The 85,785-nt window shown below is 58.1% G+C and carries 82 protein-coding genes, 1 tRNA gene, 2 pseudogenes and 1 riboswitch (1 of these 86 only partly in view); of the genes and pseudogenes, 55 read left to right on the forward strand and 30 right to left on the reverse strand.

Annotated features, from left to right (window positions below):
- On the forward strand, positions 1-800 hold the 3' portion of the coding sequence (locus tag ACR0LN_RS12610; RefSeq protein WP_480430063.1) for a ribokinase. 70 nt of this gene lie to the left of the window's left edge; the window shows 800 of its 870 coding nt (coding positions 71-870); its start codon lies off the left edge, out of view; its stop codon occupies positions 798-800.
- Here the strand turns inward: ACR0LN_RS12610 and msrA are convergent.
- The 5 genes from msrA to ACR0LN_RS12635 all read right to left on the reverse strand — a co-directional run bounded on the left by msrA (position 797) and on the right by ACR0LN_RS12635 (position 5,391).
- On the reverse strand, positions 797-1,468 hold the full coding sequence (gene msrA / locus ACR0LN_RS12615) for a peptide-methionine (S)-S-oxide reductase MsrA (RefSeq protein WP_480430064.1): 672 nt from the start codon (positions 1,466-1,468) through the stop codon (positions 797-799). The two genes, ACR0LN_RS12610 and msrA, sit on opposite strands and share 4 nt — an antisense overlap.
- A gap of 96 nt (positions 1,469-1,564) precedes the next feature.
- A complete protein-coding gene (locus ACR0LN_RS12620; protein ID WP_170487922.1) occupies positions 1,565-1,849 on the reverse strand; it encodes an SCP2 sterol-binding domain-containing protein in 285 nt (94 codons plus the stop codon).
- A gap of 63 nt (positions 1,850-1,912) precedes the next feature.
- Positions 1,913-2,956: a M48 family metallopeptidase gene (locus tag ACR0LN_RS12625; RefSeq protein WP_480430065.1), complete on the reverse strand. Its 1,044-nt coding sequence runs from the start codon at positions 2,954-2,956 to the stop codon at positions 1,913-1,915.
- A 3-nt stretch (positions 2,957-2,959) separates the two neighbouring features.
- Complete coding sequence (locus ACR0LN_RS12630) at positions 2,960-4,027, reverse strand: YjgN family protein (RefSeq protein WP_480430066.1); 1,068 nt, start codon at positions 4,025-4,027, stop codon at positions 2,960-2,962.
- Between the two features lie 140 nt (positions 4,028-4,167).
- Complete coding sequence (locus ACR0LN_RS12635; protein ID WP_480430067.1) at positions 4,168-5,391, reverse strand: argininosuccinate synthase; 1,224 nt, start codon at positions 5,389-5,391, stop codon at positions 4,168-4,170.
- A 177-nt stretch (positions 5,392-5,568) separates the two neighbouring features.
- Here ACR0LN_RS12635 and ACR0LN_RS12640 point away from each other — a divergent pair, with 177 nt between their 5' ends.
- Together ACR0LN_RS12640 and ilvA are read left to right on the forward strand one after the other, a co-directional pair.
- The gene (locus ACR0LN_RS12640) at positions 5,569-6,273 is read left to right on the forward strand and encodes a hypothetical protein (protein ID WP_480430068.1); all 705 of its coding nucleotides are present in this window, start codon (positions 5,569-5,571) and stop codon (positions 6,271-6,273) included.
- Positions 6,274-6,331: 58 nt separating this feature from the next.
- A complete protein-coding gene (gene ilvA, locus ACR0LN_RS12645; RefSeq protein ID WP_480430069.1) occupies positions 6,332-7,558 on the forward strand; it encodes a threonine ammonia-lyase IlvA in 1,227 nt (408 codons plus the stop codon).
- Here the strand turns inward: ilvA and ACR0LN_RS12650 are convergent.
- A complete protein-coding gene (locus tag ACR0LN_RS12650) occupies positions 7,555-7,884 on the reverse strand; it encodes an Hpt domain-containing protein (protein WP_480430070.1) in 330 nt (109 codons plus the stop codon). The two genes, ilvA and ACR0LN_RS12650, sit on opposite strands and share 4 nt — an antisense overlap.
- 156 nt (positions 7,885-8,040) lie before the next feature.
- Between ACR0LN_RS12650 and ACR0LN_RS12655 the strand changes: the two genes are divergently transcribed.
- Positions 8,041-9,312: a PP2C family protein-serine/threonine phosphatase gene (locus ACR0LN_RS12655; RefSeq protein ID WP_480430071.1), complete on the forward strand. Its 1,272-nt coding sequence runs from the start codon at positions 8,041-8,043 to the stop codon at positions 9,310-9,312.
- Here ACR0LN_RS12655 and ACR0LN_RS12660 read toward each other — a convergent pair.
- Positions 9,309-9,755 carry an NUDIX hydrolase gene (locus ACR0LN_RS12660; protein ID WP_480430072.1) on the reverse strand — a complete coding sequence of 149 codons (447 nt, stop codon included), beginning with the start codon at positions 9,753-9,755 and terminating at the stop codon, positions 9,309-9,311. The two genes, ACR0LN_RS12655 and ACR0LN_RS12660, sit on opposite strands and share 4 nt — an antisense overlap.
- Positions 9,756-9,831: 76 nt before the next feature.
- On the opposite strand from ACR0LN_RS12660, the gene hslO reads away from it, so the two are divergent.
- From hslO to ACR0LN_RS12700, 8 genes are all read left to right on the forward strand, one after another.
- On the forward strand, positions 9,832-10,809 hold the full coding sequence (gene hslO / locus ACR0LN_RS12665; protein WP_480430073.1) for an Hsp33 family molecular chaperone HslO: 978 nt from the start codon (positions 9,832-9,834) through the stop codon (positions 10,807-10,809).
- Positions 10,793-11,398, forward strand: a complete 606-nt coding sequence (locus ACR0LN_RS12670) for a CoA pyrophosphatase (protein WP_480430074.1) — start codon at positions 10,793-10,795, stop codon at positions 11,396-11,398. Before hslO ends, ACR0LN_RS12670 begins: the two co-directional genes overlap by 17 nt.
- Positions 11,395-12,549 carry a CCA tRNA nucleotidyltransferase gene (locus ACR0LN_RS12675; protein ID WP_480430075.1) on the forward strand — a complete coding sequence of 385 codons (1,155 nt, stop codon included), beginning with the start codon at positions 11,395-11,397 and terminating at the stop codon, positions 12,547-12,549. Before ACR0LN_RS12670 ends, ACR0LN_RS12675 begins: the two co-directional genes overlap by 4 nt.
- A gap of 191 nt (positions 12,550-12,740) precedes the next feature.
- A complete protein-coding gene (locus ACR0LN_RS12680) occupies positions 12,741-14,579 on the forward strand; it encodes an ABC transporter ATP-binding protein (RefSeq protein WP_480430076.1) in 1,839 nt (612 codons plus the stop codon).
- Complete coding sequence (locus ACR0LN_RS12685; protein ID WP_480430077.1) at positions 14,576-16,408, forward strand: ABC transporter ATP-binding protein; 1,833 nt, start codon at positions 14,576-14,578, stop codon at positions 16,406-16,408. Before ACR0LN_RS12680 ends, ACR0LN_RS12685 begins: the two co-directional genes overlap by 4 nt.
- 57 nt (positions 16,409-16,465) lie before the next feature.
- Positions 16,466-17,695: a class I SAM-dependent RNA methyltransferase gene (locus ACR0LN_RS12690; protein WP_480430078.1), complete on the forward strand. Its 1,230-nt coding sequence runs from the start codon at positions 16,466-16,468 to the stop codon at positions 17,693-17,695.
- A 20-nt stretch (positions 17,696-17,715) separates the two neighbouring features.
- A complete protein-coding gene (locus tag ACR0LN_RS12695) occupies positions 17,716-18,501 on the forward strand; it encodes an ion transporter (protein WP_480430157.1) in 786 nt (261 codons plus the stop codon).
- 64 nt (positions 18,502-18,565) lie between these two features.
- Positions 18,566-19,084 carry a L,D-transpeptidase family protein gene (locus ACR0LN_RS12700; protein ID WP_480430079.1) on the forward strand — a complete coding sequence of 173 codons (519 nt, stop codon included), beginning with the start codon at positions 18,566-18,568 and terminating at the stop codon, positions 19,082-19,084.
- On the opposite strand, the gene ACR0LN_RS12705 is transcribed toward ACR0LN_RS12700, so the two are convergent.
- From ACR0LN_RS12705 to cysQ, 7 genes are all read right to left on the reverse strand, one after another.
- Positions 19,068-20,513: a nodulation protein NodH gene (locus ACR0LN_RS12705; RefSeq protein ID WP_480430080.1), complete on the reverse strand. Its 1,446-nt coding sequence runs from the start codon at positions 20,511-20,513 to the stop codon at positions 19,068-19,070. The genes ACR0LN_RS12700 and ACR0LN_RS12705 overlap by 17 nt on opposite strands.
- Positions 20,514-20,519: 6 nt before the next feature.
- Complete coding sequence (locus tag ACR0LN_RS12710) at positions 20,520-22,220, reverse strand: DUF5927 domain-containing protein (RefSeq protein ID WP_480430081.1); 1,701 nt, start codon at positions 22,218-22,220, stop codon at positions 20,520-20,522.
- Positions 22,217-23,203: a glycosyltransferase family 2 protein gene (locus tag ACR0LN_RS12715; protein WP_480430082.1), complete on the reverse strand. Its 987-nt coding sequence runs from the start codon at positions 23,201-23,203 to the stop codon at positions 22,217-22,219. Before ACR0LN_RS12715 ends, ACR0LN_RS12710 begins: the two co-directional genes overlap by 4 nt.
- A gap of 185 nt (positions 23,204-23,388) precedes the next feature.
- Positions 23,389-24,429: a glycosyltransferase family 2 protein gene (locus ACR0LN_RS12720; protein ID WP_480430083.1), complete on the reverse strand. Its 1,041-nt coding sequence runs from the start codon at positions 24,427-24,429 to the stop codon at positions 23,389-23,391.
- Between the two features lie 7 nt (positions 24,430-24,436).
- Positions 24,437-25,420, reverse strand: coding sequence for a UDP-glucose 4-epimerase GalE (galE, locus tag ACR0LN_RS12725; RefSeq protein ID WP_480430084.1), 984 nt, complete (start codon positions 25,418-25,420; stop codon positions 24,437-24,439).
- A gap of 68 nt (positions 25,421-25,488) precedes the next feature.
- Positions 25,489-26,289 (reverse strand): 3-deoxy-manno-octulosonate cytidylyltransferase family protein, encoded by an 801-nt coding sequence (locus ACR0LN_RS12730; RefSeq protein ID WP_480430085.1) that lies wholly within the window; start codon positions 26,287-26,289, stop codon positions 25,489-25,491.
- Positions 26,289-27,086: a 3'(2'),5'-bisphosphate nucleotidase CysQ gene (gene cysQ, locus ACR0LN_RS12735; RefSeq protein ID WP_480430086.1), complete on the reverse strand. Its 798-nt coding sequence runs from the start codon at positions 27,084-27,086 to the stop codon at positions 26,289-26,291. Before cysQ ends, ACR0LN_RS12730 begins: the two co-directional genes overlap by 1 nt.
- A 122-nt stretch (positions 27,087-27,208) precedes the next feature.
- Here cysQ and ACR0LN_RS12740 point away from each other — a divergent pair, with 122 nt between their 5' ends.
- Positions 27,209-28,030 carry an ABC transporter permease gene (locus tag ACR0LN_RS12740; protein WP_480430087.1) on the forward strand — a complete coding sequence of 274 codons (822 nt, stop codon included), beginning with the start codon at positions 27,209-27,211 and terminating at the stop codon, positions 28,028-28,030.
- Here ACR0LN_RS12740 and ACR0LN_RS12745 read toward each other — a convergent pair.
- The gene (locus tag ACR0LN_RS12745) at positions 28,027-28,629 is read right to left on the reverse strand and encodes an alpha-ketoglutarate-dependent dioxygenase AlkB family protein (RefSeq protein ID WP_480430088.1); all 603 of its coding nucleotides are present in this window, start codon (positions 28,627-28,629) and stop codon (positions 28,027-28,029) included. The two genes, ACR0LN_RS12740 and ACR0LN_RS12745, sit on opposite strands and share 4 nt — an antisense overlap.
- Positions 28,630-28,840: 211 nt before the next feature.
- Between ACR0LN_RS12745 and dnaK the strand changes: the two genes are divergently transcribed.
- The 13 genes and pseudogenes from dnaK (at position 28,841) to radC (ending at position 40,401) form a co-directional block, all read left to right on the forward strand.
- Positions 28,841-30,748: a molecular chaperone DnaK gene (gene dnaK, locus ACR0LN_RS12750; RefSeq protein WP_480430089.1), complete on the forward strand. Its 1,908-nt coding sequence runs from the start codon at positions 28,841-28,843 to the stop codon at positions 30,746-30,748.
- 74 nt (positions 30,749-30,822) lie between these two features.
- Positions 30,823-31,971 carry a molecular chaperone DnaJ gene (gene dnaJ, locus ACR0LN_RS12755; protein WP_480430090.1) on the forward strand — a complete coding sequence of 383 codons (1,149 nt, stop codon included), beginning with the start codon at positions 30,823-30,825 and terminating at the stop codon, positions 31,969-31,971.
- Positions 31,972-32,101: 130 nt separating this feature from the next.
- A riboswitch (TPP riboswitch) is annotated at positions 32,102-32,208 on the forward strand.
- A 44-nt stretch (positions 32,209-32,252) separates the two neighbouring features.
- Positions 32,253-33,056: a bifunctional hydroxymethylpyrimidine kinase/phosphomethylpyrimidine kinase gene (gene thiD, locus ACR0LN_RS12760; protein ID WP_480430091.1), complete on the forward strand. Its 804-nt coding sequence runs from the start codon at positions 32,253-32,255 to the stop codon at positions 33,054-33,056.
- Complete coding sequence (locus tag ACR0LN_RS12765; protein ID WP_480430092.1) at positions 33,053-34,030, forward strand: FAD-dependent oxidoreductase; 978 nt, start codon at positions 33,053-33,055, stop codon at positions 34,028-34,030. The genes thiD and ACR0LN_RS12765 overlap by 4 nt, the downstream gene beginning before the upstream one ends.
- Complete coding sequence (gene thiS / locus ACR0LN_RS12770) at positions 34,014-34,208, forward strand: sulfur carrier protein ThiS (protein WP_480430093.1); 195 nt, start codon at positions 34,014-34,016, stop codon at positions 34,206-34,208. The genes ACR0LN_RS12765 and thiS overlap by 17 nt, the downstream gene beginning before the upstream one ends.
- Before the next feature lie 2 nt (positions 34,209-34,210).
- Positions 34,211-34,975 (forward strand): thiazole synthase, encoded by a 765-nt coding sequence (locus ACR0LN_RS12775; RefSeq protein ID WP_480430094.1) that lies wholly within the window; start codon positions 34,211-34,213, stop codon positions 34,973-34,975.
- Positions 34,972-35,568, forward strand: a complete 597-nt coding sequence (locus ACR0LN_RS12780; RefSeq protein WP_480430095.1) for a thiamine phosphate synthase — start codon at positions 34,972-34,974, stop codon at positions 35,566-35,568. Before ACR0LN_RS12775 ends, ACR0LN_RS12780 begins: the two co-directional genes overlap by 4 nt.
- The gene (locus tag ACR0LN_RS12785) at positions 35,565-36,527 is read left to right on the forward strand and encodes a HesA/MoeB/ThiF family protein (RefSeq protein WP_480430096.1); all 963 of its coding nucleotides are present in this window, start codon (positions 35,565-35,567) and stop codon (positions 36,525-36,527) included. Before ACR0LN_RS12780 ends, ACR0LN_RS12785 begins: the two co-directional genes overlap by 4 nt.
- Positions 36,528-36,547: 20 nt before the next feature.
- The gene (locus ACR0LN_RS12790) at positions 36,548-37,483 is read left to right on the forward strand and encodes an ABC transporter substrate-binding protein (protein WP_480430097.1); all 936 of its coding nucleotides are present in this window, start codon (positions 36,548-36,550) and stop codon (positions 37,481-37,483) included.
- Complete coding sequence (gene tenA / locus ACR0LN_RS12795) at positions 37,480-38,154, forward strand: thiaminase II (protein ID WP_480430098.1); 675 nt, start codon at positions 37,480-37,482, stop codon at positions 38,152-38,154. Before ACR0LN_RS12790 ends, tenA begins: the two co-directional genes overlap by 4 nt.
- The gene (locus ACR0LN_RS12800; protein WP_480430099.1) at positions 38,151-38,879 is read left to right on the forward strand and encodes an ABC transporter ATP-binding protein; all 729 of its coding nucleotides are present in this window, start codon (positions 38,151-38,153) and stop codon (positions 38,877-38,879) included. The genes tenA and ACR0LN_RS12800 overlap by 4 nt, the downstream gene beginning before the upstream one ends.
- A complete protein-coding gene (locus ACR0LN_RS12805; protein WP_480430100.1) occupies positions 38,876-39,610 on the forward strand; it encodes an ABC transporter permease in 735 nt (244 codons plus the stop codon). The genes ACR0LN_RS12800 and ACR0LN_RS12805 overlap by 4 nt, the downstream gene beginning before the upstream one ends.
- Positions 39,611-39,645: 35 nt before the next feature.
- Positions 39,646-40,401, forward strand: a pseudogene (gene radC, locus ACR0LN_RS12810) (RadC family protein).
- 4 nt (positions 40,402-40,405) lie between these two features.
- Here the strand turns inward: radC and ACR0LN_RS12815 are convergent.
- The 3 genes from ACR0LN_RS12815 to secA all read right to left on the reverse strand — a co-directional run bounded on the left by ACR0LN_RS12815 (position 40,406) and on the right by secA (position 45,725).
- Positions 40,406-41,962: a phosphate ABC transporter substrate-binding/OmpA family protein gene (locus ACR0LN_RS12815; RefSeq protein WP_480430101.1), complete on the reverse strand. Its 1,557-nt coding sequence runs from the start codon at positions 41,960-41,962 to the stop codon at positions 40,406-40,408.
- A 24-nt stretch (positions 41,963-41,986) separates the two neighbouring features.
- Entirely contained in the window at positions 41,987-42,907 is a 921-nt protein-coding gene (locus ACR0LN_RS12820) for a hypothetical protein (protein ID WP_480430102.1), read from the reverse strand.
- 100 nt (positions 42,908-43,007) lie between these two features.
- A complete protein-coding gene (secA, locus tag ACR0LN_RS12825; protein ID WP_480430103.1) occupies positions 43,008-45,725 on the reverse strand; it encodes a preprotein translocase subunit SecA in 2,718 nt (905 codons plus the stop codon).
- A 176-nt stretch (positions 45,726-45,901) separates the two neighbouring features.
- On the opposite strand from secA, the gene ACR0LN_RS12830 reads away from it, so the two are divergent.
- The 3 genes from ACR0LN_RS12830 to mutT are packed head-to-tail and all read left to right on the forward strand — an operon-like array spanning position 45,902 to position 48,376.
- On the forward strand, positions 45,902-46,750 hold the full coding sequence (locus ACR0LN_RS12830) for a peptidylprolyl isomerase (protein ID WP_480430104.1): 849 nt from the start codon (positions 45,902-45,904) through the stop codon (positions 46,748-46,750).
- A gap of 4 nt (positions 46,751-46,754) precedes the next feature.
- The gene (gene argJ / locus ACR0LN_RS12835; protein ID WP_480430105.1) at positions 46,755-47,981 is read left to right on the forward strand and encodes a bifunctional glutamate N-acetyltransferase/amino-acid acetyltransferase ArgJ; all 1,227 of its coding nucleotides are present in this window, start codon (positions 46,755-46,757) and stop codon (positions 47,979-47,981) included.
- Positions 47,978-48,376, forward strand: coding sequence for an 8-oxo-dGTP diphosphatase MutT (gene mutT, locus ACR0LN_RS12840; protein WP_480430106.1), 399 nt, complete (start codon positions 47,978-47,980; stop codon positions 48,374-48,376). The genes argJ and mutT overlap by 4 nt, the downstream gene beginning before the upstream one ends.
- 93 nt (positions 48,377-48,469) lie before the next feature.
- Here mutT and ACR0LN_RS12845 read toward each other — a convergent pair whose 3' ends face one another.
- On the reverse strand, positions 48,470-48,865 hold the full coding sequence (locus ACR0LN_RS12845) for a YybH family protein (protein ID WP_480430107.1): 396 nt from the start codon (positions 48,863-48,865) through the stop codon (positions 48,470-48,472).
- A 249-nt stretch (positions 48,866-49,114) separates the two neighbouring features.
- On the opposite strand from ACR0LN_RS12845, the gene ACR0LN_RS12850 reads away from it, so the two are divergent.
- The 10 genes from ACR0LN_RS12850 (at position 49,115) to ACR0LN_RS12895 (ending at position 60,066) form a co-directional block, all read left to right on the forward strand.
- On the forward strand, positions 49,115-51,106 hold the full coding sequence (locus ACR0LN_RS12850) for an AMP-binding protein (protein WP_480430108.1): 1,992 nt from the start codon (positions 49,115-49,117) through the stop codon (positions 51,104-51,106).
- Positions 51,107-51,184: 78 nt separating this feature from the next.
- Positions 51,185-52,003, forward strand: a complete 819-nt coding sequence (locus ACR0LN_RS12855) for an ABC transporter ATP-binding protein (RefSeq protein ID WP_480430109.1) — start codon at positions 51,185-51,187, stop codon at positions 52,001-52,003.
- Positions 52,004-52,032: 29 nt separating this feature from the next.
- The gene (locus tag ACR0LN_RS12860) at positions 52,033-53,019 is read left to right on the forward strand and encodes a branched-chain amino acid ABC transporter permease (RefSeq protein ID WP_480430110.1); all 987 of its coding nucleotides are present in this window, start codon (positions 52,033-52,035) and stop codon (positions 53,017-53,019) included.
- 2 nt (positions 53,020-53,021) lie between these two features.
- Positions 53,022-53,279, forward strand: a complete 258-nt coding sequence (locus ACR0LN_RS12865; RefSeq protein WP_480430111.1) for a hypothetical protein — start codon at positions 53,022-53,024, stop codon at positions 53,277-53,279.
- A gap of 3 nt (positions 53,280-53,282) precedes the next feature.
- On the forward strand, positions 53,283-54,359 hold the full coding sequence (locus tag ACR0LN_RS12870; RefSeq protein ID WP_480430112.1) for a branched-chain amino acid ABC transporter permease: 1,077 nt from the start codon (positions 53,283-53,285) through the stop codon (positions 54,357-54,359).
- A gap of 72 nt (positions 54,360-54,431) precedes the next feature.
- A complete protein-coding gene (locus ACR0LN_RS12875) occupies positions 54,432-55,715 on the forward strand; it encodes an ABC transporter substrate-binding protein (protein ID WP_480430113.1) in 1,284 nt (427 codons plus the stop codon).
- Positions 55,716-55,780: 65 nt separating this feature from the next.
- Positions 55,781-56,614 (forward strand): ABC transporter ATP-binding protein, encoded by an 834-nt coding sequence (locus ACR0LN_RS12880; RefSeq protein ID WP_480430114.1) that lies wholly within the window; start codon positions 55,781-55,783, stop codon positions 56,612-56,614.
- Between the two features lie 19 nt (positions 56,615-56,633).
- Complete coding sequence (locus ACR0LN_RS12885) at positions 56,634-57,854, forward strand: phenylacetate--CoA ligase family protein (RefSeq protein ID WP_480430115.1); 1,221 nt, start codon at positions 56,634-56,636, stop codon at positions 57,852-57,854.
- A gap of 121 nt (positions 57,855-57,975) precedes the next feature.
- Positions 57,976-59,640: an ABC transporter permease gene (locus tag ACR0LN_RS12890; RefSeq protein ID WP_480430116.1), complete on the forward strand. Its 1,665-nt coding sequence runs from the start codon at positions 57,976-57,978 to the stop codon at positions 59,638-59,640.
- A 75-nt stretch (positions 59,641-59,715) separates the two neighbouring features.
- Complete coding sequence (locus ACR0LN_RS12895; protein WP_480430117.1) at positions 59,716-60,066, forward strand: DUF2794 domain-containing protein; 351 nt, start codon at positions 59,716-59,718, stop codon at positions 60,064-60,066.
- Here ACR0LN_RS12895 and ACR0LN_RS12900 read toward each other — a convergent pair.
- The 3 genes from ACR0LN_RS12900 to ACR0LN_RS12910 all read right to left on the reverse strand — a co-directional run bounded on the left by ACR0LN_RS12900 (position 60,063) and on the right by ACR0LN_RS12910 (position 62,632).
- A complete protein-coding gene (locus tag ACR0LN_RS12900; RefSeq protein ID WP_480430118.1) occupies positions 60,063-60,800 on the reverse strand; it encodes a C40 family peptidase in 738 nt (245 codons plus the stop codon). The genes ACR0LN_RS12895 and ACR0LN_RS12900 overlap by 4 nt on opposite strands.
- Complete coding sequence (locus tag ACR0LN_RS12905; RefSeq protein WP_480430119.1) at positions 60,797-62,179, reverse strand: leucyl aminopeptidase family protein; 1,383 nt, start codon at positions 62,177-62,179, stop codon at positions 60,797-60,799. Before ACR0LN_RS12905 ends, ACR0LN_RS12900 begins: the two co-directional genes overlap by 4 nt.
- 63 nt (positions 62,180-62,242) lie before the next feature.
- Positions 62,243-62,632 (reverse strand): hypothetical protein, encoded by a 390-nt coding sequence (locus tag ACR0LN_RS12910; protein ID WP_480430121.1) that lies wholly within the window; start codon positions 62,630-62,632, stop codon positions 62,243-62,245.
- 144 nt (positions 62,633-62,776) lie between these two features.
- Between ACR0LN_RS12910 and ACR0LN_RS12915 the strand changes: the two genes are divergently transcribed.
- The 7 genes from ACR0LN_RS12915 (at position 62,777) to ACR0LN_RS12945 (ending at position 71,048) form a co-directional block, all read left to right on the forward strand.
- The gene (locus ACR0LN_RS12915; protein WP_480430122.1) at positions 62,777-63,427 is read left to right on the forward strand and encodes a carbonic anhydrase; all 651 of its coding nucleotides are present in this window, start codon (positions 62,777-62,779) and stop codon (positions 63,425-63,427) included.
- Between the two features lie 286 nt (positions 63,428-63,713).
- Positions 63,714-64,853 carry a LacI family DNA-binding transcriptional regulator gene (locus ACR0LN_RS12920; RefSeq protein ID WP_480430123.1) on the forward strand — a complete coding sequence of 380 codons (1,140 nt, stop codon included), beginning with the start codon at positions 63,714-63,716 and terminating at the stop codon, positions 64,851-64,853.
- A 24-nt stretch (positions 64,854-64,877) separates the two neighbouring features.
- Positions 64,878-66,233 (forward strand): ABC transporter substrate-binding protein, encoded by a 1,356-nt coding sequence (locus ACR0LN_RS12925; protein ID WP_480430124.1) that lies wholly within the window; start codon positions 64,878-64,880, stop codon positions 66,231-66,233.
- A gap of 66 nt (positions 66,234-66,299) precedes the next feature.
- Entirely contained in the window at positions 66,300-67,535 is a 1,236-nt protein-coding gene (locus tag ACR0LN_RS12930) for a carbohydrate ABC transporter permease (RefSeq protein ID WP_480430126.1), read from the forward strand.
- A complete protein-coding gene (locus ACR0LN_RS12935) occupies positions 67,535-68,743 on the forward strand; it encodes a carbohydrate ABC transporter permease (RefSeq protein ID WP_480430127.1) in 1,209 nt (402 codons plus the stop codon). The genes ACR0LN_RS12930 and ACR0LN_RS12935 overlap by 1 nt, the downstream gene beginning before the upstream one ends.
- 5 nt (positions 68,744-68,748) lie before the next feature.
- A complete protein-coding gene (locus tag ACR0LN_RS12940; protein WP_480430128.1) occupies positions 68,749-69,996 on the forward strand; it encodes an MGH1-like glycoside hydrolase domain-containing protein in 1,248 nt (415 codons plus the stop codon).
- Entirely contained in the window at positions 69,996-71,048 is a 1,053-nt protein-coding gene (locus tag ACR0LN_RS12945; protein ID WP_480430129.1) for an ABC transporter ATP-binding protein, read from the forward strand. The genes ACR0LN_RS12940 and ACR0LN_RS12945 overlap by 1 nt, the downstream gene beginning before the upstream one ends.
- A 213-nt stretch (positions 71,049-71,261) precedes the next feature.
- On the opposite strand, the gene ACR0LN_RS12950 is transcribed toward ACR0LN_RS12945, so the two are convergent.
- The 3 genes from ACR0LN_RS12950 to ACR0LN_RS12960 all read right to left on the reverse strand — a co-directional run bounded on the left by ACR0LN_RS12950 (position 71,262) and on the right by ACR0LN_RS12960 (position 74,628).
- Entirely contained in the window at positions 71,262-72,284 is a 1,023-nt protein-coding gene (locus ACR0LN_RS12950; RefSeq protein ID WP_480430130.1) for an aspartate-semialdehyde dehydrogenase, read from the reverse strand.
- Between the two features lie 113 nt (positions 72,285-72,397).
- Positions 72,398-73,435 carry a glycosyltransferase family 4 protein gene (locus ACR0LN_RS12955; RefSeq protein WP_480430132.1) on the reverse strand — a complete coding sequence of 346 codons (1,038 nt, stop codon included), beginning with the start codon at positions 73,433-73,435 and terminating at the stop codon, positions 72,398-72,400.
- Between the two features lie 20 nt (positions 73,436-73,455).
- On the reverse strand, positions 73,456-74,628 hold the full coding sequence (locus ACR0LN_RS12960; protein WP_480430158.1) for an MFS transporter: 1,173 nt from the start codon (positions 74,626-74,628) through the stop codon (positions 73,456-73,458).
- A gap of 140 nt (positions 74,629-74,768) precedes the next feature.
- On the opposite strand from ACR0LN_RS12960, the gene ACR0LN_RS12965 reads away from it, so the two are divergent.
- Complete coding sequence (locus tag ACR0LN_RS12965) at positions 74,769-75,911, forward strand: DUF3095 domain-containing protein (RefSeq protein WP_480430133.1); 1,143 nt, start codon at positions 74,769-74,771, stop codon at positions 75,909-75,911.
- A 1-nt stretch (position 75,912) separates the two neighbouring features.
- Here ACR0LN_RS12965 and ACR0LN_RS12970 read toward each other — a convergent pair whose 3' ends face one another.
- Both ACR0LN_RS12970 and ACR0LN_RS12975 read right to left on the reverse strand, forming a co-directional pair.
- The gene (locus ACR0LN_RS12970) at positions 75,913-76,683 is read right to left on the reverse strand and encodes an HpcH/HpaI aldolase family protein (RefSeq protein ID WP_480430135.1); all 771 of its coding nucleotides are present in this window, start codon (positions 76,681-76,683) and stop codon (positions 75,913-75,915) included.
- 10 nt (positions 76,684-76,693) lie between these two features.
- Positions 76,694-78,106 carry a pyridoxal phosphate-dependent decarboxylase family protein gene (locus ACR0LN_RS12975; RefSeq protein ID WP_480430137.1) on the reverse strand — a complete coding sequence of 471 codons (1,413 nt, stop codon included), beginning with the start codon at positions 78,104-78,106 and terminating at the stop codon, positions 76,694-76,696.
- A gap of 211 nt (positions 78,107-78,317) precedes the next feature.
- Here ACR0LN_RS12975 and hpaR point away from each other — a divergent pair, with 211 nt between their 5' ends.
- Together hpaR and ACR0LN_RS12985 are read left to right on the forward strand one after the other, a co-directional pair.
- Positions 78,318-78,752: a homoprotocatechuate degradation operon regulator HpaR gene (gene hpaR, locus ACR0LN_RS12980; protein WP_480430138.1), complete on the forward strand. Its 435-nt coding sequence runs from the start codon at positions 78,318-78,320 to the stop codon at positions 78,750-78,752.
- 621 nt (positions 78,753-79,373) lie between these two features.
- Positions 79,374-79,661 (forward strand): annotated as a pseudogene (locus ACR0LN_RS12985) (fumarylacetoacetate hydrolase family protein); the annotation flags it as partial.
- Positions 79,662-79,664: 3 nt separating this feature from the next.
- On the opposite strand, the gene ACR0LN_RS12990 reads toward ACR0LN_RS12985, so the two are convergent.
- Together ACR0LN_RS12990 and ACR0LN_RS12995 are read right to left on the reverse strand one after the other, a co-directional pair.
- Positions 79,665-80,873, reverse strand: coding sequence for a winged helix-turn-helix domain-containing protein (locus ACR0LN_RS12990; RefSeq protein ID WP_480430140.1), 1,209 nt, complete (start codon positions 80,871-80,873; stop codon positions 79,665-79,667).
- 4 nt (positions 80,874-80,877) lie between these two features.
- Positions 80,878-81,903, reverse strand: a complete 1,026-nt coding sequence (locus tag ACR0LN_RS12995) for a LacI family DNA-binding transcriptional regulator (RefSeq protein ID WP_480430142.1) — start codon at positions 81,901-81,903, stop codon at positions 80,878-80,880.
- Between the two features lie 116 nt (positions 81,904-82,019).
- Here ACR0LN_RS12995 and ACR0LN_RS13000 point away from each other — a divergent pair.
- From ACR0LN_RS13000 to ACR0LN_RS13025, 6 genes are all read left to right on the forward strand, one after another.
- Positions 82,020-82,096, forward strand: a tRNA-Arg gene (locus tag ACR0LN_RS13000).
- 572 nt (positions 82,097-82,668) lie between these two features.
- The gene (locus ACR0LN_RS13005; protein ID WP_480430144.1) at positions 82,669-83,064 is read left to right on the forward strand and encodes a thermonuclease family protein; all 396 of its coding nucleotides are present in this window, start codon (positions 82,669-82,671) and stop codon (positions 83,062-83,064) included.
- 19 nt (positions 83,065-83,083) lie between these two features.
- Positions 83,084-83,470 carry a Rap1a/Tai family immunity protein gene (locus ACR0LN_RS13010; RefSeq protein ID WP_480430146.1) on the forward strand — a complete coding sequence of 129 codons (387 nt, stop codon included), beginning with the start codon at positions 83,084-83,086 and terminating at the stop codon, positions 83,468-83,470.
- 43 nt (positions 83,471-83,513) lie between these two features.
- Entirely contained in the window at positions 83,514-83,660 is a 147-nt protein-coding gene (locus ACR0LN_RS13015) for a hypothetical protein (RefSeq protein ID WP_480430147.1), read from the forward strand.
- Between the two features lie 292 nt (positions 83,661-83,952).
- The gene (locus ACR0LN_RS13020; protein WP_480430148.1) at positions 83,953-84,231 is read left to right on the forward strand and encodes a hypothetical protein; all 279 of its coding nucleotides are present in this window, start codon (positions 83,953-83,955) and stop codon (positions 84,229-84,231) included.
- Between the two features lie 702 nt (positions 84,232-84,933).
- Positions 84,934-85,266 carry a DnaJ family domain-containing protein gene (locus ACR0LN_RS13025; RefSeq protein WP_480430149.1) on the forward strand — a complete coding sequence of 111 codons (333 nt, stop codon included), beginning with the start codon at positions 84,934-84,936 and terminating at the stop codon, positions 85,264-85,266.
- A 34-nt stretch (positions 85,267-85,300) separates the two neighbouring features.
- Here the strand turns inward: ACR0LN_RS13025 and ACR0LN_RS13030 are convergent, their stop codons facing one another.
- A complete protein-coding gene (locus tag ACR0LN_RS13030; RefSeq protein ID WP_480430151.1) occupies positions 85,301-85,510 on the reverse strand; it encodes a hypothetical protein in 210 nt (69 codons plus the stop codon).
- Positions 85,511-85,785: the final 275 nt, after the last annotated feature.

An 85,785-nucleotide genomic window follows, 5' to 3' on the forward strand; every position in this document is an offset into this window, starting at 1 on the left:
GAGAGACGCTTTCGGCCAATCGGCTGGACCGGTATTTGGGCGGCAAAGGGGCAAATATGTCCGTTGCCGCCGCGCGGGCCGGGGCACGCGTCGCGCATATCGGCGCTGTTGGGCCAGATGGGCGCTGGGCGCGGGATCGTCTGACGGAATATGGCGTGGATACGCGCCATATAGCCGGGGTGGATGTCCCCACCGGCCACGCCATCATTGCGGTGGATGCACAGGGTGAAAACAACATAATCCTGTTTCAAGGCTCAAACCATGCGATTTCGCAGGATCAGTTAGGGCAAGCGCTGTCCTCTGCCGAGCGGGGCGATCTGCTGGTGATGCAGAACGAAACCAACCTTCAGGTCGAGGCTGCCCAAATGGGACGCGATCTGGGTTTGACTGTCTGCTATGCCGCAGCGCCGTTTCAGGCACAGGCCGTTCAGACCGTATTGCCCAATCTGGATTTCCTGATCCTGAATGAGATCGAAGCAGAGCAACTGCGTGCAGCCACCGGGCAATCGGTGGCTGATCTGGAAGTAGAACATGTGATCGTAACCTTGGGCTCGAAAGGCGCACGCTATTACCGCCGGGGTGTGGCGTCGGACTTTCCGGCACACAAGGTGCAGGCCGTCGATACCACCGGCGCGGGCGATACGTTCACAGGTTATGTTCTGGCGGGGATGGATCGTGACATGCCGATGGCGCAGGCAATCGCGCAAGCAAATCGTGCCGCGGCCCTGATGGTCACGCGGCACGGCACGGCAGATGTGATCCCGGACCTCAAAGAGGTGCGCGAGGCTCGGTTCGATTAAGATCCGGCGAAAGGTGCCTCGCTGCCCCAAAGCTGCTTGACCCGCGCGTCACGCCCGCAGGCTTTGCGATAGGCTTTGTAGGCGCTGGCCTGACGCTTGGGGCCAAAACGGGTGAGAACCAGCTTGTTCCCCTTGTAGTAATCCTGATGGTAGGCCTCGGCCGGGTAGAACGCGCCTTGCTTTAAGATCGGCGTAACGATGCGCTGCCCTAACGCATTCTGCGCATTGGTCTTGGCTTTCTCGGCAACCGCTTTTTCGCCTGTATTAGAGACGAAAATGGCAGTTCTATAGCTGTCGCCCCGATCACAAAACTGACCGCCCGCATCGGTGGGGTCGACCGAGCGGAAGAACATGTTCAACAGGGTTTCACGGGAAACGCGGGCTGGGTCAAAGGTGATCTGTACCGCCTCATAATGGCCGGTGCCGCCTTTGGTGACCTGATCATAGGATGGGTTCGCCGTGCTGCCACCTGTGTAACCCGAGACAGCGCCGATCACGCCCGGTACGGATTCGAAATCGGATTCAACGCACCAGAAACATCCGCCTGCAACCGTCAGGGTCTCGGTTCCCGCAGCGGGCGCGGGTGCCGCCCGCAACAGAGCGGCCACTGCAATCAGCACAAAAAGAAACGTCGGTTTGATGAAATCAAGATAGGCAGTCCGGGTCATGGCAGGTCTCCTTTCAGGATCAGGCTGCCCTGACTTAAGTACCGGCGCAATCCGCTGACATGGTTTGTCACGCGGTGGTGAGACGAGTTTATCGCCCTAGCCCAGCAGCTGCCCCAGCTTCATCGCCACGCCCATATTGCCCGAAACCTTGAGTTTACCCAACGCCACGCCGGTCATCGGGTTCAGCTTACCGGTCAGCAATTTGGTCAGGTTGTCCTGCGAAATGCGGATGGTGCAATCGGTATCGCGATCTTGCGTGGTGGCCTGATTGTCAGCCAGAACGATAACGCCATCCTCACCACAATCGAATTTGAGCGAGCCTTCAAAGCTGCGCCCGACAAGGTTCTTCTGGATGCCATCTGCAATTGCGGCCAGTGTCATAGGGTCCCTCCTGTTTCAGCCAAAGGGTTAGGGGGCAGCCGTGGCGTAGGCAATAGCCCACGCCTAGTGACCTTGGGTCATGGATTTCAGGTTCTCCTGACGATCCTCGAAACGCGGGTGGGTGCTGAGCCAGTCTGTATCTTGATCGCCGAACTCCTGTTCCAGCAGGTCGAAGAAATCTGACAGGCCGTTGGGGTCGAACCCGGCCTTTGTTGCCAGATCAACACCGAAACGGTCGGCGGCCAACTCGTGCTGTCGGGAGTAAGACAGGGACAAGATCAGATTGCCCTCCAGCAGCACCTGGTCCAGCACCGGGCCGGTATCGCCGGCCATCATGCCGATCAGGACAAAGGCCCCGAGCGAACGGTATATCTGCGTCAGCCCATGTTGTTCGGCCACGTGCCCGATCTCGTGCCCGATCACCCCGGCCAGCGCATCGGTCGAGACCTGCCGCACCAGATCATCGGTCACCACAATTGTTCCATTGGGCAGCGCAAAAGCATTGGGACCCAACCCCGGCATGTCCCGGAATTGCAGCACATAGTCGTGATCTGCGGCGGCAGGCCCCAGCGCGACCGAAACCCGATCAAAACTGTCCTGAACTTCAGCTTTCTGCGTATCACTTAGCGCGCTGGGTTCGGTCAGCACCTGATCCAGCGCCTGCATTACGCCCGCATCAATGGCGGCCACCAGCGGTGGGGGCGTCATCCAAACCGCCAGCGCCACCAGCAGCGACAACCCGTATTTCCAGATACCCCAGGCGCAGACCAAACAGGCCAGAGTGACAACGATCAGGCGCGGGTGGAATTTCTCGGCATGATGCAGACGTGATCCGCTGGTGTCTGCCAAAATATGCTCGAGGGCTGCATGTTGGTTGGTCAGAAACAGAGTGCCGTCCGGGAAGTTCACGCGACGTTCGGTGGCACCGATGCGGGGCTCGACAGTCAGGTCATCTGGCGCGCAGCGGGATTTGATCTGTCCCTGATCGTCGATCAGCCAGACTGTATTGTTCCCCACAGCCAACCGCGCAGGAACCTCGCGCGTGCTAAGAGGCGGATAGGCGCGCCCTGGAACCGGCACGCCTATATCTTCCTCGAACCGGTCCACCGATCAGACCGCGATACCGATATCAAACCCTTCGATATCCCCATAGGCATCACCGATGGCACTGACATTTGCGCTGACGGTGCCAACGAAATCATCCAGTGGACCGTCGGGAATAAAGATGGTGTGGCTTGCCAGATAGCGTGCCCGCCGCACATGTGCCCAAGGCAACATCAAGCCCAAAGTCAGTACAATAACCACTGCGTTAGAGACTGAAATCCACAGCAGACGCAGAGCAGATACATCAGAGTGGAATCGGTGCCCGTCACCTAGAATTGTGTAGTTGTAGACCGTGTTGCGGACCATCGCGTGGTAAATGATCACGGCTGGAACCAGTACAAGGATCAAAAAACCGTACAGCGACAATACGGTCACAAGTGCCGCGATATTTTCGGGATCACTTTCCAGCGTTTTGAACGCATCGAAAGTCGCAGCGTTGATGCCAATAATCGAGAGCAGCCCAACAATCCCGGCGATTACCCACAGGGCCGCGCATAAGAATGCCTTGTAAAACGGAGCAATCGGGCTGTCGAAACTCATCGGCGTGGTCCCGAAACTATGCCCGTTCACGTGGAACCTTTGGATCGAGCGTGTGACGAACGGCCAGGTGGTATAAAGCGTCAGTGCCGCGATAAAGGGATACAGAAAGTAATTGGCCGCTGCCGATCCCCAAGTTCCGTTGAAATCGAACCGAACGTTGGACCAGCTGGAGACGCGCGCCTGAAAACGCAGCGATCGCACCAGCAGGTAAGGGATCAGAAAAATCAAACCGAATAGGATGACCAGGTTCACCAGTGGTATTGCAGCCAGGATTGTATAGGCCACGATCCCTGCGATTACGATCAGCCGCCCAAACAGAATCTGCATGCCACTCGCGTGATAGTCAAAGCTGCGCCCGGCGACATATGTATTTTGGTAGAAGTATTTCTTGGTTCTAACCTTGGCCCAGGCGCTATAGATGCCAAAGGTCAACAGCGACAACATAAGGTTGACGATCCAGATACCGAAGTATTCGCTTGCCGATCCCCGGAACTCGAATTCGGCTGGGGTAGGGTGTGAGGGGTCTGCCTGCATGAGTGCCTCAAAAGGATTGAATCAAAAACGGGCCGACCTCTTGCAGGGCCGACCCGTTTTCTCTGTTCAATCATGACGGCAATACTACGGCAAAGTTGCGGCCAGAGCGACCATTTCAACTTTTTCGTGCTTTGCCGCAACTATTTGAGGCGCTTGTCCCGCGCGGCCAGCAATTTCAGGCGCAGCGCGTTCAGTTGGATGAAACCAGCCGCGTCTTTTTGATCATAGGCACCGGCGTCTTCCTCAAACGTCACGTGTGCCTCGGAATACAGCGAGTGATCCGACCAGCGGCCCACGGTTGAGGCCAGACCTTTGTACAGTTTCACGCGCACGGTGCCGGTGACATGTTCTTGCGACTTGTCGATGGCGGCTTGCAGCATCTCACGCTCGGGGCTGTACCAGAAGCCGTTATAGATCAGCTCGGCATATTGCGGCATCAGCTGGTCTTTCAGGTGCATCGCGCCGCGGTCCATGGTGATGGACTCGATACCGCGGTGTGCTTCCAACATGATGGTGCCGCCGGGTGTCTCATAGATACCGCGCGATTTCATACCAACGAACCGGCCTTCGACCAGATCCAGACGGCCAATGCCGTGTTTGCCGCCATATTCGTTCAACTTGGTCAGGATGGTCGCCGGGCTCATCGCCTCGCCGTTGATGCTGACCGGATCGCCTTTTTCAAAACCGATCTCTATAAACTCGGGCTCGTTCGGCGCATCCTCAGGGTGGACGGTGCGCTGATATACATAGTCAGGCGCCATATCGGCAGGGTCTTCCAGAACTTTACCTTCGGAAGAGGTGTGCAGCAGGTTGGCGTCGACCGAGAACGGCGCCTCGCCGCGTTTGTCCTTGGCAATCGGGATCTGGTTCGCCTCGGCAAACTCCAGCAGCTTGGTGCGGCTGGTCAGGTCCCATTCACGCCACGGCGCAATCACCTTGATGTCAGGGTTCAGCGCATAAGCCGCCAGTTCGAACCGCACCTGGTCATTTCCCTTGCCGGTCGCGCCATGCGCCACGGTATCTGCTCCGGTTTCCTGCGCAATCTCAACCAGACGTTTCGAGATCAGAGGCCGCGCGATCGAGGTGCCCAGCAGATACAGGCCTTCATACTGTGCGTTGGCGCGGAACATGGGGAAGACGAAGTCGCGGACGAACTCTTCGCGGATGTCTTCGATATAGATGTTTTCGGGCTTGATCCCCAGCAGCTCGGCCTTTTTGCGGGCGGGCTCCAGCTCTTCACCCTGACCCAGATCGGCGGTGAAGGTTACGACCTCACAACCATACTCGGTCTGCAGCCATTTCAGGATGATCGAGGTATCAAGGCCACCGGAATAGGCCAGAACAACTTTCTTGGGCGCGGACATCTGACTTCCCCTTATGCGTAGAACGCTTGGCCCCTAACGGGTTTTGAAAGCGGGGGCAAGTTATCTGCGTTGACGCAGGGTGGGAATTGGGGTGAAACGGGTGCAAAGAGAACAAGGATTGGTTGAGAGAGCGGTTTTAGGATGTTGAGTTGGCGAATTTTCAAACATGCGCTTGGAATGATTTTCAATGATTTCGGCACAGCTTTGCGCGTTTCATCTCCTGTAATTGCGGTGTCCTTGCTGGGAGTGGTTTTGTTCGTCGTGAAAGGACCAGCATTTGTAACTGGAGAGCAGGGAATTAACGGTGGAGTTATTCCGCTCGCAGTTATGAACTACGTCGCTGCGCTGTGGGTCGCTGTTGGATGGCATCGCTATTGTTTGTTGTCAGAATACCCAGACAAAGTTTTTCCCGCGTTTAATGGATCGCGCGTGTTGGCTTACTTCGGTTGGGCACTGCTGCTGGGATTGATTCTTCTTGGAATGGCCATTGTTTTGGGCGGGGTCGTTTACGTCGTTGGAGGGCTTGGATCAGGTTCTATTTCACTGCTTGGTGGCGCGATTTTCACCGTTGGTCTAATCTTCGTTCTCTGGGTCACGCAACGGCTGAGCCTGATACTTCCTGCAAGCGCAGTTGGGAACACGATCTCAATCTCTGAGTCTTGGCACGCGACCCAATCGATCGCGTCGGCAATTCTTGTGGTACTTTTGTTTTTCTTTGCGTTTAGCTTGGCTCTGGGCTTCCTGGTAGGTTTCTTTGGTGCTTTTTCAATGTTTCTGGGTTTTGTTTTCCAGGCCGTCGTAAACTGGATGATTGCTATGGTTGGACTGAGCATTTTGACCACGTTCTATGGAGTATGTGTCGAAAAACGCGAACTCGCCTAACCCGCGTACACATATGTATTCCTTGCTCTTATCGCACTGATGCGGCACTGAAACGGTCATGACTGATTTCATGACCCGTGCCCGCGCTGCCGAACAGGCGATGCGCACTGTGTTTCCGGCAACGCCTTTGCAGCGGAATGCCCATTTGTCTGACCGTTATGGCGCGGATATCTGGCTCAAGCGCGAAGACCTCAGCCCGGTACGGTCGTACAAGATCCGTGGTGCGTTCAACGCCATGCGCAAGCAGCAGGGGCAGGAGCTGTTCGTCTGTGCCAGCGCGGGCAATCATGCGCAGGGCGTGGCCTATATGTGCAAGCATCTGGACGTGAAGGGTGTGATCTTCATGCCGGTGACCACGCCGCAACAGAAAATCCAGAAGACCCGCATCTTTGGCGGTGACAATATCGAGGTTCACCTGACCGGTGATTATTTCGACGACACTCTGGCCGCCGCGCAGAAATGGTGCGCGCAGCAGGGCGGGCATTTCCTGTCGCCCTTCGATGATGAGGATGTGATTGAAGGTCAGGCCTCATTGGCGGTTGAGATCGAGGCCCAGTTGGGCGGTTTGCCAGATCACGTCATCCTACCAGTGGGTGGGGGTGGCATGTCCTCGGGCGTGGCGACGTGGTTCGGGGACCGCACCCATTGCCTGTTTGTCGAACCCAAAGGTGGGGCCTGCTTGCACGCGGCGATGGCGGCGGGGCACCCGGTGGCGCTGGATCATGTGGACAATTTCGTCGACGGCGCGGCGGTGGGCAAGATCGGCGCGAAACCGTTTGAGCTGCTCAAGGATCGCCATCTATCAGATGTGTATGTCCTGTCCGAGGATCGCATCTGCACCACCATGATCGAGATGCTGAATGTCGAAGGCATAGTGCTGGAACCGGCGGGCGCGCTGGCGATTGAGGCGCTGGGCGATATTCAAAGTTTCATTCGTGGCAAAACCGTCGTCTGCGTGACGTCAGGTGGAAACTTCGATTTCGAACGGCTGCCCGAAGTCAAGGAACGGGCGCAGCGCTATTCCGGCGTCAAGAAATACTTCATCCTGCGCTTGCCGCAGCGCCCCGGCGCGTTGAAAGAGTTTCTGGGCATTCTCGGCCCCGAGGACGACATTGCCCGCTTCGAATACATGAAGAAGTCGGCGCGTAATTTCGGCTCGGTCCTGATCGGGATAGAAACCCGCAAGCCCGAAAACTTCGCCCGCCTGTTTGCGCATCTGGATGAGGCCGGGTTTACATATACCGACATCACCGAAGACGAAACGTTGGTGCAATTCGTGATCTAAATCAGGTTCGTAGCCCGTTCGCTCAGGAACACGGCTTTTGACTGGTCATAGACTTTCAGGATCGCCGGCAGATCAACTTCGGCCGCGTTGCCGGTCGCGGCTACACGCTCGCCGTCCTGACAGAGTTTGGAAAACCGGTCGAAACCAAGGCTCAACGCGCTGCCCTTGAGGAAATGCATGTTCTGTTCGAACTCAAGCCGGTTTGTGTCCTTGTGCAGCCGGTCGATGGTTTCCTGCACCTCGTCCAGAAAGATCTGCACCACCTCGTCAAATTCGCTGGCGCCGACCTCATCCCGTAGCTGTCTGACCCTGACCCAGTCGATCATGTTCGGCCTCTCCACACATATCGCGACCTGACTTGGGTAACGCCAGACCGGTAAAGGGCAGGTTAAGCAGTATGAAAAATCCGCCTTCACGGGATGTTAAACCCGGGCGCGCTAGGGTCGCCGGGTTCCGTTGGGGTTACAGTGCAGAGGGTTCAGGTGGCAGAAGGCAGTCAGGCAGAGACCAAGGCAGAGCTGGATTTTGGCGCGATCCAAAAGGTGCTGGTCGTCGATGACAGCCGCCTGCAACGTCGAATTCTCGTGGCGTCGTTGAAAAAATGGGGCTTCGAAGTGCTTGAGGCCGACAGCGGTGATATGGCCCTTAAGATGTGCGCGGGTAACCCGCCAGATCTTGTGCTCAGCGATTGGGTGATGCCGGGGATGAGCGGGCTGGAATTTTGTCATGCCTTCCGCGCATTGGAGAGCGATCAGTACAGCTATTTCATCCTTCTGACCTCAAAAAGCGAAAAGCAGGAGGTGGCGCGGGGACTGGACGCGGGCGCCGATGATTTCCTGATCAAGCCGCTTGAAGCTGATGAGTTGCGCGCGCGCATTTCGGCCGGGGCGCGCATTCTGGATATGCAACGCGAGTTATCCCAGAAAAACCGGATGATCGAATCCGCGCTTGAGGAATTGCGCGTGGCGCATGATGCGATCGACAAGGATCTGATGCAGGCGCGGAAAATACAAAACTCGCTGGTACCGGAGTTGACGCGCGCGTTCGGAACGTCTCGGGTCAGCCTGTTGCTTAAACCCTGCGGTCATATTGGCGGTGATCTGGTGGGGATGTTCTCGCCCGGGGTCAACCGGCTGGGGTTCTACAGCATTGATGTGTCGGGTCACGGCATAACCTCGGCGATGATGACGGCACGGCTGGGCGGGTATTTGTCCAGCAACCATTTTGAACAGAACGTGGCCATGGAAAAGCGGTTCGACAAATTCTATGCGCTGCTGTCGCCCGAGCAAGTGGCCGAAATGCTCAACTCTCGTCTGATGGCGGATGCGGGGGTCGAGGAATACTTCACCATGGTTTACGCCATCGTCGACCTGCGCAACGGGCATCTGAAAATGGTGCAGGCGGGACATCCTCACCCGCTTGTGCTGCGCCAGGATGGCAGTACCGAATTTCTGGGCGAGGGTGGTCTGCCCATCGGTCTGCTGCCGGATGTCAGCTTTCAGCGGATCGAAACCTATTTGAAACCGGGCGATAAACTGCTGCTCTATTCGGATGGGTTCACCGAATGCAGTCTGAACGAAGGTGGGTTGCTGGAAGAAGAAGGCCTGCGGAACATGGCCCTGGAATGTGCGCCGGGCCGCAGCGGGCCAGAGTTCCTTGACGATATGTTCTGGCGTCTGACTCAAGCCATGACGCCGGGCAGCGGCATGGATGACGACGTCTCGGCCGTGTTCTTTGAATATAACAGGCCTTAAAGCCCGTTCAGGTGCATTGCGGCAAAATGCCGATCGCCTTCATTGCCCAGCATCTGCACAGCAGCCACGCTGTCCATCCAAATCGCCTCGTGAAACTCTTCACGGGGTGGCCCCATCCGGCGCACGGGACGGGCGCTGTAGATCATGCAGATCTTCTCGGCCCACAGATCGTATTCAGGCATATAGGTGAACCGCCGGAACGCTCCGATCCGACGGGGTGCGGCGATCAGCCAGCCGGTTTCCTCTAACACTTCGCGGTGCAGGGCGGTGATCGGGGATTCACCGGGGTCGATGCCTCCTCCTGGCAACTGTAATTCAGGGTTCAGGCCATCGTCGTACCACGTGACCAGCAGATCCTTTCCCTGTGGCAGCAGAGCGTAGACACCCGGCCTGCGTGTATACGTTCGCCCCGTTTCCGGGGTTTCACCAAACCGTCTGATCATGTATGGCCCCTTACAACCCAATCTCTGCGACCTATATGGTGCCGGTATGCCAACCCGTGGCGTGTAAGGAAACCCCATGTCTCTTGGAACGAAAATCGCGTGGGACGACACCGTCCTGCCCTTTCAACTCGATGTATCGGATATGCGCGGCCGTGTGGCCCGTCTGGATGGCGTGCTGGATGGCATCCTGAAGCAGCACGACTATCCAGAAAAGGTTGAGGCCCTGGTGGCCGAAATGGCCCTGCTGACCGCTTTGATCGGCCAGACCGTTTCGCTGCGCTGGAAGCTGTCGTTGCAGGTTCAGTCCAAAGGTCCGGTGCGCATGATTGCCACGGATTACTACGCGCCGACGGAAGAGGGTGAGCCGGCCCGCATCCGCGCCTATGCGAGTTTCGACCGCGATCGCCTGACTGACGGTGCGCCGTTCGATCAGGTGGGTGAGGGCTATTTCGCCATCATGATCGACCAGGGTGAGGGCACGCAGCCCTATCAGGGCATTACGCCGCTGGCCGGTGGTTCGATCTCGGCCTGTGCCGAGGCGTATTTCGCCCAATCCGAACAGCTGCCGACGCGGTTCTCGCTGAGCTTTGGCAAGTCGACCGAACCCGGCGTCGGTGAACACTGGCGCGCGGGTGGGATCATGTTGCAACACATGCCCAAAGCCTCGCCCTTTGCGGCGACTGGCGAGGGCACGGGTGATATCCTGACTGCCAATGACCTTGTCGACGGCGAAGAGGGTGAAAATTGGGGCCGCGTCAACATCCTGCTGGATACGGTCGAGGATCTCGAGCTGATTGGCCCGTCCGTGGCACCGACCGACCTGTTGATCCGGCTGTTTCACGAGGAACAGCCGCGGGTTTACGACGCCCAGTCGGTTCAGTTCGGGTGCACCTGTTCGGAAGAGCGTGTGCGGCAGAGCCTGTCGATCTATTCGGCCAAGGACATCGAAAAGATGACGACGGCCGATGGCAAGGTCACTGCAGACTGCCAGTTCTGCGGCGCACACTACGTGTTGGACCCAGCCACGGTCGGTTTTGATGCGGACGACGCCTGATCCAACAGACCTGCTGCGGGCGGCCCTGCGCCGCCCCGGCCACGGGTCGAGCGATTTCGACTTGAACCCAGACACCGTTCTGCCGGAAAATCGCAAGCTGCGCCCGGCTGGGGTGTTGGTTCCGATTATGTTGGCGGGCGGTGAACCGCGACTAATCCTAACGAAACGCTCCTCGGCCCTGAAACACCACCCGGGTCAGATCGCGTTTCCCGGCGGCAAGCAGGACGAAGGTGATGCGGATGTGACCGCCACCGCGTTGCGGGAGGCGCGGGAAGAAATCGGTCTTCCGCCCGAGTTGCCCGAGATCATTGGGCATTTGCCCACCCATGAAACGGTGACCTCGTTCAACGTGACGCCGGTGGTGGCGATCCTGCACAAACCATTCAAGGTGGTCGCTGAGCCGGGCGAAGTGGACGAGGTGTTCTCGGTTCCGCTTGAACATGTGCTCAACCCAGCGAATTATATTGTTGAATCGCGCCGGTGGCGCAGTCAGAAACGGAATTACTTCACGGTGCCGTTCGGCCCCTATTACATTTGGGGTGCGACGGCCCGTATGTTGCGGGGATTGGCCGCTCGGGTGAGTGAATGACGCAGATATCTGAGGCTTGGGTTTCTGACCCGGCCACACAAAAAGTCTGCTTGGCGCTGACAGATGCCGGGGCGCAGGCCCTGTTTGTGGGGGGATGTGTCCGCAATGCGCTGTTGGGCGCGCCGGTCTCAGACATTGATATCGCCACCGATGCGCATCCCAAGCGTGTGATGGAGCTGGCACAGGCGGCAGGATTGAAGGCGATCCCAACGGGAATCGATCACGGTACGATCACCGTGGTCAGCGGTGGCGCCCCACATGAAATCACCACCTTTCGCCGCGATGTGGAAACCGATGGCCGCCGGGCCGTCGTGGCCTTTTCTGACAAGGTGGAAGAAGACGCCGCGCGCCGCGATTTTACCATGAATGCGATCTATGCGCGGCCCGACGGCTCCATTCTGGACCCGTTGCATGGGCTGCCGGACCTTCAGGCGCGGCGGGTACGGTTCATTGGAACTGCGGCAAACCGTATTCGCGAGGATTACTTGCGTTCGCTGCGCTATTTCCGGTTTCACGCCTGGTATGGGGATGCCGAGGCAGGGTTTGACCCGGATGCATTGGCCGCGATTGCAGCCAATCTGGACGGCCTGGCCGGGTTGTCCCGTGAACGGGTCGGCGCGGAATTACTGAAACTATTGGGCGCACCGGATCCCGCGCCTTCGGTTGCCACAATGCGGCAGACAGGTGTGCTGGCTCAGCTTTTGCCGGGGGCCGAGGACCGCGCACTGGCGCCCTTGATCGCTTTGGAGGAACAGGCCAGCGCCGCGCCCGAGCCGATCCGCCGTTTGGCCGCCATTGCAACACCCGAAATCGCCAAGACCCTGCGCCTGAGCAAGGCGCAGCTGCAACGACTGACCCGGATGCGGGATGAGGCATCGGGCACAGCAAGTGTGGCCGAACTGGGCTTTCGTTACGGTGAAGAGGGCGGTTTGCACGAAACCCTGCTGCGCTGCGCCTTTCTGGAACAGCCCTGGAGCGAAAATCTGCGCCAAGCTCTGCAAAAAGGGGCCGCCGCTGAATTCCCTATTAAATCGACCGACCTGATCCCCGATTTCACCGGCCCCGCGCTGGGCAGGAAACTGGCCGAGCTTGAGGCCCGCTGGATCGATTCTGGCTTTACCCTGACCCGCGAGGACTTGCTGGGTGAATGACCCAAAGTCTCAAAAGGGGATGACAAATCAAAATCTTTGTGGTTACGTGCGGCTGTCACATGAATGGAGGGATGCGAATGTATTACGGGATCTGGGACAGCTAAAGCTGGAACACATTGACCCGTAGCGGTGGCGTTCTGGCGCCATCTTTCTTCGCATGACCTATCTTCTGCTCAATCGGAGCACTCTCCATGTTTCGCTATTTCGAAAACCTCGTTGACCCTTTTGCTGACTATACCGAGACCGACACGCCGCCCACGCGGTTGTGGCCGTTCATGCTGGATTATTCCCGCCCGTTCAAACGCGTTTTCTTCTGGGCTGCTCTGATCTCGATCGTCGTCGCGGCGGTTGAGGTTGGATTGATCTACTATATGGGGCGGGTAGTTGATCTGTTGTCTGGCCCGCCTGCTGAAGTCTGGCAGGCGCATGGCACCGAGCTGATCCTGATGGCCGTCTTTGTTCTGCTGCTGCGGCCTATGTTGCATGTGGTCGATGTGCTGCTGCTGAACAACACGATCCTGCCGAACTTTGGCACCATCATCCGCTGGCGCGCGCATAAGCACGTATTGCGGCAGTCGGTGGGGTGGTTCGAGAACGACTTTGCGGGCCGCATCGCCAACCGGATCATGCAGACGCCCCCCGCCGCGGGTGAGGCAGTGTTTCAGGTGTTCGACGCCATTTCATTTTCGTTGGCCTATCTGATCGGGGCGGCGATCCTGTTGATGGCAGCTGATCCACGCCTTCTATTGCCGCTGCTGATCTGGTTCGCGCTCTATGCCTTATTGGTGCGCTGGACAGTGGCGCGGGTTGGTCCGGCGTCCAAAGCTGCGTCGGACGCACGTTCGGCTGTGACGGGTCGGGTGGTGGACAGTTATACCAATATCCACTCGGTCAAGATGTTCGCCCATGATCAACAAGAGCTGGACTACGCCCGCGAAGCCATCGCGGAAACGCGCCGTACTTTTCAGATTGAGATGCGCATTTTCACCATCATGGATTCCGTTCTGGTCACGCTGAACGGTCTTCTGATCGTAGGTGTGGTCGGCTGGGCGATTGCCCTGTGGATGCAGGGCAGTGCCTCGGTTGGTGTGGTTGCTGCGGCGACGGCCCTGACCCTGCGGCTGAACGCAATGACCGGATGGATCATGTGGGCATTGACCAGCTTCTTTCGCCAGCTCGGTGTTGTGGCCGAAGGGATGGAGACGATCGCGCAGCCGATCGATTTGCTGGATGCACCGGATGCGAGGCCGTTGCAACTGACCAACGGGCAGATCGACATCCGTGACCTGTCGCACCATTACGGGCGCAAAACGGGCGGTCTGGATCACATCAACCTGACCATTCAACCGGGTGAAAAGATCGGTCTGATCGGGCGGTCCGGGGCAGGGAAATCGACTCTGGTCAAGCTGCTTTTGCGGTTTTATGACGTAGAACAGGGTGCGATCCTGGTCGACGACCAGAACATCGCTGGCGTCACACAGGACAGTCTGCGCAGCCATATTGGCATGGTGCAGCAGGACAGCGCATTGCTGCATCGTTCTGTGCGCGACAACATTCTTTATGGTCGCCCCGAGGCGACCGAGGAACAGATGATCGCCGCTGCCAAACAGGCCGAGGCGCATGAGTTCATCCTTGACCTGCAGGACCCGCAGGGGCGCACCGGCTATGACGCGCATGTGGGCGAAAGGGGCGTGAAGCTGTCCGGGGGTCAAAGGCAGCGGGTAACGCTGGCGCGGGTGATCCTGAAAGACGCACCGATCTTGTTGTTGGATGAGGCGACATCTGCCCTAGATTCCGAGGTCGAAGCGTCGATTCAGGAAACCCTCTACGGCATGATGCAAGGTAAAACCGTGATCGCCATTGCCCACCGGCTGAGCACTATTGCCCAGATGGATCGCATTCTGGTCATGGATGGCGGCCGGATCGTGGAACAGGGTGGGCATTCCGAATTGCTGGCGCATGGCGGTCTTTACGCTCAGTTCTGGGCGCGGCAATCTGGGGGCTTCCTGAACCCGGAGGCCGCGGAATGAAGGTTGCCGACCTGATCAACCCTTTCAAAAACACCGAAACGCCCCCGCCGCAAACACTGGGGGCGTTTATCCGCTGGTGCCTGTCCGGCGCATGGCCGATGATTTTTGTTGCTGCCTTTTTCTCGGCTTCGGCAGGTGCGTTGGAGGCGGGAACTGCGTGGATGTTGGGTCTGGTGATCGATGTGACGACTCAGAGCGGGCCCGAAGGCTTTCTGTCTGGAGATAACCTGTGGATGATCCTTGGTGTTGCGGTGTTTTTCATGCTGCTGCGCCCGATGTTGTTTGGCTTGTCGGCGTTTTCCAACAACTACGTTGTAATGCCCAATATCCCACCTCTGGTTCTGGCCAAGTTGAACCGCTGGACGCTTGGTCAGTCGGTCACTTATTTCGATGACGACTTCGCGGGGCGGATCGCGCAGAAACAGATGCAGACGTCGAATGCGCTGGCCTCGGTCGTGTCGGAAACGATCAGTGCGATTGTATTCGCCCTGGCCTCGCTTGCGGGTTCTTTGCTTTTGTTAGGGTCTATTCATCCGCTGGTGATGCTGCCTTTTGCGGCGTGGCTGACGGTGTATTTCCTGCTGATCCGCTGGTATCTGCCGCGCATCCGTGTGCGGTCCGCCGCGCGGGCCGGGGCGCGGGCGATGGTGTCGGGGCAGGTGGTCGACACCATTACCAACATCAAAACCGTCAAACTGTTCGCCCATTCCGCGTTCGAGGATCAGGCCGCGCGCAATTCGATGGTCGACCTACGGGAAAAGATGCTGGCCTTCGGCAAGCTGTCTGCGAGTTTCCGCTTTATCCTGATGGTGCTGGCCGGTGTGCTGCCGGTGATGCTGTTGGGCGCAACGCTGCTGCTGTGGCGAAACGGAGCTGCAACGGCGGGCGATATCGTGGCGGCGGGTGCGGTTTCGATCCGCATCGCGCAGATGACGGGATGGGTCAGTTTCACGCTGATGGGGCTTTACGCCAATGTTGGTGAGATCGAGAACGGCATGAAGACGTTGGCCAAGCGCGACCGGGTTGAGGACGTGGCGAATGCAACGGCGTTGACCGTCAACAAGGGCCAGATTGAATTCGACCATGTCAGCTTTGCTTATGGCAGGGACGTCGGCGGCGTTTCGGACGTCAACATGGTCGTACATCCCGGTGAAAAGCTGGGCATTGTCGGGGCTTCGGGCGCAGGGAAATCGACCTTGGTTTCGCTGTTGCTTAGGCTCTATGATGGGGAAAAAGGCGCAATTCGGATCGACGGGCAAGATGTGGCACAGGTGACGCAGGACAGTTTGCGCAGTCAGATCGGCATGGTCACGCAGGAAACCGCGATGTTCAACCGCTCGGCCCGTGAAAACATCCTGTACGGTCGTCCCGACGCCTCTGAGGATGAGATGATCGCGGCGGCGAAAAAGGCTGAGGCGCACGACTTTATACTCAGCTTGCAGGACGCCCATGGCCGCAAGGGCTATGACGCGCATCTGGGGGAACGGGGCGTTAAACTGTCTGGTGGACAGCGGCAGCGGATCGCATTGGCTCGCGCTATTCTCAAGGATGCGCCGATATTGGTGCTGGATGAGGCGACCTCGGCGCTGGATTCCGAGGTCGAAGCCTCGATCCAAACCGCGCTGCACAGGGTGATGCAGGGTAAGTCAGTTCTGGCGATCGCGCATCGCCTGTCTACACTCAGCGAAATGGACCGGATCATCGTTCTGGATCAGGGGCGAGTTGTTGAAACCGGAACGCATGAGGTGCTGTTGGAACAAGGCGGACTCTATGCCCGGTTCTGGCACCGCCAGTCGGGCGGGTTCATTCAGGCCGAAGCGGCAGAATAAAGCGCAAAGCGCGCTAAGGGGTTTTGTTGGACGTAAAGCCCCGGTATCAGGCCCCCTATGACGCAGCAGTTCACCATTACCCGCTTGGGCCATCAGGGCGACGGCATCGCCGATGGCCCCGTTTACGCGCCGCGCACCCTGCCGGGTGAGGTGGTCAGCGGCAGTCTCGACGGGCAGGTTCTGACCGATATCCGTGTCGAAACGCCTTCGGACCAGCGGGTCAAGGCGCCCTGTCGCCATTACAAAGCCTGCGGTGGATGCCAGCTGCAGCACGCCGCAGATGACTTTGTGGCCGACTGGAAGGTTGAGGTGGTGCGCAACGCGCTGGCCGCGCAGGGGCTCGATGCCCCGATGCGGCCAATTCACACGTCGACGGAACGGTCGCGCCGTCGTGCGACCATTGCTGTGCGTCGGACCAAGAAAGGCACGTTGGCCGGGTTTCATGGCCGCGCGTCGGACACGATAACCGAAATCCCTGATTGCCGACTTCTGGACCCCGCGTTGATTGCAGCCATTCCGGTGGCTGAGGCGCTGGCCGTCTTGGGCGGCAGCCGCAAGGGTGTGCTTGCGGTAACGCTGACCCTGTCAGAAGGCGGGTTGGATGTGGCCGTCAAGGGCGGCAAGCCTCTGGATGGACCGCTGGAACTGGCCTTGGCGCAAGCGACCGAGAAACACGGCCTTGCTCGGCTCAGTTGGGATGGTGAGGTCATTGCCATGCGTGAACCGCCGGTTCAACGTTTTGGCGTGGCAGGAGTGGTGCCGCCCCCCGGTGCATTCTTGCAGGCCACCAAAGACGGGGAACAGGCTCTATTACAGGCCGTCTTGCAGGCCACGCAAGGTGCCAAGCGGGTCGTTGATCTTTTTGCTGGCAGCGGCACCTTCTCACTTCCTATCGCACAAACCGCCGAGGTGCATGCCGTTGAAGGTGAAGCGGCGATGACGGAAGCTCTGGATCTGGGCTGGCGTCGCGCGCAGGGGATGAAGCGAGTTACGGTTGAAGCGCGAGATCTGTTCCGACGCCCACTGATGCCGGATGAACTGAAGTCCTTTAACGCGATCGTCATCGACCCGCCTCGGGCCGGGGCCGAAGCACAGGTTGCGGAACTGGCGCCGGCACAGCGCCCCGTGATCGCCTATATCTCATGCAACCCAGTGACCTTCGCGCGGGATGCAAAAACACTGGTAAATGCAGGCTATACCCTTGAATGGGTGCAGGTTGTGGACCAATTTCGATGGTCATCACATACCGAACTTGCCGCGCGGTTTGTAAAAAGGCCCGGATCATGAGCACACAGGAGAATGTCACGATGGGATTCAATCAGCGCCTGCTGAGCATCATTGAAAATCCCAGCTTTGGCCGGTTCATCACTGCTGTCATTATCTTCAACGCTATTTTGCTGGGGATGGAGACCTCTCCGACCCTGATGGAGGCCGCCAGTCCCCTGATCGTCACATTGGATAGCATCTGTCTGGCGATTTTCGTGGCCGAGATCGCCATGAAACTGGTGGCGACGAGACAGCGATTCTTCACCAGCGGTTGGAACGTGTTCGACTTTATCGTGGTGGGCATCGCTCTGGTCCCCAGCGCGGGCGGGCTGTCGGTGCTGCGGGCGCTGCGAATTCTGCGGGTTCTGCGCGTTATCTCGGTCGCGCCGCGGTTGCGCCGGGTGGTCGAGGGCTTCATCTCGGCCCTGCCGGGTATGGCCAGCGTGTTCCTGCTGATGGCGATCCTGTTCTATATTGGCGCGGTGATCTCGACCAAGCTTTTCTCGGCATCATTCCCCAATTGGTTCGGTGATCTGGGCCTGTCGGCTTACACCTTGTTCCAGATCATGACACTGGAAAGCTGGTCTATGGGCATCGTCCGCCCAGTGATGGAGGTCTATCCCTATGCCTGGCTGTTCTTTGTCCCCTTCATCATGGTCACCACCTTTGCGGTGGTGAACCTGCTGGTCGGTCTGATCGTGAACTCGATGCAAGATGCTCACCACGCAGAGGATGAGGTGAAAACCGATGCCTACCGCGATGAGGTGCTGGAGCGGCTGGAAAACATCGAACGTCGCCTGACCGAGCAACAACACAGCAAAAAGTGATTTAAGTTTTTCGGCTTTTTGGCATAATGCTGAAAAAAAAATGAGCAGTAGCAGGCAGTGAAACATGGATCGTCGAGCATTTGGATTGGGCGCTATGGCAACGCTGGGCCTTTCGGCCTGTGCCTCAGCGGGCCCTCGATTTCTGACATATGATGGCCCCGAGGTGACCTCTTTGGTCATCAACAAGGGCGCGCGGAAGATGTATCTTCTGCACCACCAGAGCATTCTCAAGGAATACAAAGTTGATCTGGGATTTGCCCCGACCGGCACCAAGACGCAGCGCGGAGATGGCCGCACGCCCGAGGGCAGCTATCTGATCGATCGTCGCAACCCCAACAGCCGGTATCACCTGTCTCTGGGGATTTCTTACCCGAACTCGCAGGACATTGCGCTGGCCGAGGCAGCGGGGGTTGATCCTGGAGGCGACATTTTCATTCACGGGCAACCAAAGAAACGCTCGGAGCGGAAACGCGCCAAGAAGACTCCGGATTGGACCGCAGGCTGCATCGCCGTCAAGAATGACGAGATGGAAGAAATCTACGCGATGGTGAACAAGGGCACATTGATCACGCTGCGCCCCTAGGCGGTTTCCAGTCTCCGAACCCGAATTGCATATAGTCGCGCTGGTAGGCGTCGGTCGCCAGCGCTTCTAGCTCCGCGTCATAGATATCACTCAGTTCGAATGGGACGTCCGGTTGACATTGCCCGGGAACTGGCGGGTTTTGATGGCCCATGCGACGCGCCAAATCCGGCAGAGCTGTTGCAATTTCTTCTTCTCGCAGGATCAGATCAGGTATGGAAAACGTGGCCATACCGTCCAGAATTTGAGATTGGCTCGCCCACACTCCGTCGACCCGCACCGGTGTTTGTCCGGCAAGGTTCTGACGCAGAAAGGTCAGGAAGCCCGAAAAAGCCTCATAATGCTGTTCGACGGGATAATTGTTCTGGCGCAATTGGCCCGGGATAGGAACCTTGAAACTGTTGCGCAGCATATTGCGGATTTTCAGATACGCGCCGGTTTCGGTGCTTAGGATATAAGAACAGAAGGCCGAATGTGCCCGTGCCAAAGGGTGCCGAAGCACCGAGAACTTTCGGTGCCCTTGATGGCTCTGAAGCCAGCGCCTCATCTGTTTTCGGTTTTGGTTGATGATCAGTTTGTCGGTGTCGACCTTGTCCAGATCCGCCAGCCATTGGACGATCGAACACTCTATCCCCCCGCGTATCGGCAGATAAATCAGGGGGGTTTCCGGGGTGGCAACGTAACTGCCGATCGCCGGGCCGCGACGCGGTTCGAAATTTGGCGTCCGGTGCAAGTTGAAACTGTCGATACCGGCCAGGGCACGTTCGGTTTCCTCGGGATTTGTCACCTTGGACAAGGCCGGCTCGGGGTTTTGCGGCTTGATCGTGTCGTCAATCGCTGACAACCGCGCCTTAACACCCAGCCATTTGGCCAGACCGTTCAGCACTTTCAGATCGGTGAGATCGTCATAGGCGATATAAAACCCGGTCTGCCCAGTTTTTTGCAACGTATTGAGCAGCAGGAATTGAAACTCCTGCTGTTGATCCAGGTATTTTTCGAATTCCTGAGCATCAAACTCAACCTGAGCTTCGCGGCGGCGTTTGACGTTCTTGAGCTGCCACTGTTTGGTTTCACGTGCGATTTTTAGAGAAACATAGCTGTCCAACGGGTTCCGCGTCAGAATGATCTTGGCGCAGCGGGGATCGGTCAAAGCATGCTCTAACACGCGGGGATCGTGCCCCTGAAACAAGCGAAACCCATTCAGTTGACCCTCGGCCGACTTTATAGCGTGCACCAGTTTCATGGGGTCGCTGTCGCGTTCTTCCAACGTCACGCCAAGAAGACTTTCGGATTTGAGGCGGCCGATGAAATAAGGGTTGAACGCTTCGCCATGACACGCAACGCCTTCCAACGCGTTCAGGTTGAATTCCAACAGGTTTGACCCGGTGCGCATGGCGGCGAGAATTATGAAATAGTCAAATCTGGATGTCATGGTGGGCTACTGCACCAGGTAAGGTTTCTTGAACGGTCGAACCCGCGATCCGAACACATCATCGGTGGGAAAGTCCCCCATCAGGTACGGGTGCATGCCTTGATTCTTGAGGTTCTGCAGGAATTGCCCAAAACCCGAAAGGTCGACCATAACCGGGGCCTGGGTCAGGTGGCCGGCATGTTGGGTGCCGATTTCTTCGATTACGGTCTGCAATGGCTCCATCGGAGATTCCACAAACTCCGCCAGCGACCATGTACGCACGCGAGCCTTGGTCCAGACCGAGTTCAAAACGTCGAGCTGCTTGGTTTCGATCTGCTGCAACCGCGCGGCCTCATTACGGATATCAGCGAAATTCATGTTCGACCGAAACAACGGGATCGCCCATGCCCCGGTAATGACCGATATCTGAGCGTTCTTGTCGCGCGCCAGAAACCAGTTGATCTGTTGGGTGTCCGCTGGGCCGAATTGAAAACACTGCCGCTCGCCGCGCGTGTTCCAGATCAGGTTCGAGACAAAGGCCGTCGGATTATAGTCCCGCAACACGGCGCAATCGCTGAGCGCACCATAGGTAATGGTCTCACCCTCGGAAAACTCCGCCCGCTCGGGGGCGAAAAGATGCCCGTGCACACGTGCGCCGGTCGCTTCCTTCAGCCAGGGTGAGAAATCTTCGAACAGTTCGGCAAAGCCCTGAAATACAGAATAAGGGAATGAGGTGAGCCCGTTTTCACTACCGTGGCGCGGAAAGCGGCTTTGCATATACAACCCGTCGCGCCCGCGCGTCCGACGTTCAACCGCCTTGGAAAACACCCTGTCGATCTTACCGGGGTTGGGTTCGGCAGGCCGCATTGCGAAGTTTTGGTCGGTCAAAAAGGCCTGATACAGACGATCCGCCCGCGACCAGATTTTGCGCGCCACAAAACAATCGGATCGGCGCAGAAGCTGCAGATGGTCATCATAAAAGATGTGAGGCCGCCCCTGATAGTCGAACTTCGATAGTGTCAGAGAGCGGCTTTCGATGTGGGTGGAATACAGCCGCGCCAGCGTTTGGAAATAGCTTTCATCCGGAATCCAGACATGGCGAAAATACCGGTCATAAATCTGACGCTTTGGATCCTGCAGAATGGCCGACAGGGTTTGGCGGGTCAGGCACCACCACTGGCTGCCCATATGCGGCACCAAGCCCTCGGGGATTTTGCGGCGCATGCCGACCGTACGTTGGAATTTTACGTAGGCATCAAACAGTTTGCGGTTTCTCCGCCAAGAAAATGGAAATCGCAGCGTAAAGCGTTCTTGATCCAACCCGCCAATTGTCCAGCTGACATCAGCGGTTGTGGCGCTTTCAATGAAATCGACGCGGGGTCGATCGGCGATGTAGGCTATCAGCTCATCCACTGGTCGCAACGGAAGGCAAGCACCGGACGAGAGATAGACGTGGCGCACATCCGCAAAGCTTTCCAGCATCAGTTCCGACGCGGATTGTGAGGCGGCCACAATCCCCCAGCCGCCCCATTCGCAGGTATGACGCTCAGAATACCGGATCAGGGGGTCGTCAGCCAACGAGGCAGTGAAATCGGAATAAATGCTTTCGGGTACTTTGCGGTCTACGTGAATCACCACCGGACAGCCCGATGCCGTCCAGTGCCGCGCCACCTGCTCTGCCCGGTGCAAGGCAGTGTGCACAAGCATTACGACGCCCAGACTGCTCATGCCCAATCCCCTTTTGACATGAGGCCCAAAATCTCAAGCTGGCGCCAGTTTATGTATTTTTCGGACCACTCACAGCGAAAAATCGGTTTGTCATCGAGATGGTCAGCGTAGGCTCGGTACTCGGACGAAGCGCCGAAATGTTGGCCGCGCTGCAATTCTTCGCGCGCCTTTTCACCCAACGTGTCGATCAGTTTGGCGTGCAATAAAGCACCGCTGAGTTTCTCTCCGCCCCATTCCTCGTAGACCTGGTTCAGCCCGCGCGGCAGCAGTGCGTGGGTCGAGCTGACATAAACATAGCGGCGGTGCCATTTCACCAGCGGTATCTTGTTCAGGGCGGGCGCTTTGGACGGCCTGTCCCTGAAGAACACACGCGCGCGGGGGCCGCCTTGTATCCACAGGTTGTGATAATCCGGGTTTTTGCTGATCACATAGTTCCCGGCATCGAACCAATTCGCGATTTTAAACGGATCCTGCCCTTCGTGATAGGGTTCTTCGTCAACCGCACCATTGGGATACATATCGATCAACATCGTGCCGAAACTGCGCACGCCGGTGATATCCAGCCAATCTGTCAAGGCGCGCAGGGGGCGCGTGTCGCAAAACGGGTAGACAAAGAATTCATCCGGATCGAGGGTCAGAACCCAATGCTTGTGGGCATATTTCCGCAGCAGGTAGTTCGACCAGTCCAGCCCGTAGCCCGCCTTTTTATAGCTCGCTTTGGCGCGCCAGAAGGAAACGTCACTCTGGGCAGCGAGAAAATCTCGGGTGCCGTCGTCACTGTCATTGTCCACAAACAGGAAATGGTTGACGCCCAGCTTGCGGTAGTAGTCCAGAAAATAGGGCAGGCGGATTTTCTCGTTGCGTACAACGCTTACCAAAAGGATATCGTCGCTGCGAATGGCGTCAGTTTTGTTTTGGACCGGCTCCAGCTGCCGGCGTTTTCGCAGACATCTCAGAAGACGGCGCTTGCGCCGCAACCTCATTCGATATGAATCCAACAGGCTCACGCGACTGCCCATCCCCTATTATAACGCGAGCGTGTCCGGGGCTGGTTCAAGCCAGAGTGGTGCCGGACAATTTCCGTTTTATGCCATTTTTTTCTGTTTCGGGGCAATCAATTTAAATCTCGTTAGTTTGGGCCGGATATGCCGCAGTTTCGCGCAGCGCATCACCATCCTCCGGAATTCATCAGGCCCAGTTCCTGCAAATCTTCCCAGCCGATGTACCGTGCCGACTGATCGGTCCACATGTCCGGTTGGCCGACAATATCGTCGTAATAGCCAGTGAACTTATCCGGGTCGTGAAAATGCTGCCCCCGTGCCTTTTCTATCCGTGACTCCTCAACGATGTTGGGCAGGAATTTTGTGTGCAGCAACACTCCTGACGGGGATTCACCTAAAGGCCAGTCATAGGCCGCGTTCAGATGCCGCGGCAGGGCAGAGTGGCAAGAGATGACGTAAGCGTATCGCCGGGACCAACGTATCAGAGGAATTTTGTTCAGGGTTGGTGACTTTCGGGGGTCGTCCGAGAAAAACACCCTCTCTCTGGCACCGCCCTGTAGCCAAAGGTTGCCCATCGGGCTTTGCCTTTGGGCGCGGTACGGTCCGGCGTCGAACCAACTGACGACCTTAGTCGGATCGGTCAGCGGATCATAGGTTTGCGTACCCAATCGGCCTTTGGGATAGAGATCCAGCATCAGCGCGCCAAATGCTGTTTGCCCTTGTTTGTCCAGCCAGTCTGTCAGATCGCACAGAGAGCGTGTGTCATGATGGGCGTAGATCAACAACTCGTCCGCATCCACCATCAGCGTCCAGTGGTTGTGACCATAACGCATCTGCAACCAGGTCAGCCACAGAACGCCGTAACGGGACGCGCGATAGCTGTCGTGGGTCTGCCAGAGGGACACATCGGGTTGATCCAGCAGGTACTCAGCCGAACCATCATCGCTGCCGTTGTCCACGATCAGGAAATGATCGACACCAAGCCCGCGGTAATGGTGGAAGAACCAAGGCAGGCGGGTGATCTCGTTGCGCAGAGTGATAAAGGCCAGAATCGTACCGGGCTTGATCAGGTCGGTCTGGTTCTTGAGGCTGGTCAGTTGGTGACGGCTGCGAAAGGATTGCCACAGCAGCCGCCGCCGTTTCAGGCGCAACCGGTATTTCTGCACCCATCCGATGGCCGGAAGAATTTCGGTGCCTTGTCCCGTCACACACGGCTCATTTTTCGTAGTGACCGTTCTGGTGCCAGCGCCATGCGTCGCCGATCATCGTCTCTAACGTTGATCTTTTTGGCCTCCAGCCAAGCTCTTCTCCGGCACGGACCGAGCCTGAGACCAGTTTGGTACAATCCCCGGCGCGGCGGGGGCCGATGGAATAGGGCACTTCGCGATTGGTAACGGTTTTGGAATGGCCGATCACCTCCATCACTGAAAATCCGGAGCCGGTGCCCAGATTGAACACCCGGCTGCCTTTAGCCTGTTCCAGCCAGTTCAACCCCAGAACATGGGCGTCAACCAAATCGCAAACATGCACGTAATCGCGGATGCAGGTTCCGTCGGGTGTGTCGTAATCGGTGCCGAACACGGTCAACCCGTCGCGCTTGCCGTCAATCGCGTCCAGCATCAGCGGCACAAGATGGGTCTCGGGGCGGTGGAATTCACCCACCTCGCTCTCCGGATCGGCTCCGGCGACGTTGAAATAGCGGAAGATCACGTGGTTGAGCCCGTGCGCGGCCTCGAAATCACGCAGGATATCCTCGATGGCCCGTTTCGAAGCGCCGTAGGCGTTTAGCGGCAATTGCGGTGAATCTTCGTCCAGCACCACGTTGTCATGCTCGCCGTAGGTGGCGCAGGTCGACGAGAACACGAAGTTCAGGCATCCAGCGGCTACGGCGGCTTCAATCAAGTTGAGCGATCCGGTGACATTGTTGGACCAGTACCTGCCGGGCTGGGACATCGCCTCGCCCACCTGGCTGAGGGCTGCGAAATGCATCACAGCGGCGGGTTGGTATTTGGCGAAGACCTCATCCAGCCGGGCGCGATCCAACAGATCGCCGTGCTCGAAAGGGCCGAATTTCACGGCGTCCTGCCATCCGGTGATCAAGTTGTCATAAGTCACGGGTGTATAACCCGCCTGAGCCAGCGCCTTGCAGGCATGGGATCCGATATATCCGGCACCGCCGGTTACAAGTATGTTTGTCATCTATCGTCCAAATCAAATAAACCGCTTGGCGATCAGGCTGGGTTGGCTTGGGCCGTGCGAATTTCCAATCACTCCAGCCCCATCGCGGCCATCATTTCCTCAAGTTTGGGAACGTCTTGCGGGTTGTTCAATTCCCAGAACTGGCGGCCTTTCGCTTCGACTTCGACGCACAGAACCTTGCGGCCGTTTTCCATGAAACGCAGCTGTTCCAGCCCCTCCAGCTGTTCCAAGGGTCCAACCGGCCAGGTGGGATAAGCGGCCAGAGCATCGGGGCGATAGGCGTAGACGCCGACATGGTGGAAAACCGGGGTCGCGTCGTTGCTGGCATAGGTTTGCGCGGTAAACGGAACAACTTCTTTCGAGAAATACATGGCGCTGTGATCGGCGGCGAATACGGCCGTGGTGCCGCCGACGCGCCCATGCTTGCGATCATTCAGCAGGCTGTTCAGCGCGTCGCCATCGCAGCGCAGTACTGGCGTTGCAACTCCGGCCTCGGGTGCGGCCCGCAGACCGGCGACCAGATCTTCGACGAACCAATGCGGGGTCAGCGGCGCATCGCCCTGCAGGTTCACAACGATCTCGTATCCCGCGCCCAGGTTCGCATGGGTTTCAGCGCAGCGTTCGGTGCCGTTCTGACAGCTTTCCGAGGTCATCACCACCTCGGCCCCAAAACCCTCGGCCGCCTCACGTATGCGTTCGTCATCGGTGGCAACAACAACCTTGTCGACGCCAGAAACGGAACAGGCGGCGCGCCAGGAACGTTCGATCAGCGTCATTGCCTTACCACTGGCCCCGGTAAGCGGAACCAGCGGCTTGCCCGGATAACGGGTCGAGGCATAGCGGGCGGGGATGGCGATCAGAACGGACATCAGGCTTCCTTCAGCTCAACACCCGGAGCGTAGGCGATGAAGAACGGGTTTGCATAGCCGTCCTTGCCATAGGTCAGTGGGGAATGGTCGTCAAAGCGCACAACCTCACCGCCCGCACCCGTCAGCACTGCATGGCCCGCGGCGGTGTCCCACTCCATCGTACGGCCAACACGGGGATAGAGGTCAGCCTCGCCCGTCGCCACCAGACAGAATTTCAAAGACGAGCCCGCGCTCTTGCTGTCCTGAACCTTATACTTGTTGATATAATCCTCGGTGGCTTGATCCCGGTGCGATTTGGAAGCGACGATCATAAGCGCAGAATTGTCCGGTTTAGATACTGAAATCGGTGTAGTGTCCCCGATCTGCGCCTTGTTCAGCAGGCCGGTTTCCTCAACCGATTGACCGTCGGCCTGCGTGTAGAACATTCGCCCCTTGGCCGGAGCGTAAACCACGCCACGGGTTGGAATACCGTTTTCTACCAGCGCGATGTTCACTGTGAAATCACCGCGGCGTTTGATGAACTCCTTGGTACCGTCCAGCGGATCGACGATCAGGAACGTGTCACCCTTTTCGGAATGCGAAGCGGCCTGTTCCTCGGTCACGAGCAAGACATTAGGGAAAGCCTTGCGCAGACCGTGAGAGATCAGCGCATCGGCGGCTTCATCCGCTTCGGTGACAGGGCTGGAGTCGGATTTGACCTTAACGTCGAAATCATCGGAGTTGTAGATCTCCATGATCTTGTCGCCCGCTTCCAGGGCCAGACGTCGGATGACGGGAATTAGGGCGTCGTAGGTCACAAAAATGCTCCGTTACTGCGATTTGTTGATCGAATATCCTAACGGCCTTATGCTGTGCCGGTTACGGAACGGCAAGAAATTCGTGGCAGATTGCAGGCGAAAAAACGGGAAAGACGCTTCGGGTGTATTATTTCAAACGAAACCGGACAATGCTGGGCGGCGCCTTCACGACGGCCGAGCTGATATTCCACGCCGTTGTGCGAAGCGTGCGATCACAGCACCATAACGCGGTCTTGGCGATCATCGTAAATATTGTCCAAGTTCTGGTTCTGGTCCTAGTGTTTTATTTGATCATGTCATTCCTGGGTCCGCGTATCGCAAAAATCCGGGGCGAATTCATTCTGTTCCTGCTGTCGGGAATCTTTCTGTTTCTCACACACATAAAATCTATCAGCTCGATTGCAGGTGTAAGTACCGGCAACAACCCGATGATGCTGCATTCGCCGATGAATATGATGGTGGTATTGCTGGCAAATGCATTCGGCACGCTTTACACGCAGATCGTTACGATCATCATCATTTTGTTTCTTTACAGCGTTGCAGTTTCTCCGATTGAGGTGCAGGACCCCGGCGGTGCGTTTGGGATGCTCATTCTTGCCTGGTTTACGGGATGTGCAATTGGGGTGGTGTTCATGGCGCTGAAGCCATGGTTCCCTGGCACCGTTTCCATACTGACGAATATCATTCGACGGCTGAACATGATTTTCTCGGGAAAAATGTTTGTTGCCAATGCTCTGGGGGGTGCCACGCTCGCCATGTTCGCTTGGAACCCGCTGTTTCACATCATCGACCAGTGTCGTGGCTTTGTGTTCCGCAACTACTATCCACGCAACACCAATTGGGAATACGCGCTTTGGGTGGGCTTGGCCCTGTTGATGATCGGGTTGCTGGGGATATTCTTTTCCCGCAAGCATGTCTCCCAAAGTTGGAGTGCGCGTCGCTAGCCAGCAACGCGCAGGGTCAGGTTGATCCGCCCGCCCTTGGGCAGCAATTTCGAAGAGCCAAAGCGGATGCGATCGACCCCGTGATAGGTCAGCCGGGCGGGTCCGCCCATGATCACCACGTCGCCCGAGTTCAGCCAGATCGATTCCGTCTTGCCACCACGGGTCGGGTTGCCAATGCGAAACAGGGCGTCGTCACCCAATGATACTGACAGGACCGGCCACGAAAAATCGGCCTCGTCCTTGTCCTGATGCAGCCCCATCCGGGCACCTTCGCCATAGTAATTGATCAGGCAGCAATCGGGGTCACGGTCCGGGCTGGCGAGTTCTCTCCAGATGTTCAGGATCTGATCTGGGATTGCGGGCCAATCGGCACCTTTGGGGTGCTGGGCTTGATACCTGTAGCCGCCCTTATCGGTAACCCAGCCCAATGCGCCAGCCGACGTCATTCGGACTGACATCTCCTTGCCGGACGGTGTCATTGGCCGAAACAAAGGGGCGGATTTCAGAATCGGGCGCAGAGCTTCGATCAGTTGCGTCTGCGCGGACCCATCCAGCCAAGCTTTTCTGATATCAAATCCGCGCACAAGCAGCCGCGCCATTCAAGATTCTCCGATCCTTGCCAAAACCTTGCCAAAAAGGCCACAGATTCCCGAAAACCTGCGATTTACACCGCTTGCAGGCCATTCGTCCCGCCCTTATATACGCCGGGACGCGCGATGGTGTAGGGCTGTTGCGCACAGTAGATCGGGGCCGGGTGCCATAACGGGTTCGGACCTCGGACATCGCCTTGAAGAGAAAGGGATTGAACATATGGGAAAAGTAATCGGGATTGACCTCGGAACCACCAACTCGTGCGTTGCGATCATGGACGGCTCGCAGCCGAAGGTCATCGAGAACGCCGAAGGGGCGCGGACCACGCCCTCGATCGTCGCCTTCACCGAAGATGAGCGACTGGTCGGTCAGCCTGCAAAACGTCAGGCGGTCACCAACCCCGACAACACGATTTTTGGCGTCAAGCGTCTGATCGGTCGTCGTGTGGATGATGCAGAAGTCGAAAAAGACAAGAAAATGGTGCCGTACGCCATCGTCAATGGCGGCAACGGTGACGCGTGGGTTGAAGCCCGCGGTGAAAAGTACTCCCCAAGCCAGATCTCGGCCTTCACTCTGGGTAAGATGAAGGAAACCGCCGAGAGCTATCTGGGTGAGGAAGTCACGCAGGCGGTTATCACTGTTCCGGCATATTTCAACGACGCACAGCGTCAGGCCACCAAAGACGCCGGTAAAATCGCCGGACTGGAAGTGCTGCGGATCATCAACGAACCGACAGCGGCCGCTCTGGCCTACGGTCTGGACAAGGAAGAAACCCAAACCATAGCGGTTTATGACCTTGGTGGCGGTACCTTCGATGTGACCATTCTGGAAATCGACGACGGCCTGTTCGAAGTTAAGTCGACCAACGGCGACACCTTCCTGGGTGGTGAAGACTTTGACATGCGCATCGTCAACTACCTGGCGGATGAGTTCAAAAAGGAACACGGTGTCGACCTGAGCCAAGACAAGATGGCTCTGCAGCGTCTGAAAGAAGCTGCTGAGAAAGCCAAGATCGAGCTGTCCTCGACCTCGCAGACCGAAATCAACCAGCCGTTCATCTCGATGGGTTCGAACGGTCAGCCTCTGCACATGGTCATGAAACTGACCCGCGCCAAGCTGGAATCGCTGGTATCGGACCTGATCAAGAAGTCGATGAAGCCTTGTGCCGCTGCTCTGAAAGACGCGGGCCTGTCGGCGGGCGACGTGGACGAGGTTGTTCTGGTCGGTGGTATGACCCGGATGCCGAAAGTGATCGAAGAGGTCACCAAATTCTTCGGGAAAGAGCCCCACAAAGGTGTGAACCCGGACGAAGTGGTGGCCATGGGCGCTGCCATTCAGGCCGGTGTTCTGCAAGGCGACGTCAAAGACGTGGTTCTGCTGGACGTGACTCCGCTGTCGCTGGGCATCGAAACTCTGGGTGGCGTGTTCACCCGCCTGATCGACCGCAACACCACGATCCCGACGAAAAAGTCTCAGGTCTTCTCGACCGCTGAAGACAACCAGAACGCCGTAACCATCCGCGTGTTCCAGGGTGAGCGTGAAATGGCCGCGGACAACAAGATCCTGGGTCAGTTCAACCTCGAAGACATCCCGCCTGCACCGCGCGGTATGCCTCAGATCGAGGTGACTTTTGACATCGACGCCAACGGCATTGTCTCGGTTTCGGCCAAGGACAAAGGCACCGGCAAAGAGCAGAAGATCACCATCCAAGCCTCGGGCGGTCTGTCCGACGAGGACATCGAAAAGATGGTCAAGGACGCCGAAGAGAACGCGGAAGCCGACAAGGAACGCCGCGAGCTGGTCGACGCCAAGAACCAGGCGGAAAGCCTCATCCACTCGACCGAAAAATCGATGGAAGAGCATGCCGACAAGGTAGACCCGACCACCATCGAAGCCATCGAGCTGGCAATTGCTGCGCTGAAGGACGAGCTGGAAACCGAGAATGCCGACAAGATCAAGTCGGGCATCCAGAACGTCACCGAAGCGGCCATGAAGCTGGGTGAAGCCATCTACAAGGCGCAAGCCGAAGAGGGCGAAGATGAACCGGCAGCGGCAGACGCAGCGCCGGGTGATGATGACATTGTCGACGCCGAGTTCGAAGATCTGGACGACGACAAGCGTAACTAACGGGTAACCGGGCCAATTTGGGCCGGTCCGGTTGCCGGGCCGGCCCGATTACGTTGAGGCAGAAGGAAACACCGATGTCAAAACGCGACTACTATGATGTGCTCGGCGTATCCAAGGGTGCATCAGCGGACGAGATCAAGAAGGGCTTTCGCAGGAAAGCCAAGGAACTGCATCCCGACCGCAACAAGGACAACCCGGATGCCGAGGCACAGTTCAAAGAAGCGAACGAAGCCTACGACGTTTTGAAGGATGCCGATCGCAAGGCCGCTTACGACCGCTTTGGCCATGCCGCTTTTGAAAACGGCATGGGTGGCGGTGGCCGTCCCGGCGGCGGCTTTGGGCAGGGTGATTTCTCCAGCGCGTTTTCGGACGTGTTCGATGATCTGTTCGGCGATTTCATGGGCGGTCAGCGTGGTGGCGGCGGTGGCCGCCGTGCTGCGCGTGGATCGGACCTGCGTTATAATCTGCGTGTAACGTTGGAAGAAGCGTTCTCGGGCCTGCAGAAAACCATCAACGTGCCTGCTGCCGTAGCCTGCTCAGCCTGTGATGGCTCGGGCGCCGAAGGTGGCGTGGAGCCCACGACCTGCCCGACCTGTTCCGGCATGGGCAAAGTGCGCGCGCAACAGGGTTTCTTCACCGTTGAACGCACCTGTCCGACCTGTTCGGGCCTGGGTCAGATCATCAAGAACCCCTGTAAATCCTGCAATGGCGCAGGTCGTGTCGAAAAAGAACGCGCCCTTTCGGTCAACATACCGGCAGGTGTCGAAACCGGCACTCGTATCCGCCTCGCGGGTGAGGGTGAGGCCGGAATGCGCGGTGGCCCTCCGGGCGATCTCTATATCTTTGTCGAGGTGTCGGATCACAAGCTGTTCGAACGGGACAGCGTGAACCTGTATTGCCGCGTACCGGTCAGCATGGCCAAGGCTGCGCTGGGCGGATCGATCGAAGTGCCAACCATCGACGGTGGTCGTGGTCGTGTGCAAATTCCAGCTGGCAGCCAATCGGGCCGCCAGATGCGGCTGCGCGGCAAGGGTATGCCCGCGCTGCGTGGCGGTGGTGTCGGTGATATGTTCATCGAACTGGCGGTGGAAACCCCGGTCAATCTGACCAGCCGCCAGAAAGAACTGTTGCGCGAATTCGACGATTTGGGTGAAGATAACCACCCGGAATCAAACAGCTTTTTCTCGTCTGTCAAATCTTTTTGGGACGGAATGAAGGGCTGAGCTCCCTTCTAGAGAACAGCAAGACAAGGCCGGTCCAGTAGGACCGGCTTTTTCATTTGATAAGTCCAGTTGGCCTGCCATCTGCGTCAAAATTGGCCATTGAACCCCCACCCAACCCCTGAGATTGTGCGCGCAACCGTTGGGGTGCCCCGATCAAGAGGCTGAGAGGCGTGAATGCGCTAACCCATCGAACCTGATCCGGGCAATACCGGCGTAGGGAACGGTCTAATGCGTACAGACGTTTTCCATGCTGCGTTGCCCATTGATGATGGAGCAACGATATGGCGCATATTGCCCTGACAATTGCCGGCTCGGACAGTGGTGGCGGGGCCGGGATACAGGCGGATCTCAAGGCGATGTCCGCTTTGGGCGTATACGGAGCCAGCGTTGTCACGGCGGTGACAGCACAGAATACCCAAGCGGTCACGGCGGTGCATGGCATTCCGCTGCATGTGGTGGCGGCCCAGATCGAGGCCGTTTTGACCGATCTGGATGTGGGCGCGATCAAGATTGGCATGCTGGCGACCCCGGACATTATCCAAACCGTCGCGGACAGCATCGCGGAATACAAAGGCCCGGTTGTGCTGGACCCGGTGATGATTGCTAAATCCGGGGACGCATTGCTGGCACAGAACGCGGTCCAAACCTTGCGCGATGTCCTGTTGCCCCAAGCCACCGTTCTGACCCCCAATCTGCCCGAGGCGGCGTGTTTGCTCGATTGTTCCGAAGCTCACACCCCGGATCAAATGATTGAGCAGGGGTTGGCCCTTTGTGAGCTGGGCGCGCAGGCCGTGCTGATGAAGGGTGGGCATGGGCGTGGTGACATCTGCCACGACCTGTTGGTCGATGCATCGGGGCAAATCTCTGAATATACAGCGCCAAGACGCAACACGCGCAACACGCATGGCACCGGTTGCACGTTGTCCTCCTCGATTGCGGCGGGGCTTGCCCAAGGGTTGGTCCTGACAGATGCAGTCGCGCAGGCGCATCACTATCTGCAAGGGGCCATAGCGCGGGCGGATAGTCTTGAAATTGGGCGAGGGCATGGGCCTGTACATCATTTCCACCAGGTGTGGCCCGCATGACGATTTGGTCGGTGATAGGTTCCGGCGTTGCCGGATTGGCCGTTGCCAGCGAACTTGTCGCGCGCGGTGCCAAGGTTCAGATGTTCGATCCCGGTGGCCCTCCGGGCCCGCACGGGTGTTCGTGGTGGGCCGGGGGCATGCTGGCCCCGTGGTGCGAGTTCGAAAACGCCGAAGAACCGGTATTGCGATTGGGGCGGCACTCATTGAATTGGTGGGCGGCGCGAACCAAGGTTCAGCGGCAGGGCACATTGGTCGTCGCCAGCCCGCGCGACTTACCGGACCTGCGTCGGTTTGGGCGTCGAACCGATGGGTTTGCTGAGATTGATCAAGCAAAAATTGCAGTATTAGAGCCTGAATTGAACGGCTTCACCAAGGGCTTGTACTTTGCGGATGAGGCTCATTTGGGCCCTCGGCAAGCGTTGCGCGATCTGTACCGCAACCTGAAGGATCAAGGCGTCGTTTTTCATCAAAAACTCGCGCCCACGCGGTTGGAGAACGCGATTGACTGTCGCGGTCTGCACGCGCGCGAAGTGTTACACGACCTACGCGGGGTGAAGGGCGAGATGCTGGTGATCCGTTGCCCGGACGTGCAGTTGACCCGGCCCGTTCGACTGCTGCACCCGCGGATGCCGTTATACATCGTGCCGCGCGGCGACGGCGTCTACATGCTGGGCGCGACGATGATCGAAAGCGAGGACAGCAATCGGATTACCGCGCGTTCCTTGTTGGAATTGCTCAGTGCTGCCTATGCTTTGAACCCGGCTTTTGGTGAGGCAGAGGTGCTGGAAATCGGCGTCGATCTGCGCCCGGCGTTTCCTGACAATCTGCCCCGCATTCGGCGTTTGGGGCGTACAATCTATGCCAACGGACTGTATCGCCACGGCTATCTGTTGGCCCCTGCATTGGCACAGGGCGTGGCCGATCTGGCGCTTGATAACAAACATTCGGAGATGGTCGATGAAGATCGTGCTTAATGGCGCGCCACATGAGGTGCGTGCCGATACCCTGTCGGGCTTGTTGGAGGAATGCGGATTCTCTGGCCGTGTCGCGACCGCCGTGAACGAAGAGTTCGTGCCATCCAGCCTCCGCATCAGGCATGCGCTGAACGATGGCGACCGGGTCGAGGTTTTGTCCCCGATGCAGGGGGGCTGATCGTGAAAAGATTCTATGGCACCGAATTGCCCAACTCGCTGATGTTGGGCACCGCGCAATATCCCAGCCCTGCCATTCTGGAACAGGCGTTTCGTGAAAGCGGCGCGGGTGTCGCCACTGTGTCCCTGCGGCGTGAATCGGGTGCGGGCCAGACATTTTGGCAGATGATCCGTGATCTGGGCGTGCGGGTGCTGCCCAACACTGCGGGATGCCACACGGTGAAAGAGGCGGTGACCACCGCTCATATGGCGCGTGAGGTGTTTGATACCAAATGGATCAAGCTGGAATTGATCGGCCACACCGACAGCCTGCAACCGGATGTGTTTCAACTGGTCGAGGCCGCGCGCATTCTCACCGAAGATGGGTTTCAGGTTTTCCCGTATACCACCGATGACCTGATCGTGGGGGAGCGCCTGCTGGCAGCCGGGTGCGAAGTATTGATGCCTTGGGGGGCGCCCATAGGCTCGGGGCGCGGGCTGAACAATAAATATGCCTTGCGTGCGATGCGCGCGGAATTTCCCGAAGTTCCCTTGGTGATCGATGCGGGTATTGGCCTGCCGAGCCACGCCGCGCGGGCGATGGAATTGGGTTTCGACGCGGTGCTTTTGAACACAGCCGTGGCGCGGGCGGGCGATCCCGTGACTATGGCGCAAGCCATGGCGTTGGCGGTTGAGGCCGGACAGCTGGCTCATCAAGCCGACCCGATTGAGGCCCGCGATATGGCCGAGCCGTCTACCCCGGTAATTGGAAAGGCGTTTTTGTCATGAGGCTGGACCGGTTTTACCCAATCTTCGACCACTCGGACTGGTTGCGCCGCATGCTGCCCTTGGGCGTGAAACTGGTGCAGTTGCGGATCAAGGATCAGCCTTTTGAAACGGTGCGGACCCAGATCGCCCAATCTTTGGACCTATGCCGTGCCCACGATGCCGTGCTTGTAGTGAACGACCATTGGCAGGCCGCCATCGACGCAGGATGTGACTGGGTTCACCTGGGTCAGGAGGATTTGGACGATGCCGACCTGCAGGCCATCCGTAAAGCCGGGCTAAAACTGGGTGTTTCCACCCATGACGATGATGAACTTGAGAGGGTTCTGTCGATGAACCCCGACTACGTGGCGTTGGGGCCGGTCTATCCAACAATTCTGAAAAAGATGAAATGGGAGCAACAGGGTCTGCCGCGCGTTACCGAATGGAAAGCCCGGATTGGCGATACCCCTCTGGTTGGTATTGGCGGGATGAGTGTCGAACGCGCGCCCGGCGTGCTGCAAGCGGGCGCGGACATCGTCTCGGTCGTCACCGATATAACGCTGAATGCTGACCCGGAATCCCGCGTGCGTGAGTGGATCGAGGTTACGCGATGACCCGTTACGTCCGCCAGACGATCCTGCCCGAAGTTGGTTATAAAGGTCAGGCGCGCCTTACTGCTGCGCGGATTTTGGTGGTGGGCGCGGGAGGGCTGGCCGCGCCGTTGTTGCCCTTGTTGGCCGGGGCAGGTGTAGGGCACCTGACAATCATGGATCAGGATGAAGTCGCCCTGTCGAACCTGCATCGTCAGACATTGTTCACCGAAGTCGACTGTGGCCGACCCAAGGCCGAGGTGGCTGCTGTGCGCTGTCGGGCGCTAAATCATAAAGTAACAGTAATTTCCTTGAAACAGGCTCTAACAAATGAGAATGCCGCCGATCTTGTCGCCAATTCCGACCTTGTTCTGGATTGCGCCGATAGTTATGCGGCCAGTTATACGCTTTCCGATACCTGCCACGCGGTGGGAAAACCGCTGATCAGCGCATCCGTGCTGGGCCTTTCGGGCTATGTCGGTGGGTTCTGTGGCGGGGCGCCCTCATTGCGCGCTGTATTCCCCGAGGCTCCTGACAGCGGCGCGAGTTGTGCCACTACCGGGGTGTTGGGGCCCGTTGTGGCGATGGTGGGGGCCATGCAAGCGCAGATCGCGTTGGCGGTGATCCTTGGGTTGGAACCGTCGCCTTTGGGACAAATGGTTCAGTTCGACGCGCGTACGTTTCGCAGCAGCAGTTTCCGATTTGACGGCGCACAGGAGCCTGCTGCCTATTTCCGGTTTCTGTCGGTTGGAGAGCTGGCTGAGACAGACCTGATCGTCGAACTACGCGATGAAGTCGAAGCCCCGACGCCCATCCACCCAGAGGCGCGGCGGTTGGCCGTGGGCACCCTGAAAACAGAGTCTAATAAAAGCAAAAGACTGGCGCTGTGCTGCGCAACTGGCCTGCGTGCCTGGCGTGCTGCTGAACAGATTCAACCGGATTGGCCGGGCGAGATTGTCCTCGTCGCGGCCTCAACCTCGTGAATGAAAAGGAAACGCGAGACATGAAAAAGCTGATCACAGCCATTGCCCTTCTGGCCGCCGCGCCAGCCTGGGCCGAAGACAAGATGACCGTGTTGCTGGACTGGTTCATCAACCCCGACCACGGCCCGATCATCGTGGCGCAGGAAAATGGTTATTTCGCGGATGAGGGGCTTGAGGTCGAAATCATTCCGCCCGCCGACCCCTCGGCCCCGCCCCGCCTTGTGGCGGCCGGTCAGGCTGATTTGGCCGTGTCCTATCAACCGCAACTGCACCTGCAAATTCACGAAGGGCTGCCGCTGAAACGGGTTGGTACGTTGGTTGCGACGCCGTTGAACTGCCTGCTGGTGCTTGAGGATGGCCCGATCGAAACGCTGGCCGACCTCAAGGACAAGAAGGTTGGGTTCTCGGTTGCTGGCGTAGAAGAGGCCGTTCTGTCCGCAATGCTCAACACCCATGATGTCGCGCTGGATGAAATTGAGATGATCAACGTGAACTTCTCGCTGTCTCCGTCGCTGATGAGCGGTCAGGTGGACGCGGTGATCGGTGCCTTCCGCAATTTCGAACTGAACCAGATGGATATCGAAGGCGTCGCAGGCCGCTGTTTCTATATCGAAGAAGAAGGCGTGCCGCCCTATGACGAACTGATTTATGTCGCCAACCCCGACACCATGGATGCCGACAAGGTTGCGCGTTTTCTGGCCGCAACCGAAAAGGCGACCCAGTTCATCGTGAACAACCCCGAGAAAAGCTGGGAGATATTCGCCGCCACCTCGCCCGAGCTGCAGGATGAACTGAACGCCCGCGCCTGGGTCGACACATTGCCCCGTTTCGCGCTGCGTCCTGCGGGTTTTGACGCCGGACGTTATGCCCGGTTCGAAGCGTTCCTGAAAGACAGCGGCATGATCGACAGCATCAACCCGGTCAGCGCCATCACCATCGACGTGACCCAGCAATGAGCGATTATGGCAAAGCCTTCATGCTGATGCGTGATGCGGTGCAGGGGCCGTGGCGGGACTATACCCGCCACGCCTTCGTCGAAGGCATGAAAGATGGCAGCCTGCCACGTGCGGCCTTCCTGCACTATCTGCGGCAGGACTATGTGTTCCTGATCCACTTTTCCCGTGCCTGGGCGCTGGCGGTGGTGAAATCAGAAACCCATTCGGAAATGCTGACCGCCGTGGCGACGGTCAACGCGTTGGTCGCAGAAGAGATGCAGCTGCATATCGGGATCTGCGAAGCCGAGGGCATTTCCGGGGAGGAGCTATTCGCAACCGAGGAACGCGCCGAAAATCTGGCTTATACCCGCTTTGTGCTGGAGGCCGGGTACAGCGGCGATCTGCTGGACCTGCTGGCCGCGCTTGCCCCCTGTGTCATGGGGTATGGTGAGATTGGAAAACGTCTGGCTGCCGAGGCCACCTCGGAGACCTATCGTGACTGGATCAATACTTATTCAAGCCCGGACTATCAGGGCGCGTGCAAAGCCGTGGGAGAATCGCTGGATTCGGCTCTAACACAGCGTGTTGGGGCGGAATTCACGACCTCTCCGCGCTGGGATCGTCTGTGTCATACATTCCGTACCGCAACCGAGCTTGAGGTCAATTTCTGGCAAATGGGTCTGACTCCATGACACCCGCGCCCGATGTGATCATCAGCGGGCATGCAAACATTGGCGAAACGCTTTTGTTCGCACCGCTGACGCTGACACTTGCGGCGGGGCGGTGGACCTGTCTTCTGGGCGGGTCGGGCGTTGGTAAAACCACGGTTCTGCGCCTGATTGCCGGGTTGGAAACGGGCGCGGAGTTCACCGGAAACATCACCGCGAGCGACGGGCAGCCCGTCCCGGACCGTGTGGCGTATATGGCGCAGAACGATTTGCTGCTGCCATGGGCCACGGTTGCGCAGAATGTCTCGCTTGGGGCCAGGCTGCGCGGCGAGAAACCCGATCTGAACCGCCGTGATCAACTGATTGAGCGGATGCGACTGACGGACCACATGGCTAAGAAACCGGCCGAATTGTCAGGTGGTCAACGCCAACGCGTGGCACTGGCCCGGACATTGATGGAAGATCGCCCGATTGTACTGCTGGATGAACCTTTCTCGGCCCTCGATGCGCGCACGCGGGCGGATATGCAGGAGCTGGCGGCAGAAGCCTTGCAATGTCGCACAGTCCTGCTGGTCACTCATGATCCGGGCGAGGCCGCGCGATTGGGCCAGTCCATCGTTGTGATGACGCAGCAGGGGCTGACACCGTGTGACCCTCCGCAAGCCCCCGCCCCGCGCCATGTGGACGACCTTGAGACCTTGGAGGCGCAGGGCGCGCTGCTGCGCCTGCTGCGGGACGAGGCAGCGTGAAATACCTTTCAGCCCTTGCTGCAACCGTGTTTGCCCTGGCGATCTGGCAGGGCATCGTTTGGCTGACCGGATTGCCAAAGTTCATCCTTCCGGGGCCTGCCTTGGTGGCCGAGGCGTGGTGGCAGAACCGCTGGTTGATTGCCGAGCATACGTGGATCACGGCGGTCGAAGTGGTGATCGGTCTGGCCGTCGGAACCGTGCTGGGTGTGATCACGGCGCTGCAACTGGCCAATTCGCGGGCGGCACGGGTGCTGGTGCAGCCGATGCTGGTGTTCACGCAGGCACTGCCGGTTTTTGCGCTGGCGCCGTTGCTGACGCTGTGGCTGGGCTATGGCCTGTGGTCCAAGGTCGCGATGGCGGTGCTGATTATTTATTTTCCGATCACATCGTCCTTCTTTGACGGCCTGATGCGGACGCCATCCGGCTATCTGGATTTGGCCCGTACAATGCAGGCCAGCCGACGCGCAGTGCTGTGGCGTATCCGTATTCCGTCGGCGTTGCCTTCATTGGCCTCGGGGATGCGATTGGCGGCTGTCTATGCGCCCATCGGGGCGGTGATTGGCGAATGGGTGGGGTCTTCGCAGGGGCTTGGCTATTTGATGCTTTTGGCCAATGGCAGGGCAAAGACCGATCTGATGTTTGCCGCAATGCTGACGCTGGGCGTGTTCTCGATCCTGCTGCACCTGATCGTCCGCCGCACCACCGCGCGCATGGCGGGTGAGGCACGTTAACCTTTCGGAAACCGATTCTGCGTCAGTGTGTACCCATGACACAGGACGCCTTTGCCGAAGCCCCGATGCTGTTCGAAACGGACGAAGCGCCGGCGCAGCCGCTGCCGACGGGTCGGTTGCCCTCCTACATCAAAGACCATCGCAAGCGGCTGCGCGAACGGTTCATGTCAGGCGGTTCGGCCGCCATGCCGGATTACGAACTGTTGGAGTTGGTTCTGTTCCGTTCGATCCCCCGGCAGGATGTCAAACCGCTGGCGCGGGCGCTGATGGATACGTTTGGCGATTTCAACCGGGTTCTGACCGCGCCCGAGGAGCGTCTACGCCAGATCAAGGGCGTCGGAGATACGGTGATTACCGATCTGAAGATACTTGAGGCCTGCGCCCATCGCATGGCCCGCGCGCGGGTGATGCAACGGCATGTGATTTCCGGCTGGGACGCGTTGCTGGACTATTGTCACACGACCATGGCCCATCGCGAGACTGAACAGTTCCGGGTGTTCTATCTGGATCGCAAGAATGTGCTGATCGCGGATGAGGAACAGGCCAAAGGCACTGTGGATCATGTCCCGGTATACCCGCGTGAAGTGGCAAAACGGGCGTTGGAGCTGAATGCCTCGGCGTTGATTTTGGTGCATAACCACCCCTAGGGCGATCCGACGCCTTCCCAATCGGATATCGACATGACCAACCGTATTCAGGATGCCTGTCTGGCGCTGGGCCTAACGCTGCATGATCATCTGATCATCGGCAAATCGACCGAACTGAGCTTTAGGTCTGAGGGCTATCTATAAGGGATCACCTGACCCAGATCTCGACCCGACGATTGACCTTGCGCCCCCAATCCGAGTCGTCGCATGCCATGGGCATTGCTTCGCCGAAGGCGTCAACCTCAAGCTCGACACTATCGGGAATTGCAGTTTCCACTGCTGCCAGCACCGCGTTACGCACCGTTTTGGCACGCAGCAATGCGATCCGCTGATTGGATGCGGCAGCACCGTCACCGTCACTGAAGCCGACGAACAGCAGTTTGCGCACGTCCAGCGTTCCGGCCTCAAGCTGCTGGGCCAGTTGTTGGATATTCGACCGGGATTGCGCGTCCGGGCGTGAGGACCCGGCCTTAAATCGTACGGACAGGGACAGCCGGGACAGCGGGCGTAAAGTTGCGATCAGGCGCTGAAGCTCATCCAGCCCAACCTCGGACCCGCCCGAAGCAACCGCATTCGCGAACCGGTTCCCCTGCAGTGCGATAGGGATCGTTTCGGGGGCTTGATCGACAAAACCCGCATCACGGATCGCCATTTGGGCATCTGCACTTTGGGTATAGGCCAGAAACTGACGGGCGACGCGGGGCAGGCGGCGCTCGGGCAAGTAGAGGAACAACGGCGAGGTCAGGGGGTAATCTTCGGTTTTGATCGATTGCCGCGTGGCCATCAGTGTGTGGCCGCATCCACCCGCCAATGGCAAAGCGCGCGCGCCATTCGCCTCGGCTTGGCTGGCGATTCCGATGGCAAACGGGTCGCTGGCCACACCGTCCACCAGATCGTTGCCTCGGTCATGCCATTCGACGTTTTCAGGCAGTTCAGCTTTGGTGGGGGCCAGAAATTGGTTCTGGATCACCTGCGCCAGACCAGAGTCGGCGGACGGCAGGTGCAGCGCGATCGGCGCGTCTGGCCCGCCCAAAGCCGACCAGTTGTCAATTTCGCCTGAAAGCACCATCGCCAAATCAGCCAAAGAGATATGTGGGATCGTATTGCCCGGTGCCACGATGGGCACCAAAGCATCTAGGGCGACAACTCTGGAGCGGCGCGCGTGAGTCAGATCGCCCAAACCCGCGGCCTTGGCGTTCTCATGCTCTTGCGGGTGGATTTCACGTGACGCCATGATGATATCTGCCTGGCCTTCGATCAGATCTACGAACCCGCTGCCAGTATTACCGATGTTGAAAAAGAAGCGACCCAACGGCGCATCGCGACCGGTTTGGCGCAACTCGTAAGCCAGGGTGCTTGCGTCCAATGTCAGGCGTTCAACGGACAACCCTTCTTGTTCGGCAAATCCTACCACAAGGGCGGGCATCACCTTTTCTGCCATCACCGACGATCCCGAGAAAAGCAATTCGGCTACAAAATCGGTCAGGCTTGGGCAGGCGGGCCCATCGCAGGTGACGCCCGAGCCATCCACGGTAAGCTCGCCGAATTGCGTGTCGACGCGATAGAATTCGCCATCAAAGCCTAAAAGTGTGCCGGACACCTCGACGTGGCCATCATGCGACGTCAGCGTGATGTCCTGCGCCTGCACGGTCGAAGAAAGAGTCGCCGAGAGTAGTGCGGCGGTTGCCACACGGAAAAATGTCATAAGAACGTCAAGCCTGCCTGCGGTTTAGTTTGCCGCGATTGTCAGGTTTTGGAACAGATTATTCAACACCAGAAACTCACCGGTTTTGGAACAGTCCGGGAAACTCAGCGCCAAATCGCGCGAACGCAGTTCCCGATCACCGTGCATTTCAAGCGATTGCACGCTCAAATCCTTGCCGCAGTTTTCTGGCGTCACTTCTGCCTCGACCGTCAGTTCAATCGAACCCGATTGTTGCGACTTCCCTTCCGGAAAAGAGTAAACTTCGACATTGCGTGCATCGCTGAACGCAGACTGCGCAAGATGTACGATATTGCCTGTGCCTTGTGCGTCAGACGTGGCTGAAACGTGGCCTGTGTCGCCGTAGCTGGCCCCGAATTCCAAAGCGTGTATCTGAAGGTCCGTTTCACCCTGCCATTGCAGGGCGAAACGAGAATACTGGCCGATATCGGGAATGTGAGTGGTGGCAACGATCCCTTTCTGGTCCTCAAGAGAGATCAGAAATATCGCGTATTCCGACAAGGCCGGTATGGTTAGATCCAGCACGCCATCTTTATCTGTTTTTTGCGTCAAAGTCAGGCCGCTGTGATGCACTTCGATACGTTCATTGCCATGGCAGGGGGCTTTGAAAATCAAACGTGCGGCAGCGCCGGGGACGGCGTAGGCCCGTGCGGCAAAGCTGCAATCGCCCTGGTCAGAGGGGGCTGACCGGCTGGCTTTCACTTGGCGCGGCGCCTCAACTGCGACTTGTTCCGATTCACGGGCGGGGGTCGAGGAGGTCAGAACAATACTCTCCAGCCCGGGAATGATTGCAGCTTCGGCGGTCACACTTACAGAATCCTGCGCGCTTGAGGGCTCCGCCGGCTTTCCATTTTGCATCAGGTAACCAATTGCCAGCGCGCAAGCGACAGTGCCGCCGGTGGTTACGTAGTTCTTTATTACAAACAAGACACCCTCCCCAGTTGAAGGAGCGAGTCGCATACTGATTTTGAATCACGGCCAATATGTGGCCGTGAAGTGGACTCAATGTGCCTAAATTCGGGTGACGTTAGGTCAGGCGTCCGTGGCAGTGCTTGAATTTCTTGCCCGAGCCGCAGGGACAGGGGTCATTGCGGGAAGGGTTGCCCCAGGTACTGGGGTCGTTCTCGTCAAAGCCCGGACGGGCATCGCCCGAGGCTTGGGCCTCGGCCACTGCTTCGGCTTGCCCTGCCGCCTGATCGACGGCTTTTTGCGCCTGTGCCTGCTGTGCCTGCATCTGCGCAAGCATCTCACGCTGTTCTTCCTCGGACAGCGGGCGCACGCGTGACAATTGCTGAGTTACAGTTTCACGCAGGCTATCCAGCATGCCTTCGAACAGTTGGAAGCTTTCGTTCTTGTATTCATTCAGCGGATCGCGCTGCGCGTATCCGCGGAAGCCAACCACGGAACGCAGATGTTCCAAGGTCAGCAGATGCTCGCGCCATTTGCTGTCGATGGTTTGCAGCAGCACCTGCTTTTCGATGTTGCGCATGTTCTCGGGGCCAAATGCGACGGCCTTCTGCGCCATCATCTCATCAGTGGCTTTGATCAAACGGCCGCGAATCTCTTCATCGTCGACGCCTTCTTCGGCGGCCCAATCGATCAGCGGTACATCTACACCCAGTTTTGCAATAACGGCGGCGTAAAAGCCTTCGGTATTCCATTGGTCGGCATAGGATTTCGGCGGCATGTATTCGTCGATCAGATCGTCGATCACCTGTTCACGCATATCCGACACGACCTCGGACAGGTCATCCGAAGACATGATGTCGCGCCGCTGACTGAACACAACTTTCCGCTGATCGTTCATCACGTCATCGAATTTCAGAACGTTCTTGCGCATGTCGAAGTTACGGCCTTCGACTTTGGACTGTGCGCGTTCCAGCGATTTGTTCACCCAGGGGTGGACGATAGCCTCGCCCTCTTTCATGCCCAGCGTGGTCAGAACCTTGTCTAACCGTTCTGAGCCGAAGATGCGCATCAGGTCGTCTTCGAGGCTCAGGTAGAACACGGTGCGCCCCGGATCGCCCTGACGGCCCGAACGACCGCGCAGCTGGTTGTCGATGCGGCGGCTTTCGTGGCGTTCTGACGCCATCACATAAAGACCACCAGCGGCCAGCACCTTTTCCTTTTCCTCCGCGTGACGCGCCTCTTCAGCGGCGCGCAGCTGGGTCGGGTCGGCCTCGGGGTTTTCGGCCAGCGCCTGTAGAACCTTCATCTCAACATTGCCGCCCAACTGAATATCGGTGCCGCGGCCGGCCATGTTGGTGGCGATGGTCACAGCGCCCAGTCGGCCTGCATCGGCGACGATCTGCGCCTCTTGCTCGTGCTGGCGGGCGTTCAGGACGTTGTGTTCGATGCCTTCTTTTTGAAGCAACTGGCTCAGCAGTTCTGATTTCTCAATGGATGTGGTGCCCAGCAGAACCGGTTGGCCCTTTTCCTGTGCTTCCTTGGTTTCCTCGATCATCGCGCCGTATTTCTCAGCTGCGGTGCGATAGACCTGATCGTCCTCGTCCACGCGGGCAATAGGTTTGTTGGTTGGAACCTCAACCACGCCCAGACCGTAGATTTCCTGAAATTCTTCGGCCTCAGTCAGCGCCGTACCTGTCATGCCGCCCAGCTTGTCATAAAGGCGGAAATAGTTTTGGAAGGTCACACTGGCCAGCGTCACGTTTTCCGGCTGGATCGCAACGCCTTCCTTGGCCTCGATAGCCTGATGCAGACCTTCGGACAGGCGGCGACCCGGCATCATCCGGCCGGTGAATTCGTCGATCAGAACCACATTGCCATCGCGAACGATGTAGTCCTTGTCGCGCTGGAACAGTTTATGCGCGCGAAGGCCCTGATTCACATGATGCACGACCGTTGTGCTTTCGGGGTCGTATAGCGAATGACCTTCGGGGATCAGGTCCACAGCGATCAGGCGCTCTTCCAGAAATTCGTTGCCTTCGTCGGTGAAGGTCACGTTGCGCGACTTTTCGTCCAGCGTATAGTGATCTTCCTGCAGCAAGGGGATCAACCCGTCGATGGCAGTATACAAGTCCGACCGGTCCTCAGAGGGGCCCGAGATGATCAGCGGCGTCCGCGCCTCGTCGATGAGGATCGAATCCACTTCGTCCACAATCGCGAAATTGTGGTATTTCTGGTAAATCTGATCCAGTTCGGCCTTCATATTGTCGCGCAGATAGTCGAACCCAAGCTCGTTATTGGTGGCATAGGTGACGTCACAGGCGTAAGCGGCCTTTTTCTCGGCATCGGGCTGACCTGACCAGATTACGCCGGTGGTCATACCGACGGCGGCAAACACTTTGCCCATCCATTCCGAGTCGCGCTTTGCCAGATACTCGTTCACGGTAACGACATGTACGCCCTTACCGGTCAGCGCGTTCAGATAGGCGGGGAAGGTGGCGACCAGCGTCTTGCCCTCACCCGTCTTCATTTCCGAGATGTTGCCCTGATGCAGAAACGCACCACCCATCAGTTGCACGTCAAAGGCGCGCAGACCCAGCGCGCGTTTCGCACCTTCGCGCACATTGGCAAAGGCTTCGGGTAGCAGGGCGTCCAGGCTTTCACCGTCCAGCGCACGTTTGCGCAGTTCGGCGGTCTTTTCGATCAGGCCGTCATCAGAGAGCTTTTCGAACTCGGGCTCCAGCGCGTTGATCTTTTCGATCAGGGGGCGGGTCGCCTTGATCTTTCGGTCGTTCGGTGTTCCGAACACCTTTTTCGCGAGCGTTCCGAGTCCCAGCATGTTCACTCCAGCGGATCTGTTCTTGTCTTGGTTGCGACAGGCTTGCCCACCTTGCGCGCAACCCATAGATACGGGGGGTGAAAGGCGGCCCTGTCCAAGGCTTCAAAGCGATGTAAGCGGCAGGTTCTGAAGTGTCAACGCTGCGCCCTGTCGCGGCAAAGAAATAGGATGAATCCATGCCCAAAGGCCTCACTTTTCTGCCATCTCTGGCGCTTGCTGCCGTGATGGCCCTGCCACTGGCCGCCGAGACGAAACCCGATGCGGACACTGTGATCGCGCGCGTGAATGGCGAAGAGATCACATTGGGTCACGTCATCGCCACCGCAGCCGCGCTGCCTGAGCAATATCAGCAGATCGAGGATGACGTTCTGTATGAACTGATCATCGACCAGATGATCCAGCAGCAATTGCTAGGCCAGCAGCAGGACGAGCTGACCAAACTGAACACGCTGGCGTTGGAGAACGAGACGCGGTCCTTGCGGGCCGTACAGACAGTGAATGCGCTGATCGAAGAGCACCTGACAGATGAAGCGATCCAAGACGCGTATGACGCCAAATACGCCGATTTCAATGGCGTGGACGAGTTCAACGCCAGCCATATTCTGGTCGAATCCGAAGAAGAAGCCAAAGAGATCAAGGCGCAGTTGGACGACGGTGCCGACTTTGCTGAACTGGCCAAGGAACATTCCACAGGCCCTTCGGGTCCAAACGGCGGTGAATTGGGCTGGTTTGGATCGGGCCAGATGGTGCCAGCCTTTGAAGCGGCTGTGATCAGCTTGGACAAAGGTCAGGTGTCAGAGCCGGTGAAAACTCAGTTCGGCTGGCACGTGGTCACGCTGAACGACAAACGCAAATCTGAGGCGCCCGCACTGGAACAGGTCCGTGCGGAACTGACCCAGACATTGCAACAGGACGTGATTCAGGCCCGCATCGACGAATTGACCCAAGGGGCTGAGATTGAACGCCCTGCACAGGAAGGCGTAGGCCCCGAAGTGCTGCGTCAGATCGAGCTGATTCAGGAGTAACCCCGTGGCCACGATCACCAAGGTTTCCCCGCTGGCCCCGGCGGCCTTTCCCGATCTACCCGCGATTGACGGTGTGCGCTTTGCCACCGTCGAGGCAGGTGTGCGTTATCAGGGCCGCACCGATGTCATGCTGGCAGTACTGGACCCCGGTACTTCTGTGGCTGGGGTGTTTACCCGATCCGCCACGCGAGCGGCCCCGGTGCTGGATTGTCAGGGCAAGATTGGCGGGTCCAGCGACGGGCCTGCGGCGATTTTGGTGAACTCGGGTAATGCCAACGCGTTTACCGGGCACTATGGTCAGACCTCGGTGGCTGAGGTGACGCAGGCGGTGTCCACCGCCACCGGTGTTCCGGTCGAGCGCGTATTTACCTCGTCGACAGGTGTGATTGGTGAACCTCTGCCGCATGAGCGGATCGTGGCGCAGCTTGAGACGTTGAAATCCGGTCTCAGCCGTCATGCCATCGAAGACGCGGCCCGCGCGATCATGACCACTGACACGTTTCCGAAAGGGGCCAGTGCACAGGTCGAGATAGACGGCAAAACAGTCTCTATTGCAGGGATTGCCAAGGGATCGGGCATGATCGCGCCGGATATGGCGACGATGCTGGTCTACATCTTCACCGATGCCAAGGTTGAACAATCCGCGCTGCAAGCGATGCTGGGCGCGCAGACCGACCGGACGTTCAACTGTATTACCGTCGACAGCGATACCTCGACCTCGGACAGCCTGTTGCTGTGCGCGACAGGGGCCTCGGGCGTCGATGCCACCGGCAACGCGGCTTTTGCCGACGCGTTGGAATCGGTGATGCTGGACCTTGCGCAACAAGTGGTGCGCGACGGAGAAGGCGCGACGAAATTCGTCGAAATCCGCGTGACCGGAGCTGCCTCGGACGCTGACGCCAAAGTGCATGGTCTGGCGATCGCGAACTCTCCGCTGGTGAAAACGGCCATCGCGGGCGAGGACCCGAACTGGGGCCGCATCGTCATGGCCATCGGTAAATCCGGCGCCTCCGCCGACCGCGACCTGCTGAGCATTTCTTTCGGTGACATTCTGGTGGCCGAAAAAGGCTGGGTCAGCCCGGACTACCGCGAGGAAGACGCCGCGGCCTATATGAAAGGTCAGGATCTTGTGATCGCCGTCAATCTGGGGCTGGGCGACGGCAAATCTACCGTTTGGACCTGCGACCTGACGCACGGCTATATCGAGATCAATGCGGATTATCGCTCGTGAAAACAGTTCTTGTTTCAGCCGTCGCCCTGATTGACGTCGAGGGCCGGGTGCTGCTGGCGCAGCGCCCGGAGGGCAAATCCATGGCCGGTCTGTGGGAGTTTCCCGGCGGCAAAATCGAACCCGGCGAAACCCCCGAGACCGCCCTGATCCGAGAATTGCACGAGGAACTGGGGATCGATACATGGGCCTCGTGCCTTGCGCCGCTGACCTTTGCCAGCCACAGCTATGATGACTTTCACCTGCTTATGCCGCTGTTTGCCTGCCGCAAATGGGAGGGAATTCCGCAGTCCAAGGAAGGACAGGCGCTGAAATGGGTGCGCGCGAATGACCTGCGCAACTACCCGATGCCTGCGGCGGATGTGCCGCTAATCCCGATTTTGCGGGATTGGTTGTAGCGGCGATGTTTCAGATAGTTGGGTTCATAGACGTTTAGCGCATGAATTAGGCAAACTGCGCAAGAATGTCGCTATCTTGCGAGCCAGAAGCCTTTACGTTCTTGAATTAAAAATTGCGGCAGCAATGAGCCATGTGTCGTCAGATTGCTTTCGTAACTTCAACATTTGTCGACCGAGCTGTCTTTCCTCTGTGCCGGTTTCCAATTCGATAACCCGCACGAAGTCGCAAATCACAACTGCCAGTGTATGGCTCCCTTCGACAGAAAAGGCTTCTACCTCAAAACGCTTTATTGGGGCCCAGTCCTCGATCCAGTCTGCCAGTGCATCCCGTCCAACTACACTTTCCATACCCGGTGGCATCAATATCGCGTCGGGCGTCCAATGCTGCAGCCAAGCTTCGGGTTTGTTGCTGGTGATACTGTTGAGTGCTCCTTTGACGACTTTTTCAATTCTTTCGGCTTCGATCCTGGTGAGAGAACTTGTCGTCATTTCAAACTCCTAGTCAGCAGCGAATGCGGCTTCACAATAACAATCGATCATTGAACTTTATCCAATATCTTAAATTTGGGTAGAGCCGATTGGATGGTAAATCCTATCCCTGGCCCCCTGTTACAATTCGTAAGAATTGAGAAAACATCAGGAAAAAGTTGACGCTGATCTTCTGCGGTGCCCTTAATCGGGCATCGGCATTCGGGAATACAACCCTGAGCTGCCGTTTCCGGCCCGGGGAGGGGCCGGATGGGGAGGAGAGAAAGATTGGCTCAGACGCAGTCGGGCGCTGAAGGGTTGGACTCCCTTCCGGCGCTGTTACACCGCAATGTGACCCAGTTCGGGGATGCCCCGGCCTATCGGGAAAAGGAATTCGGCATTTGGCAGTGCTGGACCTGGGCCGAGGCCGCTAAGGAAATTCGCGCTATTGCGCTTGGGTTTCTGGAGCTGGGCGTTGAGCATGGTGACCATATCGCTGTGATCGGTCGCAACCGTCCAGCGCATTACTGGTCGATGGTCGCGGCGCAGATGGTGGGTGCGGTGCCTGTCCCCTTGTATCAGGATTCCGTGGCCGAAGAGATGGCCTATGTGCTGGAACATTGTGGCGCGAAATACGTGGTCTGCGGCGATCAGGAGCAGGTCGACAAGGTCATCGAGATTCAGGAAAACCTGCATCAGGTCAAACACATCCTTTATACCGACAAGCGCGGGATGCGGAAATACGACCATTCGCAGATGAACGCGCTTGAAGACATCATGGCCGAGGGCAGCGCAGGTCACGCCCGGTTCGACGCGGAGCTGGACAAACGCATCGCCGCGATCACTTACGACGATACCTGCGTGATGCTGTATACCTCGGGCACGACGGGCAAGCCCAAGGGCGTGGTGCTGTCGAATCGCAATGTCATTGAAAGCGCGAAGAACTCCGCGGAATTCGATCATTTGACCCGGAACGAAGACATCCTGTCCTACCTGCCGATGGCCTGGGTGGGCGATTTCATCTTCTCGATCGGTCAGGCCTATTGGTGCGGGTTCTGCGTAAACTGCCCCGAAAGCGCCGACACGATGATGACCGACCTGCGCGAGATCGGACCGACCTATTTCTTTGCCCCGCCGCGCGTGTTCGAAACCCAGCTGACCAATGTGATGATCCGGATGGAGGATGCGGGCAAGCTGAAGCAGCGCATGTTCCATCACTTCATGGCACACGCCAAGAAGGTCGGTGGTTCGCTGTTGGACGGTAAAACTGTTGGGTTTGCGGATCGGGTTAGATATGCGCTGGGCAATATGCTGGTTTATGGTCCGCTGAAGGACACTCTGGGATATGGCCGGTTCCGCGTGGGCTATACAGCCGGTGAGGCCATCGGGCCGGAGATTTTCGATTTCTACCGTTCGCTGGGCATCAACCTGAAACAGCTTTACGGCCAGACCGAGGCCACCGTGTTCATCACCGTCCAGCCGGATGGCGAAGTGCGGGCGGATACGGTCGGCGTGCCCGCGCCGGATGTTGAGCTGAAGATCGACGACAATGGTGAGATCCACTATCGCTCGCCCGGCGTGTTCGTTGAATACTTCAAGAACCCGGACTCCACCGCCTCGACCAAGGATGCCGAGGGTTGGGTGGCCACAGGCGATGCGGGGTTCATCGAGGAAAATTCAGGCCATCTGCGCATCATCGACCGCGCAAAAGACGTGGGCAAGATGGCCGATGGGTCGATGTTCGCCCCGAAATATGTCGAGAACAAGCTGAAATTCTATCCTGATATTCTGGAGGTCGTGCTGTTCGGTAATGGCAAGGATCGCTGCGTGGCCTTCATCAATATTGACCTGACAGCAGTAGGAAACTGGGCGGAACGTAACAATGTGGCCTACGCGTCCTATCAGGAACTGGCGGGACATCCCCGCGTGTTAGAGACGATTCGTGGCCACGTGGAAGAGGTGAACAAGTCCGTCGCAGCCGACGATATGTTGTCGGGGTGTCAGGTGCATCGCTTTGTTGTTTTGCACAAGGAGTTGGACGCCGACGATGGTGAGATGACCCGAACCCGCAAAGTGCGCCGCCGGTTCGTCGAGGAGAAATTCCAGGACATCATCGACGCGCTTTATGACGGATCCGAAACCGTCTCGACCACGACAGAAGTGACCTATGAGGACGGTCGCAAGGGCTCGATCTCGGCGACGCTGGAGATTGTGGACGCGCCGGTTGTGCCGGTGGCGCAGCATAAGGTGGCAGCGGAATGAGGGCCGGTCGTGCGCCGCTTGACCTGCGGTCGTCGCCCCGCCCGCCGTCCCGTGTTTGCGTGAGTTTTGGAGTGACTGATGCTGGATAGTTCCGAAGGATATGTCACCGAAGACGGTCGCAAGATCGGCGGTGTGGTGATGGAGATGAAGAACATCACCCTGCGTTTCGGCGGTGTGGTGGCGATCAAGGATATCTCGTTCGACATTCGTGAGGGTGAGATCCGAGCGATCATCGGGCCGAACGGGGCGGGCAAATCCTCGATGCTGAATGTGATCTCGGGGTTTTATGTGCCGCAGGAAGGCGAGGTTTGGTTTCACGGTTCCAAGCGACCGCCGATGCGCCCCTATGAGGTTGCGCGGCAAGGGATTGCGCGGACGTTCCAGAATATCGCCCTGTTCGAAGGCATGAGCGTTTTGGACAACGTCATGACCGGGCGGTTAAACTTCATGAAGACCAGCATCTTTCAGCAGGCCTGGTGGAAGGGCAAGGCCGAGGCGGAAGAGGTCGAAAACCGCGAGGCGGTCGAAAAGATCATCGACTTTCTGGAAATCCAGCACATCCGCAAGACGCCCGTGTCGCGCCTGCCCTACGGGTTAAAGAAACGCGTCGAACTGGCCCGCGCTTTGGCGGCGGAACCCAAGCTGTTGCTGCTGGACGAACCGATGGCGGGCATGAATGTCGAAGAGAAAGAGGACATGAGCCGCTTTATCCTCGATGTGAATGACGAGTTCGGCACCACCATTGCCCTGATCGAACACGACATGGGCGTGGTGATGGACCTGAGCGACCGGGTGGTTGTGATGGATTACGGCAAGAAGATCGGTGACGGCACCCCGGACGAGGTGCGTAGCAATCAGGAAGTCATCGACGCCTATCTGGGGGTCAGCCATGACTGAGCACCGGACAGACATGGGGAGTGGCGCTGATGCCTGAACAGCTCGTATTCGCGATGGAGGTTATCCTCAACGGTCTGATGGCCGGGGTTCTGTATGCGCTGGTCGCGTTGGGCTTTGTGCTGATCTACAAGGCGTCAGGGATTTTCAATTATGCGCAAGGGGTTATGGCCCTGTTCGCCGCGATGACGTTGGTGGGAATCATGAATGGGCAGGTGCCGTTTGCCCATCTGATCAACGCAACCTTCGGCACCCATATCCACTATTTTGGTTGGAATGTTCCCGCGCTTTTCGCGATCATCCTTACCATGGGGGTGATGGTGTTGCTGGCCTGGGCGGTACAGCGGTTTGTCATGCGTCATTTGGTGGGGCAGGAACCCATCATCCTGTTCATGGCCACCATCGGCCTGGCATATTTCCTTGAAGGCGTGGCCGACCTGATGTGGGGGTCCGAGATCAAGACACTGGACGTCGGCCTGCCGCAAGGCATCAACCTGTGGATCGACGAAAGCACCTTTAACATCTTTGGTTACGGCTTCTTTATCGACAATCTGGATATCGTGGCGACGATCATCGCGGCGCTGCTTGTGGCGGCTCTGGTGGCGTTCAGTCAGTACACCAAGCAGGGCCGGGCGATGCGCGCGGTGGCAGATGACCATCAGGCGGCGCTGTCGGTGGGGATTTCGCTTAATTTCATCTGGATCATGGTCTGGTCGGTGGCAGGGTTTGTGGCGCTGGTCGCGGGGATCATGTGGGGCACCAAGTCGGGCGTGCAGTTCTCACTGTCGCTGATCGCGCTCAAGGCGCTGCCGGTGCTGATGCTGGGCGGGTTCACCTCGATCCCCGGAGCCATCGTCGGTGGGCTGATCATCGGCGTGGGTGAAAAGCTGTTCGAGTTCGCCATCGGCCCGCTTGTTGGCGGTGCGACCGAAAATTGGTTCGCCTACGTGCTGGCGTTGATTTTTCTGGTGTTCAGGCCGCAAGGTCTCTTCGGTGAGAAAATTATCGAGAGGGTTTAGCCGTGCAGAAACTGATCGCCATCATCAATGTCATCGCGTGGGCCGGGTTCTGGGCATTTGGTTACATCGCCATCACGTCGGACGATTTGAGTGAAAGCCAGCTGGTGATCGCCGCAATCCTTGCCTTTGCCGGATTGGTCACAGGGGTTCTGGCCTACATGAAACTGGTGCGCAATTCCGAGGCGAGCGGATACGCCAAGGGATCTAATCAACTGGACGCCGAGGCTCGTAACCGGGCGCAGGAAGAATGGGGAAAGTAAGTCATGTTTTATCGTGAGGCCGGGGACTTCAAAACCTCGTACATAGACGACAATCAGACTTTTCCGATCAAGTTCGACCGGTACCGGTACTATGTCGTGCTGGCGGTTGCGTTTGGGATTATCCCGTTCCTCATCAATGACTACTGGGCCAACGCGCTGCTGTTGCCGTTTCTGATCTATGCCATAGCAGCGATCGGTCTGAATATCCTTGTGGGCTATTGTGGACAGGTCTCGTTGGGCACAGGGGGGTTCATGGCCGTGGGTGCCTATGCCTGCTACAAGCTGATGACCGCTTTCCCGGATGTCAGTATGTTTATCCATGTGATTTTGGCAGGCGGGATCACGGCCATTGTCGGGGTGCTGTTCGGTCTGCCGAGCCTGCGGATCAAGGGCTTTTATCTGGCGGTGGCAACTCTGGCGGCGCAGTTCTTCCTGGTCTGGCTGTTCAACCGAGTGCCTTGGTTTTACAACTATTCGGCGTCGGGTCAGATCAACGCGCCCGAACGGGATGTGTTCGGCATCATCATCACCGGCCCGAATGCGCCGGCCTGGGCAACCTATTTGTTCTGTCTGATCTTTCTGACTATTTGCGCCATTATAGCCCGCAACCTGACGCGTGGCACGACGGGCCGCACGTGGATGGCGATCCGCGACATGGATATCGCGGCCGAGATCATCGGGGTGAACCCGCTCAAGGCGAAACTGACCGCTTTTGCCGTCAGCTCGTTCTTCGTGGGGATCGCGGGTGCGCTGTTCTTCGCGGTCTATCTGGGCGCGGTTGAAGTAGGCGAGGTGTTCGGTATCCAGAAATCATTCCTGGTGCTGTTCATGATCATTATTGGCGGGTTAGGCTCTATTTTTGGCTCATTCGCCGGTGCTGCATTCCTTGTTCTGCTACCGGTGGTCCTGAAAGTGGTCGGCGTCGACGTGCTGGGATGGCCGACCGATATCGTGGCGCATCTACAGCTGGTTATCGTCGGGGCGCTGATCATCCTGTTCCTGATCCTTGAACCACACGGCCTGGCGCAGTTGTGGCGCGTGGCGAAAGAGAAACTCAGACTCTGGCCGTTCCCACACTAAGGGCAGGCCCAATCAGATAACGGGTGCAAAGCCCGACGACACCATCGGATAAACCAAGGGAGGAGACACCCGATGAACAAGACACTGGCAACCATGGCGCTGGGCGCCCTGATGGCCGCAGGCCCGGCGCTGGCGGATCTGGTGATCCCTGATCTCAGCTATCGGACCGGCCCCTATGCGGCGGGCGGCATCCCGTTTTCGGACGGCTACAACGACTATTTCACCTTGCTGAACGAACGCGACGGCGGCATCGGCGGTGTTCCTGTTCGCGTGATCGAATGCGAAACTGGGTACAATACCGAAAAAGGTGTCGAGTGTTATGAATCCACTAAGGGCGAAGGTGCTCTGGTGTATCAGCCCTTGTCGACGGGAATTACCTATCAGCTGATCCCCAAAGTAACGGCGGACAATATCCCGCTGCACACAATGGGTTATGGCCGCACCTCGGCGGCGAACGGCACAGTGTTCAGCCATGTCTTCAATTACCCGGCCAACTACTGGAATGGCGCGTCGGGTGCGATCAACTATCTGCTGGATGAAAACGGTGGAGATCTGAGCGGCAAGAAAATCGCGCTGGTCTACCACAATTCGGCCTATGGCAAGGAGCCGATCCGGACATTGGAAACCCTGGCCGAAAAACACGGGTATGAATTGGCGTTGCTGCCCGTCGACCATCCTGGTCAGGAGCAGAAATCGCAATGGCTGCAAATACGCCGTGACCGGCCTGATTATGTGATCATGTGGGGCTGGGGCGTGATGAACCAGGTCGCGGTTCAAGAGGCCGCCAATATCCGCTTTCCGATGGAGAATTTCATCGGTGTCTGGTGGTCGGGCGCTGAGTTTGACGTAGAACCTGCCGGTGAAAAAGCCAACGGATACAAGGCGCTGACCTTTACTGGTCTGGGCATGGACTACCCGGTCTATGGCGATCTGCAGAAATACGTTGTTGATGCAGGCAAAGCTGCCGGTGCGGGCGATCAACTGGGTGCTGTGCAATACAACCGCGGTCTCTATGCTGCGATGCTGGCGTCTGAGGCAATCAAAACCGCGCAGGAAATGCACGGCACGGCGGATATCACGCCTGCCATGATGCGTGACGGCATGGAGGCGCTGGAAATGACCAACGCCAAGATGGAGGCGCTGGGCATGTCTGGGTTCGGGCCTGAGTTCACGGTCACCTGTGAAAACCATGGCGGCCCCGGACTGGTTGGTGTCGTGCAGTGGGACGCGGCTGCCAAGACGTGGAACACCGTTCAGGATTTCAAGCCTACGGATGCCGAAGTCATTGGCGCGCTGATCGACGAGGATTCGGCCGCTTATGCTGCGGAAAACAACATCGAACCGCGTTGTAACTAAAAAAATCGCGGGGCGGCGGTGCGCCGCCGTCCCGTTTCAAACACAAGGCATGAGGACACGCGCTGATGCTGGATGCGGCCCAAACCACCGAAGTTCAGGCGGACACCCTGCTTGAGGTCAACAATATCGAGGTGATCTACAACCATGTGATCCTCGTGCTGAAGGGCGTCAGCCTGACCGTGCCCAAGGGCGGCATAACCGCTTTGCTTGGGGGCAATGGGGCGGGCAAAACCACAACGCTCAAGGCGGTGTCCAACCTTCTGCATTCCGAACGCGGCGAGGTCACAAAAGGCTCGATCAAGTATCGCGGGGTCAGCGTTCACGAAAGCGACCCGGCTGATCTGGTGGAAAAGGGTGTGATTCAGGTGATGGAGGGCCGCCATTGCTTTGAACACCTGACGGTCGAGGAAAACCTGCTGACAGGGGCCTATACCCGCAAGGATGGCAAGGCCGCGATCCAGCAGGATTTGGAGCTTGTATATACATATTTCCCGCGTCTGAAAGAACGGCGCCGCTCGCAAGCGGGCTATACTTCGGGTGGCGAGCAGCAGATGGTGGCGATGGGTCGGGCGCTGATGTCGCGACCCGAGACGATCCTGCTGGACGAACCTTCGATGGGTTTGGCGCCGCAGCTGGTCGAAGAGATTTTCGGCATCGTGAAAGACCTGAACGAGAAAGAGGGCGTGTCTTTCCTGTTGGCCGAACAGAACACCAATGTGGCTCTAAGGTTTGCACATTACGGCTATATTCTGGAATCGGGCCGCGTGGTGATGGACGGCCCGGCGGCTGATCTGCGCGAAAACCCGGATGTGAAAGAGTTCTACTTGGGCATGTCCGACGAAGGGCGCAAAAGCTTCCGCGACGTGCGCTCGTACCGTCGCCGCAAGCGGTGGCTATAAGCGGATGGAGGATCAGGTCATGACGAAATATTACGACGCGCTTGAGACCCGGTCAGCCGATCAACGCGCCTCGGATCAGGCGCAGGCGTTGCGGGTTCAACTGAAACGCGCGCGTTCAGCGCCGGGTTTTGAAGCGCATTTGGCCGGGGCTGATATTGATGCCGTCGCCTCGATTGATGATCTGGCCAAGCTGCCGGTCCTGCGTAAATCCGATCTGGCACAAGCTCAGGCCGCGCGTCCTCCGTTCGGCGGTTTTACTGTGAAACCGGCGCGGCATTTTCATCACGTGTTCCAATCCCCCGGCCCGATTTATGAGCCCGGCAGCACCGATCCCGATTGGTGGCGCATGGGGCGCTTCCTGCACGCGGCAGGCGTGGGTCCGGGCGATATTGTCCACAATTGCTTTGGCTATCACCTCACCCCGGCGGGGATGATCTTTGAAAGTGGCGCGCGGGCTGTCGGCGCGGCGGTCCTGCCTGCCGGTACGGGCCAGACCGAATTGCAAGTGACAGCTGCCCGTGATGTGGGCTGTACATCATACGCGGGGACGCCGGATTACCTGAAGGTCATTCTGGACAAGGCCGATGAGATGAGCGTGTCCTTGAACTTTGCAACAGCCGTCGTGGGCGGCGGCGCGCTGTTCCCGTCCTTGCGTCAGGAATATGCGGACCGGGGTATTTCCTGCCTGCAATGCTATGCCACCGCCGATCTGGGCAACATCGCCTATGAAAGCCCCGCGATGGAGGGGATGATCATCGACGAGCACGTGATTGTCGAGATCGTCACGCCGGGCACAGGTATTCCGGTCGCTTCGGGTGAGGTCGGCGAGGTTGTCGTGACCTCGCTAAACCCCGACTATCCGCTGATCCGCTTTGCCACCGGCGATCTGTCGGCCATCATGCCGGGGCAGTCGCCCTGTGGCCGCACCAATGCGCGGATCAAGGGTTGGATGGGCCGTGCGGACCAAACAACCAAGATCAAGGGCATGTTCGTACGCCCCGAACAGGTGGCCGCACTTGTCGACAAGCATGAAGAGATCGTCAAAGCCCGTGTCATTGCCGCCCGACAGGGCGAGATGGACACCATGACGGTGCAGATCGAAAGCCCGGTCGGGGATGACATGGCCTATGCAAAATCCGTGGTCGAGGTGCTGAAACTGAAGGGCGCGATTGAGGTCGTGGCCCCCGGATCGCTGCCCAAGGACGGGTTGGTGATCGAGGATCAGCGCGTCTACGAATGACCCTGCAAAACAGCTCTGCGGCAGTATGTGCCGCAGATTTGTTTGCCCGCCCACTGGTGTTTCTTAGCATTTTGGTCGATTAAAGGCGAAACCTGCGCCTTAGCCTGTCACAACCGGAAACATGGCCGAAATCGAATATTCAGAACACGGAACGCGCAATCGGGGCGTGTTTGGCACCCGGTTGGTGGCCTCGGTGGCCTATCTGGTGGCGGCTGCCTGTCTGCTGCCAATGGTGGCGGTTGTTCTGGCGGCAGCGACGGGCGGGACGGATACGATCTCGCATCTGTTGGATACGGTGCTGCCCGGTTACGCTCTTACGACGCTCATCCTGGTGGTTCTGGTGGCCGCCGGTACGTTTTCAATCGGAGTCGGCGCGGCGTGGCTGGTGACAATGACCCGGTTTCCCGGCGTGCGCTTCCTTGAGATCGCGCTGGTCCTGCCGCTGGCCTTTCCAGCCTATGTCCTGGCCTATGCCTATACCTTTATTTTGGATCATCCCGGCATCGTTCAGACCACCCTGCGCGATGTGACGGGTTGGGGGCCGCGCGATTATTGGTTCCCCGAAATCCGCTCGACCGAGGGCGCGGCGGTGATGCTGATCTTGGTGTTGTATCCCTACGTGTATTTGCTGGCCCGTGCTGCATTTCTACAGCAAAGCGCCTCGGCGTTTCTCGCCGCCCGTGCGCTGGGCAAGAACCCGTGGCAGGCGTTCTGGCACGTGTCGCTGCCAATGGCGCGCCCGGCGATTGCGGGTGGAGTGTTGTTGGCCATTATGGAGACCATCGCGGATTTTGGCACCGTGGCCTATTTCGGCGTGCAGACCTTTGCTACCGGTATTTACACCAGCTGGTTCTCGATCGGAGACCGCGCCGCCGCGGCGCAACTGGCCCTGTGCCTTTTGGGCTTTGCGCTGTTGTTGGCTGTGGTCGAGCGCACCCGGCGCGGCAAGGCAAAATACTATCAGGCGGGCAAAAGCCACGCCGTCTTGCCGTTAACACCCTTGAAGGGCTGGCTTGCGGTTGGGGGATTTACCCTCTGCGCCATTCCGGTGCTGCTGGGCTTTTTGCTGCCAGTGTTCATTCTGGTCCAAATGGGTATGGAGTCGGAACAGAACCTGCTGTCGCGGCGCTATATCGGGTTCATTCAGAATTCGCTGACGCTGGCGGGTACGGCGGCTGTGGTCACCGTATTTGCTGCAATCTGCGTGGGGTTCTATCAGCGCCTGCGTCCGGGCCGCGGATCGTTGACAACCGGGTATATTGCGCGGCTGGGCTATGCGGTGCCGGGTGGGGTGATCGCGGTGGGCCTGATGGTGCCGTTCGCCAGTTTCGACAATGCCGTGGATGCGTGGATGCGGCAGACCTTAGATATTTCGACCGGGCTGCTGGTGACGGGTTCGATCTGGTTGCTGGTCGCCGCCTATATGGTGCGCTTTCTGGCCGCCGCGCTCAGCGCCTATGAAGGCGGGCAGAGCACAGTGCATGTCAACATGGACGCTGCCGCGCGATCCTTGGGTCAGACGCCGCTGGGCACGCTGCGTCGGATTCACTTGCCAATCCTGACACCGTCACTGCTGACGGCCCTGCTGATTGTGTTTGTCGATGTGATGAAAGAGCTGCCAGCGACCCTGATCATGCGACCTTTCAACTTTGATACGTTGGCCGTGCAGGCATACCGGCTGGCCTCTGACGAGAGGTTGGAGGGCGCTGCCGTGCCGTCTTTGGTCATACTGGCGGTGGGGCTGTTGCCGGTGATTCTGATCTGTCGGCAGATCGGGCGGCGCTAGGGCCTGCGGGCCAAAATATCACACCCTTGTGCGCTCGGGCTTGATTCAAACGCGTTTTCCGGCAAGGCTGAGGGTATGAACATGCAGCCTCCCAGCCGGTTTTCTGTAAACTCGGCCCAGATGCCCGTCGCGTTTAACCGGCACGAGATGTCCCATATCCTGTCCGTCTATGGCCGGATGGTTGCCGCCGGAGAATGGCGCGATTACGGTATTTCCAACCTGCGGGACGTGGCGGTATTTTCAATCTTTCGGCGCACAGCTGAACATCCGATCTACCGGGTCGAAAAACATCCGCGCCTGCGGCAAAGGCAGGGAATGTACTCGGTCGTCGGCATGGATGGCCGCATCCTGAAGCGCGGCCACGATCTGCGCACGGTGTTGCGCGTGCTAGAACGCAAGCTGATCCGTTCGGTCGACTTGGATTAAAGCCGTTTATGGGCCGTGACCGGCCCGTCGCCCTGATCCAGAATGCGTGTGATTGCCTGATCCATCGGTTCGAACGTTACGTCCATGTGATAAGCATTGGCGTGCAGCAGCATGTTATCGCCATAGACCCAAGCGACATGACCTTTCCAGAACAGCAGATCACCGCGTTTCGGTTCGGTCCCTGCAGGTAAAGCTGCGCCCAGTTCACGTTCCTGATCGCCGCTGTCCCCGGGGCAGGGGATGCCACAGGCCAACAACCCGGCCTGCACAAGGCCCGAGCAATCCAGTCCGAGCCGGCTGTTGCCCCCCCACAGATAGGGTGTGCCCAGAAACAGTTCGGCGACAGACACGGGGTCGGTCAGCCGGGTCGTGTTGAGCTTGGCGTGGACGGCGGGGATAAAACCCAGTTCAGTTTCCAAAAACCTGCCCTGTTCCGATAGTACCTGCACCCGGCTGCCGAAACTCAACGACACACGATCGGGGCTTTTCATATCCGGCTGCGCATAGGCATGGGTGGCGGGCGCCGTAATCCAATGCGTGTCCGATACCGGCGCGCCCAGATGATCATTTAAGATCCAGCCGGTGTAGCTGTCCTTGTCGGCTGTCACCCGGCTCCATCCATCTTGGGTTTCATCGACAGCGACCGAGTCCCCAAACAACAGTTGTCGATCGCGCGGGCCATCGGGGCGGCTTAGCAGGTCTACGACGGGGTGTATGATGCGCTGTTGGGTCATAGGTCCAGAATCTCGGGCAGGGCGGTCAGCAAGGCGCGCGGACCTTGACCAAGGCCACCTTTGCTGCGGCCCGGCGCTTTGCTGGGCTGCCAGGAATAGATGTCGAAATGAATATATCGGCTGTCCCCAACAAAGCGGCGCAGGAACAGCGCGGCGGTGATCGAGCCTGCAAACCCGCCCGCGGGGGCGTTGTCCAGATCGGCGATACCGGGTTCGATCATCGCCTCATAGGGCTCGTGGAACGGCATGCGCCAGACCGGATCGGCGGCCTGTTGCCCGGCGTGCGCCAGCGCCTCAGCGGCGTTGTCATCATCGGTGTAGAACGGGGCCAGATCGGGACCAACGGCCACGCGTGCTGCGCCGGTCAGCGTGGCCATCGAGATCACCAGGTCGGGTTCGCCCTCATCCGCCAGGGTCAACGCATCAGCCAGCACCAATCGGCCTTCGGCATCAGTGTTGTTGATCTCGACCGTCAAGCCCTTGCGCGAGGTTAGGATGTCACCGGGCCGAAATGCGTTTCCGGCCACCGAGTTCTCAACGGCCGGGATCAGGACCCGCAGTTGCAGCGGCAGGTTCAATGCCATGATCATACGCGCCAGCCCCAACACATTGGCTGATCCGCCCATGTCTTTCTTCATAAGCGACATTGAATTGCCGGGCTTCAGGTTCAGGCCGCCCGTGTCGAAACAAACGCCCTTTCCAACCAATGTCAGTTTTGGTCCGGCATTGCCCCAATTCACCTCAATCAATCGAGATTCCTGCGCGGCGGCGCGGCCAACGGCGTGGATCATCGGGAAATTCTGGTCCAGTAGCGCATCGCCTTGTGTGACTTCACAGGTGGCCCCGAATTCCCGGGCCAGTGCCTCGGTGGCGGCCTGCAATTGCTCTGGCCCCATATCCGCAGTGGGTGTGTTGACCAGATCGCGGGTCAGAGCCTCGGCCTGTGCCAGAACTTCGATCAGCGCGGCGTCGACGCCCTTGGGCGCAACCAGGCGCGCTTTGGTCGGGGATTGCGTGGCATAACGGTCGAACGCATAGGCGGTTAGCAACCAGCCAAGGCATTCCGTCTCAAGCACTTCAGCCGGAATTCCTGATGCGATGTGGTAGGCGCCTTCGGGCAGCGCTTCGGCGGCGCTGGCCAGCGGAAATCGTTTGCGCGCGCGACCTGCGGCTGTGCCGTAACCCGCGACCGCAAACTCTGGCGTGCCATCCGAGCCGGGGATCAGCGCCACCTGTCCCAGAGAGGCGGTGAATCCGCTGCTATTTAGCCAATTGGCTAACTTTTCGGGTTGGCCGTTCAACCAGTCGTCCAGATCGGTCTGCGCGACGACATGCAGCGGCAAGGACGGGTCGGATGGCGAGGCGAAAGACAGGGTCATGGGCAACTCGGCTGGTTCGATTTGCGCCCAGCCTAGCCACCCACGACTTGTCTGCAAGCCCCGTCAGACCGAAAGGCCCTGTTGATCCCAGATCACCGTCAGGGATCTTTCACCTACCCGGATCAAACGCGACAAGGTGGCACCGGTCGCCACCGCGTCGCCCGCATCTACGGACCGCGCCACGTCTCCGGCGACACGGGCCAGCGCGGTCATGCCGATCTGATCGGCGATGGCCACCAGTGAGCGCGCGCATTTGCGCAGCCCAGCAAATTCGCGTTGTCGCCAGAAGCGTTCGCAGTTCGACAGGCGCACGGCCAGTTCCTCGACCGTGCGGCACAGTACATCCAGCGCGTTCTGGTCGCCCAGTTGCCGGTACAGCCCATTCAGCCTGTCCGAGTCCAGACGAACGGATTCCTTGTGTTCAAGCGTGAGTATCTTATCCACCACATTCACCCCAATTCATTATGCCCCCACGGCATAAACCGACCTTGTGGGTGAATTCCTTTGCAAAACCTTGCGCTGGCGCAGGATAATTGCTCGAATTTTCCGCGAATTCGGGCTAGAGCAACCCACAATGACTAATCGAGGGACAACTGAATGGACCATGCCAAACCCCTGCCGTCCTATCTGGTAAAGCGGTATCATGGCTGGAAGGCCACCACATATTCGGAAAATCAGGTCTGGTATCGCCGACTGGCCACAGAAGGGCAGCGCCCGCGCGCGATGGTGATTTCCTGCTGTGACAGCCGGGTCCATGTGACCTCGATCTTTGGCGCCGATCAGGGTGAGTTCTTTATTCACCGCAATATTGCCAACCTTGTCCCGCCCTATGCCCCTGACGGGGACCACCACGGAACCAGTGCGGCGATCGAGTATGCCGTGACTGCGTTGAAAGTGGCGCACCTGATCGTGTTGGGCCATTCGCAATGTGGTGGTGTGCAGGGCTGTATCGACATGTGCAAAGGGCAGGCCCCGCAACTGGAAGCCAAGGAAAGCTTTGTTGGCCGCTGGATGGATATTCTCAAGCCAAAATATGAACTTGTCGCCGATATCGAGGACTCCACGGATCAGGCGCGCCAGTTTGAACGGCAGGCGGTTGTGGCCTCGCTTGAGAACCTGATGACCTTTCCGTTTGTGTCATCGGCGGTGCAGGACGGCTCGCTCAGCCTGCACGGGTTGTGGACTGATATCGGCGAAGGTGGGTTGCAGTGCTACGACCCGCAGGAAAAGAAGTTCGTGATCGTCTGAGCGGCACCAATCACTCATATGGTAAACAAGGCGCTGGATCAGACTTCTGATCTGGCGCCTTTTCTTTGGCATAGATTGCGCATCCGACTTAGACTTGAGTCCAGAAACCCTGCAGCCAAAACGTGTGATTGGCTTGTTTTTTGGCGTTGGTACGGAGGCGAGCTGACAGGCTAGAGCCAACGTTTCATCCCTGCGAGGCGTCTCAGGGCCTTAAAAACATTAAAAAATGATCACGGTGCTCTTTTTTTAACTTTTTCGTTGCCGAAACCGGTTTCGGAAACAACAAATGAAAAAAATGAATGCGAATCTCTCATATCCTCCGCGTGCGTCGACGAATCGTGCCTCAGTTTCGGGGCGCGTAAAGCTGGACGAACTGGCCGCACATCTTGGCTTGTCTAAAAGTACGGTGTCGCGGGCGCTGAACGGGTATTCCGATATCTCCGAGGTCACGCGGACACGGGTTGAGAACGCGGCACGTAAGCTGGGATACCGCCCGCTGAGTCACGCTCAGGCGATCCGCACCGGTCAGGTGCGCGCGATTGCGATGGTGCTGAATGCTGATGAGCCGGATCAGCACAACCCGTTCCTGCAGGATTTTCTGGCGGGTGCTTGTGACGCAGCCAGTAACCTCGACTGGACGATGACGATTTCCACCGCGACCTCCGAGCGGGACACGCTGAAAGTTCTCAGCCGCCTGTACGAGGAGCGCAAGGCCGACGGTTTTATTTTGCCGCGAACCATGGTGAAGGACGCCCGGGTCGGTCTGCTGCGCAACCTCGAAGTGCCGCATATCCTGTATGGGCGCACTGGCTATGGTCACCCGAAAGACTGGCTGGACACATCATGGTTCGACATCGCTGGTGAAACCGCGATGTGTAAGGCGGTGCAGCGTTTGGCCGGGCTGGGTCACGAGCGTATTGGCTATGTCGGCAGCGATCTGAAATTCAACTACAGCCACTTGCGCCGGGACGGCTACACTCAGGGGCTGCGGGCTGAAAACCTGCCCATTGATCCCGATCTGATCCGGGACGGAGCGCGCACGCGGGATGAAGGTGCGGCCCAGGCGCGTGCCCTGTTGGCGCTGGATCAGCCGCCCACGGCGATTGTCTTTGCCACTGATCTGGCTGCCTTGGGTTTTTATTCAGTGGCCGGGGATCTAGGGCTTGAAATCGGACAAGACGTGTCGGTCATCGCGTATGATGGCATTCCCGAAAGCCGCTATGCGCGCCCGGCGCTGACGACTTTTGCGGTTGATTCCCGTATGGCCGGTCAGCGCCTTGCGACGCTGCTGATCCGGCAGATCCGGGGCGAAGCCCCTGCGACCCTTCGTGAACTGGCCGATGCCATTCTGGTCGAAGGAGGGTCGGACGGCCCGCCAAACCTGACGCCCAGCGAGCTGGCGCAGAAAATTCAACAACTAACGTGAACACAACCGGGGAGGAAACCACCGATGAAACTCACACCCAAAGCCGCGAAGCTGATGCTTGGCTCGTCGCTTGCACTGGCGCTGACTGCGCTGTCCGTGCAGGCCGACACAATCCGCTTCTGGACCACCGAGGAACAGCCCGAGCGTCTGGCCAAGCAGCAAGAGATGGCGGATCAGTTCAAAGCTGAGACCGGCACCACCGTTGAGGTGATCCCGGTCACGGAAAGCGATCTGGGCACCCGCGCCACCGCAGCCTTTGCCGCTGGCGACCTACCAGATGTGGTCTATCACACGTTGCAATACGCGCTGCCTTGGGCCGAGGCAGGCATTCTGGACACCGAAGCCGCGACCGAAGTGATCGAGGAACTGGGTGCTGATACCTTTGCCTCCGGCGCTCTGGCCATGGCCGCATTCAACGACGAAACCGCATCTGTGCCGGTCGACGGCTGGACCCAAATGGTGGTTTACCGCAAGGACCTGTTCGAAGAGGCCGGTCTGGAAGCGCCCGACAGCTTTGCCGACATTCAGGCCGCGCTGGAAGCCTTGCACAACCCGCCGGAAATGTACGGCTTTGTCTCGGCCACCAAGGTTGACGAAAACTTCATGAGCCAGGTTCTGGAGCACGTCTTCCTCGCCAACGGCGTTTCGCCTGTTGGCCCCGATGGGTTCCAGCCGCTGGACGAAGCCAAGACCACCGAGGTTCTGGACTTCTACAAAGCAATCTCGAAAGCCTCGCCTCCGGGTGAGTTGTTCTGGAAGCAATCGCGCGAGCTGTATTTCGACGGAAAAGCCGCGATGATCATCTGGTCGCCCTTCATTCTGGACGAACTGGCCGGTCTGCGTGACAGCGCCCCGCCAACCATCAACGACGACCCGACGTCGCGCGATCTGGCCAGCAAGACCGGCATCGTGACCAAACTATCCGGCCCGTCGAACCCCGATGGCGCGGCCTGGGGTGACGTCCGTTACTTTGGCATCACCAACGACGCTGACACTGACGCGGCGATGGAGTTCGTGAAATACGCCATGGATCAGGGCTATACCCAGACGCTGGCGATCGCGCCCGAAGGTAAATTCCCGGTCCGCCGCGGCAATGCTGACAACCCGACCGCATTCTCGGAAGCGTGGGCGGAACTGCCTGTAGGTGTCGACCGCAAAGCACCGCTGGGTGAGCTGTATGAACAGGCGATGATCGACGAGATCGTTGGTGGTCTGGACGTTGCTCAGCGCTGGGGCGTGGCCGAAGGTCAACTGGCGCTGGCGTCGAAGATGATCAACAGCCAAGCCATCAACCGCGTTGTCCGTCAGTATATCGACGGCGAAATTGATGCCGCAGCAGCTGTCGCGGCCATGAACGAAGAACTCGCCAAAGTCGAGTAACGCCACCTTTAACTGGCAAATGCAGCGGCGTCCGCGCCGCTGCACCCAACCCTTCGAGGTAACCCCATGTCTTCGGCCACCCCACCGACCGGAACCGGGGCGTTAGCCAAACGCGAGGCGCGTCTGGCCTGGACGCTTCTGGCTCCGACCATTATCAGTGTGTCTTTGGTTGTGATCCTGCCCCTGCTGGCGATCTTCTGGATCAGCTTCAAACCCTTCACCTTGTCCGACCTGCGCCCGCCTGCACCGGTCGTGCGCGAAAGCCTGCGTGGATCGGGTGACGATCTGCGGGTCGAATACCGGCTGCGCAACTCCAGCCAGGAAATCGCCGTTGAAGGCGTGACCGTTCGGGATGTTTTCCCTGATGGTGTGACGCCCACCGGCGACGTTGCCGCGCCTTGTGTGCTGGACGGGCAGGAACTGTTCTGCGACTTCGGTACGTTGGAAGGCGGTCAGCGCGAGCGTATCCGTGTTCCAGTCACGGTCGATGGCGACCCGGATGCGTTCGAGGATCTGGTCGAAGAGTCGGAGCCACGTGTGACCGGCAGTGGCCCAAGCGTTTTGACCAATTTCGAGTTCAGCCTGGAAAACTTTGCCCGCGTGTTTGACGGGGACGAGTTCTGGGGTGTGCTTTGGGTCACCCTGTTCTACACCGTCTTCGGCACCATCGGCGCGTTGGTCATGGGCCTGTTCGCGGCCCTTCTGCTGAACAAAAGCTTTAGGGGTCAGGGCTTTATCCGTGGCCTATACCTGTTCCCCTATGTGGCACCCGTTATCGCTGTAGCCTTTACATGGGTGACGTTGTTTGACCCATTCTCTGGCTCTGCTAACGCACTTTTGGTGCAGATGGGTCTCAGCAGTGAGCCAATCAATTTCTTCGGTGAACGCCCGCTGGCGCTGATCATGGTGACTGTGTTCGAGATCTGGCGCTATTTCCCGCTGTCCTTCCTGTTCATCCTTGCGCGGATGCAGTCCATCGACAGCAGCATGTATGAGGCGGCGGATATGGACGGTGCGTCACCGTTCCAGAAATTCTGGTTGCTGAGCATCCCGCAGCTGTTGGGCATCCTGTCGGTGCTGTTCCTGCTGCGCTTTATCTGGACGTTCAACAAGTTCGACGACATCTTCCTGCTGACCGGCGGCAATGCGGGCACCCGGACGCTGACCGTGAACGTCTATGAACAGGCCTTTGCGGTCTCGAACATCGGGGCAGGCGCGGCGGTGGCCGTGGTCATCCTGATGTGCCTGATCGCCTTCAGCTTTGTCTTCTTCAAGTTCATCAGCCGTGAGGAGGGTCTGTGATGCGCAATGGGTATATCACTGGCCCGGTTCTGGGCGCGTTTTGGTTGGTGGTGATCGCCACCACCATCGCGGTTATCATGTCCTTCGCCACGGGCGCTGCGTTCCGTCCGCAAGTTCTGCTGAGCCTTATCTGGGGTGCGGTTGCAGGTCTGGCTTACGTCCGGTTCCCGGTGCGCCATGCCCCGGCGCGTCTGGGTGTATCGGCCCTGTTGGGTCTGGTCTGCCTGACCGGCTTCGGCCCGGTTCTGATCGGATCGGATACCACGCTGCTGGCGCTGGTGGTCACTGTGCTTGCGATTGCAATCGTCATGCACCTGTCGATGGCGGAAATCTTGAAAGAGCTGCCGTTTGGCGAGCTTACCCGTCACGAATTCGAGGACGCGGTGATCCGCTTTTGCACCGGCTTTGGCTATATCTTCTTTACGGCCATCGTCGTCATTCCCTTCTACGTGATGGTGATGACCAGCCTGAAATCACAACAGGCGCTGCTGCAGAACCCGTTGGATTTCTCGCTGGATTTGGATCAGGGATTGGCGTTGTTCCGCAGCTACACGGAACTGTTCCGAGACTTCAACTTCGGCACCTATCTGTGGACGTCCTTCTATGTCTCGTGCCTGACGGTATTCATAACTTTGCTGTTCAGCGTGCCGGGGGCCTATGCGGTGGCTCGGTTCCGGTTCAAAGGGCAAAAGGCGTTCTCACGCTCGATCCTGCTGATTTACATGGTGCCGATGATCGTTCTGGCGCTGCCGATCTATATCGCGTTCTCGCTGACCGGCTTGCGCAACTCGATCCTCGGCATCGTCATGATCTACCCGGTCACCACGATCCCGGTCGCGCTGTATATGCTGCAGGGCTATTTCCGCGGCTTGCCGACCGAGGTGGAAGAGGCCGGTCTGATGGATGGTCTTTCGCGCCTGGCGGTGATCTGGAAGATCACCCTGCCGCTGAGCCTGCCTGCGCTGGCCTCAGTGTCGCTCTATGTCTTCATGATCGCCTGGAACGAGTTCCTGCTGGCCTTCATGCTGCTGGACGACCCGTCGAAATTCACTCTGACCCGAGGCGTTACGATGCTGAACTCCTCGGAAATACCCCGCCAACACCTGATGGCCGGGGCGGTGATCGCCACTGTTCCGATCATGGCCCTGTTCCTTGGGCTTGAACGTTTCATGACCAAAGGCCTGACAGCAGGCTCGGTCAAAGGATGACAGACATGAACTACTATACGACGCCGAGTGAATCGGCCCGCAACATCCTGATTTCCAATGATCGGGGCGGTTACACGATCCCGACCAGCGGCCTGTACCCCTACCAGTGGAACTGGGACAGCGCGGTCGCGGCAGTAGGCTTTGCCGAGTTCGACATCGACCGCGCCTGGGTCGAGCTTGAGACGCTGTTCTCGGGCCAGTGGAAAGACGGGATGGTTCCGCACATCCTGTTCCACAAACCCGATCCGGGCTATTTCCCCGGGCCGGATGTCTGGGGCGGCACCGGACCGATCGCATCCTCGGGCATCACCCAACCGCCGCTGGCCGCCACAATGGCGCGGCGGGTCTGGGAAAAGGATCGGGCGGCGGGTGAACCCCGCCTGCGCGCCCTGTTCCCCGCCATGCTGGCCTGGCACCGTTGGTTCATGAAATGGCGTCTGGACGAGCATGGCGCCGTCTGCACAACGCATCCTTGGGAAGCCGGACGTGACAACGCGCCGGATTGGGATGGTGCGATGGCAGGCATTGATGCCTCGGATGTGGGTGAATATCAGCGACGCGACACCAGCCACGTGAACAGTGCCGACCGGCCCACCAAATACGACTATGACCGCTATATCAAACTGGTGCAGATCGGGCGTTCGGTCGATTGGGATCAGGCGCAGTTGCTGGACCTGAACCCGTTCCGTGTTGCCGACCCGACCATGAGCTTTACCACCTTGCGCGCCGCCCGTGATCTGCTGGCTATCAGCCGTGATCTGGGCATCGAAGCCGAGGGCCTGAGCGCCGACATCGACCGGCTTGAAGCGGGTGCGCTGTCGCTGTGGAACGAGGCATTGGGCGCTTTTGATGCCCGCGATGCGCACACTGGTGAATTTGCAGAAAGCGTCTCTAACGCAAGCTATCTGTGCTGGTATGCGGGGATTGAATCGCCGCACATGCTGGACCGTTTGAAGACCGTTCTGACCACCGTCCCGCACCCGATCCCCAGCTATGATCCGAACATGCCCAAGTTTGACGAGCGTCGTTATTGGCGCGGACCGACATGGGCCTTCATGAACATGCTGGCGGGTATTGGCCTGAAGGATATGGGCCACGGCGTCGAGGCCGAGGCCCTGCGCCTGAAAACCGGTCGTCTGATCGCGGGCTACGGGTTCGCAGAATATTATGATCCAATCACCGGCAGCCCCGCCGGAGGCAATTCGTTCACATGGACAGCCGCCGTCTGGCTGCATTGGGCAGGGAGGAACTGATGGGCAGCATCGAACTTAAAGCCGTCGAGAAATGGTTCGGCGACGTGCAGGTGATCAAAGGCATCGACCTGCAGATCGAAGAGGGCGAGTTTGTCGTCTTCGTCGGCCCCTCGGGCTGTGGGAAATCGACCCTGTTGCGGATGATCGGCGGGCTCGAGGATATCTCGCGCGGGTCGCTTCTGATCAACGAGAATGACGTCACCGATCACCCGCCCTCGAAACGCGGGTTGACCATGGTGTTCCAGTCCTACGCGCTTTATCCGCACCTGACCGTGGCCGAGAATATGGGGTTCTCGCTGAAGGTTGCCGGGGTGCCAAAGGCGGAAATCGCCGAGCGTGTCGGCAAGGCCGCCGAAGTGTTGAAGCTGGAACCGTATCTTGAGCGCCGTCCAAAGGACCTGTCCGGCGGTCAGCGTCAGCGCGTGGCCATCGGTCGATCCATTGTGCGCGACCCCACCGCATTCCTGTTTGACGAACCTCTGTCCAACCTCGACGCTGCGCTGCGGGTCGAAATGCGGTACGAGATCGCCAAGCTGCACCAGAGCCTCAACCGCACCATGATTTACGTGACCCACGATCAGGTCGAGGCGATGACGCTGGCCGACCGTATCGTGGTACTGGAGTTCGGCAAGATCGCGCAGGTCGGCACCCCACGCGAGCTGTATGAACGCCCTGCCAACCTGTTCGTGGCGCAGTTCATCGGCAGTCCGAAGATGAACGTCATCCCCTGCACCGTGTCCGGCGATCAATTCCAGCTGGAAAACGGCGGCAGCGGTCCGTTCGACCGGACCGGTACAGCCACCATGCTGGGCATCCGCCCGGAACATATCAGCGTGGTCGAACCCGGCGCGGGTCATAGCGACGGCATGGTCGAAGTGGTCGAATATCTGGGCGCCGACATGTTCGTCATCGTCGATTGCGGTGCCGAGGAGAAAGTCACGGTTCGCCTTGGTGGTGACACCGACATCAAGGCGGGCACCAAGATCGGCCTGCATTTCGCGCCTGAGAAACTGCAGTTCTTCGATGCCGAAGGGCAGGCGCTGCAAGCATGATTGTGGGTGGCGGATTTAATCCGCCCCCTTCTTTACGTCGCATGAGTCATTGCTCAAGGGGTGGGCGTTACACTTTCACCGACCCATCCGGTCCTTTCAGAGTCGGCTAAAGCCCGAACTTTTCTGGACTTGGTTCAATCTGTTTTGGTTTTTAACAACAAAAAACCCCGCCGAGGATGCGACGGGGTTTCGATGGTCTTCTGAGCGTTAGCCTCAGCCTTTTTTCAGAACCTCACGGCCCAGCAGTTCTGCGATCTGCACTGCGTTCAGGGCGGCACCCTTGCGCAGGTTGTCCGAGACACACCACAGGTTGATGCCGTTTTCAACGGTCGAGTCCTGACGGATGCGGCTGATGAACGTGGCAAAGTCGCCGGCGCATTCCACCGGTGAGACGTATCCACCGGCTTCGCGTTTGTCGATCACCATGATGCCCGGAGCCTCGCGCAGGATGTCGCGGGCTTCGTCTTCGTCCAGGAATTCTTCGAACTCGATGTTCACGGCCTCAGAGTGACCAACGAACACGGGAACGCGGACGCAGGTGGCTGTGACCTTGATCGAAGGGTCGACGATCTTTTTGGTCTCGACAACCATCTTCCACTCTTCCTTGGTCGAGCCGTCTTCCATGAAGACGTCGATCTGCGGAATGACGTTGAAGGCGATCTGCTTCTGGAACTTGTTCGGCGGCACGTCCGTGGTGGGGTTGTAAACCGCTTTGGTCTGATCCCACAGTTCGTCCATGCCTTCCTTACCGGCGCCCGACACCGACTGATAGGTCGACACGACAACGCGTTTGATCTTGGCGCGGTCATGCAGCGGCTTGAGCGCAACAACCATCTGCGCGGTCGAGCAGTTGGGGTTGGCGATGATGTTTTTGTTTTTGTAATCGTGGATCGCCTCGGGGTTACACTCCGGCACGATCAGCGGAATCTCCGGGTCATAACGATACAGCGACGAGTTATCGATCACCACACAACCGGCCTCGGCCGCCTTGGGGGCGTAGGTCTTGGTTGCGTCCGAGCCGATGGCGAACAGCGCCATGTCCCAGCCGGTAAAATCGAAGGTGTCGATGTCCTGGGTCGTCAGTGTCTTGTCGCCAAAGCTTACTTCGGTGCCCAGCGAACGACGGCTTGCCAGAACGGCAAGTTCATCGACGGGGAACTGGCGTTCTGCCAGAATGTTCAGCATTTCGCGGCCCACATTACCTGTGGCGCCGGCGACAACGACGCGATAGCCCATTTCATGTCTCCAAAGTTAAGGACGCGCGTTCATAGCCGCGTTGCAGCAAAGAAAAAAGGGCTTTCGGCGCCGATTTCGACGATTAACGCCGAATTGAACCGGATCAGTGCGTCTTAGGCGGTGTCCAGCAGCGACCGGTACACCTTTACGATCGCTTCGGCCTCGCCTTCGATTCGAAAATTCTGTTCCACATGTGCCCGGGCGGCCTGCCCGGCAGCGGCCAGTTTGGCGGGGTTGGACAGCATCTGGGCGAGCGCATCGGTCAATGCGCCAGCGTTGTCCTTTTCAACCAGACGCCCGGTCTCACCATCCTTGATCTGTGCGCTGAACGCGCCGACATCGTGGCAGGCGATGGCGGGCACGCCCGAGGCCATCGCTTCCAGCGGGGTCAGGCCAAAGCCTTCGTGGCGCGCCGGGGCGACGAACAGGTCCAGCGCACGGTAAGTCTCGACTATTTCGTCCCAGGGGCGTTCCCCAAGGAAGTGCACACGGTCCGCAAGCCCTGCGTCGTCCAGCTTTTGCTCCTGCTCGCGCTGAAAGGTTTCGAATTCCGATGTGGTGCGGCCCGTAAAGATGATGCTGGCGTCAGGATGATTGGGCAGAACCGCGATGGCGGCATCCACCAGCAGGTCCACGCCTTTCTGCGGGCGGATACGGCCAAAACAGCCGATCAGCGTACCTTTGGGCAGGCCCAGCTTGTCGCGCAGCGCCTGTTTGTCATCGGTGGGGTGAAACAGCTCGGTATTCACGCCGTGCATGATGACGGTCGACGGGTGTTGCAGGAACGAAGCCGCTTGCGGTGTCGTGGCGATCAACGCGTCCATCTTCGAGATCAATCGCTTAGTGAAACCGGAATGATCCCGCTGCGCCGCCGATGTAAACAACAGTTTCAGGTTCCGGCGCAGCACATGGCGCAGGAACAGGCCCATCAGCATTTCAGTATTGCGACGGGCATGCCAGACCCGCAATTTGCGGTTCGAAAGGAACGGAACCTTGATCAGCCGGATATGAGGCAAATCATCCGGTAGGCCAGGGCCGGTGGCGACAATGCCGATCATCTGTTTCTGGATCGGCAGCAGACGAATGACCGTTGTGGTCACCCCTGACAGGCTGTGTTTCAGGTTCGGCGCGATCACCTCGATGTCCTGCACAGCGCTCTCCATATTTGATGTCAGTTCACATTGTCCCGGCTGAATAGATAGATCAGGCAGCCAATGGCAAGCGTGACCGCGAAAAAGCCGAATATCGCTGTGTAGGGCGCGGTTGGGCTGATGTCTACCGTGGCCGCGTGGATGCGACCGGTGACGAATTGCGCAAGCCCGACACCGCCAACACCAAAGAGGTTCAACAGGGTCATGCCGCGCCCGACCAGATGTGGCGGGGCAAAAGCCCGGCCATGGGCCATGATGACCGGAAAGCTGGCCCCCAGCAGACCGATCACAGCCATCAATACCACTGACAGCCAAATCGCATTTTCGACCCACAGGCACAGCAACACCAAACCGACCACGGTTAACGCATTGCCGCCAAAGATCACCCATTTGCGGGTGCCAAGCATTCTGTCCAGCGGCCCGTATACAAAGGTCCCGGTGATCATTGCCGCACCCATGATCAGCGTGGCCTGTCCAATCTGGGTTGTGCTCAAACCAAAAATGTCGCTGAGGTAAGGCCCTGCCCATAGTCCACGAATTGCGCCCGATGGCGCATAAGAGACAAGCATCAAGGGCAGGATTGTCCACAGTGCCGGTTCCTTCAGCAGGTCCAGGAAAGACCCCCTTTGTTCCGTCTCAACCTTCTTCGGGTCCTGTACATATATCCAGATGCCCAATGCGATGGCCGTCGAAAAAACGGCCAGTGCGACCATCGTAGCGCGCCAGCCCATCAGCTCGACCGCCAGCGCAGTCGGGTATGAGGCCACCAGATTGCCCACTGACCCAACGCCCAGCATTAATGCGGCCAGCGTCGCAAAACGTGCCGGAGGGTATTCGCGCGCAAAGATGTAATACGACGCCATCAAGACCGGAGAGCATCCGATCCCGATAAGCGCCATGGCAATGGCTATGTGAAACGGCGTGCTGGCGGCAGCAAACAGGGCGGCTCCGCCTGCTCCGCCGACCAGCAGCAGGATTGCTGCTGTCAGGCGCGGCCCAACCCGATCCAGCGCCCATCCAACGGGTAATTGCATGGCTGCAAAGATCAGAAACCAAAGACCCGAGGCAAAGGCCAGATCCTCGGGGGTGGCGCCGATGTCGCGGCCCAGATCGACGCTAAGCACCGCCAGAAAGGCGCGGAAAAACTGGCTGAGCACATAGCCCAGGCACAAAACAGCCAAACCCGCCTTCATGAACCGCCCCTTCTCCCCCAGCTTGGGGAAATGCTTGGCACGTCGCAGTGCCATGCACAAGCGCGTGTGCTATACTGTTTTCACCGGACAGAGAACACAATCGGGCTACCTTAACGCTGACACACCGCCCCGAGGTACCGATGAAAGACGCACAGGCCGCATTTTATGAAAACCTGCCCTTGCAGCGGGACTTTACTCGGCTGGCTCAACCCAGCCGGTTTGCTGCTGTACCCGATGACTGGGCGCTGGGCGTGGCAGATATCGTTGATTCCACCGGAGAAATTGCCAAAGGGCGCTATAAAACCGTCAACATGGTTGGCGCGGCAGTGATCTCGACCATGATCAACGCGCTGAAGGGGCAGGAGTTTCCCTATGTCTTTGGTGGCGACGGCGCAGGATTTGCCATTCCCGCAGGCGCGGTTGATACGGCCAGGAAGGTACTGGCTGATCTGCGGCGCTGGGCAGATGAAGAGTTCGCGATCACGTTGCGCGGGGCCTTGGTACCGGTGTCCGAACTTCGGCAGGCGGGTAAAGATTTGCGTGTCGCGCGATACGCGCCATCGGACGGTGTGGATTACGCCATGTTCTCGGGTGGCGGGCTGGCCTGGGCCGAAGCGCAGATGAAAGAGGGGCAGTTTGAAATCACCCCTTCCGAACCCGGTGCGCAGCCCGATCTGACCGGGTTGTCCTGTCGCTGGTCCAACAGCAGGGCAAAGCACGGTAAGATCGTGTCGGTGGTGGTGCAGCCAACGCCCAAGGCGACCGAGAGCGATTTTTCCGATCTGGCCCAGTCGGTTCTGACTGCGGCAGAGCAACTGGACCGTGCGGGTCACCCAGTGCCCGAAAACGGCCCACCGATTAGTTGGCCGCCGCCGGACACGACACTCGACGCGCACGTGTCGCGGGCTGGGGGTAACCTGTTTGCGCAGAAAATGAAGCTGCTGGGGCAAAACCTGCTGATCGCCTTGTTGTTCAAGACTGGCAAGCGAATGGGCCAATTTGACCCTGAACATTACAAGCACATGGTCAGCCGCAACGCCGATTTCCGCAAATTCGACGACGGTCTGAAAATGACGTTGGATTGTGATCCGGTTACCCTTTCACAGATTCAGCTGATACTGGAACAGGCGCGCGGGCAGGGTAAGGTCCGCTATGGGTTGCATGCGCAGGATGAGGCGATGATGACCTGCTTTGTGCCGTCGGCCACCCGGGACGATCATGTGCATTTCGTCGACGGGGCCTCGGGCGGTTATGCGCAGGCCGCCGCGTCGATGCAGGGCTAAGCTATTTCGCTTTCCATTTGGCCGCCAGCGCCCGAGCGGATTGGGTCAGCAACATCACGTCGATCCCAACAGCCAGAAACTGCGCGCCCATGTCCATATAAGCCTGACGCGCCTCGTCATTGGTGCCCAGGACGCCGGGGGCCTTGCCTGCTGCTTTGATCCGCGCAATGGCATCTGCAATGGTGGCGCGCACCTCGGGTGCCGCGCTATTGCCTTGATAGCCCATATCGGTGGACAGGTCCGCCGGGCCGATGAATACGCCATCCACGCCCTCGACAGTCAGTATGTCGTCCAGTGCAGCCAGTCCGGCGCGGTTTTCCACCTGAACCAACAGGCAGATCTGTTCGTCCACAGTCTGGATGTAGTCGCTGGCCGACCCGTAGCCGGTGGCGCGTGCCGCCCCGGCTCCGACCCCACGCACTCCTTCCGGCGGATAACGGCAGGCGCGCACTAGCTCTCTCGCCTGTTCGGCGCTGTTGACCATTGGCACCAGAATGGTCTGGGCACCAATATCCAGCACCATTTTGATCAGCGCCGTATCGCCGACGGGCACCCGCACCACCGGATGCGTGCGACTTGCCGCCAATGCGACTAGCTGATCCCGGATCGACCGGATGTCGTTCGGCGTGTGTTCACCGTCAATAACCAGCCAGTCAAACCCGGCAGTGCCCATAATCTCGGCTGTAACGGCTTCACCAAAACTGCTCCAGCAGCCGATTAAGCGATCCCCTTTTACTAGAGCCTGTTTGAACGTGTTTTTGGGCGCGGGCATATCGGAACCTCTAGGTTAAGGAACGGGCGATTTCGGTGATTACGTCATAAGCCATGCGAACGTCATCCTCGGTGGTTTCGAACTGACCGGCTTGAAATCGGATGACCAGATCGCCGTCGACACGCGTTTGCGTCAAATAGATACGGCCATCATCGTTGATCGCATTGACCAGTCTGAGATTTAGCTCATCAAGATCGGCGGAACGGTCAGGCGCATAGCGAAAGGTCCAGAGCGACCACATCGGCGGCGTAATGATTTGGAAATCCGGTTCCACCGCCAACTGGTCATGCAGATCGACGGACCAGTTCACATGGTTGCGCAGCCGTTCACGCAGCCCCTCCAGCCCATAGGCCCGCATCACGAACCAGAGCTTCAGCGCCCGGAACCGACGGCCCAGAGGCACCGACCACTCCGAGTAGTTGATGATCCCGTCTTTGCCATGGGTCTTGAGGTATTCCGGGCTGATCGCCAGCGTCTGCACCAGATCGTCGGGGTCTTTCAGGAAATGGGCGCAGCAGTCGAACTGCACACCCAGCCATTTATGCGGGTTGAACACGATGCTGTCGGCTTGCCCCACACCGGGCCAGTAGTGCCGATACTCCGGACAGATCATCGCCGATCCGGCCCAGGCTGCATCTACATGGGTATAGAGCCCGTATTTCTGCGCGATTGCCAGGCATTCATCCACCGGATCAGTCGCGCCAGTGCCGGTTCCGCCGACGCACAGAATAACACCCGCTGGCTGCAAACCAGAGTCTAAATCAGCCTGAATCGCGGTTTCAAGCGCCGCTGGGTCCATCCCGCGCCAGTCGCCTTTGATCGGGATGCGGACCAGATTGTCCTGCCCAATCCCGGCAACCCAAATGGCGCGATCCACCGAGGTATGCACTTCGGCCGAACAATAGACACGCAGCGGTTTCTGCCCGAACAACCCCTGTTGATTGCCCCGCCAGTGCAAGGCTTTTTCCCGCATGGTCAGCACCGCAGCAAGCGTTGCGGAGGATGCGGAATCCTGTATGACCCCTGCGAACCCATCGGGCAGATCCAGCGCCTGCCGCAACCAGTCCATCATCCGCGTTTCCATCTCGGTCGCCGCCGGAGAGGTTTGCCACAGCATACATTGCGGCGCGATGGCGCTGGCCAGAAACTCGGCCAGAACCGACGGCGCAGAGGCGTTCGAGTTGAAATAGGCAAAGAAACGGGGATGCTGCCAATGAGTGATACCCGGCATCACGATCTCTTCGAAATCGTTAAAGATATCTTCCATCGCCTGTGCCTGTACCGGCGGATGGGCGGGCAGGGCGTTCAAAATGTCTCCCGGCTCGGTCCGGGCGCGCACAGGTTTGTCGCCGACGGTTAGGTGATAATCCTGCGCCCATTCGGCGATTTTCTTGCCCCAACCCGAGAATTCATCCCATTTCATTTGGTACCTCAGCAGCGTTCAGCATGGGGCGATCCCCCGCTGACAGTGATGGGCATCTGATAACCCAGGTCAACTACCTTTCGATTTCACGCCGCCTAGGGTGGAGCCAGCGACCAGCTGTCGAGTTTCAATTTCAAGCTAAATCATAATAATCATGCGGAAAAACGGATTGTTGAGTTGCGAAATATGCCGATTTCGGCGAGAATTTCTTATGACCAATGATGTACCATTGACGTCACGTTCACTGCCTATTGCGTTGCTGCGGGCTCGGGAGCGGGTCATGGGGCCCATTCGAAAGATGCTTGCGGATGTTGGTATAACCGAACAGCAATGGCGCGTATTGCGTGTTTTGAATGAGGAAGGGCCGCAAGAGCCAACCCATATTGCGGACCGGGCATGCCTGTTGTTGCCCAGCCTCACCCGTATCCTGCAAAAGCTTGAGGCCAAGGGCCTGATTCTGCGGCACGCGCATCCTTGCGACAAGCGTCGGCAGATCGTCGATATTTCGGACAAAGGGAAGCAGATTATCCGGGACAATATTCAGGTTACAATTCATCTGGCCGAAGATTTGCGCACCAAGCTTGGGCCTGATCGCCATGAGGCCCTGTTGGACCTGTTGAACGAATTGCGTGATCTGGAAACGTGACGTCCCACGTTCGCACCCCGCCAGAGACTGGTGCCGTCTCCGGCGGGGTGGCCAGACGTGTACTGGATATTATGCCTGGCCCTAGGCCGGTTGCGCCGGATAGCTTCCGGCGGTCCGGCCCGCGATTCAGAGAACAGGCCGTAACCAAATAAGGTCGGCCGTCTGGCGCAAAGACATGTGGGGGCGTGTCTTTGGCCTTAGTTCCCTGAAATAGTACCTCCCACCTTGCCAGCACAACTCACCGGCGCAACGGGCCATCATCTTGATTCGGCGGATGCTTGGGGGTCCACCGAACCTGTGAGCGGTGGTCAGAACGCGTGGCACCCCGATTTGCCACTGGTATAACGCTCTGCCCCCGTACAACTTAGGGCTGTTCAATCCCTTTTCAAAGAGAGAACACCTAAATTGTGAACGCAAGATTAACAAATTTTTGACCGGATTAGAACTTTCCGTAGAAGTGCAAAAAATCTTGTGCGGATTATGCGGCTTGTTCTAACGCTCTTCTGCCCTAACATGCGCGCTGTTAGACAGTAGTAGGGACTGTGATGCCTGACAGTTTGTTTCCTCTTCCCGATCCGATTTCAATTCCGGTGCAGGGGCAGGATGCGGTGTATCCGGTGGGCCGTATTTGCGCCGCTGACCCCTGCTACGGATTGGTCACCGCAGGACGATTTCCGCATTCACCTGAGCGTCAACGGTGAGATTCGTCAGGATGCGACCTTCAGCGAGTTGATCTGGAAGATCGACGACATCATCAGCCACTTGTCGGGTTATTATCATTTGCGCCCCGGGGATTTGATCCTGACCGGCACGCCTGCCGGGGTCGGCCCCGTTCATCCCGGAGATGTGATTGAAGGCGGAATTGACGGTTTGCAACCGATCCAACTGACCTTGTCCCAGGCCGATTAGGCTCTATTTAGGGCCTTCTAGCCAGTCTTTGGCAAATTCTACTTCATCCAACCCGGCGAACCGGCGGACACGGTCCAATTCCGATTGTAGTCGCCGGGTGCGGGAATCCGACCAGCGAACAGATCGCTCGGGCCACAGAGCGTTGACGCATAGCACTCCGCGATCACGGTGTGCCTTCATGTCGATGCGCCCGATCATCCGGTCCCCCTCCAGCAGAGGAAAGACATAGTATCCGTATGCCCGCTTTGCGGCCGGAACAAAAACTTCGATCCGATAGTGAAACCCGAACAACCTCTCGGCTCGGTTGCGGTCGCGCAGCATTGGATCAAACGGGCTGAGTACCCGGATTCGACCTGTCGGGGGCGGTATTTCGGTCGCGGTTAGGCCGGGTCGGGAAAGCAGTTTGCGGACCCGCCCATCGGCGCAGGTAATCTCGATTTGCTGTAGTTTTCCGCTTTTTAGAACCTGATCGCACCATGCTTTTGCTTCATTAACACTTACGGTATCCCAGAATGCCGCCAGCTCTCCGGGTGTTGCAAAGCCCAACCGATCCAAGGCCGCATTGCACAGCCAATCCACGGTTTCCTCGGGATTGCATGTCATGTTGCCGGGGCACAGATGCGTATCAATCACCCGTTCGGTCAGGTCATAGCGTTTCTGAAATCCGTTGCGGCCAATCACCGTCAAAGCACCCGAACGCCACAAGAACTCCAACGCCGTTTTTGACGGGTGCCAATCCCACCAGCCGCCCGAGCCTTTCTTTTCGTCCTTTCCCACATCCGAGGATGAGACTGGACCGTGGTCCCGGATATGCTGCAGGACGGTGGCAAATTGCTGTTCGAATCCATCCCGGCGCCAGTTCTTCCAGCGGGATTTCAGCAGTGCCTCATCGCGCAGAAACCGCAGATGCCAATGGGGATAGAACTCCATTGGGATGACTGCGGCATCATGGGTCCAGTGTTCGAACAGTGCCTTGTCGCGCTCGTAAAGATGTTTGAGGTTCTTCGCGCGATAAGACGGTCTGCGCGAAAACAGGATCATGTCATGGGCGCGGGCCACAGTGTTGATGCTGTCCAGCTGCACAAAGCCCAGCCGGTGGATCAGGTTCAGAAGATCAGCGCCTTTGGACCCACCCGAAGGTTGCTCAGCCAGTGCATGACGGTCCATGAACAGGGCACGGGCCGTCTTGTTGTCCAGCCGTAGCAAAGCCACCGACTTAGCGCCGTTTCAGCGTATCGCCGTAACTGATCTTGGGTGTCAGAGTTACACGAGTCTCAACCTCTGCATTCGGGTCTGCCAATTGTGCGGCGATGATCTCTGCCGCCTGGCGCCCAATCTCCAATCGACATGCGTCCATCGTGGCCAATTTACGCGGCAGGCCTTGCAGCAACTCGACATTGTTGAAACCCGCCAAGCCGATTTGACCTGGAATATCGATGCCTTGTTCCAGCAAGTACAACAGCCCGCCAGCACCAATCATATCATTGGAATAATATAGGAAATCCAGATCGGGCGATCGCTCTAGCATGGCTTGCGTCATCTCACGCCCCTTGGCCAGAGCGGAGCCACCGGAATAGAACTCGCGATCTTCAATCTCGATCCCGTTCTTGCCCAACACTTCGGTGAACCCCTCGAAACGCTTCCGTGCGCGGTGGTCCAGCGGCATCTTGGTACCCATGAAGCCAATATGCTCATAGCCGGCCTTCAGGATCGCCTGCGCCATCTCGCGGCCGGCGCGGCGATGAGAGATTCCGACCATCGCATCCACCGGCTTGCCGTCGGTATCCATGATCTCGACCACTGGGATACCCGCAGAATCCAGCATGGCGCGCGCGGCCTCAGTATGCTCAAGCCCCGCGATGATCACGCCTGATGGCCGCCACGAGAGCATCTCATACAGCACCTTTTCTTCTTTCTCGGGCAAGTAATCGGTAACGCCAACCACCGGCTGCAATTCCGTGTCCTCCAGCACCTGGTTGACGCCGGTCAGAACCTCGGGGAACACCATGTTTGACAGCGACGGAATGATCACTGCGATCAGGTTCACCCGGCTTGAGGCAAGCGCGCCTGCGATCTTGTTGGGCACGTATCCCAACTCTTTCGCGGCCGCCAGAACACGGGTGCGGGTGGCGTCGGACACATCGCCCCGGTTCCTTAAAACCCGGCTGACTGTCATCTCTGATACTCCAGACGCTTCCGAGACATCGCGAAGAGTAAGCGGGCGTTTTGTTTCAGTGGTCACGGGAGGGCACCTGCGTTGTTGTTTTGCCTGATGGTAGCGTAAACAGAGCGCAGTTTACAACTGTTGTGCAAAGGTCATGACAACCCCGAAAAACCAAGGTACAGAGAGCCTTGCGCGGCCCCGTGGCTCAACTGGATAGAGCAGCCCCCTCCTAAGGGGCAGGTTGCAGGTTCGAATCCTGCCGGGGTCGCCAAACATAACCGTCAACACGTTGAACTATAAGGGGGAATCTCCATTCTTGACGGATTTTCCCCACACTTTTACCCACGGCAGTCAATTAGCTGGCGCAAAAAGCTCGCAATTTAGATTCGCTGCTCGACGTTTGGGATTTATCCTTGCAAGTGAGTGTTTTCGGGTGTTCGGGCGCAAGAATAGTCGAACTGTTTATTCTTAGCGCGTAGAGGTTTAATGAAGCTGTGTTTACTCGTTGGGGGTATATGGCGGATATAATAAAAAGAAACATGACCCCTAATACTGACCCATTTCTTCGAATCTACTGCGGGTTCGGGTTTGACGGGATTTTTCGTAGCCGTTTCAGGTCTACGTCATCTCCTGCCCTCGAAACGACAGGCCTGACATGCCCCACGTACTTCCTTCTCTGACCTCCAACTCCAAAATAGTCCTCAGGATTTGACACTCGAAAGAAACGGGCCTTTGCCATTCTTGTTCCTCCGTTTCCTAAACATAACGGTGGACCAGTTCAGTTGGGGAGGCTCAAGTATGGGCTACCCCAATAACGAATCCATTCTAAAGACCCCCTGATTGATGAAGTATCTTCTTGTTGCCTTAGCCGTTTTCCACGCCACTTCCGCCTTAGCCGGAACGCTTCATGTCCGAGACGCTGACACAATCGTTGTCGATGGCACTCCGGTACGGTTAAACGGCGTTGATGCTCCTGAACTCGGGACACGCTCAGGCCAGAACGCTAAGCGCTGGATGGTGAACTATCTACGCGGCAAGTCCATCTCATGCGACCTGAACGGGGAACGCACCCATGACCGATGGGTAGGGGTTTGCTACGCCGACGGGCAGGACGTAGGCGCGGCTGTTATTGCCGCAGGACACGCTTTGGATTGCGCCCGGTATTCCGGTGGGCGATACAGGCACCTAGAGACCGCAGCGGCCAAGTCACGGCTCAGGCGGGCAAGTTATTGTAGGTAAACTTAGGCAACATTCTACCATGAAAAAACTTCTTCTCGGCTCTGTAATCGCTTGTTTGCCGCTGCAAGTTTCCGCTGCTGGATTTGACGGAAATGCGCTCCATGAGTTTTGCACCAACACCGACAATGCGGATACACGAGCATCGTGCTTTTTCTACATCTACGGCGTGTTGCAAGGCCTGAACTATGGCGGCATCGAGGCCGTTATGAGTTTGGGAATGGAGTCCTTATCTTCGGCCGAAATAGCCGCAGCCATAACCCCGTATTGCATGCCAAATGAGGCAACCGCCGCCCAACAAGTCGATGTAGTAAAAGTGTACCTCGCAGATCACCCCGAAAAACGACACGAAAATACTGTTTCGTTAATCCTTGAATCCCAGCAGAAAGCCTTCCCTTGCACCGACTAAGAGATCATTCCGGAAAAGGTCGAGACGACATTAAGGGGCGATCATGAAGTCGGCAGTCCGCGCGTCCTATGAGCGCTACATAGCCAAAATCGAAGCCGAGCTAGCCGAGTGTGCGGACGAGGAACGCCGCGCAGTATTAGAGCGTGATTTGGAAATAGAGCGGGCGCTGCTGGTAAGGCTAGATCAATAATAAGGGTCAGTAAGTGATTTTTACAAAGCTAGGGAAAGTTATTGCCTGGGTACTATTCTTGGCCGGAGCATATAAGGCTGCGATGGGATTTTATATCGCGCTCACTTGGGAAGACCACCAAGCCGGGGCATCTCGCTACTTTGGAGCTAGCGGTTCAGGCGAAGTTATCAACGAAGGGCTCTATGTCCTGTTCATTGGCATCATCGTAGGGATTTTGTCCGAGATAAGCAGTTCCAGAACTCAGCAATAGGGAGCGCTTGCCGCTTCCCTCTGACTACCTCATACCAAGGGCATGACGACATGGCCCAACCGAATCCCGTTTGATTTGTACAAAAAACTTGAAGCGCGCCCGGTAGATGGCTGGCAAGGTGCGTTACGTGCCTGGGCGAAGGCACACGGTCTCAAGCTCAAACTACAGTGGTGGCGACAGCTAGAGATTACTATCGCGGACCTGCTTTCCCGTCGTTACACGGCCAAACCGCAGGACCATTGGGCTGCAATCAAGGAATGGCTGGAACGTCACGACGTACCGGCACCGGAAAAGCTGCCCGGATGGCCTGAGCAGGAGTGAAGGTGGTCGTTGGGTTCCATTGTTACTTATTCTCGCCTCCCCGAAAATAGCGAGCGTACCCCAGTTGGTTAACGAGGTGCACTTGAACCAAGCTGCCGCTGACAATCGGAGCTAATTGTCACATCGGCTTTGAGGTGAGGGTGGAGCGAGGGGCTGGCCGAGGGGGTATATCGCCAGCCCCTCAATCTCGGGGTGTGCAAAGTGGTAGTGACGTTCTCTCGATATAACCATGCCAGCGAAGCCGATTGACCGGCATTGGGGAAAACCCTTAACTCTGCGGAATCTATTGAAACAGTTTGTTTTCAAATTGGAAACAATTAATTTCAAACTGGGACGTGGAAACAGTTTTGCACGATATCAACCTGACGGTTAAACCACGGCTTAGACAGGTCGGGTGTTATGGGTGGGGCCGGTTTTGCCAGTCTGCTTTCACGATGGGTAACTGTATTGCGATGCAACGGCTGAAGCCACCAAGGGGTAAACAAAATTTTCAGGCGGCTTATGAGACACGCCCTTTTCTTTCCGTTAGAAACCGGCTCCCTATAAGCTTGGAGCACATGCTGCATCAGCAAAGCTCGATGCCAACATTGTGAGAAAAGCCAGCCGTTTCCAGTGTCTTTCAAATGTCGGCTTTTCAACTGCTCGCATTATTCGCATTATCTGATCCGTTTATTGCAACCACATAGTAACAAGCGTGCAAACATGACCCAGTCACTAAACCGTTTGGTGGAAAGGCAGATTCAGAAAGCGCTCCTGGAGGGGAAGCTTGAAGGACTGGAAGGAGAAGGCAAACCATTGCCTGACCGCTCTGGAGAGGCCTTTACTGACATGGCTAACGCCGTGGCGACCAGAATAATGGCAGAGGCGGGTGCTTTGCCTGAAGAGTTCAAGATAAAGAAGCTGCTAGAAGCGGCCAAGCTCAGTTATCGTCAGGCTGAGGATAGCAAAGAAAAGCATGTCGCGATGGCCCTTATCGCCGACCTTCAACAACGCTACCATATCGCCGTTGAAGCTAGGCGTAAGTTTATGGACTAATAGCGAATTCCCACGGCGCTATCATACTGATGTGTCAATAGTAGTAGTGGCGGTAGAAAAAGGGGTCCTGAATTTGGTCAGCGCATTGACCGGTTTCTCTAAGGTCTTTTGCGACTTGAACGTCAGCCTCTCGTTGCTTCCTTCGCGCCAGTTCTTTTCTTTGACGTCTCCTAAGCTTTTCTTCTGGCGAGGCAAAAACGGCGCTCCAAAAGTTATTGCGAACTGTTTTGTCTAAGAAAGCCATAGTAGCTCCTCCCGCGGGTTGCAGTGAATCCATGACTTTTAACTGGTGCCTAAAGGTTGGTAGTTCTCTTCCAGTTCATTAAGAAAAGTACATCAAACAAACCAAATTGGGATCGCTTCGTTAGGGTCGGATTTCAAGATGCATCACTTCGCAGGTCACTTCGAAAACCTTGTTGAGAACTACGGTGTCAACGGCGGTGAGAAAGTCTGCCATTGGGCGGAGCAAAAGTCGTCCACTGTTTGGGTTACCGGCGCCTTGGCAAACGCGCTCCCAAA

Source organism: Ruegeria sp. AA6, from assembly GCF_056542865.1.

Bases quoted from the DNA above. Each gene is read 5' to 3' on its own strand.
- msrA (WP_480430064.1), bottom strand. From the start codon at position 1,468: ATGACCCGGACTGCCTATCTTGATTTCATCAAACCGACGTTTCTTTTT.
- ACR0LN_RS12620 (WP_170487922.1), bottom strand. From the start codon at position 1,849: ATGACACTGGCCGCAATTGCAGATGGCATCCAGAAGAACCTTGTCGGG.
- ACR0LN_RS12630 (WP_480430066.1), bottom strand. From the start codon at position 4,027: ATGCAGGCAGACCCCTCACACCCTACCCCAGCCGAATTCGAGTTCCGG.
- ACR0LN_RS12635 (WP_480430067.1), bottom strand. From the start codon at position 5,391: ATGTCCGCGCCCAAGAAAGTTGTTCTGGCCTATTCCGGTGGCCTTGAT.
- ACR0LN_RS12640 (WP_480430068.1), top strand. From the start codon at position 5,569: ATGATTTTCAATGATTTCGGCACAGCTTTGCGCGTTTCATCTCCTGTA.
- ilvA (WP_480430069.1), top strand. From the start codon at position 6,332: ATGACTGATTTCATGACCCGTGCCCGCGCTGCCGAACAGGCGATGCGC.
- ACR0LN_RS12650 (WP_480430070.1), bottom strand. From the start codon at position 7,884: ATGATCGACTGGGTCAGGGTCAGACAGCTACGGGATGAGGTCGGCGCC.
- ACR0LN_RS12660 (WP_480430072.1), bottom strand. From the start codon at position 9,755: ATGATCAGACGGTTTGGTGAAACCCCGGAAACGGGGCGAACGTATACA.
- hslO (WP_480430073.1), top strand. From the start codon at position 9,832: ATGTCTCTTGGAACGAAAATCGCGTGGGACGACACCGTCCTGCCCTTT.
- ACR0LN_RS12670 (WP_480430074.1), top strand. From the start codon at position 10,793: ATGCGGACGACGCCTGATCCAACAGACCTGCTGCGGGCGGCCCTGCGC.
- ACR0LN_RS12675 (WP_480430075.1), top strand. From the start codon at position 11,395: ATGACGCAGATATCTGAGGCTTGGGTTTCTGACCCGGCCACACAAAAA.
- ACR0LN_RS12680 (WP_480430076.1), top strand. From the start codon at position 12,741: ATGTTTCGCTATTTCGAAAACCTCGTTGACCCTTTTGCTGACTATACC.
- ACR0LN_RS12685 (WP_480430077.1), top strand. From the start codon at position 14,576: ATGAAGGTTGCCGACCTGATCAACCCTTTCAAAAACACCGAAACGCCC.
- ACR0LN_RS12690 (WP_480430078.1), top strand. From the start codon at position 16,466: ATGACGCAGCAGTTCACCATTACCCGCTTGGGCCATCAGGGCGACGGC.
- ACR0LN_RS12695 (WP_480430157.1), top strand. From the start codon at position 17,716: ATGGGATTCAATCAGCGCCTGCTGAGCATCATTGAAAATCCCAGCTTT.
- ACR0LN_RS12700 (WP_480430079.1), top strand. From the start codon at position 18,566: ATGGATCGTCGAGCATTTGGATTGGGCGCTATGGCAACGCTGGGCCTT.
- ACR0LN_RS12705 (WP_480430080.1), bottom strand. From the start codon at position 20,513: ATGACATCCAGATTTGACTATTTCATAATTCTCGCCGCCATGCGCACC.
- ACR0LN_RS12710 (WP_480430081.1), bottom strand. From the start codon at position 22,220: ATGAGCAGTCTGGGCGTCGTAATGCTTGTGCACACTGCCTTGCACCGG.
- ACR0LN_RS12715 (WP_480430082.1), bottom strand. From the start codon at position 23,203: ATGAGGTTGCGGCGCAAGCGCCGTCTTCTGAGATGTCTGCGAAAACGC.
- galE (WP_480430084.1), bottom strand. From the start codon at position 25,420: ATGACAAACATACTTGTAACCGGCGGTGCCGGATATATCGGATCCCAT.
- ACR0LN_RS12730 (WP_480430085.1), bottom strand. From the start codon at position 26,289: ATGTCCGTTCTGATCGCCATCCCCGCCCGCTATGCCTCGACCCGTTAT.
- ACR0LN_RS12745 (WP_480430088.1), bottom strand. From the start codon at position 28,629: ATGGCGCGGCTGCTTGTGCGCGGATTTGATATCAGAAAAGCTTGGCTG.
- dnaK (WP_480430089.1), top strand. From the start codon at position 28,841: ATGGGAAAAGTAATCGGGATTGACCTCGGAACCACCAACTCGTGCGTT.
- dnaJ (WP_480430090.1), top strand. From the start codon at position 30,823: ATGTCAAAACGCGACTACTATGATGTGCTCGGCGTATCCAAGGGTGCA.
- thiD (WP_480430091.1), top strand. From the start codon at position 32,253: ATGGCGCATATTGCCCTGACAATTGCCGGCTCGGACAGTGGTGGCGGG.
- ACR0LN_RS12765 (WP_480430092.1), top strand. From the start codon at position 33,053: ATGACGATTTGGTCGGTGATAGGTTCCGGCGTTGCCGGATTGGCCGTT.
- thiS (WP_480430093.1), top strand. From the start codon at position 34,014: ATGAAGATCGTGCTTAATGGCGCGCCACATGAGGTGCGTGCCGATACC.
- ACR0LN_RS12780 (WP_480430095.1), top strand. From the start codon at position 34,972: ATGAGGCTGGACCGGTTTTACCCAATCTTCGACCACTCGGACTGGTTG.
- ACR0LN_RS12785 (WP_480430096.1), top strand. From the start codon at position 35,565: ATGACCCGTTACGTCCGCCAGACGATCCTGCCCGAAGTTGGTTATAAA.
- ACR0LN_RS12790 (WP_480430097.1), top strand. From the start codon at position 36,548: ATGAAAAAGCTGATCACAGCCATTGCCCTTCTGGCCGCCGCGCCAGCC.
- tenA (WP_480430098.1), top strand. From the start codon at position 37,480: ATGAGCGATTATGGCAAAGCCTTCATGCTGATGCGTGATGCGGTGCAG.
- ACR0LN_RS12800 (WP_480430099.1), top strand. From the start codon at position 38,151: ATGACACCCGCGCCCGATGTGATCATCAGCGGGCATGCAAACATTGGC.
- ACR0LN_RS12815 (WP_480430101.1), bottom strand. From the start codon at position 41,962: ATGACATTTTTCCGTGTGGCAACCGCCGCACTACTCTCGGCGACTCTT.
- secA (WP_480430103.1), bottom strand. From the start codon at position 45,725: ATGCTGGGACTCGGAACGCTCGCGAAAAAGGTGTTCGGAACACCGAAC.
- ACR0LN_RS12830 (WP_480430104.1), top strand. From the start codon at position 45,902: ATGCCCAAAGGCCTCACTTTTCTGCCATCTCTGGCGCTTGCTGCCGTG.
- ACR0LN_RS12845 (WP_480430107.1), bottom strand. From the start codon at position 48,865: ATGACGACAAGTTCTCTCACCAGGATCGAAGCCGAAAGAATTGAAAAA.
- ACR0LN_RS12850 (WP_480430108.1), top strand. From the start codon at position 49,115: ATGGGGAGGAGAGAAAGATTGGCTCAGACGCAGTCGGGCGCTGAAGGG.
- ACR0LN_RS12855 (WP_480430109.1), top strand. From the start codon at position 51,185: ATGCTGGATAGTTCCGAAGGATATGTCACCGAAGACGGTCGCAAGATC.
- ACR0LN_RS12860 (WP_480430110.1), top strand. From the start codon at position 52,033: ATGCCTGAACAGCTCGTATTCGCGATGGAGGTTATCCTCAACGGTCTG.
- ACR0LN_RS12870 (WP_480430112.1), top strand. From the start codon at position 53,283: ATGTTTTATCGTGAGGCCGGGGACTTCAAAACCTCGTACATAGACGAC.
- ACR0LN_RS12875 (WP_480430113.1), top strand. From the start codon at position 54,432: ATGAACAAGACACTGGCAACCATGGCGCTGGGCGCCCTGATGGCCGCA.
- ACR0LN_RS12880 (WP_480430114.1), top strand. From the start codon at position 55,781: ATGCTGGATGCGGCCCAAACCACCGAAGTTCAGGCGGACACCCTGCTT.
- ACR0LN_RS12885 (WP_480430115.1), top strand. From the start codon at position 56,634: ATGACGAAATATTACGACGCGCTTGAGACCCGGTCAGCCGATCAACGC.
- ACR0LN_RS12890 (WP_480430116.1), top strand. From the start codon at position 57,976: ATGGCCGAAATCGAATATTCAGAACACGGAACGCGCAATCGGGGCGTG.
- ACR0LN_RS12895 (WP_480430117.1), top strand. From the start codon at position 59,716: ATGAACATGCAGCCTCCCAGCCGGTTTTCTGTAAACTCGGCCCAGATG.
- ACR0LN_RS12900 (WP_480430118.1), bottom strand. From the start codon at position 60,800: ATGACCCAACAGCGCATCATACACCCCGTCGTAGACCTGCTAAGCCGC.
- ACR0LN_RS12905 (WP_480430119.1), bottom strand. From the start codon at position 62,179: ATGACCCTGTCTTTCGCCTCGCCATCCGACCCGTCCTTGCCGCTGCAT.
- ACR0LN_RS12915 (WP_480430122.1), top strand. From the start codon at position 62,777: ATGGACCATGCCAAACCCCTGCCGTCCTATCTGGTAAAGCGGTATCAT.
- ACR0LN_RS12920 (WP_480430123.1), top strand. From the start codon at position 63,714: ATGAAAAAAATGAATGCGAATCTCTCATATCCTCCGCGTGCGTCGACG.
- ACR0LN_RS12925 (WP_480430124.1), top strand. From the start codon at position 64,878: ATGAAACTCACACCCAAAGCCGCGAAGCTGATGCTTGGCTCGTCGCTT.
- ACR0LN_RS12930 (WP_480430126.1), top strand. From the start codon at position 66,300: ATGTCTTCGGCCACCCCACCGACCGGAACCGGGGCGTTAGCCAAACGC.
- ACR0LN_RS12935 (WP_480430127.1), top strand. From the start codon at position 67,535: ATGCGCAATGGGTATATCACTGGCCCGGTTCTGGGCGCGTTTTGGTTG.
- ACR0LN_RS12940 (WP_480430128.1), top strand. From the start codon at position 68,749: ATGAACTACTATACGACGCCGAGTGAATCGGCCCGCAACATCCTGATT.
- ACR0LN_RS12945 (WP_480430129.1), top strand. From the start codon at position 69,996: ATGGGCAGCATCGAACTTAAAGCCGTCGAGAAATGGTTCGGCGACGTG.
- ACR0LN_RS12950 (WP_480430130.1), bottom strand. From the start codon at position 72,284: ATGGGCTATCGCGTCGTTGTCGCCGGCGCCACAGGTAATGTGGGCCGC.
- ACR0LN_RS12960 (WP_480430158.1), bottom strand. From the start codon at position 74,628: ATGAAGGCGGGTTTGGCTGTTTTGTGCCTGGGCTATGTGCTCAGCCAG.
- ACR0LN_RS12965 (WP_480430133.1), top strand. From the start codon at position 74,769: ATGAAAGACGCACAGGCCGCATTTTATGAAAACCTGCCCTTGCAGCGG.
- ACR0LN_RS12970 (WP_480430135.1), bottom strand. From the start codon at position 76,683: ATGCCCGCGCCCAAAAACACGTTCAAACAGGCTCTAGTAAAAGGGGAT.
- ACR0LN_RS12975 (WP_480430137.1), bottom strand. From the start codon at position 78,106: ATGAAATGGGATGAATTCTCGGGTTGGGGCAAGAAAATCGCCGAATGG.
- hpaR (WP_480430138.1), top strand. From the start codon at position 78,318: ATGACCAATGATGTACCATTGACGTCACGTTCACTGCCTATTGCGTTG.
- ACR0LN_RS13005 (WP_480430144.1), top strand. From the start codon at position 82,669: ATGAAGTATCTTCTTGTTGCCTTAGCCGTTTTCCACGCCACTTCCGCC.
- ACR0LN_RS13010 (WP_480430146.1), top strand. From the start codon at position 83,084: ATGAAAAAACTTCTTCTCGGCTCTGTAATCGCTTGTTTGCCGCTGCAA.
- ACR0LN_RS13015 (WP_480430147.1), top strand. From the start codon at position 83,514: ATGAAGTCGGCAGTCCGCGCGTCCTATGAGCGCTACATAGCCAAAATC.
- ACR0LN_RS13020 (WP_480430148.1), top strand. From the start codon at position 83,953: ATGACGACATGGCCCAACCGAATCCCGTTTGATTTGTACAAAAAACTT.
- ACR0LN_RS13025 (WP_480430149.1), top strand. From the start codon at position 84,934: ATGACCCAGTCACTAAACCGTTTGGTGGAAAGGCAGATTCAGAAAGCG.
- ACR0LN_RS13030 (WP_480430151.1), bottom strand. From the start codon at position 85,510: ATGGCTTTCTTAGACAAAACAGTTCGCAATAACTTTTGGAGCGCCGTT.